The organism is Thalassospira lucentensis (assembly GCF_001613805.1).
Classification (GTDB): Bacteria; Pseudomonadota; Alphaproteobacteria; order Rhodospirillales; family Thalassospiraceae; genus Thalassospira; species Thalassospira lucentensis_A.
Genome location: NZ_LPVY01000023.1, coordinates 1 through 110,489, shown reverse-complemented (window position 1 = coordinate 110,489; position 110,489 = coordinate 1). Strand labels below are relative to the sequence as shown.

The following is a 110,489-nucleotide window of genomic DNA, read 5'->3' as shown; positions in this document are numbered from 1 at the left end:
CCGGCGGTTTGGGTGCCCGCATTTTAGCCCCGCCGCAACCACCATTGCCCACACCATCGCGTAACGGATCGGTCAGGAATCCCATTCGCGACAACCACAATGTTGCAAACCCGCCCATAAGGCCGATCCCGATTGCGGCAATGGTCTTGCCGATGGCAAAATCCATCCCGATGGTGCCTGCGGTCAATGCAAACATCCCCGGATCAATCACCGGCGATGCCAGCCAGAACGCCATGACCGGCGCCAACGGCACCCCCATCGACAGCAAGGCCGCAATCAACGGAATGACCCCGCAGGAACAAAACGGTGACAGCGCACCAAACGCGGACGCCATCAACACCATCGCAACCGGTTGCCCGGTAAAGGCGCGCGCAATCAGGCTATCCGCCCCGGTCGCACCGGCCCATGCCGCAATCACAACCGACGCCATCAGGAACGGCGCAACCGACAGAAGCTGATCAATGGCAAAGCCGATACTCGGCCCAAGCTGATGAGGCACAAAAATGCCAATCGCCAGCAGGATCGCGCCAACGCTGATCCAGACACGGTCAAGGGATTTGCCCGATCTGGCGACACGGCGCAGTGTCAGTGCAATTTCAGTCATATCTATATCCCTAGAATAATAGTTATATTGACTCAAAAAAAGAGGCGACTAGACCGCGTCCTCTTTTTCTTCGGCACCCACACCAATGCAACATTCCGCAACCAGCGCATCAAGCACGTCGCGAATCGCCACGACATCCGCATGATTGACCGTTTCGCGCCCGTGGCGTTCCTGCCAGACCAGACCGGCCTGCACCAGCGCACCAAGATGATGCGCCAATGTCGATGCCGGCAATCCGGTATGTCGGCCAATCTCGCCAATGTTCAGGCCCGTCGCACCCGCCCGCACCAGCAGGCGGAAAATCCGCAGCCGGGCAGAATGACCAAGGGCGGCAAACGCCGTTGCAATGTTGTCGGTGTCTCTCATGGGGAAAATGATATAACTATAAAACTAGTTTTGTCATCTTTTTTCTGAATTCCTGATCGGCGAACCGGATGTCGCAAACTTGTCATTTGACTTCGACACAATATGTCGATATTTCCCGACATATGGAAATAAATACAGCAATCAGCGCCCTTGGCGCACTGGCACAGGAACATCGTCTGGCAGCATTCAGGCTTCTGGTGCGCGTGGGCGAGGACGGCATGGCAGCAGGTGATCTCGCGCGCAGCCTTGCGGTCCCGCACAACACCATGTCGACCCATCTGTCGGTTCTAAGCCAGGCCGGACTGATCACGTCGCAACGCAATGGCCGGTCGATCATCTATCGGATCGTCCCCGACGTTATGCGCGATCTTCTGGGCTTTCTTGCCGATGATTGCTGTCAGGGCCGCCCGGAACTGTGCGGAATCACGGTTCCCGGCAAAACATCGACCTCGACCTGTTGCTGAAACGCCAAACCGGCATAACCGGACGGAGACATCATTATGGCTGGCGGTACCTATAATATCCTCTTCCTGTGTCAGGGAAACTCGGCGCGTTCCATCATGGCCGAGGCCATCCTGAACCGCGAAGGCGCGGACCATTTCCATGGCTTTAGCGCCGGGGCGCATCCGCGCGGCCATCTGCATCCCTACACGATCGACCTTCTGAAAAGCCTCGGCCATGATCCGTCGGTCTTTTCATCCAAACCGATGGAAGTCTATTCCGGGCAGGACACGATCAAATTTGATTTCGTCTTCACGGTCTGCGACCAGACGGCAAAGGAAAGCTGCCCGATTTTCCCCGGCTCGCCGATGACAGCCCATTGGGGCGTGCCCGACCCGGCAGGCGCCACCGGAACCGAGGCCGAAATCCGCCTCGCCTTTGCCGATGCCTATCGCATGCTGCGCAACCGGATTTCGATTTTCACAAGCCTGCCTTTTGCGTCCCTTGACCGGATGTCGCTGCAACGCAAACTCGACGATATCGGTAAAACCGGTCTGCCCGAAAGCGAAAGTGCCTGAAGATGACGACCGAAACCGGCACCGCCCCAATGGGAATTTTTGAACGCTATCTGACGATCTGGGTTGCCGCCAGCATCATCGTCGGCATCGGTCTTGGCGAACTTTTCCCCGATATCTTTCAGATGATCGGCGGCCTGACGGCCTATGAAATCAATCTGCCGGTTACGGTTCTGATCTGGCTTATGATCGTACCGATGCTGATGAAGGTCGATTTTCATGCCCTGTACGAAGTCGGCCGCCAATGGCGCGGCATCGGTGTGACGCTCGGCGTCAACTGGCTGATCAAGCCATTTACCATGGCGGCCCTTGGCTGGCTGTTTATCGGCATCGTGTTTCGCCCGTTCCTGCCCGAAACCGAGATCGAAAGCTATATCGCCGGGCTGATCCTGCTGGGGGCGGCCCCCTGCACCGCGATGGTCTTTGTCTGGTCACATCTGACACGCGGCGATGCGAATTTCACGCTAAGCCAGGTCGCCCTTAACGACACGGTGATGATTTTCGCCTTTGCACCGATTGTCGCATTGTTGCTGGGCATTTCCGCAATTACCGTGCCGTGGGAAACCCTGACGATTTCGGTCATTGCCTTTATCGTCATTCCGCTCCTCGCCGGTCAGGCGATCCGCAACCGCGTTTTGCAGGGTGGTGCTGATCGCCTGAAACGGTTCGAGGCCAAACTGGCCCCGGTTTCCATGGCGGCCCTTCTGGCGACGCTCGTGCTGCTGTTTGCCTTTCAGGGCAAACAGATCATTGCCCAGCCTCTGATCATTGCCATGCTGGCCGTGCCGATCATTCTGCAAACCTATTTCATTGCCGCCATTGCCTATGGTGCGAACAAGTTTCTGGGCGTTGAACATCGCATTGCTGCCCCGTCGGCGATGATCGGGGCATCGAATTTCTTTGAACTGGCGGTCGCCACCGCGATTGGCCTGTTTGGTTTTTCATCGGGTGCGGCCCTTGCCACCGTTGTCGGCGTTCTGGTCGAAGTCCCTGTCATGCTGTCGCTGGTGGCGATTGCCAACCGGTCGCGCCACTGGTTTCCGGCCCCTGATATCACCCGCATCCCGGAGACCTCGAAATGAGCCGCAAAATCCGTATCGGCATCAACGGCTTTGGCCGCATGGGTCGCCTTGCCCTGCGCGCGGGCTGGGGCCATCCCGACCTTGAATTTGTCCATATCAACGAAATCAGCGGCGGGGCAAAAACCGCCGCCCACCTGCTGGAATTCGATTCCGTACACGGGCGCTGGGATCATCCGGTGACCTGCATTGATGATGCGCTAGTCATTGATGGCCACACCACCCTGACCTTTTCCGAAAATGCCACCCCGGGCGATACCGACTGGGTCGGGCTGGGCTGCGACATCGTTCTGGAATGCACCGGCAAATTCAAAACCCCCGAAACGCTTCAGCCCTATTTTGATCAGGGCGTAAAAAAGGTCATCGTCGCCGCCCCGGTCAAGGAAGGCGCACTTAACATCGTTTATGGCGTGAATGACGATCTTTATGATCCGGCTGTCCATCACCTGCTGACCGCGGCAAGCTGCACGACAAACTGCCTTGCCCCGGTGGTCAGGGTCATCCACGAAAAGCTCGGCATCGTGCATGGGTCGATTACCACCATCCATGATGTGACCAACACGCAAACCGTGGTTGACCTGCCGCACAAGGATCTGCGTCGCGCCCGGTCCAGCCTGCAATCGCTGATCCCCACCAGCACCGGCTCGGCCACCGCCATCACCATGATCTATCCGGAACTGATGGGAAAGCTGAACGGGATTGCCGTGCGCGTGCCGTTGCTCAACGCATCGCTGACCGATTGCGTGTTCGAGGTCGCCTGCGATACCGATGTCGAAACCGTCAATGACCTGCTGCGCACCGCATCGGAAACCTATCTTGCCGGGATACTCGGATACGAGGATCGCCCGCTGGTCAGTTGCGATTATCTGAACGATCCCAGATCTTCGATCATTGATGCCGGATCAACCATGGTGATCGACAAACGGCAGGTCAAAATCCTCGCCTGGTATGACAATGAATGGGGCTATGTCTGCCGGATGGTTGATCTGGCGGCCAAGGTCGCACAAAGCCTGTAGGGTTCTTTTTCATGTCATCCGCCATTCGCAACTATGCCCTTGTCACATCCGCCTATTGGGGTTTCACCCTGACGGACGGGGCATTGCGCATGCTGGTTCTGCTGCATTTCAATGACCTTGGATATTCCGCCTTTGAAATTGCCCTTCTGTTTGTCCTTTATGAATGTGCCGGGGTCATCACCAATCTGGTTGGCGGCTGGCTGGCACAGGCGCGTGGCCTGCGCTTTACCCTGTTTGCCGGCCTGATCACCCAGATCGCGGCCCTTTCTGCCCTGTCCCTGACCAATGAAAACTGGCTGCCACGGATATCGGTTGCCTATGTCATGGGACTGCAGGCGGCATCGGGCGTCGCCAAGGATCTGACCAAAATGTCGAGCAAGTCGGCGATCAGGGTTCTGGTGCCCGAAAATGCAAACGGCGCGCTGTTTCGCTGGGTCGCCCTTCTGACCGGATCGAAAAACGCGCTTAAAGGGGCCGGGTTTTTCATGGGGGGCGCACTCCTGGCGTGGCTTGGTTTTGGCGGGGCGTTGCTCGCGATGGCAACCGGCCTAACCGTCATCCTGATTGCGGTTGCGCTTTCCATCGGTCCCGAAATGGCCGCCCCCGCCAACAAGGCAAAACCCAAATTCCGCGAGGTCTTTTCCAAGGATCGCAAGATTAATGTGCTCTCGGCCGCCCGCATGTTCCTGTTCGGGTCGCGCGATATCTGGTTCGTCGTCGGGCTTCCGGTGTTTCTGGCTACGCACCTTGGATGGGGCCATATCGAGGTCGGCACCTATATGGCGCTTTGGGTGATCGGTTATGGCTTCATCCAGACGATTGCGCCCAAAATCCTGCGCGCGGGCACCCGCACCCCCAATGGCAACCCCGATGGTCAAAGTGCGCGTCTGTGGATTTTCGCCCTGATCATCGTAACGGCGGGCATTGCGGCTGCCGTGCAGTTTGATATCTCGCCCGAAATCGCCGTTCTGGGCGGTTTGATGGTCTTCGGACTGGTCTTTGCGGTCAATTCATCGCTGCATTCCTATCTGATCCTTGCCTATGCCGATGGCGACAGGGTCGCGATGAATGTCGGGTTCTATTATATGTCCAATGCCGTTGGGCGACTGACCGGCACCATCCTGTCGGGACTGGCCTATATGTATGGGGGTCTGGTCGGCTGTCTGGTAGTCTCGGCGGCGTTCCTTCTGATCGGCTGGATGATCAGTTTTGGCCTGCCAAAACACCAGTCAGCAACGTCTTGGCGACTGCATTAGAAAAAAATTATCTCGCAGATGCGGGATAAATCGCTGAAAAGACTCAGTTTCCGATTTCACTTAAATTTAATCCGATAAAAAACAGTGACAAAACACAGGATGTAGGGGTACGATTCCAAAGTACGGTCAAGAACTGGACCGAAGGAGGGGTTCCCGAGTGACGCGAGAGCACGTTGTAAAACGGAATTTTTCGCCCCCCGGATCGCAGATGCAACATGCTGCTGCGAACGGCGGAGAACCCACCCGCCACTTCCATCGCAAGATGAAAATTGAATGCGCGCCTTTCCATGATGGAATGGCGCGTTTTGCTTTATTGGCACAATTGATGAGGTGACTTATGGGTAAGCGCGCAGCACGCCGTCGTAGCCGTCCGCAGCAGGCAGATACCAACGTTCACGAGCTGTTTGACGGTGACAAGTCAAACTGGCATCCCCTGAACGGTCAGGGTGACGCCCCCCAGAACGGCCAACGCGATCAAAGCTTCCGCCGCCACATTCGCCCCAAAAGCGAAAACCAGGCGGCCCTGATGGAAGCAATCGACGCCTTCAACCTCATCCTTGCACTCGGCCCGGCTGGAACCGGGAAAACCTTTATCGCAGTTTCCAAAGCCGTCGAAGCCCTTGATAACGGCGAAATCGGCCGCATCGTTCTGGCCCGTCCCGCGGTCGAGGCTGGGGAAAATATCGGCTTCCTGCCCGGCGACGTCGAAGCCAAAATGGCCCCCTACCTTCGCCCGCTTTATGACGCGCTCAATGACCGCCTCGGCGCCAAACGCCTGCGGCAGTATCTGTCGGACGGCACGATTGAAATCGCACCAATCGGCTATATGCGTGGCCGCACGCTCAACAATGCCTTCGTCGTGATCGACGAGGCGCAGAACTGCACCTATGGACAGCTCAAGATGCTGGTCACCCGCCTTGGCTGGAATTCCACCATGATCCTGACCGGCGACCCGGATCAGACCGACCTTCTGCCGGAAATGTCCGGTCTGTCTGAAATGTCGGACCGTCTTGAAAATGTCGAAGACATCGCCTGCGTCAAACTGGCGGATAAGGACATCGTCCGTCATCCGCTGGTCGCCAGCATGCTGACCGTCCTTTAACCTTTCGGCACGGCAAACTAAAAGAAGAAGGCGGGTCCGTCACCGGGCCCGCCATTTTCGTGGTTTAATCGCCTTGATCAAGCGTCATGTAAAGATCACCGCCATCACGGTATTTTTCCGCCATCGCTGCCATACCTTCCTTCTGCACATCGGCCCGAATTTCATGCGATATCCGCATCGAACAGAATTTCGGTCCGCACATCGAACAGAAATGCGCGACCTTGTGCGCCTCTTTTGGCAGGGTCTCATCGTGGAAGGATCGCGCCGTTTCCGGGTCCAGCGACAGGTTGAACTGATCTTCCCAGCGGAATTCGAACCGCGCACGCGAAAGCGCATCATCACGCGCCTTCGCCGCCGGGTGCCCCTTGGCAAGATCGGCGGCATGGGCCGCGATCTTATAGGTAATCACCCCGGTTTTCACATCATCCCGGTCCGGCAGGCCCAGATGTTCCTTGGGCGTCACGTAACACAGCATCGCGGTTCCGAACCAGCCGATCATCGCCGCTCCGATCCCCGATGTAATGTGATCATAACCCGGCGCAATATCGGTGGTTAGCGGCCCAAGCGTATAAAACGGTGCTTCACCGCAAATCGACAATTGCTTGTCCATGTTTTCGCGGATTTTATGCATCGGTACATGGCCCGGCCCCTCGATCATCACTTGGCAATCGTGATCCCATGCGATGCGGGTCAATTCGCCAAGCGTTTCCAGTTCGGCAAACTGGGCGGCATCATTGGCATCGGCAATCGATCCCGGTCGCAATCCATCGCCCAGCGAAAAGGAAACGTCATAGGCCCGGCAGATATCGCAAATCTCGGCGAAATTCTCATACAGGAAACTTTCCCGATGATGATGCAGGCACCATTTCGCCATGATCGACCCACCCCGCGATACGATGCCGGTCACCCGATCGACGGTTAACGGGATGTGATGTAACCGCAATCCGGCATGGATGGTGAAATAATCCACCCCCTGTTCGGCCTGCTCGATCAATGTGTCCCGGAATATTTCCCATGTCAGGTCCTCGGCAATACCGCCAACCTTTTCCAGCGCCTGATAGATCGGCACCGTCCCGATGGGCACGGGGGAATTGCGGATGATCCAGTCGCGAATATTGTGGATATTGCGCCCGGTCGACAGGTCCATGACCGTATCTGCCCCCCACCGCGTCGCCCAGACCATCTTTTCAACCTCTTCGGCCATCGATGATGTCACCGCCGAATTGCCGATATTGGCATTGATCTTGACCAGGAAATTCCGCCCGATGATCATCGGTTCGGCTTCGGGATGGTTGATATTGGCCGGGATGATCGCGCGCCCCCGTGCAATTTCTTCACGCACAAATTCGGGGGTTACATTGTCGGGGATCACCGCCCCGAATGCCTCGCCGTCGCGTTCGGCATTGGCCCTAATTTCCGCCCGGCCCAGATTTTCACGGATCGCGACATATTCCATTTCCGCGGTAATGATCCCGGCCCGGGCATAGGCCAGCTGTGTTACCGCCCGCCCACCAATCGCGCGCAACGGTGCATGACGTTGCGGAAATGCCGGAACCGCATGACTTTCACTTCCGACAAAACCGTTATCTTCGGGTTTGATATCGCGCCCGGCATATCGTTCGGTATCGGAACGCGCCGCGATCCAGCTTCGGCGCAGTCGTGGCAGCCCCTTGGCAATATCAATCGTGACATCCGGGTCAGTATAAGGCCCCGACGGGTCATAAACCCTGATCGGTGGTTCGCCCGCCGTGGGATGAACCGCAATTTCGCGCATCGGCACGCGAATATCGGGAAAGTGCGATCCGGCAATGTGGATTTTGCGCGATGCGGTCAATGCCCCGGTTGTGACATCGCTAGTGATATCGGTTTTGGTAGATGGAACAGACATAAAAGGCCCCTTTGCAATCAAGGCAATGGAGACCCAGTTCTGCGAGAGGCTGCTGATGAAAAATGCCGACCGGTAATGAGTAGACCGCCATGACAAAAAGGGCGCACCCCATATGTCAAAACAGGTAAATATGCCAGCATCCGCACCATCCCTACGCCAGTATGAACTGGATCAGGTTCAAAGGGTCACTGCGCTGCAAAGCCAGCAGTTTCTCAGCCCCTTGTCGGGGCTCCCCAGGTGATCGATTGCAGGGTTACAAGTTATGCGGGGGATGTCAATCGGCGGGCGCGGCCCGACGCACCAAAAGATCAGCGGCCCGTTGCAAGCTCGCCATTGGAAACCGGAATGCCTTCCTGTCCGGCCTTGCGCGCGCGGCCCGTATGCCAGAATTCCGGATCTTCGGTGTAACCGCTGAATTCATCAAGATGGATGTCTTCAGGCGGTTCGGGATGGATGGTGATATCAAGATCAGGATATTCCGACCGGATGCTGTCCATCACCTGATGGCAGATGGTGTGCGATTCACGCATCAGCATCCCGCCATCCATGATCAGCTCGATCTCGGCAAAGCGATGCACGCCTGATGAACGGGTGCGCAGACGGTGAATGCCGATCACCGATGCGTTTTTCATCGTCAGTTCGATGATCCTCTGGCTGTCCGATTCCGGCAATTCGGCATCCATAAGAACAGTAACCGACTGCCGCCCGACCTTGACCGCGGACGCAACAAGGAAGATCGCAACAATCCCGCCAATGACCGGGTCAGCCCACAGGAAGCCCGACATCCCCATCATCAATGCGACGATGACGGCAACATTGGCAAGGATATCGCTGGTATATTGCAGGGAATCGGCCTCGACCGCGACGGAACCCGACATGCGCGCCGCCTTTCGTTGCAGCAGCACCAGCCCAAAAGTCATCACCAGCGACACGACCATCAGCCACACACCCTCGGTCGCGAAACGAAGCGGTTGCGGCTCGAACACGCGTGATGCGGCCTCGGCCACCACGAATATCGCGGCACCGATCATGAAGGCACACTGGAAAAGCCCCGCCAGCGGTTCGGCCTTGCCATGACCAAACCGGTGGTCATGGTCTGCCGGACGCCATGCACTGCGGACCGCCATGAAGTTGACGACAGCGGTGCCGACATCAAGCATACTGTCAACCATCGAGGATAACAGACTGACCGAATCGGTCAGGAACCACCCGACCGCCTTGATCGCAATCAGCGTCGCAGCAATGACAATAGAGGCCGTCGTTGCCCGACGTGCCCACATTTCCCTTTGCGCGATGTCAATGACTGGACATTGACTCATGTTCTACAGACCTTTGGTCTTCAATTTCCGCTCGCTGATTGCGGTTTTATATCGTGAATTGGCGTAATATGTAATGACTATTGCCATATTTTGACCGTCGCCTGTGCAGCAAATAGCGCATATTTGATATTCCGCAAGGTTTTCAAACCTGATCGAAGCGACTATATCAGCCCCGCAGGCGGATAAGAGCAAACAACAGGCCCACTTATGATTGTTGAAATCGGACATTATGCCCTGGTGCTGTCACTCGTGGTGGCATTGGCACAGTCGACCATCCCGTTCATGGCCGCATCCCGGCGTGATGTCGCCCTTCTGAAAATCGCGCCACGCCTGTCCATTGCCTGCTTTGCGCTGGTCGGTACAAGCTTCGCCGCCCTGACATATGCCTATGTCACATCCGATTTCTCGGTCCTGAATGTGCTTGCCAACAGCCACACATCCAAACCGCTGATCTATAAAATCACCGGGGTCTGGGCCAACCACGAAGGCTCGATGTTGCTCTGGGTGATGATCCTGACCCTGTTTTCGGCCGCCGTCGCCGCCTTTGGCCAGAACCTGCCGCCAAGCCTGCTGGCACGTGTTGTCGGCGTGATGGGGCTGATTGCGCTCGGCTTCCTTCTGTTCATCCTTCTGACGTCCAACCCGTTCGAGCGCGTGATCAACCCGCCGCTGAACGGCGAGGGCATGAACCCGCTGCTTCAGGATCCCGGCATCGCCATTCATCCGCCGTTCCTCTATCTCGGCTATGTCGGTTTTTCGGTGGCCTTTGCCTTTGCCGTCGCCGCACTCATCGAAGGCCGGGTTGACCCGGCATGGGCGCGCTGGGTCCGTCCCTGGACGCTGGCCGCATGGATGTTCCTGACCGCCGGGATCGGGCTTGGCTCCTGGTGGGCCTATTACGAACTCGGCTGGGGTGGCTGGTGGTTCTGGGATCCGGTTGAAAACGCATCCTTCATGCCCTGGCTGGCCGGAACCGCCCTTTTGCATTCGGCGATTGTTGTCGAAAAACGCGACGCGCTCAAAAGCTGGACGATCTTTCTCTCGATCCTGGCTTTCTCCTTCTCGTTGCTCGGCACCTTCCTGGTGCGGTCCGGCGCACTGACATCGGTTCATGCCTTTGCCACCGACCCGACCCGCGGGGTGTTCATCCTGCTCCTGCTGTGCCTGACGGTGGGCGGATCGCTGGCCCTTTATGCCTGGCGCGCCCCGACATTGAAGGGCGGCGGACTGTTTCAGCCGATCTCGCGCGAAGGCGCACTGGTTTTCAACAATGTGCTGCTCTCGATTGCGGCGGCCATGGTGCTGCTGGGGACCCTTTATCCCCTGCTGCTGGAAACCGTGACCGGCGAAAAAATCTCGGTTGGCGCACCGTTCTTTAATTCCACCTTCGTGCCAATCATGACGCCCCTGATCATTGCCATGGCTTTTGGTCCGCTGATGCCATGGAAACGCGCCGATCTGTTTGCGGTTCTGGGCAAGCTCAAAATCGCGATTGCCGCCGTCATCATGGTTCTGATCGTCACCTACTGGCTGGCCGGTGGCCCGGCCTTTGCCCTGTTTGGCATGGGGCTGGCGATCTGGCTGTTTGTTGGAACGATGCTGGAATGGGCCGGACGGATCAAGCTTTTCCGCGAACCCTTGGCCAATAGCTTCCGCCGCATGCGCAATCTGCCGCGCTCTGCTCACGGCACCATGCTGGCCCATGCCGGGATGGCGATTGTTGTCGCCGGCATCACCGGATCACAGGCCTGGACCGAGGAATCGGTTCAGTCCCTTGCCATCGGCGAAAGCACGGTTGTTTCGGGCCACACCTTTACACTCAGCGGCCTTCGCGAATATCAGGGTCCGAACTTCTTTGCCCGCGAGGCCACCATCACCATCGCAACCCCGGGCGAACGCACCATCACCCTGACCCCGGAAAAGCGCGTCTACACGGTTGAAGGCATGCCCACGACCGAGGCCGGAATCCGGTCCGGTTTCACCGGTGATATCTATGCGGTGATTGGTGACGAGGACGCCAGCGGCAAATGGGTGACGCGTTTCTATGTCAAACCCATGATCCCGTGGATGTGGGCCGGCGGCATCATCATGGTGCTGGGGGGGCTTATGTCCCTGTCTGACCGTCGCTATCGCGTGGGTGCTCCCACCCGCTCCACCAAAACGGCTCAGACCGTACCCGCCGAATAGGATTATCAATGACCATCTGGATTGTTCTTGGCGCCTTGACGGCTCTGGTGGCGGGTTATGTCCTCTGGCCGATCCTGCGAAATGCGCGTTCGGCTGATGCGGATACGAACGAAGATCGCCTTGCCGACATGGACGAAGACGAACTGCAACGCGATCTTGCGGTTTATCGTGACCAGCTTGCCGAAATCGGCCGCGATATCGAACGCGGCGTTCTGACCGAAGGACAGGCTGACGCCGCCCGCACCGAGGTCCAGCGCCGCATCCTTGCCACCGATCAGCGGATCGCCAAACGCCACCAGTCCGGCGAGGCGGCAAACCGCGTGTCGCGCCTGCGCCCCGCGGTTGCGATCTTTACCCTGCTTCTGTTTGCTGGTGGCGTCGGCCTTTATCTTGACCTTGGCCGTCCCGACCTTCGCGACCGCCCCATCGCCAGCCGTAGGGATGAAATCATGGCCGCCCGTCAGGCCAGCGACAATGACGCCAACCGCAACGCGGCCCTTAACCGCGCGGTACAGGACCTGTCAAACCGCCTGCTTGAAAATCCCGACGACCTCAAGGGCTGGGAACTTCTCGGCGCCAGCCTGATGGCCCTTGGTCGCCCCGAAGAAGCCCAGACCGCCTATCTCGAAGCGGTCAAGCAATCCGGTCGCGATGGTGATTATCTGGCGATGTATGCCGAAAGCGTCATCCGCACCAACAATGGGCAGGTCAACACAATCGCGCGCGGCGCGCTGGAAGAAGCCGCAAAATCCGGCAGCACGGACCCGCGTATCCAGTATTTCCTGGGCCTTGCCGATGCGCAGAACGGCAATGTCGCCGCTGCTGTCGACCGCTGGATCGCCTTGGTCAATGGCGCGCCGTCTGATGCTGGCTGGCTGCCGATGGTGCTGGCCCGGATCGAAGAAGCCGCTCTTGCCCAAGGCATCGACATTACCGGCCGGATCACGGTTACCCCGCCCATGGCATCAAATGCCCCCGGCGGACCATCCCGCGAGGATATGGAAGCCGCCGCCGAAATGACCCCCGAAGAACGCCAGGAAATGATCCTTGGCATGGTGTCGCAACTGGCCGACAAACTGGCGGAAAATCCCCAAGACCCCGAAGGCTGGGCACGTCTGATGCGCGCCTATATGGTGATCGGTCAACCTGATCAGGCAAAGCAGGCCTACGATACCGCCCGCCAGGAATTTGCGGGTGATACCGCGCTTCTGACCCGCTTTGCCGGTCTCGCGGACGAACTTGGTATTCCCGGGGATTAGGCACCGACCCTCACGGTTATGGTCGCCATCCCCTGCCAGAGTCGAACGCACCGTGAAAAATCACGGTGCGTTTTTCTGTATCCGGATGGAACGCACCCGTCACGAACCATACGCAAGAATAGTATTTCTGCTAAAACTTTCGCCTGCATCCTATTGATTTGTCATTCTGTTTGCTAAAAATTCCCTCTGGCAAAAAATGAACAAGGTTCAGAAAAACAACAATTTCATCTATAATGTTGAAATTATTCTCTCTTTTTCTTCATTTCGTGACAAAGATTGATTATAGTTCTTACCCATCAAAAGGGGAGCATGGCAAAATCCCCCACCCAAAAGAATAAGGACATCGCATGATCGCCGGTGCCAACGGGACCGTAAGCAATTTGCTGCTGATAGAAGACAATCCGGGCGACGCCAGATTGGTTCAGGAAGCCCTGCGCGAATTCACCCATCCGGTTCAGTTGCATCACGTCAAGGACGCGATGACCGCCCGCCAGTTCCTGCAACAGGACGGTCCCTATCGCAACGCGCCCAAACCGCGCCTGATCCTGCTTGACCTCAACATGCCGCGCAAGGATGGCCGGGAAATGCTGCGCGAAATCCGCAATGACCCGTCATCCGCCTCGATCCCCGTGATCGTTCTGACCACATCGGGTGCCGAACATGATGTCGATCTGTGCTATGCCGCCGGGGCCAATTGCTATCTGCGCAAGCCGGTTGATGTGACGGAATTTATCGATCTGATGAAAATGATCGAATCATTCTGGCTGGGCCTCGCCCTGACCCCGTCCCCCTGATTTCGCCGCCCGGATCATACTGCCCGGCCCTTACCCCTGACAGTCGGCAATCCCCTGTCGGTTCCCATGGCTACAACACATTGATCCCCGCCACCTGAACCTGTGGGCACACCACCCCCGACATTGGGGACTGGCGACCACACTCCGCCGCCTTACGCGATATCAGGATGATGTGCTTCCGCTGCCCCGGTTGTCGATTGCGGCACACCGGCAAGAAAAAAGGCCGCTGTATCAAACAGCGGCCTTCTCAAAATCGAAGATCAAAGATCGATGATCAGTTGGACAGTGCAGCAATCTGCGCACGGGCAATTTCAAGCGCACGTTCGGCATTCGCCTTGTCATGTGCTGTCGTTGCCGCCTTCAGATCCGCCTCGGCGGTCTCAAGACGTGCCTGGGCTTCATCGGCCTTGATATCGGCAACCGGAACGGCTTCTTCGGCCAGAATGGTGCAACGCTCGGGGTTAACCTCTGCGACGCCACCAGCGACGAAGATACGTTCGGAAACCTTGCCACCTGCATAGATGTCGATGACACCCGGACGAATGGTCGAGATCATCGGCGCATGCTTCGGCAGCACGCCAAAATTCCCGTCCGTGCCCGGAACAACGACCATCTCGACCGGCTCGGATTTGAGCAGGGCAGACGGCGAAACAAGTTCCAGTACAGTCGTATCAGTCATGACAGTCCTCTCTCCCGTATGGGAAGGGGGTCCGAAGCTGCCTTAGGCAGCTTCGGCCATCTTCTTGGCTTTCTCGATGGCTTCTTCGATGGTGCCGACCATGTAGAATGCCTGTTCGGGCATATGGTCATATTCACCAGCGCAGATTGCCTTGAACGCCTTGATGGTGTCTTCGAGCTGAACGAACACGCCCGGAGTACCGGTAAAGACTTCTGCAACGTGGAACGGCTGCGAAAGGAAACGCTGGATCTTACGGGCACGGGCCACGACCAGTTTGTCTTCTTCCGAAAGCTCGTCCATGCCGAGAATTGCGATGATGTCCTGAAGACCCTTATAGGTCTGAAGAACACGCTGCACTTCACGGGCAGTCTCATAGTGTTCCTTGCCGATAACGCCCGGATCAAGCGCACGCGAGGTACTGTCGAGCGGGTCAACAGCCGGATAGATGCCAAGCTCGGCAATCTGACGGTTGAGCGTCGTGGTCGCGTCAAGGTGGGCAAACGAGGTTGCCGGCGCCGGGTCGGTCAAGTCATCGGCAGGGACGTAAATGGCCTGGACCGAGGTGATGGAACCTTTTTTGGTCGAGGTAATACGTTCCTGAAGCGCACCCATGTCGGTTGCCAGCGTCGGCTGATAACCCACGGCAGACGGGATACGACCGAGAAGTGCCGACACTTCCGAACCCGCCTGGGTGAAGCGGAAGATGTTATCGACGAAGAACAGAACGTCCTGGCCTTCTTCATCACGGAAATATTCCGCAATCGTCAGACCGGTCAGAGCAACACGTGCACGGGCTCCCGGGGGTTCGTTCATCTGGCCATAAACCAGTGCGGCTTTGGATGCACCTTCCGGATTGATAACGCCCGATTCCATCATCTCGTGATAGAGGTCATTACCTTCACGGGTACGTTCACCAACACCTGCGAAAACCGAATAACCGCCGTGGCCTTTTGCCACGTTGTTGATCAGTTCCATGATGAGAACGGTTTTACCCACGCCCGCACCGCCGAACAGACCGATTTTACCACCCTTGGTGTACGGCGCGATCAGGTCGATGACCTTGATGCCGGTAACCAGGATTTCGGTGTCGGTTGCCTGATCGGTAAACGACGGAGCTTCACGGTGGATCGGGGAGGTCATTTTCGCGTTGACCGGACCACGTTCGTCAACCGGCTCGCCGATGACGTTCAGGATACGACCAAGGGTTTCCGGACCAACCGGAACCGAGATCGCGTCACCGGTATCGATGACTTCCTGACCACGACGCAGACCTTCGGTGGTGTCCATCGCGATGGTACGGACGGCATTCTCACCAAGGTGCTGTGCAACTTCGAGAACCAGACGCTGACCGTTGTTGTCAACATGCAGCGCGTTCAGAATGGGAGGCAGATCGCCGTCGAATTTAACGTCGACGACGGCGCCCATAACCTGGGAAATTTTCCCCGCCTTCTTGTTCGCCATAGGTATTGTCTCCTGCTCGGACAAAACTATCCGTTAGTTCCTGCGACCCGCTTACAAAGCCTCGGCGCCGGAAATGATTTCAATCAGTTCGTTGGTGATCTGGGCCTGACGTGAGCGGTTGTACTGGATGCTCAGTCGGTCGATCATATCGCCGGCATTGCGGGTTGCGTTATCCATCGCGGACATACGCGCACCGTGTTCGGATGCACTGCTTTCCAGCATCGCACCGAAAATCTGGACCCCGACGTTACGCGGCAGCAGATCAGCCAGAATGGCTTCTTCAGACGGTTCATATTCATAAACCGCAGAAGAACCGGTAGCTTCTTCCTGCCCGTCGGCTTCCGGCACCGCGAACGGCACCAGCTGCTGTTCGGTGACGACCTGCGAAATTGCTGACACGAACTTGTTATAGAAGATCGAGCAGACGTCAAATTCGCCTTCGTCATACAGCGCCAGAATTTTGTCGGCAACGTCGGTAGCAGCAGAGAAATCAATCCCCTTCTTGCCTTCGACGCCGGTATACCGGGCGACAATCGCGTCACCAAATTCACGCTTGAGCGCATCGGCACCCTTGCGGCCAACACAGATCAGCTTCACCGTTTTGCCAGCCGCGCGAAGGGCGCGGATCTTGATACGGGTCGCTTTGATGATCGATGCGTTGAAACCGCCGCAAAGGCCACGGTCCGCGGTAAAGACGACGAGCAGATGCACATCATCCTTGCCGGTACCTGCCAGAAGCTTCGGTGCCCCCTGTGATCCACCAACCGCGGCTGCAAGCCGGCCCAGCATCGTCCCCATGCGATCTGCATAGGGACGGGCTGCTTCCGCTGCATCCTGCGAACGGCGGAGCTTGGAGGCTGCCACCATCTTCATCGCCGAAGTAATTTTCTTCGTCGACTTGACGCTGGCAATGCGCGAGCGCAGATCCTTCAAACTTGCCATTGCGTTTCCTCCTTCGCCTAAAGTTCAGACTTACGCGAAGGTTTTCGCGAACTTGTCGAGGAACGCTTTGAGCTTCGTTTCGGTGGCTTCCGAAAGAACCTTCTCGGTGCGGATCGCATCAAGAATGTCGGCACCCGACGAACGGATGTCGCTCAGGAACTGTTCTTCGAAAGCACGAATTTTGCCGACTGCCACACCGTCAAGGTAACCCTTAACACCGGCATAGATCACAACAACCTGCTCTTCCACTTTCAGCGGCGAATACTGCGGCTGCTTGAGCAGTTCCGTCAGACGTGCGCCACGTGCCAGCAGTTTCTGGGTTGCCGGATCAAGATCCGATGCGAACTGTGCGAAGGCTTCCATTTCACGATACTGGGCAAGTTCCAGCTTGATCGAACCGGCAACCTGTTTCATTGCCTTGATCTGAGCGGACGAACCCACACGCGAAACCGACAGACCAACGTTCACGGCCGGGCGAACGCCCTTATAGAACAGGTCGGTTTCAAGGAAGATCTGACCGTCGGTGATCGAAATCACGTTGGTCGGAATAAACGCCGAAACGTCGTTACCCTGGGTTTCGATAACCGGCAGTGCGGTCAGCGAGCCAGCGCCGTTTTCGTCATTCATTTTCGCAGCACGTTCCAGCAGACGGGAGTGCAGATAGAAAACGTCGCCCGGGAAAGCTTCACGTCCCGGCGGGCGGCGAAGAAGCAGCGACATCTGGCGATAGGCAACAGCCTGTTTCGACAGATCATCATAGAAAATGGTGGCATGCATGCCATTGTCGCGGAAATATTCACCCATTGCGCAGGCAACGAACGGTGCCAGGAACTGCATCGGTGCCGGGTCGGACGCGGTCGCGGCAACAACGATGGTGTTTTCCATCGCGCCACGTTCCTCAAGAACCTTCACAACCTGTGCAACGGTCGAACGTTTCTGACCAACCGCAACATAGATGCAGAACATCTTGTCGCTGTCGGATTTCGCTGCATCGTTCACCGGCTTCTGGTTCAGAATGGTGTCGATGATGATCGCGGTTTTACCGGTCTGACGGTCACCAATGATCAGCTCGCGCTGGCCACGGCCAATCGGGATCAGCGAGTCAATCGACTTGATACCGGTCTGTACCGGCTCGTGAACCGATTTACGCGGGATGATGCCCGGTGCCTTGACGTCAGCAAGGCGACGTTCTTTTGCACCCAGTTCACCTTTACCGTCGATCGGGTTGCCAAGCGCGTCAACAACGCGGCCCAGCAGCTCCTTGCCAACCGGCACGTCAACGATGGCACCGGTACGCTTGACCTGGTCGCCTTCTTTGATGTTACGGTCAGAACCGAAAATAACGATACCGACATTGTCTTCCTCAAGGTTCAGGGCCATGCCCTTGATGCCACCCGGGAAGTCGACCAGTTCACCGGCCTGAACATTGTCAAGACCATGAACACGGGCGATACCGTCACCGACAGAAAGAACCTGACCGACTTCGGCAACTTCGGCTTCAGCGCCAAAATTGGCAATCTGATCCTTAAGAATAGCGGAGATTTCCGCGGCGCGGATTTCCATCACGCAACCCCTTTCATAGCGAGCTCGAGCTTCTGCAATTTGGTACGAAGCGAGGCATCAAAAACCCGGGAACCGACCTTGACGACAAGGCCGCCAAGAACCGCCGGATCGACATTCAGGTCCACTTTGACAGTGGCGCCAACAACTTCTTTAAGAGCGCCGGTAACGGCTTCGATTTGCTCTTTTTTCAGCTCGGAAGCCGAGGTCACCTGTGCGGTCACTTCGCCTTTGAAAGCTGAGAGCATGGAAAGGTAGGAACTGATAACATCCGGCAGAACGAACAGGCGGCGCTTCTGACACAGAACGCCGACGGTCTTCTTGGTCAACTCGGAAACGCCAAGCTTGTCCAGAAGGGCCGCCATTGCCTTGGCCTGCACATCCCGGGAAATCACGGGACTACGGAGCACATTCCGCAGGTCATCGCTTTCGACGATGGCCTGGTCGAGCAATTCAAGATCGCTTTTGACAGCATCAAGCGCATCGGCCGATTGGGCCAATTCGAATAATGCTGTGGCGTAACGCCCTTGAAGCCCGGTCGCGGCAGTATTTTGGGACACCGGTGAAAGCCCTCAATTCTGGTTATGAGAACGACTCGGATACGTATAAAAAAATGGTCTCTCGGAAGGTGTTCCCGCCGAGAAGCGAGCGTTTGGTATCATATGTCCATGACAGGGGCAACCCCCGCGCAACGCCATTTCGGCAGTCTTTTTCATTCTTGCCTAAAGTTGGGGCAAAACCGGGCCGGATTGCTTACTTTTCGAGGCTTTTTACAACTATTTAATAATACCGGTTTTCCCGCCACAGGCGGATTTCGCTTTGATGAAATCGACTTTAACGGACGAATCCCCGCTTTTTTCATCAAACGCTGCCGTGCAACCGCGGGTCGATAACCTTCTTTTGCCATCAAAAAGTGTAATCGACATCACATTCGGGCCTTTCAGACGTCGATCACGAGCCTTCATGTCATCGCTCAGGAGATTTAAATGAAACTGCCCCGAATGATCAGCCTGCTGGTCGCTGGTGCCACCCTGCTGGCACCGATCAATGCCTTTGCATGCAGCAGCGGCTATTTCCGTTTTGTCGAGACCGGCACCGCAAGCCCCTTCGTGCCATCGGCCTCGCGCGCCTATTACGACGATCAGGATGAACCCGGCACCGCCATTTCCGTTTTTGTCGATCTGACATCGGCTGACTTCAAAGCCATGGCCGACAGCCGCCGCAATGTCTTTGGCGGCAAGACCACGGTTTATAAAATCGCCTGCGACGCGGTCACCGCCCCGCTGTCTGAAATCCCGGCCGAAGACGTGCCATCCGATAGCTGGATGAGTGCCGAGGGCATCAACCCGACGCATGCCTATCTCGAAGCCGACAATTTCAGCAGCGCCACCGTCGGCCCGAACAAGCAATCCATCCCGGCCTGGCTTACCAGCAAGTCCAGCAGGGTCTACAGCGCCAACTGATATCATCGCATCGGGTCACCCTACAGGTGGCCCGATCCGTCCGCCTGCCCGAGATGAGATACATCATCAGACATGCGATCCGGTGCCATCGCCCTTGGCTGACCATTTCCGCGCCCGGTTGATCGCCATTTTCCCCTGCACTTCGCCATCAAGGTCGAGCCCGAACTGATCGGCCAGACGATACAGCAAAATCAAAACGTCTGCCGCCTCACGACCGATTTCCGAAATATCCCGGTCCGCCACCGCCTCATCAAGCTCTTTCATTTCCAGCATCGCACGCGCAACAAGCGCCCGCGGATCGGCAACCGGGCCAAAAATCCCCTCGGCCCAGTCACATATGCTTTGCTGGCTTTCGCTCATGTTTGTTGAATTTTTAACATTCGTCATCAAATCTTATCCGTAATTCCGGCAAAACTCGGGATATCCATAACCCGCAATCACGACGGGAGACAACATATGGCACGACAGTGGGAGTTCGTGCAGACCGCCGGATCATTCAAATCCTGCATGGCTGCATATTTTACGCTGATTGTTGCACTATGCGCAGTCACCTTTTCCACCGTCTCACATGCCAGAACCCTGATCATCGAAGGCCTGTCCGAAGCCCCGCTGAAATGGATGGTCGATGGCGACCCGCGCGGGATTGATATCGACATCATGACCGAAGTCCTGAACGACATGGGCATCACCGATTACCGCTTTCAGCTTGTCGATAATGGCCGCCGCCTTCTGCATAATGCCCAGACCGGCAGCAGCGACATCATCCTGACCCTGTCGCAAAACAGCGAACGCAGCCAGTATCTGAACTACCCCGAAGAAGCCCATCTTCTGCTTGATTGGCGCTTTGCCGTCCGGGCCGAGGACCGCGACCGGATCACCTTTAATGATTTTTCCGATCTCGCCCGTCACCGCGTCGGCGCAGCGGCGGAATATTCCTATACCGATACCTTCTGGCAGTCCGGGCTTGATATCGAAGTCGTCGCCAAGAACGATCTTCTGATCCCGATGCTGCTGGAAAACCGCTTTGATGTCGTGCCGGTCAATTATCTCAGCACGCTTTACGAAACCCTGCGCAACGGGCAGCGCGAAAAAATCGCCTTCATCTATCCGCCACTTCGCCGTGCGCCCTATTATAACGTGTTCTCAAAGGCATCCGACTATCCGGACAAGGACGCGTTTCTGAAACGCTATGACCAGATCATCAGCACCATGCGCAATGATGGCCGCCTTGCCTCCATCTTTCAGGATTACCTTGGCCCCGATGGTCTGGACTGGTGGCAATCCCAATATCAGAACTGATCCTACATGAAGCTGTAAGGATCGATATCGATCTGCACCCGGACACTGCCCGGCGTTTTCACCTTCGATAACCAGTCATGGATCATCGCCTGCAACCGGACCTGCTTATCGGTGCGAATAAGGAATCGTCTGCGATACCGCCCGCGCAGCAACGATAACGGTGCCGGTGCCGGTCCCAGAACGACGATGCCATCGCCCCTTGGGGCCGCCCGGCCAATCCGCCATGCGGCTTCGTCGACCTCGTTTTCCTTTTTCCCCGATATGATCAGGGCGGCCAACCTTCCATGCGGCGGCATGCCATGTGTCATGCGCTGCGACAGTTCAACCTCGTTAAACGCATCGCGGTCCCCCGCCGCAATCGCCTTGATCACCCGGTTGGACGGATCGGCGGTTTGCAGCAAAACCGTGCCCGGCCTGTCACCACGTCCGGCACGCCCCGCCACCTGCGTCATCAACTGATAACTGCGTTCAGCCGCGCGCAAATCCCCGCCTGCGAGGCCAAGATCGGCATCGACCACCCCCACAAGGGTCAGCATCGGAAAATGATAACCCTTGGCCAGAATCTGTGTGCCGATCAAAAGGTCGACTTCATGGTTATGCACCCGGTTGACCAGCTCGGCCGCGACCTTTGGCCCGGCGATATTGTCCGATGTCGCGACCTCGATGCGGATTTGCGGGAATGTCTCGACCGCTTCCTCATAAAGCCGCTCCACCCCCGGCCCGCATGCCGCAAGCTTTTCTTCCGCCCCGCAGGCCGGGCAGCTATCGGGGGCTTTTGCCTGATAACCGCAATGATGGCATTGCAATTTGCCCCATGCCCGATGTTCGACCAGCCACGCCGTACAGTTCGGGCACTGGAACCGATGCCCGCAGGCCCGGCAAAGGGTCAGCGGCGCATAACCCCGCCGGTTCAGGAACAGCATCGCCTGTTCCCCGGCGGCAAATGTCTCCGCCAGCCGCTTTTTCAGGGTCGGCGTGATCCAGCGTTGCCGTTCCGGCTTGTCCTGCCGGATATCGACAATCTCGACACTTGGCAAAACCGCCATGCCGTGCCGCTCCGAAAGCTCGACCCGCTCATACCGTCCGGCTTCCACATTCGCCAAGGTCTCCAGCGACGGGGTGGCGGATGCCAGAATGGCCGGTATCCCGCCCAGATGCGCGCGTGCCACCGCCATGTCGCGCGCATGATAAATCACGCCATCTTCCTGCTTAAACGCGTGTTCGTGTTCTTCATCGACCACGATCAGGCCGAGATTGGCATAGGGCAGAAACAGTGCGGACCGTGCCCCGACCACAAGCTTTGCCGATCCATCGGCCACCGCCCGCCATGTGTCACGCCGCCGCGCCTGCCCGACTTCGGAATGCCAAAGCGCCGGCTCAACGCCGAATCGGTCGCGGAATCGCTGCAACCACTGCGCCGAAAGGGCGATTTCCGGCAACAGGACCACCACCTGCCTGCCTGCTTCCAACGCCGCCCGCACCGCTTCGAAATAAACCTCGGTCTTGCCCGATCCGGTCACGCCATCCAGCAACGTGACCGAAAATCCGTCTTCGGCCACCTTGGCACACAGCATATCGGCCGCACGTTCCTGTGCATCCGACAGATGCGGGCGCGGGATATCAAGGTCGGGGGCTTCAAACGGCGATGGTGGCGTCACCATCAAACGCCGCACCACGCCCGCCTCGACCAGCCCCTTGATCACACTCGCCCCGGCACCGGTTTCGCGCATGATATCGGCCTGTTCCATCGGCGGATGGTCGCGTAAAAACGCCATCACCCGCTTGCGCGGCGGCGTCATGCGAACGCTGCCATCGCCTTCACCTTCTGCCGGATCGGCAAGGGTAAATCTGAAAATCGGCTTGGGCGGTTCAAGGGCATCAGAAACGCTCATCGCCATGCGCAGCACCGCCCCCTGCGGCGCCATGGTATAGGCCGACACCCAATCGACGAACTTTCGCGTCACATCGGCCATCGGCGGTGCCTGCAAAACGCCATAAATTTCGCGCAGCTTGGCCGGATCGACGTCGCCCCTGGCCTTACCCCAAACGACGCCGCGCTGGGTCTGACGGCCCAGTGGAATTTCGACAAAGTCGCCGGGCTGAACGTTCAGGCCTTCGGGGACAAGATAATCATACGGGCCCGCCAATGGCAGCGGCGGCAGAACACTGATCGTTTCACCCGTTACCTGAAAGGCTGGATCATCATCAAACAGATTTCCCGATATGGCCTTTGCGGCGCTCATATATTATAAACCCCGTCAGGATGCCTCTGGGTTGGTCGCATGATTATGCATAACCGGCTTGTGGCACAAAAGAAAACGGTCCCACAGCACAGGGCGTCTGGTACCGTCATTTGAATGGAACCGGACCCTATCAGCTAACCGCATCATCGAACAACGATCTTCAAAAGCTCCTGAGCAGGAAATCCAATGAAGTTTTTCATCGACACCGCCGACATCGACGCAATCCGCGAAATCGCCAAATCCGGCCTCGTTGATGGCGTGACCACCAACCCGTCGCTGGTTGCCAAAACCGGCCGTTCCTTCCTCGATCTGATCAAGGAAATCTGTGACGTGGTTGACGGCCCGGTCAGCGCCGAAGTTGCTGCGACCGACTATGAAACCATGGTTGCCGAAGGCCGCAAACTTGCGAAAATCGCCGACAATGTCGTCGTCAAACTGCCGTTGACCCCGGATGGGCTCAAAGCCTGCCGCACCTTCACCGACGAAGGCATCCAGACCAACGTCACCCTTTGCTTCTCGGTCGGTCAGGCCATTCTGGCCGCCAAGGCCGGTGCGACCTATGTGTCGCCGTTCGTTGGCCGCCTTGACGATATCTCGTCCGATGGCATGCAGCTGATTGCCGACATCGCCGAAGTTTATAACAACTATCCGAACTGGCAGACCGAAATCCTCGTCGCGTCCGCACGCGGCCCGCAGCATGTTGTCGATTCGGCCCGTCTCGGTGCCGACGTCGTCACCATCCCGCCGCAGGTTCTTGGCCAGCTCTTCAAACACCCGCTGACCGACAAGGGTCTTGAAACCTTTGTCGCCGATTGGGCGAAAACCGGCCAGTCGATCCTCTAAGGTCGAAAACCCGGCTTTTGATCGGTTTTATCACCGGTCCTTAACACGCATTTAACCCGGCAGCCCGCATTGTGGCTGCCGGGTTTTTCATTTCACTGCAAATTACCGGATCAGATGGAAAAGACAGCATTGCGCGCCGACGACGTCGCGGCCTACCTCGCCGAACATCCCGACTTTTTTGCCAACCGGCCGGACCTTCTCGACAGTCTGGACATGCCGGTGCGCGAACTGGGTTCCGGGGTTGCCGACATGCAGCAATATGTCGTCGCCCGTCTGCGCGATGAACGCGAAAAGCTGCGCGGCGCCACAAGCGAGCTGATCAATATTTCCAAATCCAACCTCGAAACCCAAAGCCGCATCCATCGCGCGGTTCTGGCCCTTCTCAATGCCCGCGGGTTCGAGGTTTTCGTCGAAGCCCTGCAGGATCTTGTGCCCGAACTGCTTGACCTTGATGCCATCGCATTGTGCTTTGAAGAAAGCGAAGATGCCCCGGTGCCCCGTTGCGGCGGTCGTGTCCGTCGCCTGACGGCTGGTGCGGTTGATCAGGTTCTGGGCGAGGAAAACGACGTCTGGCTTCTGCCCGACAATGCCGGGGACGAGGCGATTTTTGGCCCGCAGGCCGATAATATCCGGTCCGCCGCCATTGTCCGTCTCGCACCGTTTTATGGCGACCCGGTCGGGCTGGTGGCATTCGGTGTGGCCGAACCCGATTATTTCAGCCCGGCACAGGCTCATGACCTGATCATGTTCCTGGCCTCCGTGATCGAATTTGGTGCCCGCCGATGGCTGACAGCGCCGCAATGAATAAGGGGCTTGCTGCCCTGACCCTGCCCGAAGACGTGCGCGATGCCATTGCCGACTGGCGGCAATGGCTGTCTGCCGAACGCCGCGCATCGAACCACACCACCGAAAATTATCTTGCCGATCTGTATGCCTTCCTTGGTTTTGTCCGGGAACATCGTGGTGATACACCCGATATTGCCGACCTTCTGGCGCTTAACCCGCGCGACTTCCGAAGCTGGCTTGCCCGGCGCAGCATGGATGGCATGGCCAAAAGCTCCACCGCGCGCGCCCTATCATCACTGCGCAATTTCTATCGCTTCCTGGATCGCACCGGGCGCGGGCAAAATGCTGCGGTCAATTCGATCCGCAATCCGAAACTGCCACAATCCGTTCCCAAACCACTTAGCCCGCAGGATGCCATCGCCGTCCTTGATAATGCCGGCGCGTGGCAGGATGAACCCTGGCTTGCCAAACGCAACCTTGCCCTGTTCACCCTGCTTTATGGCTGCGGGTTGCGCATATCCGAGGCACTGGACCTTAACGCCAATCAACGCCCGACGGGCGATTCGATGGTCATCACCGGCAAGGGCAACAAACAGCGCCTTGTTCCGGTTCTGCCGATCGTGCGCGACGCGATCGAGGATTATGTCCGCACCTGCCCCTATGCCCCGAACGGCAATGAGCCGCTCTTTGTCGGTGCTCGTGGCGGTCGGCTGGTCGCACAGGTCGCCCAACGCGAAATGCGCAAAATCCGTGGCCTTCTGAACCTGCCCGATACCGCCACCCCGCACGCCATGCGCCATTCCTTTGCCACCCACCTTCTGGCCGGTGGCGGTGATCTGCGCACCATTCAGGATCTGCTCGGTCACGCCTCGCTTTCGACCACCCAACGCTATACCTCGGTCGATACCGAACGCCTGATGGCTGTCTATCAGGGGACCCATCCCCGCGCACGGCGTTAGTCCAGATATTCAAGAACGTTTGCCGCCTTCATGCGTTACGGACAAAGCAACCCATCATAAACGGGAGTCCGCCATGAAGCTTTTCCGAAGCCGCCGCTTTGACGCATCCTCACGCCACCGCCAGGTCTATAGCGCCTATGAAATCGCCTATACCTCGGTCGACTGGCTGGCTGCGGTGCTGTTCACCATCGGCAGCATCATGTTCCTCTATGACGACCTGATGAAAGCCGGAACCTGGCTTTTCATCATCGGGTCGGTGTGTTTTGCCCTGCGGCCTACCATCCGGCTTGCCCGTGAACTGCATCTTGCCCGGCTGGGCGAGGCCGTCATGGAGCCCGGCAATTCCCCTGATTACCGCCGGGGCTGATCTCTCTTTCCCGGCAGGATTTCCACAATCGCGAAATTTGGGGTTCTTCGAAACGGCATTTCCCCCTTACACTGCGGGCAACTTGTTGAAATTCATCGGAGGAACCCCATGATCCTGCGCTCCAGCGACCCGTCACCCTTTGGCCGCAAGGTCAAAATCGTCGCCAAAATTCTTGGCATTTACGATCAGCTCACCGTCGAAATGTCCAATACCAACGATCCGGAAGACACCCTGCGCAAACAGAACCCGCTGGGTAAAATCCCGATCCTGATCCTTGATGATGACCGCAAGATTTTCGATAGCCGCGTGATCTGCGAATATCTTGACGCACAGGTCGATGGCATCACCCTGCACCCGACCGAAAGCGACGCCCGGTGGGAAGCCCTCACCCTTCAGGCGCTTGGCGATGGCATCATCGATGCCTCGATCCTGCAAGTTTACGAACACCGCATGCGCCCCGAAGAAAAACGTTCATCCGACTGGCTTTCCTATCAGTCGGACAAGGTCAAACGCGCCATGGATCAGCTTGACGCCAACCCGCCGTCACTTGCCGGTGATCTGACCATCGGCCATGTCGCGATTGCCTGTGCACTGGGCTATCTTGATCTGCGTTTTGATGGCAGATGGCGCGAAACTTACGGCGCCCTCGTCACATGGCTTGATGCCTTCCGTGCGCGCGTCCCGGCTTTTGACGCCACAATTTTCAAGGGCTGATACCCCGCTCAAAGCCCCCGGTGCAGGTTAACATCCTTGCACCGGGCCGCTTTCGGATTACATCGCGATTTCATATTCACCGCCCGGAGAACACGAATAAATGTCCCGCCTTAACAGCGTCATCCGCCGCCTGCAGGCCCAGCGCGACTGCCTGAATGCCGCCGCCGAAATGATCAAGGACCATGACGGTATTGTTCTTGAAATCGGGCTTGGCAATGGCCGCACCTTCGATCACTTGCGTGAAATCATGCCGGATCGCGAAATCTTCGTCTTTGACCGTCAGATCGCCGCCCACCCGAAATGCATCCCCGATGATGATCACCTGTTTCTGGGCGACATTTTCGAAACCCTGCCAATGGCGGTTGAACGCTTCGCCGGCAAGGTCGCACTGGTTCATTCCGATGTCGGCACCGGGGACGAGGAACTCAATGCCAAAATCGCCTCCTTCATCGGCAAGACCCTGCCGCCGTCCCTGATCAAGGGCGCGATTGTCGCCTCCGATCAGAAAATCGACGTGCCCGGCACCATCGCCGAACCGCTTCCCGAAGGCGTCCCGCAGGATCGCTATTTCTTCCGCCGTTATCAGGGCTAAAACCAGAAACCGCCCCTCATCAGGAATCCCGTCCGTGTCCAATGCACCCACCCCGGCCGCCGCGTCCCCCAGTGGTTCAACCCTTTCCGAGGCCGAGGCATTCCTTGCCAAATACCCCGATGTCGAGGCCATCGACATCATCCTGACCGATTTTCATGGCATCGGACGCGGCAAGATGATCCGCCGTCACGAGCTTGAAGGCATCTATAAATCCGGGCGCGGATTGCCGACCTCGATCTTCGGGCAGGACGTCACGGGCGAGGATGTTGATGATTGCGGGCTGGTGCAAACGGGCGGCGGCGGCGATGGCCGTTGCTGGCCAGTACCCGGAACGCTCGGCTATCTGCCCCACACGGGCCGGGGCCAGCTTCTGATCAGCATGTATAACGAAGACGCAACCCCGCACGATGTCGATCCGCGCAATGTGTTCCTCACTCAGGTCAACCGCGCCAATTCCCTTGGCTTTGCGCCGATGGGTGCGTTCGAACTGGAATTCTATCTGGTGGACCGCAATGCCGACGCGGGCGGGCTTTATCATCCGGCATCCTATGCGATGACCAAACGCCGGTCATCGCTTCGCAACACCATGTCGGTCGATGAAATCGATGAAATGTCGCCGCTTTTTGATGCGGTGTACGAGGGCGCCAAGCACCTTGATCTGACGCTTGAAACCCTGATTTCCGAATATGGTCCGGGCCAGTATGAAATGACGATCCGCTATCGCGATCTGATGCGCGCGGCTGATGATGTCATCATCGCCAAACGCCTGATCCGCACCGCGGCCCGCCGTTTCGGGATGGAAGCCGTCTTCATGCCCAAACCCTTCGGCACCGAAGCCGGTTCTGGCATGCATCTGCATCTGTCGCTGGCGGATGAAAACGGCAATAACCTGTTTGCCGATCAGCCGGACGGGAGCTTGAGCCCCCTTATGCTCAACGCCATCGGCGGCATTCGCGGCACCATCGGCGAAACCATGCTGATCCTCGCCCCCTTCATGAATTCATGGCGCCGCTTTGCATCGGCCATGTATTCCCCCGCATCCGATGATTGGGGTGTTGAAAACCGCACCGTGGCGCTTCGTGTGCCGGGCACACCGGGCAAGACACGGCATTTCGAACACCGTATCGCGGGCGTTGATGCCAATCCCTATCTCGTCGCCGCCGTGACGCTGGGTGCGGCCCTTGACGGCATCGAAAACAAAATCGATCCCGGCAAGCCAAGCACCGATGAAATCGGCCATGACAAAGCCCCGAACGATCTCCCGCGCCACTGGCTGAACGCCATTGACCGCTTCGGTGCGTCCGATTTCAACAAACGCACGCTCGGCCCCCGCTTCCACACCGCCTTCACCCGCATAAAGCAGGCAGAATACGAACATATGGCGCTCAAGGTCAGTGCGGCCGAATGGGAATATTACGGGTTTTCGGTCTGATTGATGGGGCCGGTGTGCCGGTCAGGCTTTCCTGACCGGGGACCAGAATCAGAAGACGCGTTTGGCGCGGTTGTTGGATTTGTGCGCTGAAAACGCCACCCGCGGGCGGGAATCCATCATTTTCTGATCGCGCAGATGGGCGACTTCAAGATCGCGGGGATCGACATTCATCATGCGGATGTCGCCCCCACGGTCCGCATTGGCATGCAGATGCATCTTGGTCGAAACCCACTGATAGGTCGGATAGGTCACGTTTTCCGGAAGCATCTCTTCGGTAATCACCTTATAGGCCCCGGCTGGCAGAACTTCCGCAAGCCCGCGCAGACTGAACGGCCGCGCAAAATTCAGGATTTTCGATGTGGTACGGTTTGTCAAAAAAGTGCTCCTACCGCGCAAGGGCGCGTTGATCCGGGAAAATCAACGGGATCATTCCCGTGGCCAGCTTTTCAGCTTTTGTTTTCCTCACGCGCGACGCTTGCGAATTCCTGATCGAACCCGCATTGCCACGTTTGATTTCAAACAAAAATTGAAATGACCATGAAATTTGGAAATAAATATCCAAGTCTGATCATATGAATATTTTTTGATTTTATACAACGAACATATTTTTTATTTTTATATCGCCTTGAATAGATACAGAAAACCATCGCACCGAAAATGATCCGGCGCGTGGCAATCCGATTTTATTTTGCGATTTATTTATCCGGCTCTTTAGCCCGGCGATGATCAGTAGCTCAGATCCAGACCAAGCATACTGCCAAGCCCGAAGGTCACCGCCCCAAGGATAACAACCGCCAGCACAAAGATCGCGACCATCTTGGCGCTGGCGCGAAGGACAGCCCGCATGCCGATCTTCTTGCCCTGATCGTAATGCCACTTGATGGCAAAGAACATGCCCGTGCCCAACGCGACAACCTTGATCGTACCAAAAACGAACGGAACCCAATCCATATCAAAGACTTCCTAGTGCATCAGATCAGTGGGTTATGGCCGCATCCTGCGCAAATGCACACTTCGCGTTCTGCAACGCTGATATGTACCATCCGTCCCGGCTGGTTTGGCGCGCCTGAACCCTATTCGGCCTTCCTGCCCGCCATCGCCTGCAAATAGGCGATCACATCACGGATTTCCGCATCCGAAAGCTGATCAGTCGTAAATCCATGCATCTGCATATCGGGCCAATGGCGCACCGATGCCGGATCACGGATCAGCATCACAAGTGCATCGGGCTTGAAATAATCCACCGGACTCATCGGCAGGTTAAGATCCGGCCCCAGTTCGGTAATCCCCGCCCCGTTCATCCGGTGGCAGGCAAAACACTGATCAATGAAAACCGCCTGCCCACGCTTGGCATCTTGCGCTGCATCGTCACCAAGTGCCAACTGCGGCCACCGTGCTGCCGGAAAGGCGGCATAACCGATTTTCGCCACCTGATAGGGCCACTGTTCCGACCGGATATGCGATACCGCCGCATCAACCCACACCAGCGAAAACGGCCCGGCCGAAACCTCCTTGCCCGGCAGGTTCGGCCAGGGCGCATCTTCGGGCTCAATGGCGATCCACGCCTGTGCCGTTTCATCGCCATCAAGCAACACAAGCGGCAGGGGAATATTGGCGACAAACCCGTCAAGGGCGATGACCTCAAGCCCCGTCTCGTCGTCAACCGCGCCCGCATCCCCGATCAGGGACGCAACCGGCACCGCGCGATAGGTCATATCGCGCCCATAGGCCGCATCATCGGCAACCGTAATCTCGCGTGCCGCCGGGTGACTTAACAATTCATCGGTCTGATAAACCGAAACCGCGCCCGTGGGCGTCGTCACCTGCAATTCCGCGGCACTGGCGGCCTTGCCCGCAAATGGCAGCAAAACACACAACAGCAGCCAAACCCCATATCCCCGATACGATTTCATGCCCGGTCCCCTCTCTGGCGATCTGTGGCAAATTGTCCCGCAACAAGAATAGCATAACCGCCGCAAACTGATGATCGCGTATTCACAAATGCCCTCGCGAACGCATGGCTGCCCTTCATCGCCGCCCAATTCCTTGCCATACCGGCCCAATGGCGATATTCAGGTTTCAAACTGTCATTAACTTGCAATGCCGGGACCCGCTGCTTATCTCCGGCTTGCAACAGGCGAGATGAGACGACGCCATGAACCAGATTGCCACCATCGCCGAGGCGAAGCCCGGCGCAATGTCCGAGATGCAGATTGATCCCACCCTTGATCTTGAGGCGGAAATTGCCCGCCTGAAGAAAGAGAAAAACGCGATCATTCTGGCCCATTATTATCAGGACGGCGAAATTCAGGACCTGGCCGACTTTGTCGGTGACAGCCTTGATCTGTCGCGCAAGGCCGCCGAAACCGATGCCGATGTCATCGTGTTCTGCGGTGTCCGCTTTATGGCCGAGGTCGCCAAAATCCTCAGCCCGAACAAAACCGTCCTGCTGCCCGACTCAAAGGCCGGCTGCTCGCTCGAAGATTCGTGCCAGCCCGAACCGTTCCGCAAATTCCGCGAACAGCATCCCGATCACGTATCGGTCACCTATATCAACTGCTCGGCCGAGGTTAAGGCCGCATCCGATATCATCGTGACCTCGTCGAACGCTGCCGAAATCATCGATCAGATCCCGCTCGATAAACCGATCCTGTGGGCACCGGACCGCCATCTTGGCAGCTATCTGGCGAAGAAAACCGGCCGTGACATGACGCTGTGGAACGGCTCATGCATCGTGCATGAACAGTTTTCCGAACGCGAACTGATCCGCCTGAAAACCCAGAATCCGGATGCGAAAATCGCGGCACACCCGGAATGCCATGACGGCATTCTGAAACATGCCGATCACATCGGATCGACCCGCGCCATTCTGGAATATGTGATCAACGGCCCGGATCAGAAATACCTGATCGCGACCGAACCCCACATCATCCATCAGATGGAAAAAGCCGCCCCGCACAAGGAATTCATTCCCGTGCCCGGCGCCGATGGGTCGTGTGCGTGCAACAATTGCCCGTTCATGGAACTGAACACGCTGGAAAAACTCTATCTGTGTCTGGTCAATAACGGCCCGCAGATCATCATGCCCGAAGATTTGCGTGTTGCCGCCGTCAAACCGCTTGAACGGATGCTGGAAATGTCAAAAGGCATTCCGCTTAAAAAGGATCACGCGGCCTAACGCCCACCCGATCAGCAGCCCCGCAGCAACTTGCGGGGCTGTTTTCCATCCCCATCCCACAAAGAATGCGGCCCCACCATGACCGTCCTGACCCCGGCTGAAATTTCGGACTTCATCGACCGCGCCTTTGCCGAGGATATCGGCACCGGCGATATCACATCGGATAATGTCATCCCCGCCGATGCGCGCCTGCGCGTCGCGCTTGAAACGCGCGAGGATATCGTGGTCGCCGGTCTGGACATTGCGCTTGAATGTTTCCGCAAACTGGTCCCCGATGCCAAAATCACCAAACATTGCGAGGACGGCGATGCGATTGCCGCCAAGGACGTGCTTGCCGTGGTCGAAGGCAATGCGCGCGGCATCCTGACTGCGGAACGCACCGCCCTTAATACCCTGCAACATCTGTCGGGAATCGCCACCACCACGCGCACCTATGTCACGGCGATGGGCGATACGACGGCTAAATTGCTTGATACCCGCAAAACCCTTCCGGGCTGGCGCAAGATGGAAAAATACGCCACCCGCATGGGCGGCGCTCAGAACCACCGCATGGGTCTTTATGACGGGGTGATGATCAAGGACAACCATATCGGCGTTGTCGGCTCGATCACCGAATGCGTGAAATCCGCACGCGCGGCCAACCTGCCGAAAATCGAAGTTGAATGCGACACGCTCGATCAGGTCAGGGAAGCCACCGATGCCGGTGCCGATATCATCCTGCTCGATAACATGGGCCCCGATATGCTGCGTCAGGCCGTCGCGATTGTCGCGGGTCGCTGCAAGACAGAGGCATCGGGTGGCGTGAACCTTCAGACCATCGGGGCGATTGCCGCCACGGGTGTGGATTATGTTTCGGTCGGGCGCATCACCCAATCGGCCCCGGCAGTCGATATCGGGCTGGATGTTGCCATTCTCTGACCGGGGCGGATCACGATGAACGCTATCAGACCTGCCCCCAAACTTGTCGAAACTGCCAACTGGATTTTCCGCGATGGCGGCAAAGTCCTGTCGGTAAGAAGCCACGGGCGGGACCGTTTTTACCTGCCCGGTGGCAAGATCGATGCGGACGAAACCGCCATCGAAGCCCTGATCCGTGAAATCCGCGAAGAACTCGGCGTGATGCTGATCGAAAAATCCATTCGTCCGCTTGGGCTTTATGCCGGTCGCGGCCATAACCAGCCATCTGGGGTCATTGTCCGCATGCAATGCTTCGCCGCCCGCTTTACCGGCACCCTGACCCCGTCACGCGAAATCGCCGAAATGCGCTGGCTGTCACAGCGCGACCGTCACCTGATGGCCCCGATGGGCCAAAAGATCACGGCCGCCCTTTTCGATATTTAATATCGCCCGATTACCCGCTTATCGTGGCCCATCCGCGTCCGGGTCATCCCCGGCATCGGGGATGCTGCGCGCAGCCGCATCCTTGTCGCGGTTTTCATCCTTGGCAACGGATGGCGGTGCAGCCGGGTCGGTCCCATCGCCTTCACTCGCATCAGGGATGTCATCCTTCGCCTCGATCACCGGTTTGGGGTTGCCATGCCCGGCATCGCGGATGGCGGCCGCCAGTTTCTCGATATCGCGGAAATGCACATCCTGCTGCGGGAACGGGATTTCAACACCCTCGGCCCGGAACCGTTCAAGAATTTCGAACCGTACCGCGCTGCCCACCGCCAGAACATCACCGATATCGCGCAGGAAATAGCGCAATTCGAAATCAAGCGAGCTGGCCCCGAAATCGATAAACACCACCTGCGGTGCCGGATAGCTGAGAATCTCGCGGCGCTTGTCCGCGATCTCAAGCAGGATTTCCCGCACCTTGTTGGCATCCGATCCATACGAAACCCCGATCCGGATAATCCCGCGTCCGCTGCGGTCCTTAAGCGTCCAGTTCATCACCCGGTTCGAAATCAGTTCGGAGTTCGGGATCACCACCGATGACCGGTCAAAGGTTTCGATCTCGGTCGCGCGCACCCGGATATCCTTGACCAGCCCCTGATCGGCCCCGACCACGATCCAGTCGCCCACCTTGATCGGCCGTTCGATCAGAAGGATCAGGCCCGACACAAAGTTGCTGACGATACTTTGCATGCCAAAACCGATACCGACCGAAATCGCACCGGCAATGATCGCAAGGTTGGACAAATCCATACCCGCCGCCGAAATCGCCAGCAACACCGCAAGGCAGATCCCGACATAACCGAAAATCGCCGAAACCGAATGCTGCAAGCCTTGATCAAGCTTGGTATTGGGCAGAACCCTTGTGTTGAGCATCCGCTGGAAAAACCGCATCACGCCCAGAACCGCAAGGAACAGCAGGATCGCGATCAGAATGGCGCGGAGCGAGAAATTGATCCCGCCCACCTGTATGCCGATAAATGCCTTTTCGGCGGCATCAAGCAGGTCCGCCCACGCGATATCGGTAAAGATCAGAACCGCCAAAGGCACGGCAATCGTGAACATCACGACATCAATCGTCACGCGTAACCAGAAATAAAGCGTGCCATGCACCGCATCGCTGGTCCCGTCATCATCAGGGGACGACGGCCTTACCAGATAGGTATGAACAAGCGCGCGCGCATAGCCACGCAGCAGCCAGTAACTGGTAACGAACGCCATCGCCATCATCAGGTTTTCAAGGATAAAGCGCGCCAGTGCGACATACCCCAGAACACTAAGCACCGGCAGCAGGATCGAAATGCTCCGCAATCCGCGGCGCAGACGTCGTTCAACCTTGGCCCATAATTCATGCCGGTCCGGCCCGCCATGTTCCCAGAACACGCCAAGCGAACTGACAAACAGGATGATCGAAATCAGGAAAACGTTGGAAACACTCTGCACCAGCGCGATTTCAAGCGACGTGCCAAGCGTGGTGGCGCCTTGCAGCAACACCAGATCGGATGCGTAAATCACCGCCGCAAATAACGACAGTATCCCGATAACCCGCGATCCGGTTTCCGTCGTTCCGGCGCGCCGCATGCCCGGTGAAAACGGGGAATAGATGCTGCGGATCGCCGCCCCGACAAACAGCAGGAACAAAAGGGCTGCAAAACACTGATAGACAAAATCGCCCATACTGCCGACCAGAAGGTCCGGCTGCCGGTCCACCATCTGATAGGCCACCAGCAACGCCACCCCGGGCACCAGTGCGGTAAACACGAACCGCGTCCCCGATATCAGCGACACCCGGTCTTCCTTGGGCGCATTGCGCCATCGTTCCGGCAACCAGCGCAGGACAACAACCTCGCCCCCAATCAGGGCCGCCATCACCACAAAGGTCAGCAACACAAGACCCGGCGCAATTTCGCTCAACTGGTCGCCAATCGGCCCTTCAAGATCAAGGTCGGCATACCGGCTGCGCACCATGTCAGGCAGTTCGATGGCACCAGACCACACCTGCCCCCAGCTTTCCGCGTCCCACGGCACATCAACCCGGCCCAGAATGCGGCGGGTAAATCTCTCGCGTGAAATCTGCGCCAGACGGTCGGAAATTTCGGTCGCACGGAAATCAACCAGTTCACCCTGTTTGATCACGCCGCTGATCTCGGCAATATCCTTGTTCAACCGTTCGCGTTCCTCGGCAACGGCGGGGGCTTCGGTTTTGCCCTCGGCCGGGGCTTCGCCCAGTTTGCCAAGGGCGGTATTCAACCGGTTCAAGCGGTCCGCCGCACTCGATTGCAGGGTCGCGGCCCCCTCGGTCACTTCTTCAACCGTCGACCGGCTTTCATTCAACAGCCGCCCGGTAATCTCGTCGGAATTCAGCGCCGTATCGACTTCGTCCAGACGGTCGTTCCAGCCCGATATCAGTTTCTGGCTTTTTTCCAGTTCGATTTTCTGGGTTTTTTCCTGCGGGACATCCTGCGCATTCGCGCTGCCGCCGATCAGGAAGGCCGACATTATTGTCGCCATAATCCAAAACAAAATAGGACGAACTGTCGTCATGATAGATATTCCATGCTGATCCCTGTCGGGCCGGTGACCGAAACCCGTTTTTCCTGATTTGCAAACAGGTTACACTGTCCGCGATAACGAATCACGTACCGTTTCGTTCCCGAACCGGTACCATGCCTGTCCCGGCCTTTCCGGCCCGCAAAGTAGCGCACCAGACGGAGCCCGCCCGATGTCCTCATCCGCCCTGATCAATGCTTTCATCCTCGATAGTGACGGCAAGGGAACTTCCCTTGAATGGCAGGACATCGTCAAATCCCTTCCCCAGACAGGCGAAAACCAGTTTCTATGGGTGCATCTCGACTGGATGGCGGAAGGTGTCCGGCGCTGGCTGATCGATATTGTCGGGCTCGATCCCACCATCGCCGACGGCCTGTCCACTCGCGGCACCCGGCCATCCGTCTTCTTTTACGATCATGGCTATTCGATGAATTTGCGCGGGGTAAACCTGAATGCCGAAAATGATCCCGCCGACATGATTTCGGTGCGCTTCTGGGTATCGGGCAATATGGTGATTACGCTGCGCAATCAGTCGCTAAAGGCGTTTGACGATATCCGAAGCGCGATCGCGCAAGACAACGCCCCCCGCAATCCCGATGATTTTGTCCTGACCGTTGCCGAACGGCTGGTTTTCCGGGTCGATAATGTCGTGCGCGGGCTTGAAGAAAACGTCGACACCATCGAAGACGATCAGGAAGACACCCCGGAAAACAAAACCCTGTCTTTGCGCCGCCGCTGTTCGGATGTCCGTAATCAGCTTTCGCGCCTGCGCCGTCATCTGTCGCCGCAACGCGATGCTCTGGGGCAATATGTCGAACAGAAAACCGCATGGCTTGATAAACGCTATAAACGGCGTGCGCGAACGCTGACCGATAAAACCATCCGTCTGGTCGAAGAATTTGATTCCCTTCGCGAACGCATCCAGATCGTGAACGAAAACATGATGGCGCTGGAAACCGAACGCATGAACCGCACCATGTACTGGCTGACGGTGATTGCCGGTCTGTTCCTGCCGATCAGTTTCGTGACCGGGCTTCTGGGCATCAATGTCGGCGGGGTTCCGGCGGCTGAAAACCCGTTTGGCTTTATCGGCGTTTCCATCATTCTCGCCGTCATCGTCGTCTTTGAAATCTGGCTGTTCAAAAAGATGCGTCTGGTCTGAACCCTCTGAGCCACCCGGTCTTTTGCACATGATGCAATCAAGCCATGCGACACAGCCTTGTTGCATTGCAAAGCGGCTTGGCGCTATGACTTTGACCATCCGCCCTTATTCACCTCCACTGCATGACGAGATCCTTGATGACCGACGGCCCGCTTTCACGTTACCGCGCGAAAATCACAGCGGGCGAACTGTCCCATGATCCGATGCAGGAACTCTGTGCGGAAAAACTGCAAAGCCTGTTCAAGGCGCTGAACCATTACGAACCGCATACCGGGTCGGGCGGCTGGCGCGAACGGTTTGGCCTGACGCGTCGCCGCGAAGAACCCGAACCGCCGCAGGGCCTCTATATTTACGGCGAAGTCGGGCGCGGCAAATCCATGCTGATGGATCTGTTTTACGAAACCGTCGCGGTGGATCGCAAACGCCGGGTGCATTTCCACGATTTCATGCAGGATGTGCATGACCGCATGCACCGTTTCCGCAAAACCAAATCAAAGGACGACGCTGACCCGATCCCCCCGATTGCCAGGGATCTGGCCAAGGACGCGTGGCTTCTGTGTTTTGATGAAATGCAGGTCACCGACATCACCGATGCGATGATTTTGGGCCGCCTGTTCGAACAGCTTTTCGATCATGGCGTGGTGATTGTCACGACATCCAACCGCATGCCCGATGATCTTTACAAGGACGGCCTGCAACGCCAGAACTTCCTGCCCTTCATCGACATGATCAAACAGAAACTTGATGTGCTCGAACTGGCAAGCCCGACCGATTACCGCATGCGCAATCTGACGGCCGCCGATGTCTTCCTGTTCCCGGCGGGACCGGATGCGAAGGCGAAAATTGACGAGATGTTCGCAACCGTCACCGAAGGCGCACGCGTCGCCCCCGACAGCCTGACCAACAAGGGCCGCAAGATCGAAATTTCCGCCGCCGGGGCCGGTGTGGCGCGCTTCACCTTTGATGAACTTTGCACCAAGCCGCTCGGACCGGGCGATTACATCGCGATTGCCACCCATTTCCACACCATCGTCATCGACCTGATCCCGAAACTGCCGGACTCGCGCCGCGACTGGGCCAAACGGTTCGGAACCCTGGTCGATGCGATGTATGAACATAAAACCAAGCTGATCTGTGCGATTGAATGCGATCCGTCGGAAATCTATACCGACGGCGATTATTCATTTGAATTCCAGCGCACCGTGTCGCGCCTGACCGAAATGCGCAGCCAGGAATATCTCGACATGCCGCATCTGACGTAACACCCGAACGGGGCACGCTTCGGGCGAATTTGAACGCCTCAAAAACGACTCCACCCACACAGGTTTAATTTCGGCACAAAAAATCACCATCAGGTGATGGTTGGCATGCCGATTCTTGCGTCTGGCGTGCAATTGGGTTTGCGAAAATGCAGAATCTGCTTCAACGGGCTTTTCCCCATGCCCCGCCTGCCGCATGGCAGATGGCCGTTTCCTGCAAGGCTGGACGCCAGAAGATAAGATCATGCGCATCAATTCGCGGCAAAAGCGTGTTGTGCCTTTCCTTTAGGCAGCGCCAAGGCGCAAACAGGCTTTGGTTTTGCTGCCGATTTGCATTTATTCGCATCTGCAACATGATCGGTTTTTAAGCGTTTAGACAATAGTTGCAACAAACCGGGAACCGGCGGTTTTCCTCGTGAAAACAGCGGCGTTTCCCCTTGTAAAAGCGGCCGAATCAGTTTACGACACTCGGTGTTTACGAACGATTCTTTCGCGTTCGCAGGTTTAAATTTTCAATCGCGCTCCCAAGTTGAGTTTCGACGCCTCGGAAGCGCAATAGGGAAGAAGGTAACGGAATGGCCCGCAACAAGATCGCGCTCGTCGGTGCCGGCAATATTGGTGGTACTCTGGCCCACCTGGTCGGCCTGAAAGAGCTTGGCGACGTCGTCCTTTTCGACATCGTTGATGGCATGCCACAGGGCAAGTCTCTCGACATTGCTGAATCCTCCCCCGTCGACATGTTTGATGCCGACCTCAAGGGCACCAGTGACTATAAGGACATCGCAGGCGCTGATGTCGTTATCGTGACTGCCGGTGTGGCCCGCAAACCGGGTATGAGCCGTGATGACCTCATCGGCATCAATACCAAGGTCATGACCCAGGTTGGTCAGGGCATCAAGGAACATGCCCCGGACGCATTCGTCATCGTCATCACCAACCCGCTTGATGCGATGGTCTGGGTGATGCAGCAGGCAACCGGCTTCGATCCGAAGAAAGTTGTCGGCATGGCTGGCGTTCTGGACTCTGCCCGCTTCCGTTACTTCCTCGCCGAAGAATTCAATGTATCGGTCAAGGATGTCACCGCCTTCGTTCTTGGCGGTCACGGCGATACCATGGTCCCGTCGATCCGTTATTCGACCGTTGCCGGCATCCCGGTTCCCGACCTGATCAAAATGGGCTGGACCACCCAGGAAAAGATCGACCAGATCGTTCAGCGCACCCGTGACGGTGGCGCAGAAATCGTCGCTCTTCTGAAAACCGGTTCCGCTTTCTACGCCCCGGCTGCTTCGGCAATCGCGATGGCGGAAAGCTACCTGAAAGACCAGAAACGCGTCATGCCGGTTGCCGCTTACCTTAGCGGCGAATACGGCGTTGACGGCCTTTATGTCGGCGTCCCGGTTGTTCTGGGCGCAGGCGGTGTTGAACGCATCGTCGAGATTAATCTCGACGAGTCCGAAAAGGCAAACTTCGACAATTCCGTGAACGCTGTTCGCGGCCTCGTCGAAGCTGCCAAGGGCATGCTCTAAGATCGCGAAGCGGGCTGGTCAGTGACCGGCCCGTTTTTCATTCATTGTCGTTATTATAACTTCAATGAACGCGGGCCTCGCAACAACGTCCCCTTTTTGACAGGGACATTGAAACCACGATTTCTGACCCACAGGAAATCGTACGGAAGGCAAGAAAGCGACCGAACATGAATATTCATGAGTACCAGGCGAAAGAAATTCTTCGCAAATACGGTGTGACCGTGCCGAACGGCAAGGTTGCCTACACCGCTCAGGAAGCCACCGAAGCTGCCCAGTCCTTGGCTGGTCCGGTTTACGTGGTGAAATCCCAGATCCATGCAGGCGGCCGCGGCAAAGGCACCTTCAAGGAAGCAACCGCTGGCGATAAAGGCGGCGTTCGCGTCGTCAAAAGCGTCGAGGAAGTCGGCACCAATGCCGGTCAGATGCTCGGCGCCACTCTGGTCACCCACCAGACCGGCCCGGATGGCAAGGAAGTCAAACGCGTCTATATCGAAGAAGGCTGCGACATCGCACGCGAACTCTATCTTTCGCTGCTTGTTGACCGTGCCACTTCGCGCGTGATCTTCATGGCCTCCACCGAAGGCGGCATGGACATCGAAGAAGTTGCCGAAGCAACCCCGGAAAAGATCGTCACCGTTGACATTGATCCGGCTGCCGGCTTCTCGGGCTTCCATGGTCGCAAACTGGCATTCGCGCTGGGTCTCGAAGGCAAACAGGTTTCCAAGGCCGTCAAATTCATGACCGCCATGTATAACTGCTTCCTCGAAACCGATGCGGCGATGGTTGAAATCAACCCGCTGGTCGTCACCGGTGATGGCGACATCATCGCGCTCGATTGCAAAATGAACTTCGACGACAACGCGCTGTTCCGTCATCCGGACATCGAAGAACTGCGTGACGAAGACGAAGAAAACCCGGCCGAACTCGAAGCTGCAAAACACAGCCTCAACTACATCAAGCTCGATGGCACCATCGGCTGCATGGTCAACGGCGCAGGCCTTGCCATGGCAACCATGGACATCATCAAGCTTTATGGCGGCGCACCGGCAAACTTCCTCGACGTTGGCGGCGGGGCCACCAAGGAACGCGTTACGACCGCGTTCAAACTGATCCTGTCTGACCCGAATGTCGAAGGCATCCTGGTCAACATCTTTGGCGGCATCATGCGTTGTGACGTGATCGCAGACGGCGTTGTGGCAGCAGCCCGCGAAGTCAGCCTGAACGTTCCGCTGGTCGTTCGCCTCGAAGGCACCAATGTCGAACTTGGCAAGAAAATCCTCGAAGAATCGGGTCTGCCGATTGTTTCGGCCGACAACCTTGCCGATGCCGCCGAAAAGGTGGTCAAAGCTGTGAAGGAGGCCGCGTAACTATGGCTGTTCTCGTCGATAAAAACACCAAAGTTATCTGCCAGGGTTTCACCGGTTCGCAGGGTACCTTCCACAGCGAACAGGCAATTGCCTATGGCACCAAAATGGTTGGCGGCGTAACCCCGGGTAAAGGCGGCACCAAGCACCTTGACCTGCCGGTCTTCAACACCGTTGACGAAGCGGTCCATGTGACCGGTGCCAATGCATCGGTGATCTATGTTCCGCCGCCCTTCGCGGCTGATGCGATCCTTGAAGCCATCGACGCCAAGGTCGAACTGGCTGTCTGCATCACCGAAGGCATTCCGGTTGCCGACATGGTTCGCGTCAAGCGCGCCCTTTCGGGTTCGAACACCCGTCTGATCGGTCCGAACTGCCCGGGCGTCATCACGCCTGACGAATGCAAGATCGGCATCATGCCGGGCCACATTCACCGTCGCGGCAAGATCGGCATCGTTTCCCGTTCCGGTACGCTGACCTACGAAGCAGTCGCACAGACCACCGCCGCAGGGCTGGGTCAGTCGACCTGTATCGGTATTGGTGGTGACCCGGTCAACGGCACCAACTTCATCGATTGCCTCGACCTGTTCCTGAAGGATCCGGAAACCGAAGGCATCATCATGATCGGTGAGATCGGTGGTTCTGCCGAAGAAGAAGCATGTGAATTCCTGCAGGCTTCCAAAGTCAAAAAACCGGTTGCCGGCTTTATTGCTGGTGTAACCGCGCCTCCGGGTAAACGCATGGGCCATGCCGGTGCGATCATCTCCGGCGGTAAGGGCACTGCGGATGCGAAAATGGAAGCAATGCGCAGCGCTGGTATTCTTGTTGCCGATTCCCCGGCAAGCCTTGGCTCGACCATGCTCAAGGCTTTGAAAGGGTAATCAGGGTAGTCAGAGGAAAGGCAGGGGGAGGCGTGGTCTCTTTCGGGACCATGCCTTCCAAGACCACAAATGAAACCTCAAGATATCGACACGATTCTGAACGAGTCGAACGCAACTTATATCGCTGAACTTTATGCCCGGTATCAGAACAACCCGTCTGCGGTTGATCAGAGCTGGGCTGAGTTTTTTGACGGGTTGCAGGACGACGCTTCCGATCTCCTTGCCGAAATGCAGGGACCCAGCTGGCAGCCGCGGGAAACCAAGGTTGTTGGCGGTATGGAAGGTTACGACGTCTCCCAGGGTCACGCCGAACGTCCCGCCAATGGCGGTTACGCACCGGCGGCTCATGCGGCACCACAGGGTGCGCCGGTCAGCTCCGACGCCATCCGTGCCGCGGCACATGATTCCATTCGCGCCCTGATGCTGATCCGCTCCTATCGCGTGCGTGGCCATCTCGAAGCGAACCTTGATCCGCTGGGCCTTGCCCCGCGCGATCCGCATCCGGAACTTGATCCGAAAACCTATGGCTTCACCGAGGCCGACATGGATCGCCCGATCCATATCGCCAACGTTCTTGGCCTTGAAACTGCTACCATTCGTCAGATCGTATCGCTGGCCCGCAAAACCTATTGCGGCTCGATCGGTATCGAATTCATGCATATTCAGGAACCTGAACAGAAATCATGGATTCAGCAGCGTATCGAAAGCATCGGCAACCAGACGCAGTTCACTGCACGCGGCAAGGAAGCCATCCTTGAGCGCCTGGTCGAAGCCGAAGGTTTCGAAAACTACCTGCACACCAAATATGTCGGCACCAAGCGTTTCGGTATTGATGGTGGCGAAGCCCTGATGCCGGCTCTCGAACAGATCCTCAAACGCGGCAGCCAGCTTGGCATCCGCGAGGTCGTGTTCGGCATGCCGCACCGTGGCCGTCTGAACGTTCTGGCGAACGTCCTGAACAAACCGTTCCAGGCGATCTTCTCGGAATTCATGGGCAACCCGTCCAAGCCGGACGACGTGATGGGCTCGGGTGACGTTAAATATCACCTTGGAACATCCGCTGACCGCGAATTTGACGGCAACGTTGTTCACCTGTCGCTGACCGCGAACCCGTCCCACCTCGAAGCGGTAAACACCGTCGTTCTGGGTAAGGTCCGCGCCAAACAGGCACAGCGCAAGGACACCAACCGCGAACAGGTCATGGGTATCCTCCTTCACGGGGATGCGGCCTTTGCCGGTCAGGGTCTTGTTGCTGAAACCTTCGATCTGTCGCACCTCAAAGGCTATCGTACCGGCGGTACGATCCACTTTGTCGTCAACAACCAGATCGGTTTCACCACCAAACCGTCCGATAGCCGTTCCTCGCCTTACTGCTCGGATATTGCCAAGGTCGTTCAGGCGCCGATCATCCATGTCAATGGTGACGACCCCGAAGCCGTGGTTCACGCCGCACGCATCGCGACCGAATTCCGTCAGGAATTCAAACAGGACGTCGTGATCGACATGTTCTGCTATCGCCGCTTTGGTCACAATGAAAGCGACGAACCGGCCTTCACCCAGCCAAAGATGTATGACGTGATCGGCAAACACCCGACCACCAAGGACATCTATGCGCAGAAACTGGTCAAGGAAGGTCTTCTGACCGAAGAACGCGTCAAGGAACTGGATCAGAAATTCCAGAGCTACCTTGACGACGAATTCAAGGCGTCCGAAGCCTACCGCCCGAACAAGGCAGACTGGCTCGAAGGCAAATGGTCAGGCCTTGCATCCTCGCACGGCGAAGATGCGGACTGGACCGGTCAGACCGGTGTGGATGATGACTTGTTGCAGGAAGTTGGCCGGGCTCTTTCGACCCCGCCCAGCGACTATGACATCAACAAGAAAATCCTGCGCCAGCTCAAGGCCAAGGCCAAGATGTTCGAAACCGGCGAAGGCATTGACTGGGCAACCGGCGAAGCCCTCGCATTCGGCACCCTGATGTGCGAAGGCACTCCGGTGCGTCTGTCCGGTCAGGATTGCCAGCGCGGCACCTTCTCGCAGCGTCACGCAAAACTGGTCGATCAGACCACCGAGGCAAAATACACTCCGCTCAACAACATCCGTACCGGCCAGGCCGAGCTTGAAGTCCTCAACTCGCCCCTGTCCGAAGCCGGTGTTCTGGGCTTCGAATACGGCATCACCCTTGCCGAACCGCATTCGCTGGTTCTGTGGGAAGCCCAGTTCGGTGATTTTGCCAACGGTGCACAGGTCATCATCGACCAGTTCATCAGCTCCGGCGAAGCCAAATGGCTGCGCATGTCCGGTCTGGTGATGCTGCTGCCGCACGGTTACGAAGGTCAGGGTCCGGAACACAGTTCCGCCCGTCTGGAACGGTATCTGCAGCTTTGTGGTGAAAACAACATGCAGGTGGCCAACGTCACGACCCCTGCAAACTATTACCACATCCTGCGCCGCCAGATCCGCCGCTCGTTCCGCAAGCCGCTGGTTCTGATGACGCCGAAATCGCTTCTGCGCCACAAGCAGGCGGTATCCAGCCTGTCCGAATTCGGACCGGGTACCACCTTCAAGTCGGTGATCAGCGAAACCGCCAAACTGACCGATGCCAAAAAGGTCAAACGCGTCGTCCTGTCTGCGGGCAAGGTCTATTATGATCTGCTGGCAGAACGTGAAAACCGCGGGATCGACAATGTTGCCCTGGTGCGCGTCGAACAGCTCTATCCGTGGCCGGCCAAGGAACTGGCAGAAGAACTTGCCAAATATCCGAATGCCGACGTGGTCTGGTGTCAGGAAGAACCCGAAAACATGGGTTCGTGGTACTTCGTCGATCGTCGTATCGAAGGCGTGCTGTCCGAGATCAAACACAAGGCCGGTCGCCCGATCTATGTCGGTCGCAAGGCTGCCGCGTCCCCGGCAACGGGCTTGCTCAAGGCTCACCTGCGCGAACAGGCCGAACTGGTCGATGCCGCGCTGAGCGTAAAATAACTTTACCGGACGGGCGGGAAACCGCCCGTCCGACCCGCACATTCAGAATTCATTCGTATTCGGGCAGGCCCAAACTGTCTGATAGAAAAAACGGTCGAGGAAAAAATGGCGACTGAAGTTAAAGTTCCCACGCTGGGCGAGTCTGTTACCGAAGCAACAATTGCGAAATGGTACAAAAAAGTCGGTGATGCGGTTGCAGCCGATGAACCGATTGTCGAACTTGAAACCGACAAGGTCACCGTCGAAGTCAACGCACCGGTCGCTGGTGCGATTGTCGAACTGGTTGCCGGCGAAGGTGACGAAGTCGAAGTCGGCGCCCTGATCGCCATGATCAAGGAAGGTGCCGAAGGCGCTGCTCCGGCCAAGGAAGAAAAAGCCGAAGCCAAGGAAGAGCCAAAGAAAGAAGAGCCGAAAAAAGAAGAAGCCAAACCGGCTGCTGCCCCGGCAGCAAGCGCACCGGCGGCTTCGACCTCGGCCAATACCGATCATCCGCTGCCGCCTGCCGTTCGCAAACTGGTCGAAGACAAAAATCTCGATCCGTCGAAAATTCCGGCAACCGGCAAAGACGGCCGCCTGACCAAGGGCGACGTTCTGAACTTCCTCGAAGGTGGCGGATCGGCTCCGCGCGCGGCGGCTGCTGCACCGGCAGCACCTGCTGCTCCGAAGCCGGAACGCGAACTGCGCGAAGGCGAAGAACGCGTCAAGATGTCCAAGCTGCGCCAGACCATCGCGCGCCGCCTGAAAGAAGCCCAGAACACCGCGGCCATGCTGACCACTTATAACGAAGTGGACATGACCAACCTTCTGGCTTGCCGTAATCAGTACAAGGACGGCTTTGAAAAGAAACACGGCGTGAAGCTCGGCTTCATGTCCTTCTTCATCAAGGCCTGCACCACGGCGCTTAATGAATGGCCGGCGGTCAATGCCGAGATTGATGGCAACAGCTTCATCTACAAGAACTACTGCGATATCGGCGTTGCCGTTGGTACCCCGCAGGGTCTGGTTGTTCCGGTCATCCGTTCGGCGGAAAAGAAAACCTTTGCCGACCTCGAAAGCACCATTGTCGATTTCGGCAAACGTGCACGTGACGGCAAACTGGGCATGGATGAAATGACCGGCGGCTCGTTCACCATTTCGAATGGTGGCGTGTTTGGCTCCCTTCTGTCCTCCCCGATCCTGAATGCGCCGCAGTCCGGTATCCTCGGCATGCACAAAACCCAGATGCGCCCGGTCGCGATCGACGGCAAAGTCGAAATCCGTCCGATGATGTATCTGGCGCTGTCCTATGACCACCGTATCATTGACGGCCGCGAAGCCGTTTCCTTCCTGGTACGCGTCAAGGAATGCATCGAGAACCCGGAACGCATCCTGCTCGACATCTGATCAGACAAAAGGATCAAAGAACTCATGAGTGAGAACTACGACGTTGTCGTGATCGGTGGCGGTCCTGGCGGTTACGTTTGCGCCATCCGCGCCGCACAGCTTGGTCTCAAGGTTGCCTGCGTTGAAAAACGCGGCACCCTTGGCGGTACCTGCCTCAATGTAGGCTGCATCCCGTCCAAGGCCCTGCTTCATTCGTCCCACCTCTTCGAAGAGGCGACCGAGCATTTCGATACCCACGGCATCGAAGTCTCCAAGCCGAAGGTCAATCTCGAAAAGATGATGGCCCGCAAGGACAAGGTCGTTGACAGCAACGTCAAGGGCATTGAATTCCTGTTCAAGAAGAACAAGGTCACCTACGTCAAGGGTGCCGGCGAAATCACCTCGCCGACCACGGTCAAGGTTGCCCTTCTGGATGGCGGCGAAGAAACCATCACTGCCAAGAACATCGTGATCGCCACGGGTTCGGAAGTCACCCCGCTGCCGGGTGTCGAAATTGACGAAAAAAACATCGTCTCCTCGACCGGCGCACTGGTTCTTCCGAAAGTGCCGAAAAAGATGGTCGTCATTGGCGCAGGCGTGATCGGTCTCGAACTCGGTTCGGTCTGGCGTCGGCTTGGTTCCGAAGTCACCGTGATCGAATATCTCGACCGCATCCTGCCGGGCATGGATGGCGAACTGGTCAAACAGACCCAGCGCATCTTCGCCAAACAGGGCCTCGAATTCAAACTGGGCCACAAGGTCACCGGTGCGAAATCGGGCAAGTCTGGCGTGACCCTCACGGTTGAACCGTCCAAGGGCGGCGATGCCGAGGAAATCAAGGCTGACGTCGTTCTGGTCGCCATTGGTCGCCGTCCGTTTGTCACCGGCCTTGGCCTTGACAAGGCAGGCGTCGAACTTGACGAACGCGGTCGCGTTAAAACCGACGAACACTTCCAGACCAACGTGCAGGGCATCTTTGCGATTGGCGATGCGATTGCCGGTCCGATGCTCGCCCACAAGGCCGAGGAAGACGGTGTCGCCCTTGCTGAAATGCTCGCAGGCGAAGAAGGCCATGTCGATTACGGCAAGGTCCCGGGTGTTGTTTACACCTGGCCGGAAGTTGCCGCTGTCGGCAAGACCGAAGAACAGCTGAAGGAAGAAGGCGCAGACTACAAAGTCGGCAAATTCCCCTTCACCGCCAACGGTCGCGCCAAGGCAATGGAAAGCACCGAGGGCTTTGTGAAGATCATCGAAGACAATAAAACGCACCGTGTCGTCGGCGCGCATATTGTCGGCCCGGCTGCGGGCGATCTGATTGCCGAAGTGGTCCTTGCGATGGAATACGGCGCCTCTGCCGAAGACATCGCGCGCACCTGCCACGCCCACCCGGCCCTTGGCGAATCCGTCAAGGAAGCCGCCCTGGACGCCGACAAACGCGCGATCCACATGTAATAAGATCCGGGGCAACCCGATCATTCAAACGGCCGCTCCCTAGGGGCGGCCGTTTTTTGTGCGGTTTACTCCCCACCGTCATTCCCGCGAAGGCGGGAATCCAGACAGCCGCCGGCAGCACCGACCACCGGGAGACGCGCCCCTATCCGATCCCGGAACACCCAACCCGCCGAAACATGGACACCCGCCTTCGCGGGTGTGACGAAAAATGGGTTCTGCTGCCCCGCCCAACAGCCTCTCGCCCTGGTTTGGCTTGCGCTCCTCTGACCGACTGACCCAGCCGGTCCTGGCCTTGCCCCGCCTCGGGTCTACCATGCCTCGTTTCGTCGCTGCCCCATTCGGCCCTGCCGTGCTCAGCCACTGCCCGCTGCCTCCTGCATGCAAAACAGACCCAACGATGACATCGGACAGGCTCCTGCCCCGGACACCGGACCAAAGCCCGGATTGAAACTCGGCCCCGCCAACGGTGACGCCCCAGCCCAACACCGAACCGACGCCGACCTCCCCTCCAAGACGCAATACGCCCCCAAGATCCAAGCGAAAATCCAAGCCAAGTTCTACGCCGGACGATGCCCACTGGTGCCGCTGGCCTCACTGCCCCCGACCGGGCTGTGCGATTGCTGCGTGCCCACCGATAGCGACGAGGCTCCGCCGACCGTTCTTGCTGCCACTCTCGCCAGATGGTACGGCCAGAACGGAACGGTCCCGTGTTGACCCACGCTCCGATCCCGGCACTGGCGTGATGACATCGCAGCCCCAACCACCCCTGCTCCGCTGCTGACCACTCGATCCGCATCCGGCCCCGCAAATCTTCCCGCGCCCTTCCCGGCAGGCGCACCTCTCCCGTTCTGCCTTTCCACTTCGTCAAACTTTACGCCGTCCGTTTCCGGGCCGTTTCAAAGCCCGGACGCACTCCTGCCGTATTGACTTTCCCCACACGGATCTTCCGCGCCTGGCGGAATCCACCTGCTATTCAACCACTCAACATCGTCGCTTTTTCATCACTTCATCCCCTGCTTTTGACAAACAATCTGACCCCGGAAATGCAAAAAACCGCCAAAGCGCATCACGCTTGGCGGGTTATGTCTCCGGACCCATTTGTCCTGTTGACTTTATCTTTATGCCACAAACAAAAGAACAAATCAAGAACATTTTGCAAAAATTTTCGCCCGCCGGTTCTGGTAAAAATTCTCGTTTATTCTCAATAAATTATGCCATCATATTGCCCTATGAAGGACCGGTCCGCTAAGATCACCCGCCGGGATTGCCCGGATCAAGACGCAGGAGAAACCACCCATGACGCTTTCGATCGGACTTGTCGCCCATGACCGTCGCAAACGCGAAATGGCCGATTGGCTGGAAACCCACAAATCACAGTTTTCCGGCACCCGGATTTTTGCCACCGGCACCACCGGGCGCGTGCTTCAGGAACGCTTCCCCGATCTCGATATCGTGGCGCTTAAAAGCGGCCCGTTCGGCGGTGATCAGCAGCTCGGCTCGATGATTGCGCATGGCGAATTGCAGGCGATGTTTTTCTTCACCGACCCGATGACGCCCCAGCCCCACGATGTTGATGTCCGGGCCCTGATCCGGCTGGCCAACATGTATGAAGTGCCGATTGCATGCAACCGCAGCACCGCCGACCTTCTGATCAGCAACCCGAAATTCGAGGAAATCTGCGAACAATATCGCGGCCATTCCCCCGAACAGGTTTTTGCCGAATACCAGAACCGCAAGGTTTGAGACATCCCCCGGCCCGCTCTGGGCCCACCCCACATCAAACTGATGCGACCACCCCATGCAGCTTGCCTACGACCTGATCGCCGCCATCTTTCCGATCTTTGCCGCCATTCTGGTCGGGGCGGCACTCAAACGTTATCTGATCACCGGTTCTGACATCTGGGCCGGGATTGATCGGCTGACCTATTACCTGCTGCTGCCATCGCTTCTGATGGTGGAAATTTACCGTGCCGATTTCAGTTCCGGGCATGCGGGCACCGCCGTCATGGTCACCTTGGGCGCGACCCTTTTCCTTGCGGCTGTCCTGCTGCTTTTGCGGCCGCTGATCACCAGCAACACACCGCTCTTTACCTCGATCTTTCAGGGATCGGTGCGCTATAACAGCTATGTGCTGCTTGCCGTTGCCGATGCGCTTTATGGCAGCGAAGGTCTGGCACTGGCGATTGTCTTTGTTGCGGTGATGGTGATTGCGACCAACATGCTGGGCGTTGTGGTGCTGAATGCCTTTGCGGGTGGCAAGGGCAGCTTTAAACGCATCATGATCGGGCTTGCGCAAAACCCGATCATCATCGCCGCCGGGGCCGGTGCGGTGCTTAATATCAGCAACATTCACGTGCCGCTGCCGATTGAAAATACCGCGGCCCTTTTCAAAACCGCCGCCTTGCCGCTCAGCCTGCTGTCGGTCGGGGCCGGACTGCGTTTTATCCTCAGCAAACAGGCATTGGGCGCCATCGCGCTTTCAACCACGATCAAGCTTGCGATCCTGCCGGTCATCACCGGCATTGCGCTGCATCTGGCCGGGGTGGAGGGTATGGTTCTGGCGATGGGAGTGCTTTATGCCGGTATGCCCTGCGCCGGCAACGCCTATATCCTCGCCCGGCAGCTTAATGGCGATCCGGAGGCCATGGCCTCAATCATCACCCTCGAAACTCTCCTGTCCGCCTTCAGCATCGCTGCCATCGCCGCCATACTGAGCATCAACTGACGCCGCATGCGGGGCATAGTCACCCGCATAGCCACAGGCCGAAAGCCCCGGCCGCATCAGCTCCGGCGGCGGTGCATCGACCACCACCGGCTCCCGGTCGGCATGGAACGGCACCACGATCTGGCGTGACAGCAGCATCAGGGTCGGCGGCTGTCCAAAAATCGGCGGTTCATCCCCCCGACCATAAAACGGATCGCCCAGAACCGGATGACCGATATGGTCCAGATGCACACGAAGCTGGTGCGTGCGGCCCGTATGGGGCGTTAACGCAAGCCAGGTGATATCATTGCCCGCTTCGTCCTTGCCGCGCCCCAGTACCTGATATTCGGTCTTTGATGGCTGCCCGTCTTCATGGACCAGCATCCGCCAGCCGCTTTCATCATTGGTCTTGCCAATCGGCGCGTCGATAAAGCCGTGATCATCGGCAACCGCACCACGCACCACGGCCCAATAGGTTTTGCCGATCAGCTTTTCGGTAAACAGGCGGGTGATCTTTTTCGATGATTTCGGATGCCGGCACAGCAACAGGCACCCGGCCGTATCGCGATCAAGCCGGTGCGCCAGGGTTGGTTCGGGCTGAATGCCGAATTTAAGGTCGGGCAGATACGCATCGACATGGAAATAGGTTTTCGGCCCGCCATGCGACGCCAATCCCGGCGGCTTGTTCAGAACGATGACATTTGAATCGCGATGCAGAACGCTTGCGATCAGATCTTCGGCTATCGGATGGGGCATGGTCGGCCTTTCATTGTTGGCCCTGCTTTACCGCAAAGCCACACATGCTGCAATCGCGCAGCAACCGGCCCCACCCCCAAACCTGATCCAGACGGCAATCATCTGCGTATGGAAACACAGAATTCATTCTTCGCAATCCGGCTTTGACGCACTTTGTTCGCCGGGGCCAAAAGCAGGGTACGCCATCACATGCCACGCCCGAAACCTTTTAAATATCTGCTTGCCACCCTTGCCATTCTGGCGGCCCAGAATGCCGGTTCGGCCTTCGCGCAGAACGGCGAATTATCGGCCCTTACCCCCGCACAATCCGATGGCCTTGACCGCAGTGCGGCCTGCCGAAACTTCGATCCGATTGCGCGTTACGGCAATGAACTGGTGTTTCAGATCCGCCGCAACGATGCCCCGGTCGGGCAGCATATCGTGCGTTTCAATCGCGGCAAGGACGGTCTTCAGGTTGTCGCCCAAAGCAATATCGATATCTCGTTTCTGGGCTTCAATGCCTATAGCTTCCGTTACCGATCCGAAAGCATCTGGCAGGATGGTCAATTATCGACTCTATCGGTAGAGGTCGATGATGACGGTGATCAGACCAGCATTTCGGCACGGCGCGAAAACGATCAGCTTGTCGTTGATGGCCCCGATGGTCAGAAGTCCCTGCCACCCGGAATTTTCCCGACCGATCACTGGCATTGCGGTGTTTTGCAAACCGATCAGGTCCTCAATACGCTGACCGGCAATCCCAACGCGATCACCATATCCCAGACGGGGGGCGAACGTCTGGCTGTTGGCAACGGCATGATCAACGCGACCCACTTCACCTATGACGGCGAGCTTCAAACCAATGCATGGTACGATGCCGATGGCCGGTGGGTTGGATTGCGCTTCAAGGCGCGGGATGGCTCTGAAATCACCTATCGCTGCACAAGTTGCCAGACCGACAATGCCCAAAAGGACCATCGCGGATGACCAAACATTTCAGAACCGTCTGGATCGTCGGCGCATCCGCCGGGATCGGGGCGGCACTTGTCGAAAAATTCGCAAAATCCGATGCGGGCGCAAACACGACGATTATCGCATCGGCACGCTCCGCCGATGCGCTGTCCGATCTGGCCGCATCGTCGGAAAACATCCATGCCGTGCCGCTTGATGTGACCAAACCCGATGCGGTTCGCGATGCGATTGCCCTGATCGAAGACCGGTTTGGCCTGCCCGATCTGGTGGTTCTGGCTGCCGGGATCTATTCGCCGATGCCGGTCGATGAATTTTCGGCCAAAACCATCCGCGATCATTTCGATGTCAATTATTTCGGCACGGTCAATTGTCTTGAAACCCTGATCCCGAAAATGCGCAAACGCGGTTCGGGCGAAATCGCGGTTGTCGCCTCGGTCGCCGGATATCGGGGCCTGCCAAAGGCCGGGGCCTACGGCCCGACCAAGGCCGCCCTGATCAATTTGTGCGAAACCCTGCATGCGGAATTGGGGGGCACGGGCGTTCATCTTCGCGTGATCAATCCGGGCTTTGTCAAAACCCGGCTGACCGACAAAAACGATTTCGACATGCCCTATCTGCAAACCCCGGAACAGGCCGCGGGCTTTGTTTATCACGGCCTGACGCGCGGCAACGGATTTGAAATCGCCTTTCCGCCGCCCTTTGTCCGACAGCTAAAGCTTGCCCGCATTCTGCCCTATGGGCTTTATTTCAAACTGATCCGCAAAGTGATGGGAAAATCCGATGGATGATGTGCAATCAGCCAAACTTGAAACGCTGAAAGCCTATGGTGATTATTTTGCCAATCTGGGCCCGGAAACGGTTGAAAACCTGCATCATCACGTCACACCGGATTACAGCTTTACCGATCCGTTCAACACCATCAACGGCCCGGATCGGGTTTGTGCATATCTCGACAAGATGTTTCGCGATACCGAAAATCCGCAATTCATCGTTACCCATCAGGCGCTTGATAACGATCTCGGTTTTCTGCGCTGGCGCTTTACGGCCAGGATTTCGGTTCTGGGGAATTGGGATGTCACCGGCATGTCGGCCGTGACATTTTCCGATGATGGCACGCGCATTTCATCCCACGTCGATCATTGGGATTCCGGGATGGCCTTTTATGCGCGCATTCCGGTGTTGGGCTGGTTTATTCGGCGGCTCGCAGCACGGATGGCTGTTTCGTAAAGAACAGGGTGACCTCGCCGATCTCGAACCCCCATTTGCGCACGCGTGCCCGGTTCACAAGAACCCCGTCGCCCTGCAAAAACATCCAGTCATCGAAACTGACCCGCCAGCTACCGTCACCGACCTTCAGGTCCATTTCATAGCTCCAGTTCAGCGCATTGCCATACTGCACGCCCGCGGCCGTGCCGATGATATCATCGGCCTCCCCGCTCAGGCTGTGCTCACCGGTCTTGCGGATTGTCCATACACGGCGGTCCTGTTCACCATCGTCATACAGAAAATCCTCTTCCAGTGTCAGAACGCCATCATCGATGGTCCCGGTGATATCGACCGTGAACTGACGACGCAGTTTTCCGAACCGGTCCTCGAAAATTCCCCAGGCCCGACTATTGCCTTCGAAGTATTCAAACACATCGAAGCGGGGCTCTTTTTGCGCAAAATCCTGCGGTTTCATTGACCCACACCCGGTAAGTATCAAAACCATCACAAGCGCCGTAAAAGATCGCAGCATCAGCTTTCTCCCGCAAAGGATACAAGGATCAGAAGGTGCGGCGAGCCAGACGCCGACGAATGGCAACCTGATGCACGCGATCCAGCGGAAAACGCCACATCATCCCGATTGCTCCTGCTTTCAGTACGATGGGTAACACCGCATAGATCATGACAAGTGCGATCAAAGCCGCGGAATTTTCAGTGCCCCCATCGGTAAGGCCAAAAGCCCCCAAAATCGGCAGGGCAATGCCCGCCGCCAACGCCATCGCAAGCTTGTTGGTCATGTTCCAAAGCGCAAACAGAACACCGGTCCGGCTGGCATGAAACCGGTACCGGTCCCAGTCATCGACATCGGCCTGAATGGCGGGTGGCAGCGCCAGATCCGCCCCCAAGGCCGCGCCGGTAACCACACAGATCACCGCAAACCCGATCCAGTCGCCGGTCGACAGAAACGGCACAAACGCAAACGCCGAAACCGCCATGATCATCGCCATGCACCAGACCCGGTGTTTGCTGATTTTACCGGCCAGAAACACCCAAAGAGGAATGGCGGCGATGGCTGCAACAAAATACAAAAGGATCAGCGCGTTTTCGGCGTCGGTATCAAGCTTAAGGTAATAGCGCACAAAAAGCGGGAAACAGACGGCCGGCAATCCACCGGCAAGGCCATTGATCATCCATGCCGCAAGCAACCGCACGAACAACCGGTTCTGACGCAGGCTGCGCAGTGACTGGCCAAACCGGGTACGAAGGGAAATCCCCGTCTGATCCGGGATATCACGCCGCCCGTTACGGGCCGCACTATCGGGGACCTTGATGATCATAAGGGTAACGAAAACCGCCCCGGCGATAATCGTCATGACCGCAAGGGACCGGATTTCATCGGCCCGGGATGCGTTCATCATCACGACCGGGATCGCCCCGGCAATGACAATACCAATCAGCCCCGCCCCCTCGCGCAAGGACGTGATCAGTGTGCGTTCCCGGTAATCCCCCGAAAGGTCCGCTCCCCACGCCAGATACGGCACCTGAAACAGCGTCCAGCCAAGGAAAAGGATGCTTGCCGACATGAAAAGATGCCAGCCACCCGGCTGATCGGGCGGCACAAACAGCAGCCAGATCCCGATCCCGGCAATCACCGCTCCGAACCCGACCCAGATTTTGCGCCGTCCCGTATAATCCGAAAGCCATCCGGCCAACGGATCGGTCAGCATGTCGATAATCCGCACCGCCAGAAGGATCGCCCCCGTAAGGGCAAGCCCAAGGCCAAGGTCATCGCCATAATAACTGGGCAACAGGACATAGGCGGGAATCGTCGGCACCGCAGCTGCCATCGCTGGCAGTGCATAGTAAATGGCGGTTTTGCGGGCGCGATCAGGTTGCGGCATTTTCGGGATGTTCGATCACAAAGAACCCGACATTGATCGACCCTTCGTCAAACCCGGTTTCGCAATAGGACAGGTAATATTCCCACATCCGTTTGAAACGGATATCAAACCCCTGCTCGGCAATGCTGTCCCAGCCATGCTGGAAACGGCGCTGCCATTCGGCGAGTGTTCGGGCATAGGATTTGCCGAAAAATTCGGAATGCCGCAGCGAAAGACCAGCCTTGTCGATGGCCTTGCCCAGCGCCTCCGGCGAGGGCAGCAAACCACCCGGAAAGATATAGCGCTGGATAAAATCGGCACCCTTGCGGTAATCCTCGAACCGGTCATGATCAATGGTGATGATTTGCAAAACCGCCTTGCCGCCCGGTTTTAAACGCTTGCGGATCATATCGAAATAGATCGGCCAGTGTTCCTCGCCAACCGCCTCGAACATTTCAATCGAAACGATCTTGTCGAACTGCCCGTCCTGATGACGATAATCGCGAAGCTCGATCTGGGTGCGATCCGAAAGGCCAAGTGTCAGCAGGCGATTGCGCGCAAAGGCATGCTGTTCGCGCGAAAGCGTCAAACCCGTCACATGGCAACGATGCTGCCCTGCCGCCATTTCGGCAAAACCGCCCCAGCCACACCCGACTTCCAGAACCCGTTCGCCTGGTTGCAGCGATGCAAGGTCGCAAATCCGGCGGTACTTGGCATCCTGTGCGGCTTCAAGTGTCATGTCCTTGCGACGATAAAGACCCGATGAATAGGTCATCCCCGGATCAAGCCATTCCTGATAGAACCGGTTTCCAAGGTCATAGTGATAGGCAATATTGCGTTTTGATCCTTCGACCGTATTGGCATTCCGAAGATGCCCGATCCGGGCAATCACGCGCGAAATCATGCCACCTGCCAGCCGGGCACGAACGATATTTTCGTTCAGCATCGCCACCCGCATCACCTTGGTCAGGTCCGGGCTGCTCCAGGCGCCATCCATATAGGCCTCGGCAAAGGCAACATCGCCCCCGGTCGCAAGCCTGCGGATCGCCTTCCAGTCATGAATATGCAAAACTGCCCGGATTTCGGTCTGTTCCTCGCCGGTAAACTGCAACGTATCCCCATCGGGCAAAACAATCGTCAGCCGGCCATAATGCAAATGCGCCAGAATGCGTTTCAGCATGATTTTCAGCACGTTGCGACTTCCGGTCATGCCACCAATAACGGGCAGGAACCGGTCACGAAACGGGCGAACAATGGTCGAAGAGGATCGATTGCGTTCCGGCATTTCCTGATTACCTTTTTGCGGCTTCGGCCGTCTGGCTATTGGCTGCCAACACGTAAGTCACATCATGTGCTGGCGGCTTTGGACGTTTATGGAACTTCATGCCTTTGCGCCACAGATGCAGCGCCTCGTAATGAATGCCCGCCACCACCTTAATCGTCATCAGCGGATAGCGAACAAAGGCCATAAACAGATTACGATCAGAAAGCGCGGTTCGATCACCGACAAAGGCCGCATTCAGAAATGCACCGTCCCTGTCGGTTTCACGGATGGCCACCGCGACCTTTTCGTCTGGCATGCAAATGCGGAAATGATAGTCGGCCTGCATATCGATGAAGGGCGAAACGTAAAATCCCTTCGCGCAGCTCTGGCGCAACACGCCTTTTTCATCAATGGCATCCGGGCGGACCGGGATCAGATAACTGTGCCGATCCCCGAATGTATTGGACACCTCATACAGGACCGCCCCCACCGACCCATCGGCACGATGGCAGAAATAAACCGACAGCGGATTGAAAACGAAGCCCAGAATCCGCGGATAACACAGCAATTCGATCCTGTGCGCACAATCGCCCAGATCATGCTTTTTCAGGATATCTTCGATGCGTGTGCGGATATCCCCATGATCGCGGTCCGCATGGTCGCGGTCATGGAATGAAAACAGGTTGAACCGGTTACGGCTAAACAGTTTCAGCGATCCGGCCAAGCCATCGATTTCATCAAGATCGAACAAAAAGGAAAACACCCGATAGCGCAATTTGTGATCGCGCGGGCGAAGGCGATGATGCATCACCGATCCTTCAAACAGGGCGGATGTCCATGTACCTGTCATTCGGCAGCTTCTTTTTGCGCGATATTGATAGGCCCCAGATGAATACGACCGCTTTCATTTTCAACGTTCCATGGCCGCCGGACATTGCCCAGTGCTTCTGCCACCGCAAGGCCCGACTGAATGCCGTCTTCGTGGAAGCCATATCCAAAATAACTGCCGCAATACCAGATGTTATCCTGCCCCTGGATCGACCAAAGCCGTTTCTGGGCATCCATCGCCGCGGCATCAAAAACCGGGTGGTCATACAGGAAGGATCGAATAACGCTGCCCTCGCGCGGCGGGCGTGCCGGGTTCAGGGTCACAAAAAGCGGCTGCCCTTCGTCTAGATGCTGCAACCGGTTCATCCAGTAAGTTACACAGACTTTCTGTTCCCCGTCATGCTCCTCGGCAAGGTAGTTCCAGCTTGACCAGACCTTGCGCGTCCGGGGCATCAGGCTGTCATCATCATGCAGGATCGCCAGATTGCGTTCATACTGAAACGCTGACAAAAGATCGCGCACCGCGGGCGCCGGATTGGCCTGAAGCGAAAGCGCCTGATCACCATGGCAGGCCAGAACAACGTGATCGTAGTCCGTCCGCTCGCCGTAACGGTCTTCGATGAATACGCCCCCCTTGCCGTTCGGTCCGACCTGGGTAATGGCGCTATCAAGGATCACACCACCGGAAATATCTTTGATCATCTTGCTGACATACTGGCGCGATCCACCAACAACGGTGCGCCATTGCGGCCGATCCTTGATCTGCAAAAGTCCGTGGTTCTGACAGAACCGGACAAACGCCGCCAACGGATACTCCATCATCGTATCGACAGGGGTGGACCAGATCGCGGCCCCCATCGGCAACAGATGATCATTGATAAAGGATTTCGAATAACGATTGGCCGTCAGATAATCGCCAAGACTTTGCGTTTCCGCCTGCCCGGTTTCAAGCGCAAGCGGCGCTTCGCGATAAAATCGCAGAATATCACGTACCATTCGCCAGAAGCGCGGGCGGAAAATATTGCGTTTCTGCGCGATCAATGATGCCAGATCAGATCCGCCATATTCCAGCCCACCCCTGTCCATCGACGCGGCAAAGGACATATCGGTCGCAGCCGTTTGCACACCAAGATGATCAAACAGCGCGCAAAGATTGGGATAACAACGGGTGTTATAGACAATGAAACCGGTATCAACCGGTGTTTGCCCTGCATCCACGGTGTTGGAATGCCCGCCGGGCCGGTCATCCTTTTCATAAAGCGTGACAGTGTGGGACTGGCTGAGCAACCAGGCCGCCGACAGGCCGGAAATACCCGAACCAACAACAGCTATATTGAGTTTCCCCGATGATCGAAGCGTCATATGTGCCGCGCCTGCTTGCAGTGTTATTGTTTGAACTACATATGATTACGCATGACAGCAAGTTGCGGATCACTGCATAACAACGAATGCTGATAATTGTAAGTAATTGGCAGAAAACGTACAAATTCGTTTGATCCAAAATTTTCCGGCCGACGTATGATGATCCATGAACACCATCATGACGCGGCCCCGAAGGGGACCAGAAACGAAAATGAGCGGCACGACAAGAACAAGGCCCGGACCGGCTGACCCCGCCGAGGCCAAGCGATGTGCCAGCTGGATTGTTGCGGTTGCGGCGACGCAGGACCGTGAGGCATTTGCACAGCTGTTTGCCCATTTTGCCCCTCGCGTCAAAGCCTACATGTTCCGGTTTGGCGGCAATTCCGAAAATGCCGAAGAACTCGCACAGGAAGCCATGATGCAGGTCTGGCGCAAGGCGCATCTGTTTGATCCGCAAAAGGCCGCCGCCAGTACATGGATTTTTACAATCGCCCGAAACCTTCGCATTGATCGTTTCCGGCAACGCAAACATATCGAGGTGGATGATTCCGATCCGACGCTGATTATTGATGATAGCCCGCTTGCCGACGAAATCGTAGACCGGGATGAACATGCCGTTCTCGTCAAATCCGCGATGGAAGAATTGCCCGCCGATCAGAAAGTGGTTGTTGAATTGTCGTTTTTTGAAGATCTCTCGCACAGCGAAATTGCCGAACAGCTTGATATTCCGCTGGGCACCGTCAAATCGCGGTTGCGATTGGCCTTAACCAAACTTCGTGGTGGATTGGAGGGTGTAGCATGAATATCAAACACCACCCGACAGACCAGACATTGATGGATTACGCCAGTGGCAAGCTGTCGCAGGCGATGGAACTGCTCGTGGCAACGCATATGACACTGTGCCCGAAATGCCGTGAAAAGGTCGCGGAATTCGAGACCCTTGGTGGTGCGGCGCTTGAAACGGCAAACGTCATGTCGATGGATGCCCATGCGCTTGACCATGTCATGGCCATGATCGAACGCGAAACCGCCAACGAAAATGTCGTCTTCCGCGAAATGCCGTCCACACGGCGCGTCGCTGTCGGGGAAAGCATCACCGGATCAGCCATTCCGTCCGTCCCGCGCCCGTTGGCCGATCTTTTGCCTGATAATGTTCTCTCCCTCGAAGACATTCCTTGGAAGTCGCTGGCACCGGGTGTGAAGCATTACCAGCTTAAATCTATCGAAAGCAAAGGCACCGTGCGTTTGATGAAAATCGCACCGGGCGTCTCGATCCCTGATCACGGGCATCACGGTCATGAAATGACCCTGTTGCTTAAAGGGTCCTATATCGATGAAATCGGCCGGTTCCGCGCCGGTGACGTCGCAGATCTTGGCAACGATGTCGATCATCAGCCGATTGCCGACACCGCCGAGGAATGCATCTGTCTGATTGCCACCGATGCCCCGATGAAGTTCAACCGTCTGCTGCCCAAACTGTTGCAGCCCTTCATCGGCATATAAGTCAAACTGCGTCCCAACGCAGAAAGGCCGCGGACACACCGATGTCCGCGGCCTTTTAATTTGAATCCTGCCCCGTCTCGTCCGCGGGCCTATTGCGACGGCACCAGCCAATGGGTTCGGTGCGTTGCCGGACCGGGCAATTTGACCGCATCGCACAGCCACTGGCCGATTTCATCAAACTGCTGATCAAAACCATAAGGCGGGTTGATGATCATAAGTCCCGTGCCGCGCATGCGTCCCTTTGCCCCGCCCTGATTGGTCGAAAGCTCCGCACAAAGCACGCCACCCTTGGCTTTGATCCGGGCAAAGTTTTCACGCAGTTCAGCATCAAATCCCGCCTCAAGGATCGGATACCACAGCATGAAGATGCCATTTTCCCACCGTTCCCAGGCGCGTTTGATAGAACTCGCTGCCTTCTGATAATCCTGTTTCACGTCGTAACTGGGATCCATCAGAACCAGACCGCGCCGGATGGCCGGTGGCATCATGCCAACCAGTCCCTCATACCCATCGCGCTTGTGCAGGTGAATACGCGGATCGCGTTCAACACTGTATTCCAGCAGGTCATATTCGCGCGGATGCAATTCCATCAGGATCATTTCATCATGATCACGCAGCAATTCGCGCATGATAAACGGCGATCCCGGATAAAATGGCCCCTTAAGGTCATCATCTTCAAACACGCCGTAATCGCGCCCCTTGGCAATCGGATCAAATGCCGCGATCTGATCAAGGAAGGGCTGCATCTGTTTGGGGGCATTTCCCTTTTGCTGGGCGGCGGCGATGCCGTTTTTCCATTCACCGGTTTTCGCCGACTGGGCACTGCCAAGATCGTACCAGCCTGACCCGGCATGGGTATCAATCACGCAGAACGGTTTTTCCTTTTTGCACAGATAATCAAGGATGATCCGCATCGCGGCATGCTTGTGAATATCGGCAAAGTTGCCCGCGTGAAAGCCGTGCAGATAGCTGAGCATTGCCTTTATCCTTTGGGTGCGCGCGGCTTGCCGCCGCGTGACTGTTTATGGTTGCGCGACTTTTGCGGTCGTGCGGGCCGGAATGTGCTTTTGCCGTCACCCTCGGTGCGGGGCCGACGGTTGGCCTGCATGTTCCCGGGCAGGGGCTTGACCTGTATCGGGGCCGCTTCCGGTGCACTGACCTCGATGGCCTGCCAGTCACCGGGCGCAAGATCATCCAGCGTCCAGTCACCAATCGCATAGCGGATCAGACGCAGGGTCGGAAACCCGACAGCCGCCGTCATGCGGCGGACCTGCCGGTTGCGGCCTTCGGTAATGCTAAGTTCGATCCAGCTTGTCGGCACCGATTTGCGAAACCGCACGGGCGGATCACGCGGCCAAAGATTTTCGGGCTCCCCCATCAGGCGCGCACGCGCCGGGCGGGTCATGCCGTCTTTCAACTCGACCCCGTTACGAAGCGCGGCAAGGGCTTCCTCGGTCGGCTCGCCCTCGACCTGAACCCAATAGGTTTTCGGTTTTTTGAATTTCGGATGGGCGATCTGGGCATTCAATGGCCCGTTATCGGTCAGCAGCAGCAACCCTTCGCTATCGCGATCCAGCCGCCCGGCGGCATAGACACCGGGCAGATCGATATAATCAGCCAACGTCGCCCGACCGTTTTCACGGTCGGTAAACTGGGTCAAAACGCCATACGGCTTGTTAAAAAGGATCAGCTGCGCCATGCGCCGCATAGAACCATTTTTGCCAGACAAGTCAACCGGGCAAGTCGACCAGTCTAGCCGAACGTGATCAATCCTCGATCAGATATTCCATGGTGGTAACAACGCGCACGGTTTTGTTGATCTGCTGGCTTTCCGTGCTGTTTGGCGCACCATCGGCCGGAAGGATTTGGAACAATCCCTGCGTTGCGCGGCGAATACCGCCCAGACGGCCACCGGAATCGGTTGCAAACTGCTGTGCCGCATCGCGGGCATTGGCGGTTGCAGCCGCAATCATTTCCGGTTTGATGTCGTTAAGCTTGGTGAACATGAAACTCGGGCCCGGGTTATAACCCTGCCCGCCCAGAACAATCCCGCCCTGAAGCAGCTTGCCGATATCCTGCGTTGCCCCCACGACGGCATCGACATTGTCGGTCCGGACCTGAATGGTCTGACTGACGATATAACGGCTTTCAATCGGACCGGAACGATAGGATTGCGCAAGCTGATCGGTAACCTGAAGGCTTTGCAATTCGGTCATGTCCTTGGTGATGCCATGCGTTTCAAGAAACGCCAGAAGTGCTGTCGTATCGCTTTCGATCTTGGCCTGCGCGTTTTGCAAAACATCATCGGTCGCAACGTAGGTAATCGGCCACACGGCGCGATCCGCCACGACATCGCGTTCTGCCAATCCCTTGACGGTCACGAACCGGTCAAGCGACCGCATGTCCGACAGCCCCTTGCCAACCAGCCAGCCGGCACCGGCAATACCGGCACTGACCACGATTGCGGCAACGAATTTTGCAAATCCCGAAGAAGAAGACATGCCCGTGTTTCCTTGATTATTGTTGTTCCGCTGGACGCATAAATTTTGCTTCAAAGACCTTATCAGACGGAACAAAATCGACAAAATCAGGGCAGTCATTTTGCAGGTTTTCGAAATCAGACACCGGACATTTGAATGCATTCAAATTGGGTCGCAATCCGTATCCGAACATGCTAAAAGCCAGCAACGCCTGCGCTTCGCGCGGCCAACCATTCAAACATGCAAAAGCTTTACGAGGTCGTCCATGCGCCGTTCCGATATCAATGCTCATATCACGCATGCCAAGGAACTGTTCGAGTCCATTTCCTTCAAGCTGCCCTTCTGGGGTCATTATTCCCCGGCGCAGTGGGATGCCGAGCCTGATCTTGCGAAATGGTGCCACGCCCATCAGATGGGCTGGGACGTAACCGATTACGGCGAAGGTGATTTTGCCCGTCGCGGCCTGATCCTGTTCTGCCTGCGCAATGGCATCCTGCGCCAGCCGGGCGAAGTCCCCTATGCCGAAAAAATCATGATTGTCGGCGAAAATCAGGAATGCCCGTGGCATTACCACAAGGTCAAAATGGAAGACATCATTGTACGCGGCGGCGGCAATCTGGTGATTGAACTGACCAACCTGACCGAAGACGGCAAAATGGACATGGTCAATGACGTGCATGTCCGCACCGATGGCAAACTCAACATCCTTCCGGCCGGTGGCAAGGTTATTCTCGAACCCGGTCAAAGCGTCACCCTGCCGCGCACGCTTGTGCATCGCTTCTATGGCGAAGAAGGCAAAGGCCCGGTGATCGTTGGCGAAGTATCGCAGGTCAATGATGACCTTGCCGACAACTACTTCTTTGACTGCGACGCCCGGTTCAGCGAAATCGAAAATGATGTCGCGCCGATCCATCCGCTGTGGAATGAACTGGCCGGTTAAGGTCACAAATCAACGGATATGCAAACCCCCGGCAGTGCGACTGCCGGGGGTTTTTCTTTTGTCAGCCGCGTTCGAACCGTTGCAGGCCGACCGTACCGGACCAGGGATCGGACGCCTCCTCCACAGTCAGCCTGAAGCCGAAATCCTCATAAAGCTTACGGGCAGCATCCAGTCCGGCAAAGGTCGTCAACCAGACCCTGTCATACCGGTTCTCACTTAAAAAAGTGTCGGCCTGTTTCATAAGCTCACGGCCCAGCCCCCGGCCCCGCATGGCGTCAGAGGTGATGAACCACCGCAAATGCGACCCCGATGTCGCAAGATCAATACCGTCAAGCGCGATGGCACCGGCAAGATTACCCGTGCTGTCATATGCCGCGACAAAGAAATCACGTGTTGCATCAAACCGGGGAAAAAACGCGCCCATATCACGGGCAAGGCCAGCTTCGAACTGCAACCCGAAATTCCAGTGCGGCGTATAATATTGCATGTGCAGATCAATGATCTGGCCGATCACACCCGGTCGATAACCGTCAAAAACGATGTCACCTTTCACGGCCCCCTCCATCCCGACCGGCGGCAACGGCAAGGCATGCGATCTCGTGCGCGGCATCGCTGTCCAGCACTTCGTGCATCACCAGCCGCTTCCAGACCAGTGCAACAATCATCTCATTCACAACCACCGCCGAAACAGCTCCCTGCCCGGTGTTGACAGCTATGAATGCGCTCACCAGATCGACCACGATTGGTGCACGGCCGATCACAAGTCCGGTGCGAAGCGCATTCCGGATCGGTTCATTCTGCGCGGCTTCACCAATCAGGCCTGACAGAATCCGACCAGCCGGTGTCGTCTCGTAAAAACGGAAAAGCTGTTCAAGAAGTGCCGTCAAACCGGCTTCAAGCGATGCTTCGTGACGATGGAACGCTTTTGCCAAAACATCGCGGTCGACCAGATCGTCATAGACCTCGACAAACAGATCAGCCTTGGATGGCCACCAGCGATAGATGGTCTGTTTGCCGCTGCCCGCTTCGGCGGCAACCGCATCGATGCTGGTCGAATGGTAACCTTGCGCAACAACAAGTCTGCCCGCTGCATCAAGGATCGCCCGATGTTTTGTCACTGAACGCCGCATGGTGCCCCTTCCCGCTGATGAGCACCAACCTTGAACGAGACGAGACGTCTCGTCAATTTTAAAATCGCAGGCAGGCAGCCCCAAGGGGCAGCCTCAGGGGAAAGCGACAAGGGATAGTCCCAGAGCACAGCTCCGGGAGATGATGGATGATGGAAAGCTTCCTACTCCGCCGGAGGAGATTGCTCGGGATTCCCAAGGATTTCGGTGAATTCCGGCAGATCGCGAAGCGGCTCGAACTCGACCTCGGTCCAGGCCGGTTGGCGCATGGCATCGGACAGCGCCACCGCACGCTGCAGATCGGCAAGGGCGGCTTCCTTGTATCCAAGCCCCGCATTGGCACATGCCCGCTGATAATAGCCATTGGCATTATCCGGTGCCTCGGCCAGAAGCCGGTTGCACAGGCTAAGCGCCCAGTCGCGATCACCAAGCTGAAGGGCGGCATCGGCCTTATAGGCCATGACTTCCGGGTCACCCGGCGACAGTTCAAGGATCTTGTCGTAAATCTCGATCTTGGAACGCGGATTGGTCACCTTGTTGGCCTGCAGCCAGAAGGCATGAATGGTCTGGGTGCGTTCGATTTCTTCCTGATGATCGTTGATCACCATGCTTTTCTGACGCAGTTCTTCTTCAAGCGCGCTCAGACGTGTTTCAAATTCCTCCGACAGGCGACGCAATTCCGTATCGGCAAGGTTGCGCACACTTGATTTAAGCTCGCGCAACGACTGCCAGCCCAGCATGGTCAGAAGCGCACCGACCGCGGCCACGAAATAGAAGAAATAGGTCACCGTGTTCGAGGAATAGGAAATCGCCTTGTCGATGGCCTCAAGCTGGCGATTGACGACCTCGCGCAGCAATTCGGCACGCATTCCCTGCATTTCGGTCCGCAATGCCTTCAACTCGTCCAGCACATAGCGTTCCATCAGCGGCGGCATATTGGTGCGCTCACCCGCTTCAAGCGGACGGAAATCAACAGGCGGCAGGGTCTCGCCAGACGAGGTTTCAGATGTGGCAGGGGCCGCCCCCATGCCTTCCTGTGCCGGAACCGGCGACGTGGCAAACACCACCATCGTCATGAGGATACCGGCGACAATCCGTTCAAACCTTAACGTCATTTCCTGCTGCTTCCCTGTCTCTTTTTTAATGGATCGGTTTTGTCCATGCGCCGTTGTAACCCGGCCACGACCATGATCCAAATCAACGTTATGCTTGGACTGTAACGGTATATTGCCCTTGCCAAAACATACATTTTTTGGAAAATCGCGCAGGTATCGATGATTGAATACGACACCGACCCGGATCGGGCACAGCAATTGTCAAACGCAGCCCTTGCCATGATGGCAGAACTGGGTGTTGCCGCGCATCCGAACAATTATACGATCTTTTTCAATTACCTGTCCGGTGAAGAGCCCGATCTTAAACAGACGATCAATATCCTGCGCAGCAATCATCGCGAATTCGATGAATTGCAATGCCGCGATCTTTTCACCCGTTTTTTTGACACCGTACGGGAACGTGAAATCGTCTCCCGCATTACCGATGATTTGCGCAATCAGCTGACGTCGGTTCTCGAAACCGTCCGCAATGCCGGGATTGATACCCGCGCCTATGGCGAGGCCCTTGATCATTTCTGCGAATATATCGGGGACAAGGATTTCACCAATCTGGAACAGGCGCTGAAAACGCTTCTGGGCGCGACCCGCGAGATCGAAGGCGTAAACCGCATTCTCGAAACCCGGCTGGATAATACATCGACCGAAATTTCCAAACTGCGCCGCGACCTCGAAGACATGAAGCGCGAGGCCATGACAGATTGTCTGACCGGCATCGCCAACCGCAAGGCGTTTGATCTGCAACTGCGCGATTGCGCCATGCAGTCGATGGAAACCGGTAAACCGCTTAGCCTGCTTCTGATCGATATCGACTATTTCAAGACATTCAACGATACCCACGGCCATCAGGCCGGTGATCAGGTCATTCGACTGATGGCCCAGACCCTTCAGCAGAACGTCAAGGGCCGGGACACCGCCGCGCGCTATGGTGGCGAGGAATTTGCCGTCATCCTGCCGATGACCGGGCTTGGCTGCGCGCGCCAGCTGGCCGAACATATCCGCCACAATGTCGAAACCCGCACCATTATCAGCCGCACCCGCCATCAGGAACTGGGCAAGGTCACGGTATCAATCGGCGTCAGCACGTTTGAATTTGGCGAACCGCTTGCCCGTTTCATCGAACGGGCCGATCAGGCACTTTATCTGGCCAAGGCCAAGGGCCGTAACCGGGTCGCGACCGAACGCCAGATCACCGACGGGAACAAGGTAATCCGGACACTGGATATCACCGCGCCCGAACCCAAAAAGCAGCGTTGCGCCTGACGGGCACTGACAGGGTGTCAATTTCCCCGTATAAGGCAGGTCGTTTGTTTCGATAGATTGGCCTGCGACGTGAAGAAGATTGATGTCCTTGTGATTGGTGCCGGTGCCGCCGGCCTTATGTGTGCAATCGAAGCCGGAAAACGCGGCCGTTCGGTTGTAATTGTCGATCATTCGGCAAAACCGGCCGAAAAAATCCGGATTTCCGGGGGCGGCCGTTGCAACTTCACCAATCTGCATGCCAGCCCGGAAAACTTCATTTCGCAAAACAAGCGTTTCTGTGTTTCGGCGCTTAAACGCTATACGCAGTTTGACTTCATCGATCTGGTCAATCGTTATGACATTGCCTGGCACGAAAAGACGCTGGGTCAGCTCTTCTGCGATGAATCCTCGTTCCAGATCATCGACATGCTGCTCGATGAATGTGATGCCGCCAATGTCGAGCTGCGCCTGAACACCGAAATCAGCAACATCATCCGCCGCGATGATGCCGGGTTCGATGTCACCACGCGCACTGGCGCGCAATGGACCTGCCAGTCGCTTGTCGTCGCCTGTGGTGGTCTGTCCATTCCCAAAATCGGCGCAACCGGCTTTGGCTATCAGATTGCCCGTCAGTTTGGCATCGATATCGTTCCGACCCGTGCCGCCCTCGTGCCCCTAACCTTCGATCCGGATATGCGGGCCGATATGGGTCAGCTTTCCGGCATTTCGGTCGACGCAATCGTCCAGTGTAACAAGAAACAGTTCCGCGAAGGATTGCTGTTTACCCACCGCGGGCTAAGCGGCCCGTCCATCCTGCAGATTTCGTCCTATTGGGACGAAGGTGACGCCATCACGGTCAACCTGAACCCCGAAGAAGACGCCTTTGATCTTCTGAAATCGGCCAAGGCCGAAAGCCCGAAACAGGCCGTGCACAATGTGCTGTCGCGCATTCTGCCAAACCGTCTGGCCCAGATGATCACCGCCCGCCACGGGCTGGATCGCCCGATCGGCGAAACCGGGGACAAGGCGCTTCGTCTGCTTGCAACCGATGTCAATCAATGGTCGGTCATGCCGCAAGGATCAGAAGGATACCGCACCGCCGAGGTCACATTGGGCGGGGTCGATACCAACGCCCTGTCATCAAAAACCATGGAATGTCGCGATGTCCCCGGTCTTTATTTCATCGGCGAAGTCGTCGATGTTACCGGTCATCTTGGCGGCTTCAATTTCCAGTGGGCTTGGTCATCGGGATGGTCGGCTGGACAAGTCGTCTAGGTAATTTCCCCATTTGGTCGTAAAATAGTCCGCGGGAACAACTTCCCTTGCCAATCGTTTGATTTTCAAGAACAGCCGACAGCCTTCCTGTCTGCTGACACAGAAAAATGAGGTTGGGTTATGGAATATGGTGGAATTCTCGGACTGATCATTCTGATTGCCGATATCTGGGCCATCATCAATGTCATGGGCAGCGGTGCAAGCACCGGCTCGAAAATCATCTGGACGATCCTGATTCTCGTCCTGCCGGTTATTGGCCTGATCATATGGTTCTTTGCCGGACCGCGCAGTGGCCGGGTTTAAAAACGTATCCTGATATTTGAATTTTTACGGGCCGACATTTTGTGTCGGCCCGTTTTTTGTCATATGCCGACAACAAAAATCGCAAGCAATCCAACCGCAACAAGCCCTGCGCGAACCGCAATATGTCGCGGCGAGATAATGCCATATGAAATTGCCGTCAGACCAATCGCAACCTTAAGCGCCGCCGCAATCGCCCAAAGTGGATTGGCCGCAAGATCAATCAGTGACCCGTTCGCGATCATCGCAAGTGGTACGATATAAAGCCCAATCCCCAGCGCCATGGCCGTTCCGGCAACCTTAAGCCAGTTCTCCTCGACCATGCCCGCGGCGATGAACACCGCCCCGCAAACCGGCGGGGTAATCGTCGACAGCAGGGCAAACCAGAACACAAAAAGATGCGCCTGCAACGGATCAAGCCCAAGCTCGGTCAGGGCAGGCCCCGCCACCGAAACGCAGATCACATAAGCCGCCGTGGTCGGCACTTCCATGCCAAGGATCAGACACGCAATCGCCGTCAGAAGCAAAGCTGGCCAAAGCATCCCGCCGGACCCCGACAGCAGAAGCGACGTGATCTTCACGCCAAGCCCGGTCAGGCCCAGAACACCGATCACAATCGATGCACACAAAATGATCGCGGCAATCATCGATACCTGCCGCCCGGCACTCAGGCACACCTCGGTAAATCTTTCGCCCGTTCGGGCCAGGCTGAATTTCAGATTGCCATCCAAAAACAGCAACGCCGCACCGGCAATCATTGCAAGGCAGGCGGCATATTGCGGTGTGTAACCGCCCCCGAACATGCCCCAAAGCAGGATCGCAAACGGCACAAGGAAGAAGGCGGAGGTCACAATCACCACCCGCGTATCAGGCCGGTCTTTTTCCGGCACGCCCGGAAGATCATAGCGCAGCGCAAAGGCATTGATCCCGACCCAGACCGCCAGAAAATAAAGGATCGCCGGCAAAATGGCGGCCACCATGATCTCGACATAGGGCCGCCCGGTCAGCTCGACCATGACAAACGCCCCTGCCCCCATCAATGGCGGCATGATCTGCCCGCCGGACGATGCCACCGCCTCGACCGCGGCGGCCAGTCTTTTGGGATAGCCAAGCTTGGTCATGGCCGGAAGCGTGATCGCCCCGGTGGACGCCACATTGGCCGATGCGGACCCGGAAATGGAGCCGAACAAGGCTGATGAAATGACTGAAACCTTTGCCGCACCACCGCGCAGCCGCCCGGCGGCCGCACCGGCAACATTCATGAAACCCTGCCCGGCTTCGCCGCCATTCAGGATCGCGCCAAAAATCACAAAGATCGCAACGATGCTGACCGAAACCCCGGTCAGGCTGCCCCAAAGGCCGCCCTCGGCAATGGTTAGCGTGCCCAGCATGCTTTCAATCGGAAGCCCGCCATGGCCAAATTCACCGGGGATATATTCACCAAAGAAACCATAAAGCAGCGCAATCGCCGCCACACTCGGCAACGGCCATCCAATCGCCCGACGTGCCATTTCAAGAACGATACCCAGCAGGGCAAATGATATCGCGATCTGCAAATTCCCGACCAGGAACCCGTATTGATCGCCCAGCATGCTGTGATTGAACGCCACCCACAAACACGCCCCAAGCCCGATCACGGTCAGGATCAACCCGCTGATTTTCTGCCACGGCGTTTTGGCAACAAACACCAACGCCCAGGGCAGCGCCAAAGCCATATGCAACGGCCGACTGACCAGATTGGGGACAAGCCCCAAAAAAATCAGCCAAAGATGAAAAAAGATGGATACCGCGCCAAGCGCAATCCAGAAAGGGCGGGAAACAGCAGACATCGTAATCCTGATACGTCCGATAAAGAACGGCCCGGCTGTGGCGGCCGGGCCTGTCATCACATTATTTCAATGCGGCGATCAATTCTGATCGTCGCGCACCGGGAAACCGGCTTCGGCGTAATAACGAAGTGCGCCGGGGTGGATTTTACCCTTGATATTGGCAAGCATCTCCTGGGTCACACCTTTCCACCATGACGCGTTCGAGCTCATGGCGGATTTCTGGCCCCAGTAAGTTTTGGTCAGCTGATAGGCGGTTTCGTCATCCATCTGGGTCGTGGCATAGGCAACAACCGACAGCGAAGAGGTGCGGATATCATCTTTCTGCCCGTTATAGGTCCCGGCCGGGATCACCGTCAGATCGCGCTTGGTCATCGCAAGCTGCTCATCTGAAAGCGACAGGATATTCACATCCGTGCCTGCCGCGGCCTCGATCACGTTCGGCGCGGGCCAGGAACCGGCCGTGACAAAACCGTCAATCTGCCCGTTTTTAAGCGCGGCCACGGCGTTCGAAAGTTCCGCTTCGGACAATTTGACCTTGTCAGTCAAGCCAAACAGCTCAAGGTACTTTTCACCCTCGGTCGCCCCGAACGATCCTTTGCCCAGAAGGATGGTCTTGCCTTCAAGCCCGGCAAAGTCGGTCACACCGGCATCAGCACGCATCACGAAATGCATGGTCAGTGATGGAATCGGGAACAGGGCCCGGACCTCGTTGAATTTTTCGGTCGGACGTCCTTCAAAGGCACCCTTGCCAGCCTGTGCAAGGCCAACAAGTGCCGGCGGGCTTGTAAAAACGTAATTGCCCGGGCGAACCGATGCTTCCATCACGTTCTGAACCGATCCCTGGCTTTCCTCGACCGTGACGATGATCTCGCCGTCCGTACCGGTCTTGATTGCTTCGGCAAACTGGGCGGCCATCTGATAATAGGACGACGCGGCCTTGGCCGATTTGAACGTAACGCGGGTTTCTGCCTGGGCGGCACTTACCGCCGACAGGGCAACAATACCGGTCGCGATTGCGCCGATTGTACGAAGAATGTTCAAGGTTTCCTCCCCTTGCAGAACCCGGGCACCGGTCGGTTTGCAAATACCGAACTTGGGTACGGATCGGGCCAATAGTGGCGATCAACGCAAAAACCCGCCCCGAAGCGGGCCGATTTTGGCAAATTGTATCCAATTGCAAGTCATAGAGCGCATCAAAGGGGCGAAGGTCAAGCCGGTTATTCATCAAAGGCAACCTTCACCGGTGCAAGTTTACCCCATTTTCACATGGCAGTTGCGCAAAACCGGTACTGTTCGCGGCAGGGCTCCGGCTTTAATGCAATCCGTGAAATTCTGCGGAACATCATATGTGCCGTAACGTTCGATCCATCACACACCCGACAGGATCGACAAGACCTTTCAGATCAGCGCCTTGTAAAGATTGACAGGGTTCCCGACCATCGCGCAGGGTAACACCTGCAAGCGCCATTACCACCAGAGGATCCGATGCCGCGTTCGCCGGTCGCACTGATCATCGCATTGTCTGCGACATTGTTTGCAGCCTTCACGCTCAATACCGGGGCCTCGCTGCAATCCTCGTTGCTGGCTTTGCGCGCCTCGTCCGAGGGCTTTGCACCGATCTATACCGGTATCATCATGGCATCCTATTATGCCGGGTTTATCGGCGGGATCATCTGGGGGGCCGGGCTTGTCAACCGTGTGGGGCATATCCGGACCTTTGCCGCACTGGCATCGACCGGATCGGCGATTACGCTTTTGCATGCCGTGTTTGTTGATCCCATCACATGGTCGCTGTTCCGCGCCATGACGGGCCTTTGCATTTCGGCCCTGTATCTGGTGATCGAAAGCTGGCTGAACGAACAGGTCGACAACACATCGCGCGGCGGCATGATCGCGTCCTACATGACCGTATCTCTCGCGGGTCTTGCCATCGGGCAGTTGTTGCTGAACGTGTCACCGATTGGCAGCTTCGAACTGTTCACGGTGGCATCGGTCCTGCTGTCGCTTTCTCTGGTGCCGATTGCCCTGACCCGGCAACCCCCGCCCGCCGCAGTCAGTGGCGCGCGCATGAAATTCCGCGAATTATACGCCATTTCGCCGCTGGGTTTTGTCGCCGCAGCCGGCAGTGGCGTTCTTTCCGGTGCGATCTACGGTGTCGGTCCGATCTTTGCGTCCAATCTTGGTCTTGCAACCAATGACGTCGCGAACTTCATGGCCTTTGTCATTCTGGGCGGCATGATCATGCAGTGGCCGATTGGCCGTCTGTCGGACATGGTTCCCCGCCAGTATGTCATGATCGCCGTGCTGATCGGGCTTGCAATCTGCGGATTGTTCCCGCTGGTCGCGCCCGAACTTGTCCGCGGGAATCTGACTGTCTGGGGTGCTATCATCGGCATCTTCATCATGCCGGTTTATGGCCTGTCGGTCGCCTATGTGAATGACTATCTGCAACCCGATCAGATCGTTTCGGCATCCGGTGGCCTTTTGATCATTTATGGCGGGTCTGCTGCAACCGGGCCAATCATTGGATCGCTTGCCATCGGGCATTTTGGTCCCTGGGGCATGCCGGTTCTGTTTGCGATTGTCGGCATACTGGTCGCAAGCTTTGCCATCTATCGTGCCGGTTTCGGTCGCCGCATCTCGATCGAGGAACAGGGCCAGTTTGTTGCGGTACCGCGCACCACGCCCATGGCACTTGAACTTTCCCCGATCACCGATGACATCGTCGAGGAAGAAGACGGAAGCGGTTCACACGCCGCAGACAGGGGCGAGGATGTCGCCCCTCGCAGCACAGAAGAAACAGCTGCGGAAACGGCACCGGAAGCCGATCAGAATACCGGCAGACAGTAAACCCGCGGCTTTGCCGCAAAGTCGCCCGCACAGGTATTGTTTCGCAACTTTCGGTATCGTTTCCACAATACGGAAAACATCCCACGAAATTGAAACCGGCTGTGGACCCTGCCCGCATACAGCCCATATGTTGTGACAAACATATGCATCGGTCACATCCGGCCTTGCGCAAGACTTCAAGCCTGTCGAGAGGAAACATGACCCAACGTATCACCAAAGGCGGCCTTAAGATTGCAACCGTTCTGCATGATCTGGTTGCCAACGAAATCACCCCGGGCACCGGTGTCTCCTCCGATCAGTTCTGGGCATCGTTCGAAAAGCTCGTAAACGAGCTTGGCCCCCGGAACCGGTCGCTTCTGGCCAAGCGCGATGAATTGCAGGCCAAGATCGACGAATGGCACCTGTCCCGTCAGGATCAGGCCCGCGATCCGCTGGCCTACAAGGAATTCCTCAAGGAAATCGGCTATCTTCTGCCCGAAGGCGACGATTTCTATATCTCGACCACCAATGTCGATCCGGAAATCGCGCGCGTCGCCGGTCCACAGCTTGTCGTGCCGGTGATGAATGCGCGCTACGCGCTCAACGCGGCCAATGCCCGCTGGGGCAGCCTCTATGACGCGCTCTATGGCACCGATGTCATCGACGATGCCGATGGCAAGGAAAAGACCAAGGGCTTCAATGCCAAGCGCGGGGCAGCCGTCGTTGCCTATGCCGCAAAATTCCTTGATCAGGCCGTCCCGCTGGCCAATGGCAAACATGCCGACGCCACCAAATACGAAGTCCGCGAAGACGGCTCTGGATGGTGGACTTTGGCAATAACCCTGTCAGACGGCAGCGAAACATCGCTGGCACAGCCATCACAGTTCATCGGCTACAACGAAAAGGACGGCGCGCTTTCCGAAGTCCTTTTGCGCAATCATGGTCTGCATCTGGAAATCCGGATTGATCCCACGCACCCGATTGGCAAAACCCATGCCGCGGGCGTGTGCGATGTGATCATGGAATCCGCCCTGACCACCATTCAGGATTGCGAGGATTCAGTTGCCGCCGTCGACGCCGAAGACAAGGTCGTTGTCTATCGCAACTGGCTTGGCCTGATGAAAGGTACGCTGGAAGAAAGCTTTGAAAAGGGTGGCAAAACCGTTACCCGCCGCCTCAACCCGGACCGTTCCTATCAGGGCTTTGATGGCAATGACGTTGTTCTGCCCGGTCGCAGCCTGATGCTGGTGCGCAATGTCGGCCATCTGATGACCAGCGACGCGGTCCTTGATGCCAATGGCAACGAAGTCCCCGAAGGTTTCCTTGATGCGATGTTCACCAGCCTGATCGCCAAACACGATATTGATGGCAACAGCAGCGTTTCAAACTCGCGCCATGGCAGTGTCTATATCGTAAAGCCGAAAATGCACGGCCCCGAAGAAGTGGCCCTGACCAATGATCTGTTTGCCTTCGTCGAACGTGAAATCGGCCTGCCGGAAAACACCCTTAAGGTCGGCATCATGGACGAGGAACGCCGCACGACAGTGAACCTCAAGGAATGCATCCGCGCGGCCCAGGATCGCGTTGTTTTCATCAATACCGGCTTCCTTGACCGCACCGGCGATGAAATCCACACCAGCATGGAAGCAGGCCCGGTCGTTCGCAAGGAAGCGATGAAAGACCAGTACTGGATTTCGGCCTATGAAAACTGGAATGTCGATGTCGGCCTTGAATGCGGCATGAAGGGCATTGCCCAGATCGGCAAGGGCATGTGGGCCAAACCCGATCGCATGGCGGAAATGATGACCGCAAAAATCGGCCATCCGAAAGCCGGGGCAAACTGCGCATGGGTCCCATCCCCCACCGCGGCAACCCTGCATGCCATGCATTATCATCAGATCGATGTCCGTGCCGTACAGGACGAGGTTGGCAAACGCGAACGCGCCAGCCTTGATGATATCCTCTCGATCCCGCGCCTTGGCGATATCAACCCGATGCCCAGCGAAATCCAGGAAGAACTTGATAACAACGCACAGGGTATCCTTGGCTATGTTGTCCGCTGGATCGATGCCGGGGTTGGCTGTTCCAAGGTGCCCGATATCAATGATGTCGGCCTGATGGAAGACCGCGCCACATTGCGTATCTCCAGCCAGCATATCGCCAACTGGCTCCATCACGGTCTTTGCACCAGCGATCAGGTGATGGAAACCATGAAACGCATGGCCGCCGTCGTTGATAAACAGAACGAAGGCGATCCCGAATATCGCAACATGGCACCGAACTTTGATGACAGTGTTGCCTTTGCCGCCGCCTGTGATCTGGTGTTCAAGGGCCGCGAACAGCCAAACGGCTATACCGAACCGGTCCTGCATGCACGTCGCCGCGAAGCCAAGGCAAAATACGGCGCATAACAGCCGCCAATATCGCACTAAAAAGGCCGCCCGAAATGTCCCGGGCGGCCTTTTTCATATCCATCATGCTGCGCAATATAAATCGGCGGAGTCTATCCGCCTAATGTCATGATTTCATAGCCATTCTGGGTCACCACCAGCGTATGTTCATACTGCACGGTGGGTGCACCGGTATCGGCATACAGGGTCCAGCCATCATCCCCGTCAAGCGCCCAGTTCGCGCCCCGCGACAGGAACGGCTCGATGGTAATGACCTGACCCTTTTTAAGGGTCCGGCGTTCGCGCGGGTCATCCCATGTCGGGATGGTTTGCGGTGCCTCGTGCAATGATTTGCCGATCCCGTGACTGGCCAGATTTTTAATCAGGCTGTAACCGCCCTTTCGGGCAAAGTTTTCGACCCGAAGGCCGATTTCGCGGATCGGTGCCTTGTCGCGCACGACCTTGATCCCGGCCCACATTGCTTTTTTGCCATCCGCACACAGCTTTTCGATTTCGGGGCGCGGGGTCCCGACGATAAAGCTGGCACCGGTATCGGAAAAATAGCCATCAAGTGACGCGGAAACATCGATATTCACAAGATCACCATCCGCCAGAACCCGGTCACCCGGAATGCCATGTGCGACTTCTTCATTCACACTGATGCAGGTCGCACCGGGAAAATCATATTCGCTTTCGGGTGCGGAAACCGCCCCGGCATCCTCAAGAACCTTGCGGCCAATGGCATCAAGTTCGGCGGTGGTCATGCCGGCAACGGCCGCCGCCCCCATCACGTCGCGCGCACGCGCACAGATGCGTCCGATACGGCGCAGATGTTCAAGTTCGGTTTCTGATGAAATGGTCATGGATTGCTTAATGCTTAGCAATCACCACCAAGTCAAGCCATTGGATGGTCATGTCTGACCCGATTTCAGGCGCGCGATCCGGAATTCTGCTGGTGGTTTTCTTCACCATAAATGACGTAACGATGCTTGCCCTTGCTTTTGGCCACATAAAGCGCCTGATCAGCCTGCTCCAGAAGTTTCTCCGGGCGGGTGTCATGATCGGGATAAACGGCAATACCGATACTGATATTGATCGATATCCGTTTTCCGCCGGTAATGAACGGCATCAGAATGTCATTAAGGATTCTTTCGGCCAATGCGCGGGCTTCGGATACACCGTTCTCACCAAGATGCGAAACAATGACCATCTCGTCCCCGCCCGTGCGGGCAACCAGATCCCCACCCCGCACACAGCGCCGCAACCGACGGGCCACTTCGCACAGGACTTCATCCCCCGCCGCATGTCCCAGCCGGTCATTGACCGGTTTGAAATCATCGAGATCAAGGGCAAGAACGCCAAGCTGACTGTGCTGGCGCTTTGCCTGTGCGAGGGCATGTTCGAAATAAACGTCCAGTGCCAGACGGTTGCCAAGCCCGGTCAGGGGATCGTGATGCGCGATATGCTTCATCTTGCCCAGCGCCCTATCCTTTTCGGTCAGCTTGGCGACCAGACTGTTCAGGCTGTTTGACAGCGTGTTGATTTCACGCGCACCGGAAACCTGCGGCAGGCTCTCGATCTCGCCACGTTTAAGCTGTCCGGCGGCATTCGCGATCGTGACCAGCGGACCGACGATAAAACCGGCCCCCCACCAGGCAAAAACACTAAACAGCACGGCAAGACTAAGGCCAAGGGCCAGAATATCGGACTGCAAATCGTGAACGGTTATCAGGGCGGCTTCTATCGGCTGACGGACCAGCACCGACCAGCCAAGCCCCGGATAGTCAAAATGCCCGTCTGCCGGGGCAAAACCGGTCAGATAATCATGGCCATCCGGCCATTTCGCGATTTCCCATCCAATGTCTGACCTGTGCGACCCTTTCTCCAGTTGAAGTTCAAGCTTCTGCCCGGTCATCGCGAAATCTGGCGCCAGCAGGATCGTCCCGTTCGCACCGATGACAAAAATATCGACATTGCGATGCAGGCCCTGCCCGGCAAACAGGTTACGCCGCACCGTGTCCGCCCATTCCCAGCTCAGATGTGTTGCCAGAACACCATTGAGATTTCCGGCATCGTTCAGCAAGGGAACAGCGATATCGACAAACTGGATTGGCTCGCCGGTGGGGCTTGGAAATTTTTCGGCCAGCAGCTTGGCATCATGCACATCCCCGATGAACATCCCCTTGCTGCCAAATTCATAGACGGGACGCGCGGAAATATCCGTGCCGACCAGAATATCCCCGGTTGCCGCAACCACGGTACCTCCCGCGTCAAGAACCCCGATCCAGGTGAAAATCGGCAATTCATGTTGCAGCCGGTTGATCAGCGCGCTGGCCTGTTCGATGTCGTCAAGGTTGCGAAGGGCGCGAAGGGTGCTCAGAACCGCAACTTCACCGCGATGGGTCCACATCGTCCGGTCGAGTTCGTCGGCCATTTGCAGGGCAAGATCGGAAACACCGGTACCGATCTGCCTTGTCAGATCTTCTGCCGATCTTTTGCCGACAACATAACTCATAACGCCTGCCAAAGCAGCGACAAGCACCGCCGTGGCCAGCGCGATCTGGATACGAATACCCACCCGCGAAAGGCTTTTCACAGTCAATCCTCACACTTCCCATAGGGCAGCACGTTTGTTGGCTGCCCTGTTTGTATGCCGCTGTTTTTTTGGAATACGGCTTATCTTGCGCAAAATATAAGATATCGCACAGACCATTTTAAGCCCGACCATGAAAACATTTTTCAGGATGTCCTTCCGTTTGGCCGGGTTATTTCCAACATATTGAAAAATCGGCAGTTCCAAAACTCTTTTAAGCCGGGCACGCAAAGGTTACACCAGACTTGATCCGCAATCGAAACAGTGATGAAACGACATTATGACCATTACGCAAATCATCTACTGGCTTGAACTGACCGGCGTTGCGGTTTTTGCCGTGACCGGCGCGCTGGAGGCATCCCGCCGACAGATGGATATTGTCGGCTTCGTGCTGATCGCGACCTTTACCGGCATTGGCGGCGGGACGGTACGCGACGTGATCACCGGCGCCACACCGGTTTTCTGGATCAGGGATCCGGCCTGGGTGATTACCTGTATCGGCAGTGCGGTCTTCACCTATTTCACCGCCCATCTGGTCGAACGGCGTTATGTCGCGCTGATCTGGCTTGATGCGCTCGGGCTTGCGATGTTTGGCGTGACGGGGGCGGCTATCGGCCTTAACCTTGGCGTATCGCCGCTGGTCGCGATCATCCTTGGTACCATCACCGCAACATTTGGCGGCATGGTCCGCGATGTGGTGTGTAACGAAATCCCGCTGATCCTGCGCCCGGAAATCTACATCACCTGCGCGCTCCTCGGCGCATCAATCTATGTGATCGGCACCGATATCCTGTCGCTTCCCCGTGCCCCGGTCGCCCTGATCGCCTTCCTGTGCTCCTTCGCCCTGCGCGCCAGCGCCATACGCTTCAAACTGAGCTTCCCGGTTTACAAGGCCCGCCCGGGACGGGAATATTGATCATTTGAAGCTAGCTTGCTCAGGCACAACTTGAATGAACTGAAAAGCAAGTCTTTCGACAAACCCATTTCATAAAGGCTCTAAAATGGCGGCTTCGGCTCAAGAAACACTGCAAACCGCAATAGAGTTTTACAAATCTGGTGAAATTGCTGACGCCAAACGCAAATATCTAGACGTTTTACGCTTGCAACCAGACAATGCGATAGCACTACATCATCTCGGTGTATGCTGTCATAAAGACGGCAATAACCAACAGGCAATCAATCTCATCCACCAATCCCTTAAAATTCAACCTCACAATGCAGCAGGACACGATCACCTTGGTGTCGTTTTAAGTGCGACTGGAGATATCAAAAATGCCGAAGCCTGTTTTAAAAACGCGATCGCAGTTCAACCAAGTTATGCATCAGCGTACTGCAACTTGGGGAAATTACTGATAGACCAAGATAAATATTCTCAAGCTCTGGATATCCTTCAAAAAGCCCCTGAGATTTCCGAAGATAAATTGAAAATTAATAAACTTTTGGGCAGGGCATTTTTGAAACTTGGCAATTACGGTCAGGCATTATTACATCTTGAAAAATTTCTGATGATAGACTCCACAGACCCGGAAGTTCTTTCTGATATTGCGATTTCCTTTGAGAAATTAAACAAAAACAGTGACGCTCTGAAATTTCATAGTTTGGCTATTTGCCGCTTGCCTGGCGAAAATCATCACTGGCAACTCTTTTGCGAACATCTGAAAAAAATAACTCCAGCTCTTCCGCTTGTGTCTGGGATCGAGAGCCGATTGGAGCACTTGCTTGCTTCTGAAATTTCCTCTCCACAGGATCTTGTACAAACCGTCATTGGTGCAGCAGAACATGATGCACGGGTCTGCGACATTTTCAGGCGCTGGACAAAACCTGACGAAAGCAACGTTACAGTTCCAATTGAGGATATGGTTTATTTGGGGACTTGCCGATCATTTATGACCCTTATGGCCACCACTCCGATAGACAATTTGTCTATCGAAAATATCCTTACACGCAGCAGAAAGGAACTATTAGCTTCGCGAAATTTACTCTCCGACGAAATATTGCCTTTTGCATCTTCACTTGCCCTCCAGTGCTTCAATAATGAGTATGTCTATTTTGTATCAGAGGAGGAGAAGCAAGAAATTACAAAACTGAAATATGAAATCTCTCAACAATTCAATAAAGACTTATTACCTAACCCCACCGACATTGCGATACTTGGATCATACATACCTCTATATGATCTCAATTGGCCAGAAAATGTTCTCAAAGCGCAATGTCCGAAAGAAATATTATCTTTACTCAATATACAGATATATGATTACTTCGAAGAAACCAGAATTCGTGCAAGCATTGGCCGTTTAACCAATATATCTGCAGGCGTTTCTCTAGACGTACAGAATATGTACGAAGAGAACCCTTATCCCAGATGGATCAAAACAAATATTCGAAGACATAACCTCTCAATCTCCGAGATTTTAACGTCCTCGCCAATCTCAATTGACCTTGAGAACTATCAATCACCAGACAGTCCAGATATTTTGGTTGCGGGCTGCGGCACAGGGCAACACGCAATTCAACCCGCGACGCGATTCAAAGCAGCACGTGTAACCGCTATTGACCTTAGCCTTAGCAGTTTGTCATATGCAAAACGACAGACCGCCCAATTGGGCATTGATAATATTAGCTTTCTTCAGGCTGACATCTTGGAACTTGGCGAAATTGATCGGCAGTTCGATGTGATTGAGTGCGTCGGCGTACTGCACCATCTCGAGAATCCCTACACGGGCTTTCGAACCCTAACGGGTTTGTTAAAGTCTGGCGGGCTAATGAAAATAGGACTGTATAGCGAAGCTGCACGACAAGACGTAATCGCCGGGCGCCAAATTGTGTCTGCAAATGAATTCAAACCCACAGCAGATGGCATCCGCGCTTGTCGACAATTTATAATCGATGCCGCGCGCGAAGGTAACAATTCTCTTTCCCAGCTATGTCAAAGATCTGACTTCCATAACTTAAGCGCCTGCCGCGACTTGATTTTTCACATTCAGGAGCACCGTTTTAACCTGCTCCAGATAGGCAATTATCTGGAAAAACTGGGTTTAAAGTTTCTCGATTTCGAAATGAATTTTACAGGCCAGCTAGCCAACTTCAGAAACTCAATAAAAGGACTTCCTGCCGGAGAACGTCTCATGCGATGGCATGAATACGAAATGGAGCTTCCTGATACCTTTAGGGGTATGTATCAGTTCTGGTGCCGTAAACCCAAAAACTAAGCAGGCTACTCGACAATCAACTGAACCCGGTCGCTTGAAAAGGCGGTGATCCCGTATTCGATGGGCACCCCCGCCGCATCGACATCGACACTTTCCGTGGATATCACCGGCCGGTTCTTGGCCTGTTTCAGCAGGCTGGCAACCCGTGACGATGGCAGCTGGGCGCTGATGCGGGTGGTTTTGCGGCTGTAATCATCAATCCCGAAATGCTTGAAAGCTTCGGTCAGGGATTTTGTCTGGGTAAATATCTCGACAATCCCCTCGAACCGGGCAACCGGAAGGTAGCTTGTCGCGACCGCCAGCGGAATACCATCCGCCTCGGATACTGAAAACAGTTCGACAACCCGCGTTCCCGGTTTGACATCCAGAAACTGGGCGATGGCCGCACTGGCTTTCAGGATTTCTGACGAAATCAGCCGTTTGTCGGGCAAACGATGACGCCCCGACACGATCTGGGAAAATCGCGTTTTGGCACCAAGCGGATAATCAAGGATCTGTTCCTGCACAAACGCCCCCCGCCCCTGTTCGACACGCACGACATTGGCATCGACAAGGGCTGACATCGCGCGTCGCACCGTATGTCGGTTAACACCGAATCGGCGAACCAGTTCCATCTCGGTCGGCATTTTGTCACCGGGGGCAAAGACCCCGCTGGCAATATCGGCAAGAAGCTGTTTTTCGATTTGCTTCCAGATAGATAGCCCGGCTTCCCAATCCATCGAAATCCCCATTCACAAAACTTTCACCGCAAGACCTTTGCCAAGCGCGCGTAATCGTCTTATAACGTGAATATGTATAGACGTCTAGACAAATTTTGAATTTGTCGATACCCGCATAGAAGGATCATACAGATGACGGCGCAACCCGCCCCGCAATCCGGATCAGACCAGGGATCAAACATCGATCCCGCCACACAGGCCCGCCAACGCTGGATGGCGGTACTGGCACGCACAGACCGCGCAATTCTTGAACAGGAATGGCAGGACCATTTTGCCGATGTGCAATGGAGCCACCTGCGCGAACCGCAAATCGGCATGGTCATGGTGCGTGGCCGCGCCGGTGGCGCCGGGCAGCGCTTCAACCTCGGCGAAATGACCGTCACACGCTGCGCAGTCACCCTGTCCGATGGCACGGTCGGCCATGCCTATGTCAAGGGGCGGGACCGGATACAGGCGCAATATGCCGCCCTGTTTGATGCCATCATGCAACGCGAAAACGCCGCATCGGATTTCATCGACATGCTGGCCCACCAGCAGGCCGAAGCAAAACGCGAAAACGCCCGCAAGGTCGCCGCTACCAAGGTCGACTTCTTTACCCTTGTCCGAGGAGAAGACGAATGATCCCGCAACCCCGGACAGCCGACCTGCTGCGCGGTTTTGAAAATGCTGCCTTTGATTCCAATGCCGTTTTCCGCACCCTTCTGGATGCCATGGCGCATCCCGGCCGCATTTACGATCTGCCGCTTGATGTCCCGGCACCGGTCGGGTTGAACAGGTCTGCAACCGCGTTCCTGCTGGCCATGGCCGATATGGATACGACAATCTGGCTGTCACCTGATTGCGCATCGCACGCTGCCAATGCCCATCTGAAATTCCATTGCGGCAGCCCGATCAGCAGCAACGCATGTACCGCCGATTTTGCCGTTGCCCGCCTTGATGGCGATCTCGCCTTCATCAAGGAACTGCCCATCGGCAATGCAGAATATCCCGATCAGTCGGCAACCCTGATCCTGATGGTCGAAGACATATCGAACAAGGCCGACATGATCCTGCAAGGCCCCGGCATCAAGGACAGCCAGAACCTCTCGGTCCCCGGCCTGCCCGCCGCCTTCCACGCATGGCGCGCGGAAAACCATCATCTGTTCCCCTGCGGTGTCGATGTCATCTTTGCCGCAGATCGCAAAATCGCCGCCCTTCCGCGCACCACCCGGATCGAGGTCAGATAAAATGTATGTAGCCGTCAAAGGTGGCGAACGCGCCATCAACAATGCCCACCGGCTTCTGGCCGAAAAACGCCGTGGCGACCGGGACGTTGCCGAAATCGAGACCAGCCAGATCGAACAGCAATTGTCGCTGTCCGTCACCCGCGTCATGGCCGAAGGATCGCTTTATGACCGTGATCTGGCCGCCCTTGCCATCAAGCAGGGTCGCGGAGACCTGATCGAGGCAATCTTTCTGATGCGCGCCTATCGCACGACATTGCCGCGCTTTGCCTTTTCCAAGCCGGTCAAAACCGCCGAAATGGATATCGCACGCCGCATTTCGGCAACCTTCAAGGATCTGCCAGGCGGGCAGATTCTCGGCCCGACATTTGATTACACCCACCGCCTGCTTGATTTCACCCTGATGGCCAATGGCGAGGAACCGGCAACGGCCCACACCGCCGACCATCCGGTGGATGAAACCATGCCGCGCGTTCTGGATGACCTTCTGAATTACGAGGGCCTGATACAGGACGAACCGAACCCGACCAATGATGACGCCCCGGTCGCCGATCTGACGCGCGAAGCCGTCAAATTCCCGGCGGATCGTGATCTTCGCCTGCAAAACCTCACCCGCGGGGACGAGGGCTTTGTTCTCGCACTCGGTTATTCCACCCAGCGCGGCTACGCCAACAGCCACGCCTTTGTCGGTGAAATCCGCTATGGCAGCGTCGCGGTCGAAATCGAACCCGAAGAACTCGGCTTTGCCATCGATATCGGTGATATCGAGCTGACCGAATGCGAAACCGTCAACAAGTTCAAGGGCTCCAAAACCAAACTGCCGCAATTCACCCGCGGTTACGGGCTTGTGTTTGGTCAGAACGAACGCAAGTCGATTTCTATGGCACTGGTGGACCGTGCGATGCGTGCACGCGAAATGGGCGAACAGGTCATGGGCCCGGCCCAGGACGAGGAATTCGTCATGGAACATAGCGACAATGTGCAGGCAACCGGCTTCGTCGAACATATCAAGCTGCCCCACTATGTCGATTTCCAGGGCGAACTTGAACTTGTCCGGCGCATGCGTGCCGAAGTGCTGGAACGTCTGGCAAAGGCGGATGCAGCCGATGCCAAAAACGCCAGATCACAACCCGAAGCCGCGGAGTAACCAATATGGAACAGACCGTAAATAATCCGGCGCAAGCATCTTCGGCCTATAATTTTGCCTATCTTGATGAACAAACCAAACGCATGATCCGGCGTGCACTGCTAAAGGCCGTTGCCATCCCCGGATATCAGGTGCCGTTTGCCGGTCGCGAAATGCCGATGCCCTATGGCTGGGGTACGGGCGGGGTGCAGGTCACGGCTGCCGTCATCGGCCCGGACGATACGCTTAAGGTCATCGATCAGGGCGCGGACGACACCACCAACGCGGTATCCATCCGGCAGTTCTTTGCCAAGACCGCCAATGTGGCGACCACGGAAAAAACCGCCGAGGCATCAATCATCCAGACCCGCCACCGCATTCCCGAAAAGGAACTGCGCGAAGACCAGATCCTTGTCTATCAGGTGCCGATCCCCGAACCGCTTCGCTTCCTCGAACCGCGCGAAACCGAAACGCGCAAGATGCACGCGCTCGAAGAATACGGGCTGATGCATGTGAAGCTTTATGAGGACATTTCGCGTCACGGCCATATCGCCACCACCTATGCCTATCCGGTGATGGTTGATGATCGCTATGTCATGGATCCGTCGCCGACACCGAAATTCGACAATCCGAAAATGGACATGATGGCCGCCCTGCAGCTTTTCGGTGCTGGCCGTGAAAAGCGCATCTATGCCCTACCGCCCTACACCAAGGTCAAAAGCCTCGATTTCGAAGATCACCCGTTCGAGGTGCAAAGCTGGAAGGACGAATGCGGCATGTGCGGCGCAACCGACAGCTACCTTGACGAGGTTATCCTCGATGACAAGGGCAACCGGATGTTTGTCTGCTCGGACACCGATTATTGCAGCGAACGGCAGGACGCCGGCCATCGCGGCCCGCAACATCATGATCAGCCCCTTGGCAACAGCCACAGCAACGGAAAGGCCGCAGAATAATGACCCGTTCAAATGAACCGCTTCTGCGCGTTTCCGACCTGACCATGATGTATGGCGACCGGGTCGGCTGCCGCAATGTAAGTTTCGAGCTCCGCCCCGGCGAGGTGCTTGGCATCGTTGGTGAATCCGGGTCCGGAAAATCAACTTTGCTGCGCAGCATTTCCGCCCAGCAGGAACCGACCAAGGGCACGGTCGAATATCACACCCGCATTGATGGCATCCGCGATGTCTATCAGATGTCCGAAGCGCAACGTCGACTGCTGATGCGCACCGACTGGGCGTTTGTCCACCAGAATGCCCGCGATGGATTACGCATGAATGTCAGTGCCGGGGCCAATATCGGCGAACGGCTGATGGCGGTCGGTGATCGTCATTACGGCAACATCCGGAATGCCGCCGAAAACTGGCTTGGCAAGGTCGAAATTGCCGCCGAACGCCTTGATGATCTGCCCTCAACCTTTTCGGGTGGCATGCAGCAACGCCTGCAGATTGCCCGCAACCTCGTAACCAGCCCGCGTCTCGTTTTCATGGACGAACCCACGGGTGGTCTGGACGTCTCGGTTCAGGCCCGCCTGCTCGATCTGCTGCGCGGGCTGGTTCACGACCTTAATCTGGCGGTGATCATCGTCACCCACGATCTGGCGGTCGCCCGCCTGTTATCCCATCGCCTGATGGTCATGCAGCGCGGCGAAGTGATCGAAAGCGGCCTGACCGATCAGGTGCTGGACGATCCGCAGCACGCCTATACCCAGTTGCTTGTTTCTTCCATCCTGCAAAATTAGGGCGATTGAAATGTCTGAAATGCTTCACGCCAAAAACGTCGCCAAGGGCTTTACCCTGCATACTCAGGGCAGCGTTACGATCCCGGTATTCGAAGGGGTCGAATTCCGCCTCAATGCCGGCGAATGCATTGCGCTGACCGGTGAATCCGGATCGGGGAAAAGTACCTTCATGCGCATGCTTTATGCCAATTACACCTGTTCAAGCGGCTCGATCAGCGTGCTGCACGATGGCGACTGGCTTGATATCACCACCGCAAGCCCGCATGCGATCCTTGATATGCGCAAACGCACCATGGGCTATGTCAGCCAGTTCCTGCGCGTCATTCCGCGTGTACCGACACTGGAAATCGTTGCCGAACCGCTGATCGCGCTGGGTACGGCACGTGAAACGACGATGGAAAAGGCCCGCGACCTTTTGACCCGCTTGCGCATCCCCGAACGTCTGTGGCAACTTTCCCCCCTGACCTTTTCCGGGGGCGAACAGCAGCGCGTGAATATCGCGCGCGGTTTTATCGCCGATTATCCGATCATGCTGCTTGATGAACCGACCGCATCGCTTGACACCCAAAATCGTGCCACGGTTCTGGCATTGATTGAAGAAGCCAAGGCACGCGGCGCTGCCATTGCCGGTATTTTCCATGATCACGAAACCCGCGATGCGGTCTGCACGGGATCATTTGATGTGACTTCGTTTAAAGTTGGGGCCAATGACTGAACAGATTTTTACCAATGCCAAAATTGTCCTCGCCAATGATGTCATCGAGGGTGCCGTTCAGATCAGGGACGGACTGATCACCGACATCTCGGATCGCCCGTCCAATCTGCCCGGTGCCGAAGACATGGGCGGCGATTACCTGATGCCCGGACTGGTCGAACTGCATACCGACAATCTCGAAAAACACCTGACCCCGCGTCCCAAAACCCGCTGGCCCGCCACCGCCGCCGTGATTGCGCACGACAATCAGGTCGCCAGTGCTGGCATCACAACGGTCTTTGATGCCATCTCTGTCGGCGACGTCTCGGACGGATCAGAACGGATCGAACGACTGGTTGAATCGGTGACCGCCCTTCAGCATGCGCTCGAGAACAACCTTTTGCGTGCAGATCACAAACTGCATCTGCGCTGTGAAACGTCCTATGGCGGCCTGGTCGAGGCACTCGATAATCTGGTTGATCTGCCTCTGGTCAAGATGCTCTCGGTGATGGATCACACGCCGGGCCAACGCCAATTCGTCAGCCTGGATGCCTATTACACCTATTATCAGGGGAAATACGGCCTCTCGGACGAGGAAATGCGCAAATTCGTCGCCAGCCGCAAACGCGATTCCGAACTTTACTCCGTCAAGCATCGCCGTCACGTCGTCGAACTTGCCCACCAAAAAAATCTGGCGCTGGCAAGCCACGATGACGCGACCGAGGAACATGTCGCCGAAGCCGTCGCCGATAAAATGACGGTGGCCGAATTCCCGACGACACTGGCGGCTGCCAAGGCATCGCACGAAGGCGGTCTTGGCGTGATGATGGGCGGGCCAAACCTTGTGCGCGGCGGCTCCCACAGCGGCAATGTCGCGGCGGGCGATCTGGCAAAGCACGGCTATCTCGACATTATTTCAAGCGACTATGTCCCCCACAGCCTGCTGCACGGTGTCATGAAGCTGTTTGATGATTTCGACGCCTATGATCTTCCGCGTGCGGTGCGCACCGCGACCCTGACCCCGGCAAAACAGGTCGGCCTTGATGACCGGGGCGAAATTGCGGTTAGCAAACGCGGCGATCTGATCCGGGTGCATCATTCACCGCATCATCCGATTGTGCGCGGTGTATGGCGTCTGGGAAGCCGCGTGTCATGACCGCGCGCCATGACATCCATCATGGCGCATCGGAAAATGGATTACTGATTCTTGTCGTCGGCCCCAGCGGGGTTGGCAAGGATACCCTATTGGATGCGGCACGGGCGCGTTTGCATGACGATGAAACCATCCTGTTTCCCCGTCGCTGCATTACCCGCCCGGCCGGATCGGTTGGCGAAATCCATATTCCGGTCCGCGCCGAGGATTTTGCATCCATGGCAAAGCAGGGTGCCTTCCTGCTGAGCTGGCGGGCGCACAATCTTTGTTACGGCATTCCCAATCATGTCCAGAACGACGTCGCCAACGGCAAAATCGTTGTCGTCAACGCATCACGCAGCGTGATTGACGATGCCCGCGATCTTCTGGGTTCTGATCACGTCCGGGTCATCAGCATCCGGGCGCACGAAGATGCCCTTCGCCAACGCCTTGTGGCCCGTGGCCGCGAAAGTTCCGACGATATCGAACAACGCCTGCGGCGCGCATCGGCCTATCAGGTCGATGGTCCCAACGTGATCGCCGTAGAAAATGACAATGACCTTGAAACCGGTATTGGCCGCTTCATCGATGCCATTTTCCACCGCCCGGCACACACGGACCAAGCACCCAGCAACCGGGTAGTCTGAACAAAAAAATGCTGCAGCAAAACACTGCAGCATTTTTTTATTTCCCACGGCGCAATCACCCGTCATCCAAGCGCAAAGCGCCGCAACAAATCAAACGGCTTTCCATCACCCGGATCACCAAAAAGACAGACATCGCTGATCGTAAATGGTGCCTCGCACAAGGGTGCAACAATCGGGGCAAGCGCATCGCGCACCCGCATCATCCGGTCCGGGTCAAGCTTGTCTGTCAGCGTCAGGTGAAAACGGAATTCTTCCATCACATAGGGATAACCCCATCTGACCAGATATTCTTCCTGTCGATCACTTAACCCCGATGCACGGCGTTTATTCATCGCGGCTTCGTCTTCAGGCTGCCGAAAACCGTCAAGCCCGCGCACAAGACCAGACGCCAGCGCACCAAGCGGATCGGTCGGCGCAGTCGGGATCAGGGCAATAAAACTGCCAATCGATTTCAGTAAAAGCGGGCCACACGTCACCGAAGACGCCGTTGCACAATAGTCGGCAATCGCTTTTTCAAGCTGCACGCGCGTCTGGCCATCCTTTAAGGCGAAGGGCGGTTTCAGGGTGCCATGAAACCCGTATCGCGACGGGGAAACGGTTATGGCCGCGACCTCGCCATCGGCAAGGCCGATGGCAGCCGGGCGATCCATTTCCCGTCCGGTTTCGGGATCACGCCCCAGCCAGGAATTGCCGAAAGCCGCCAGATCACTGTCGGCTTTCGGTGCATAATAAACAGCATAACGCTGATAGTCGGTCATGTGGCCTCGAACTGGCTTTCGATTTATCGCAGATCGTATTTCAGACAGAAATCCCGTACCGGCAGACGCCGAAAATCGTCAAGCCGTTCTGCCAATGTTGCATGATCCCAGTCCCACCAGCAAATGCGAAGCAGCGCATCGACAATTTCCGCATCAAATCGCGGGCGAAGCGGGGTGGCTGGAATACCCGTGACGATGGTGTAGGGCGGCACATCCTTGGTCACCACCGCACCCGAACCGACAACCGACCCGATCCCGATGGTAACCCCGCCCTGAACAATCGCGCCATGCCCGATCCAGACATCATGATCAAGCTTCACCCGCTTTTCGCGGCGCCAGTCAAAAAACGCCGGATCATCATCGCCAAGCTCATAGGCACTCGACCGGTACTGGAAATGATGCATCGATGCCCGGTCCATCGGATGCTGCCCCGGATTGATCCTTGTATGGGCGGCGATATTTACGAATTTGCCGATGTCGGAATAGATGATCTCGCTGTCATTGACGACATAGGAATAATCACCCATCACGCTTTCGCGGATGCTGGTGCGTGCGCCAATTTCTGTCCAGACACCAAACTCGCAATCAACAACAACCGCACTCTGATCAATCGTCGGGGCCTCCGACAATTGTTTCATTGCCGGTTTGGCCTGCGTAATCTTGAACGTCATGGATCAGGTCACCAGTTTGCGAAGACGCTGCGAAATCACATCAAGCAGGCTGACCGACAGAATGATGATGATCATGACCGCGGCGGTTTCCGCGTAATAAAATGCGCGGATATATTCCCACAAAACCATGCCAATGCCACCCGCACCGACAATGCCAAGAACGGTTGCCGACCGCACATTGCTTTCAAACCGATACAGCGAATAGGAAATCCAAAGCGGAAGAACCTGCGGGATCACCCCAAAGATGACCTCCTGCAACCCGTTGGCACCGGTGGCCCGGATGCCTTCGACCGGTTCGGGATCAATCGCCTCGACGGCTTCTGAAAACAGTTTTGCCAGAACGCCGGTGGTATGGATCCAAAGCGCAAGCACACCGGCAAACGGACCAAGACCAACCGCAACAACGAACAGCATGGCAAAAACCATTTCATTGATCGCGCGGAAGGAATCCATCAGGCGGCGCACCGGCTGGTAAACCCAGAACGGAACAATGTTTTCAGAACACAGAATGCCAAACGGGATCGAACAGACAATCGCAAGCGCCGTGCCCCAGATCGCAATCTGGATGGTGATCCACATTTCGCTGACATAGGTTTTCCACATCAGGAAATCCGGCGGGAAAAACCCGTCCGCGAAATCGACCATGTTGCCACTGTTTTCAATCAGGGCCATGGGCCGCATGTCGGCCCCCTCCCAGGACAGGGCCAGAATGGCCAGAATGAACGCCCAAAGAAGGAAACTTGCGCCTGAACGTTTCAGATCGCGCGGCGGAAGTTCTGCGGCGGTTACGGCAGATGTCGAAAGGCTGCTGTTCATGTTCTTTTCCCGGGAAATAAAAACAAACGGGGAGCCCTGATATCGGGCTCCCCGTTCGGATGCCGGTTACTCGTAAGAAACCAGGATATCGAGTTCTGCGAGCTGCTTGTCGATTTCTGAAACGCGTTTTGCTTTCTCGTCGGCAGACAGTTCGGCGGTGTTCTCGATTTTCAGCTTGTCTTTATACAGTTCAAGCTGACGGATCGGGTAAAGCTGCGCATTGCTGCTTTCCATGAATTTGCCCATGCCATCCTGAATGCCGCCAAGAACCTTGTTGGCTTCTTCAACATCGCCCAGACGACCGTAACCAAGGAAGAACGCCTTGATCTCGGATTTCAGTTCACGCGACATATCCTTGCGATAAACCATCGGATCAGACGGGATCAGCGGCGAGGTCCAGATAACCTTGACCTTGTCGGTGATTTCCGGCTTGACCATCTGGGTGCGGGCAAGCTGTTCGGAGTTGTTGGCAGCAACATCAACCTGATTATTGGCGGTCGCCATCAGGTTGGTTTCGTGGTTGGCATTGCGAACGGTCTTGAAGCAGTTTTTCGGATCAACGCCGTTCTGCGCAAAGACGTAATAGGTCGGAACCAGGAAGCCCGAGGTCGAGTTCGGATCACCGATACCGAAATTAAGCGAACCATCGCATTTCAGCATGTCGGCAAGCGTGTTGAGCTTGTCGTTATCGGCCTGGGTGATGATGTGGGAATAATAGCCGTTCGTGCCGTCGCTTTTGGACGTCTGGACGAAAACTTCGCCGCCCGCACGGTCAACGGCTTCCATGGCCGACTTGTTACCGAACCAGCCAACGTGAACCTTGCCAAAACGCATGCCTTCGATGATGCCGGCATAATCCGGTGCGAAGAACGCTTCGACATCCTTGCCAAGGGCTTCTTCCATATCCTCGATCAACGGCTGCCACTGGGCTTTCAGGTTCGAGCTGGATTCAGTCGAGATAAAGCCGAACACGATGGTTTCCGGGTCTTTTTCAAGCGGCTTGAATTCGACATCGGCATGGGCAAAGCCCGAAGCCAGCATGCTGGCAGCAAGGGCTGCGGATGCAATTGTTTTACGGATCATGGGAAGTCCCCCGTCAGGTTGGTTGGTAGAGGTGAAATAAAAAGAGATGTAAGGCAGAGAGAAATCGTCCTGATCTAGCTTGAAACGAAAGCCAGATCCTTCTCCGCGACCCTGCTCTTTGCCGGAACGTCATCCGGGGCAGACGCGAAAAGCTCGGAAGAATATTCGCCGTAAAGTTCGCGCAGGAACTCCGGCGTCAGTTCAGTGGATGGCCCGTCAAACACGACCGCGCCATCGCGCATCGCAATGGTGCGTGCGCAATAATCACGGGCATAATCGACCTGATGCAGCGACACGATCACGGTGACATTGTCTTCGCGGTTCACCCGATCCAGCGTGTTCATCACCTTGCGCGATGACGCCGGGTCAAGGGATGCAATCGGCTCGTCGGCCAGAATAAGACGCGCACCCTGCGTAATCGTGCGCGCAATCGCCGCACGCTGCTGCTGCCCACCCGAAAGATTGCGGGCCTTCTTTGTCGCATGGCTATCGATACCGACGCGTTTTAACGCCGTCATCGCTCGCATGCGCTCAGCCTTGGTAAACAGGCATAGTGACCCGCGCCACGCAGGCACACGGCCCAGCATCCCGGTCAGAACATTGGTCAGAACCGTCAGGCGGCTGACCAGATTGAATTGCTGAAACACAACGCCGATATCGGCACGCACCTTGCGCGCACCCCGGGCAATACGACCATTCTGCTGGATGACTTCACCGAATACTTCGATCTTGCCGCCATCGCGATCCCCGCGCAGCAAACCGGCAATATGACGGATAAGGGTGGATTTGCCCGAACCGGACGCCCCGATCAGCGCGACCATCTCGCCCTCGCGAACCTGTAAACTGACATTGTTCAATGCCCGCTTATCGCGCGAGAAGCTCTTGTTCAGTCCGGATATGTCTACGACCAGCATTAAAGTCCGCCTGCTTGTGTTTCGCTGGTCAAGAAGCTACGCACAATCCGCGACTCTATGGTGACGGTGATGTTACAGTTCGATGATTACGACGCCTTCATTTCACCGACAACAATCAAACTTGTCTATACATCAAGATATACATCAAATAAAAAACCGGCCTGCCAAGAAATAAAAATGTAATAATTCAATTATTACTTGTGACCGCGTTCACAAATATGGATATGGACGGGCCAAAAAACGAAAAACCCCGACAGAAAGAAACTGCCGGGGCCTTGTATTGCGCCTGATCGCGGATGGATTTACTTGATCGCCTCAATCGCGGCAATGACATCATCTTCGATATCAAGGCCCTGAATTTCCGCATCCCGGCGCGCATTCTGCCCGCGCCGCCCCGGCAACCGCACGGTTTCCTCAAGCGCGATTTCATCTGCAATATAGCGCAAATGATCAATGATCCCCGCCCCGCCGACCGCAACCGGATCAATGGCAATCACCATCTGACCCAATGCCGGTGGTGCGCCCTTGTCATCAAACAGCGACGATGACTGATGCCCGAACTGCGCGCCGGTCAATCCGGCGGCCAGCATTTCAACCATCATGGCAAGGGCCGCGCCCTTGACCCCGCCGGCCGGAACCATCGTTCCCTCAAGCGCCTTGACCGCGTCCGTCGTCGGATTGCCATCCGCATCAAATGCCCAGTCATCGGGGATCGGAACGCCCTTCTGCTTGGCAGCCATGATCTTGCCGCGCGCGACCTTCGATAGTGCCAGATCAATCACGATCGGATCGCCATCGCCAATCGGGGTGGCAAAGGCAATCGGGTTGGTGCCAAACATCGGACGGCGGCCACCCCACGGCGCCATTGCCGCCGGGGCATTGGCAAACATCATCGCCGCCAATCCCGCCTCGGCCAGCTTTTCCACCGTAAGTCCCATCACCCCGGCATGGTGCGATTTATGGATTGCCGCAATCGCAATCCCCTGACTGCGCGCAATATCGGGCAATCGTTCGATCATCAGATCAAGCGCCGGATAGGCAAAACCGAACTGCGCATCAATCCGCAAAACGGCCGGAAACGGCTGATCGGCCACCGGCTTGGCATGCCCGTCAACCTTGCCGGCACGCGCCTGCGCGGCATAGGCCGGAACGCGGCGCAAACCATGCCCGCCCTGTCCTGCGGCCTCGGCGGTGACCAGGGCGGTTGCAACCGATCCGGCATTGTCGGGATCAACGTTGCAGCGCAGCAGGGTATTGCACACAAGCGCATGTGCGTCAGACAGGGCAAGCTTCATGATGATGACCTTAAGATAGTGGCGGGAAGATAATGGTGGCGGGCCCGGATACATTAGCCGCGCGAATGCCCCGACGCAAAGGTCTTGTGCACCGCAACCCTGCAAAACCATTCGGCCAAACCCCTACGACAGCACTATAAAACCGGCGCTCGAATATGCTAAAATTTCGCCGCAAAGTCGTATGAGTATCCCGCCACGGTTCACGCTGCCCGAAACGCGGCAGTCCGACCGGGACAGATTCCAAACACAGGATATTTCGAATGCGCAAAGTAACCTCATTAACCTTCGCGGCATTTGGCATCGCCAGCAGCCTGTGGCTTGCCGGTTGTGCTGCCACAACCAAACCGGCCGAGGAAAAATCACCCGCCGACTGGTCGGCCATCGCCGGTCGCGACTGGCAGCTGATGCGAATTGAGGCGAAAGACAAAAGCCTGACCCCGATGACCCCGATCCTGGCCAGCGTCAACTTTACCAATGACGGGAAAATTGCCGGGTCGACCGGCTGCAACCGCTATTTCGGCAGTTACACCCGCAAGGACACCGCCCTTGATGTCTCCCCGCTCGGCAGCACCAAAATGATGTGCATGGAAGACGCGATGGAGATCGAGGATGCCTTTATCGCCGCCATGGCAGATGTAAAGGGCTGGAAAGTACAGGACGGCGACCTGATGCTGGTGGATGGCAGCGCCAAATCCATCATGACGTTCGAGCCGATCCAGCCATAGGCAGGACGGGGATCACACGAACCCGTAAAAAGGGGCGCAGTGATCTGCGCCCCTTTTGCGTTGGTCTGTCGGCAACCTATCGCGGCTCGCTGCGCAATCCCTGAATGATGGAATAACACGCCAGCAGAAGCACGATGGCAAACGGGAACCCGGTTGAAACCGCCATCGCCTGCAGGGAGCCAAGCCCCCCGCCCAGCAGCAGCGCAATCGCCACCAGCCCTTCAAACGTGCACCAGAAAACCCGCTGGGGCACCGGCGCGTCGACCTTGCCGCCCGCGGTGATGGTATCGATCACCAGCGACCCGGAATCGGACGAGGTCACAAAGAACACGATCACCAGAACAATCCCGATAAAGGACGTGATCGCATGCAACGGCAGGGCTTCAAGCATGCTAAACAGCTTGATCGGAAGCGCCGCATCGGCAATCGCCTGCACGCCTTCATTGACCATATGCACCGCCGTTCCGCCAAATGCCGTCATCCACAGCACACACACCAGCGACGGAATGATCAGGACACAGGTAATGAATTCCCGCACCGTCCGGCCGCGCGACACGCGCGCAATGAACATGCCGACAAACGGCGACCAGGAAATCCACCACGCCCAGTAAAACGACGTCCAGCCCTGGCTGAAATTGGTATCCTCACGCCCGACCGGGTTCGAAAGCGCCGGAAGATATTCGACATAGGCGACAAGACTTGTGAAAAAGCCCTTGATGATATCCATGGTCGGCCCGACCAGCACGACAAACAGCAAAAGCAATGCCGCCAGAACCATATTGATTTCCGAAAGCCGTTTGACCCCGGCATCAAGCCCGGCCAGAACCGAAATCAGCGCAACCCCGGTAATCGCGATAATCAGGACAACCTTCGATCCGTCCGTAACCGGAATGCCAAACAGGAATTCAAGCCCGGCATTGGCCTGTTCCGCACCAAAACCAAGCGACGTCGCAAGCCCGAACAGGGTGGCAAACACCGCCAGAATATCAATCACATGCCCGGTCCAGCCCCAGACACGCTCGCCAAAGATCGGATAAAACACCGACCGCATGGTAAGCGGCAGGCCCTTGTTAAACGAAAACAGCGCCAATGCCAGCGCCACCGTGGCATAGATCGCCCACGGGTGAAGCCCCCAGTGGAAAATCGTCGCCGCCATGCCAAGGTCAAAGGCACCGTCCGCATTGCCCATCGCCCCGCCAAGCGGTGCCCAGTCCGTGCGCGCCCCGCCATCACCGACCGTCGCACCGCCCATTGATGTGGTAAAGTGCGAAATCGGCTCGGACACGCCATAAAACATAAGGCCGATCCCCATCCCGGCCGCAAACAGCATGGCAAACCAGCCGCTATAGGAATAATCCGGTGTCGCATCCTGCCCGCCCAGCCGGACCTTGCCCAGCGGCGAGACAATCAGAAACAGACACAGCAAAACGAAAACATTCGCCACCGACAGGAAGAACCAGTCAAAGGTCGATGTCAGCCAGCCCCGAAGGTCATTGAACATCGGCCCGACACTTTCCTGAAAGGCCAGTGTGAAAAACACGAATGCAACAATCGATAACCCCGAAATCAGGAATACCGGGTTATGAATATCAAGGCCAAACGGCCCGATCTGTGTGGTGATGTTATCCTGTCCGATTTCATATTCGGTATCGATCGGATTGGCCGCACCATCCGGGCTTTCAATGCCCGTCTCGGCATTCGATCCCATGAAAATCTCCCTTGAAAAGCAATTTTGCGGCCACCCCTGGCCGCATCTGTCCGGTTTGCCTGCTATTAACGCACCAGAAACACGGAATGATCCCAATGCGACGCAACATATCCGCCGTGGGATGCAAAAATATGATCCGCAATACCCGGCACGTGCGACGCCATGACGATCACATCCGCCTTGGCCTCTGTTGCCGCATCAACAATGATTTCACTCAGATCAATCGCCGGATCGTGTGAAATGCGGGTCATGCCCGAACATTCGATACCGGTCTTCTTGGCCTGCTCTTCGGCAAAGGCCGCCATTTTGCGATCATATTCTGCTGGCGTATGCGCAATCGGGGATGGGGTATTGGTTCCAACCCCGAAAAAGCAGATTTTGGCATCGTAATGCTTTGCCAGATCCGCCGCCGTCGAAAGCGCCTTTTCCAGCTTGTCGATATGCGTCAGATCCACGGGTACCATGATCTTGCGATACATTCCCTGCCTCCGTTCTACGGGTGCCCTAACGGGCAAAACACACCTTCGAAACAGATGAGGCGACAAAGACTATCACCAGAACAGGAAATTATCAAAACACTCATCACCGGCGGATTTCCCGCAACAGATGAATACAGATACCAAACCGCGATAATCAACCAGAAGAAACCGCCAAATAATTCTGGCGATCTAGCGGACCCATTAAATCCGGATCATTTCATATTGCGCACAAATTCGCGGCAATATCCGGCACATTATTATGCCGTAGAACTATTCTGCCGCCATGCGCCTTATCGCATCACACAGGAATTTAAATCCGTCCGCCGCCCCGTCGCTCATATGCCGCGCACGCAGCCAGCCATGGATCATTTGCGGTTCCTCGCGGTACGTCACATCAATCCCGGCCCGGGCAAGGCGCGCGGTATATTCCCGCCCGTCATCGCGCAGCGGATCAAAATAGGCCGCGGTGATATAGGTGGGCGGCAACCCGCGCAGATCCTCTGCCGATAACGGATAGGCCACCGGATCATCCATCGGCGCCTTCAGGACATCGCGATAATAAATCACATCATCGGTGCTTAAACCGGGGGCGGATGCCATCTGCCCATAGGATGGCCAGCCAAGATCACCACCAAGGGCCGGATAAATCAGGACCTGCCCGACAACCCCCGCGCCAAGCCCCTCGTCGCGCGCCCGGATCGCAAGCCCGCCGGCCAATGTCGCCCCGGCACTATCGCCAATCAGGACGACCTCCGCACCATGCGACAGCACATCGCGCGCAACCGCAAACGCATCCTGATGTGCGGCCGGCCAGATATGTTCGGGGGCCAGCCGGTAATCGACCGATATCATTTCCGCGCCCGCCGCCTCGGCAATCTCGGCACAGATCGCATCATGGCTATCCAGCGACCCGACGATAAACCCGCCACCATGCAGGTAAAGCAACTTCCGCGTTGTTCTGATTTTCGCCGGACGATAAATCCTGACCGCCACCCCGGCAATATGATCATCACAGGTCAGAAGCCCCGGCGGATGGGGATAGGCAAAGGCATCGCAAAGGGCGCCATACCATTTGCGTTGCTGCGCAATATCAGCGGCAACCGCATCGGGCGGATAAAACCGGTCGCATGTGGCTATGAAGTCACGGATGCCTGCTTCGTCGGGCATCGGGCTATAGGCGATATCGGGCATCGCCTGATCGGACCCGTCCATGTCGCACAACTTCCCCAATGATGTTTTGATGTTTGTACGCGCAAGCCTAACGCCAATCACGCGCGCTTGAAAAGCATGCAAATGCGCCATGGCGGTTTTGTGACCTCGATCCCCCGGATCGGCCCGATCATAAATCGGTAAAATCTATCAAAAAATTCAAAAATAACTATTTAACCTATACACTCAAAACGCGTTAGCCTGCTTGACAGCATCGCCTGACATGACGCCCAATGATTTAACAATCTCGTCTTGTTGCGATCACAAGTTTCGACATTACCTTGAACAGGGAAGCATCACGCCGAAATGTTCACCAGAATGTTCAAATATTCCTGCGGTCAATATGACCGACTCACGACCCGGCGGGAGAGAGAAACCAGAAGTCGATACAAGACCGCGAATTGGGGATGCCCCATCATGCCGCAATCCGCAAATATCGCTTTGGGTAAAACCTGACCGGATCAGGAAAACAGGAACAGCCAGCCATTACGGGAGAGAGAAATGGACGGAAAACAGACAGCAGGGAAATGCCCGGTCATGCATGGCGGTATGACCGCACTGGGCACCACGGTTATGGATTGGTGGCCAAACGCGCTTAACTTCGACATCCTGCATCAGCACGATATGAAAACCAATCCGCTGGGCAAGGATTTCAACTACCGCGAAGAACTCAAAAAGCTCGACGTCGAAGGCCTTAAAAACGACCTTCGCGCGCTGATGAATGAAAGCCAGGAATGGTGGCCCGCCGACTGGGGAAGCTATGTTGGCATGTTCGCCCGTGTCGCATGGCATTCCGCCGGCTCCTACCGTCTGGCCGATGGCCGTGGTGGTGGCGGCACCGGCAACCAGCGTTTCGCCCCGCTCAACTCCTGGCCTGATAACGTCAACACCGACAAGGGCCGCCGTCTGCTCTGGCCGATCAAGCGCAAATATGGCAACAAAATCTCCTGGGCCGATCTGATGATCCTGGCCGGCACGATTGCCTATGAAGTCGCGGGCCTTAAAACCTATGGCTTCGCCTTTGGCCGCGAAGATGTCTGGCACCCGGAAAAGGACACCTATTGGGGTGCGGAAAAGGAATGGCTGGCACCAAGCGACAGCCGTTACGAGGACATCACCCGCCCCGACACCATGCAAAACCCGCTGGCCGCTGTTCAGATGGGCCTGATCTATGTAAACCCGGAAGGCGTGAACGGGCAGCCCGACCCGATGAAAACCGCCGCCCAGGTCCGCGAAACCTTCGCCCGCATGGCGATGGATGACGAGGAAACCGCAGCCCTCACCGCTGGTGGCCACACCATCGGCAAATCGCACGGCAATGGCTCGCCGTCGGACCTCAGCCCCGAACCAGAAGCCGCCGACGTCGAATATCAGGGCATCGGCTGGATGAAAACCAATGGCCGTGGCATTGGCCGCGATACCATGGTTTCGGGCATCGAAGGCGCATGGACCACCAACCCGACCAAATGGGATATGGGCTGGTTCGATATGCTGTTTGGCCACGAGTGGGAGCTTAAGAAAAGCCCGGCTGGTGCATGGCAGTGGGAACCGACCGACATCAAGGAAGAAGACATGCCGGTCGATGTCGAGGATCCCTCGATCCGCTGCAAGCCGATCATGACCGATGCCGATATGGCGATGAAGGTCGACCCGACCTATAACGCCATCTGCCAGAAATTCATGAAGGACCCGGAATATTTCTCCGAAACCTTTGCCCGCGCATGGTTCAAACTGACCCATCGCGACATGGGCCCGAAGGTCCGCTATGTCGGCCCGGACGTGCCCAAGGAAGACCTGATCTGGCAGGACCCGATCCCGTCTGTTGATTACACGCTCTCGGACGCCGAAATCGCCGATCTCAAGTCCAAACTACTCAGCAGCGGCCTCACCAGTGCCGAACTGATCAACACCGCTTGGGATAGTGCCCGGACCTATCGCGGATCGGACATGCGCGGCGGTGCCAATGGCGCGCGCATCCGTCTGGCCCCGCAAAAGGACTGGGCGGGGAACGAGCCCGAACGCCTTGCCAAGGTTCTCAAAACCCTGGAAGGCATTCAGGCAGGCCTTGCCAAGAAAGTCAGCCTTGCCGATCTGATCGTGCTCGGTGGGACTGCGGCGGTTGAAAAGGCCGCGAAGGATGCCGGCGTCAACATCACCGTCCCGTTCGCACCGGGCCGCGGCGATGCAACCGCCGAAATGACCGATGCCGCAAGCTTCGAGCCGCTCGAACCGCTGGCCGATGGCTATCGCAACTGGCTGAAAGACGATTATGTGGTCTCGCCCGAAGAAATGATGCTGGACCGGACCCAGCTCATGGGCCTGACCGCACCGGAAATGACCGCACTGGTCGGTGGCATGCGCGTTCTTGGCACCAATCATGGTAGCACCAAACACGGCGTCTTTACCGACCGTGTCGGCAAACTGACGACCGACTTCTTCGTCAACCTGACCGACATGGCCTATAGCTGGAAACCGGCGGGCGACAACCTTTACAACATCGTTGATCGCAAAACCGGCCAGACCAAATGGACGGCAACCCGCGTTGACCTCGTGTTTGGCTCAAACGCCATCCTGCGCGCCTATGCCGAAGTCTACGCCCAGGACGACAACCACGAGAAGTTCGTCAAGGACTTCGTCGCGGCCTGGACCAAGGTGATGAACGCGGACCGGTTTGATCTGGCAGCGTAAGGGTTGCGTGCCTTTGAGATGATCTGGATTGTAGCTTTCGGGCTCTGACAAACGAACACCCCCGGTCGTGAGGCTGGGGGTGTTTTTATACAACTAGAGCTTCAATACCATCAAGATTTTGAGCTTGTTCTGTCAATGTCGATGAAGTCTTCAGCAAGAGCTGTATGTGGATTTCGACTATCAGCCTCCCCGGACTGAGATCTAAGCGGATTTAACGTTCTATTAATCAAAGCCGAATTTACATGTGAACACAAACGACTCAATGTCAAAAGTTCGTTTTCATCCTTATTCCATTTCAGCATCAAAAAAACGAACAAAAATCTCATCTTTGGGGATCCTACAATAAAATATAGATCGTTCCTTATCGATGACCCCATCGTCGTTATTACAAATGAAATCGCCAGAATAAAAACTGCGGTTACTTGAAGAAAATTCTTCAGAATTATCTCGGAAAACGAAAACACATTAAAAACCAACATATCCTCATCATTCACCTCATCAAACCATCTAAATGCTTTAAAACCAAAATACAACGCAAATGCGGCCGAAGAAACAAGGGCAGCTGTACGCATAAAAAACATTTTTCTATCAATAAAAATCATTGACGGATAATGAACCAAAACGCTCTTTATTTCCTCTATAGAATATTCTTTTCTTCTATTAAATAAATCTCTAATTTTTTCTTTTAGTGAAAGATGGAAACCCCATATGATGATAGATAAGCGGTTTCCAATCGTGTACCTTGAGAAGAACTCGCCTGAAACAGAACTTCCGACACATTCCGCCATGTATTTAATAGAGTTTGGCTCATTCCACAGCACTTGATACAAATTTTCTTTCCGAACCGCTTCTATCAACAAGTAAGTAAGCGGATTTTCACGAAACATTAACTGCATCAAGGCACCTTTACACACCAAGTATTCAAAAAATTGCTTGTGTGGGAATCTTAAATTATCCTCTCCCCCAACAGGGTCTGGAATCAGTATTCCTGCACTACAGACATCGGAAACAATAATTTGAACCTTGTCACTAAGTGTCTCATTCTTATATTGTTCTTCGAATTTCATAAATGAGTTGAGAACCTCCTCAACACCACCTTTTGCGAGACACAACTCTCTAAGATTTCCATAAGTATCCTTAACAAGATCAGTAACTTGCACACGCGAGATCGTGTTTTTGCCTCCCAAAGCTGCCATCCTCATTGCGACACAGGATGTTAATAGCTCTCGCACTGATTTATGAAGCACAAGATATCTTGCTCCTTCAGGCGCATCAAACTCGACAACATCCCTCTCCAACTCTGCTTCTTTCCTCGTAAAAATAGCTTCAAGGTATTTCTCGACTAAGATCGCTCCAGTTAGAGGTTCTCCTTCAGAAGTTAGTTTGACTATTTCTTTCCATATCGTTGCCACAACTGGCAACATTGATGGCCTGCTAACAATCTCAAGGAAGTCCGGATTTTCTTGTGACGCTTTCAATATTCCTTGCTTAATGTCATCTGGAAAATTTCTGCATGCTTCTGCCACCTGAGATTGAGTCATTTTCTTCAGGCACCATACTTCTGAAAATGCCGCCCCAGCAGCAGCTCGCGCTACGTTTCGGCGCAAGGTACGATTGACTTCTTTTTGGTTAAGAAAGAAATTCGGTCGACCTGTAAAAATAATTTTTGTTTGTGGAAATGCAAACTTCCACAGCGCATTGAAGTGCTCGTGCCTATCGTAAGCACGCCCTGAGTTTTTCAGTTCATCAAACCCTTCAAATATCACTATGGCGCCACCACTTTTAATCAGGTTATAAACCCGATCACCAAGCAAACCGTATCGCCCCCCCCAGACCGACAAAAGTGCTATGGGATCCGCGTCGCTAGGGCTTTTGCTTCTTAATTCTATTAAAAGTGGAATTTTTTCACCTACATCACCTGTTCTGATAAATTTATTTGCCCATTCGTAACAGTACTTCAACATTGCAGTACTTTTACCTTGGCCATATTCACCAGTTATGGAAAGGTGGCGTTTACTATCTTCCTGCACCCACTCTTTAAGAAGGTCATCGAGTTTTACAACAACATCGCGGTTTTCATCAGAGTAGACGTCCAGCGGAACAAAAGAATTCGCGACAGTCACATCCAAACCACCTACTTTTGTACCTTCAAATTGTCGCACTATTTCTCTTGCGTAGTTGTGGAGATCCAAACCACCCAGAATGAGTTCCCGACTACTAATCAACTCAATTGAGAAAGATTTGACATCAATTTTTCTTCGGCGTGTAACATCACTTTGGCCCGCATTATAAACACCAAATATGTTCCAGTTCGCCCCAGCCTGAAGTGTATCGTAAAGCTCAGTAACTCTCTGTTCTAATTGTTCTTGGCTCGGCTCTTCGTCAAATATTAGCAGCACCAGCGGCTCTGTTTCGGTTGAAAGCGCTTGATAAACTTCGCCTACCCACAGCTTGTATCGATCCCGCCAGCCATTATCCGGGATTGTTGCCTCTTTTAGCTGCGAACAAAACAAATCTCGAAGTAACACGTGATTTGGGACTGGCTTTGGTAGCTCTGGTGATCGCTGCTCCCATGTCAGCGCCTCTTCGCTTGTAAACGCATCTTCCTTGCGTTCGATCATTAGCTTAAACTGTTGATAGGCTAATAATAATAGGCTGTTTTGATCAAAATGCTTGGATAGCTCAAACTCCGACATTCTTGGTGGGGCCTCCCAAGAAGTAACTGCTTCCCTCCCAAAACGCCAAATTGCTGTAATCGCAAGTGCTGTCATCCCGAAAATCCCAAGCTGCCCAAGACGACTTCCGATGTCAGCTACATCAGCAATGCCAAAATATTGCGTTATCGCGTGCGCGACAATACTTCCCAAAGACATCCCGGCAGCGGATATGCCCAAAGCCAAACAAGCCAAGATAGAGCTAAGTACCGCAAGCGCGAACCTCGCTTTTGAGGCCCTTTGCTTTAACTTCATACGGATTATTGTGATCAAAAGAATAAAGAATAATACGCCAAATAAGCACGCCAATCCAACCGCGACCACATAACCCACAGCTATCTCTCCCGTAACGTCAAAGCACATCACACACTAATGATACCTAGACTAAGTCTATTACCAAGCACAACCAAACTTTAGAAAAAAATAATGCATAAACATTTATGCCTGGATCAGACCTCTGTCAGAGCAACTGGCAAAGCCCTTTCCAAAAATCAGAGGAGTATAGAAAAACTTTTGTGTCGTTCTAATGTTGGCACGCGCTGAACACTTACCACTATTTTCGAATGAAACGACATAGACTATCAATATGGAGTTGAACCTCTATAGCGAACAAGCATTTGGGATATCTTCGAGACAACTGGCAAGGAAGGCATACGCTGTTATTCGTGCTGTGCATCAAACTGATCCTTGTCCACGCTCTGATCCTGTTTGCCGACCGATATACGGTCCCACCCTATATCCCAGATCGCAATCCCGGCTCTGATCGCGACGGTTGCTTTCATCATCGTCTCATGGCGTTGTTTTTCGTCGGGGTATTTCCCCTCCCCAAAAAAAGTAAGATCGTAAAGCCCATGACAAGATCCGGAGGGCAAGGGATAGCTATAAACATTTGAACGGCAAGGTCTTGTGAGCAGCTTCGCCATACTCAATCTTCGGCTTAGGATCGTTCGACTGAGAGATTTTCTCGCAGCCTAAGTCGGGGCTGCATACTGACCGATGGGATCCGGAATCCGGGCTTCTACCATTCTCGCAAACAGGCAACCATCGGTCCCTTTGCCCACTTCTTTTCGACAATGGCGATACTTCCGGCAACCGAGGAAGCTCAGACAAACTTCGGGCCTCCATCAACCTCGCCAACAGACGGTCTCCGAGCTCGTCACCCGCTCAAGTCACGTTCGGCAATGGCGGACTTCCCGCAACCGATGAAGCCCGGACACACTTCGGGCGTACGGCCCCCACCTGTCCACCATCGGCGGGCCACGCTCAGTGCTGCCCGCTGCTGCCATCGCTGCCGCTCCCGGCAGATTTAAACTCATCCCTTCTCAACAAGACGCACCTCTCCCGTCATGACAAATGACCGGGTTAGTCCCCTTAGTCCCTTTAGTCCTGGGGCAGAATGCCGCCGTAATGGCTCCGCCATCCGCCACCCCATATCCTGCGGAGTGCCCCGCCGCCCTGCCCGTGTCTATGTCCGTATCTTTGCCGCTGCATCCTGATCACCTCTTTGATCCGGCCCCAAACGCAAAAACCCGCAAGGGCACTGGGCGCATTGCTGTTGACTCCTGTTGCCATACAGGTGGCAACAGGGCTGTGCGACAATGGTCTATTGGACGCCAACACGACGATACCTTAGGAACGGAAACAAAATGAAACTCGCATCAATCCGCTTCATCGCAGCCGATATCAAGCAAATGGTCGCGTTTTACGAAATGATCTTGGGCCGCAAGGCGGAGTGGCTTGCTCCAGTCTTCGCTGAGCTTGTGGGACCTGGTGCAACGCTTGCAATCGGCGCATCTGAAACTGTAGCACTTTGGAAAGAAGGAAGTGGTGAGCCGGGAGCCAATCGGACGGCCTATCTGGAGATTCAGGTTGAGGATGTCGATGCGGAATTCGAGCGCCTGAAGGACAAAGTGCAACTAGTGCACGACCTGAAGACGATGCCGTGGGGCAACAAGACATTTCAATTCCGCGATCCGGAAGGAAACGCAGTCTCGATTTACATGCCGGAAACGGAAGCCGCCAAAAAGCGCTTCGCTACACGATAGAAATGGCAATGGCCCCGCCACTCGACGCGCTCTTAAATAATGCGGAGGAAGGCTGCTGACATTTTTGCGACCAGTTCCTCGAACGCATATTTTTTTGATCTGAACGATCCGCTCTGATCACGGTTAAGGCGGGTTTTATGCCCAGTAGCATGAAGGCATTCGTGCAGGGCTGTGCGATGCCAATTAATCGGGTCGAAATAGGACTGGGGTGGCGGAACCGGTGCTGCGGTCCTGGTATCTACGGCCCCGGGAACAACCAATTCACCCGCCGGGGGTAAATTCCTTGCGAAAGTCGATGCCGGGCTAGGTTCGGTCAAAATTTACAATGACGGCACCAACCTGACCGAACTTGAAGGCGTTTCGGGCGGCGGCGGAACATCCGGTGGTGGCTATGTCGATATCGGGGAAACCGGTGGCGGAGAATCCATGCCGATTACCGGACCGCGACTGACGATGCGCTACTGCATCGTGACCGATGGCCTTTGGCCACCAAGACCCTGCCCCCGAAATCCGAATAACTTCCGGGCAGCACAAGCAGCCTGGCGACGATGGATGCAACGGCAGAACAGCTCAGCCAAAACCGGACTTCCCGCAATCAGGGAAGTCCGGACGAACCTCGGGCTTTGGCATCCTCGCCTGCGAGGTGCAGACAGGCCGCCTCGGCCACGACCCGCTCTGGTACCTTGCGGCTATGAAGACATTTCCGGCAACACGCGAACCCCGGACAAATCTCGTGCCTCCACCAGTCTCGCCAAACAGGCCATCTCGGGCCCGCCACCCGCTCCGGTCACTTCGGCAACGTCGACATTTCCGGCAACCGATGAAGCCCGGACACACCTCGGGCCTTCGCAAACCTCGCGAACTGACGGTCTCCGGGCCCACGACCCGCTCCGGTCACTTTCGGCAACGGCGACACTTTCCGCTAACCGCCGAGGTCCGGACACACTTCGGGCGTACGGCCCCCACCGGTCCACCATCGGCGGGCCACGCTCAATGCTGTCCGCTGCTGCCATCGCTGCCGCTCCCGGCAGGTTCAACTTCTCCCTCGTCAACAAGACGCACCTCTCCCGTCATGACAAATGATCGGGCTAGTCCCCTTAGTCCCTCTTAGTCCTGGGGCAGAATACCGCCGTAATGGCTCCGCCATCCGCCGACCCATATCCTGCGGAGTACCCCGCTGCCCTGCCCGTGTCTGTCTCCGTATCTTTGCCGCTGCATCCTGACCCCCTCTTTCATCCGGCCCCAAACGCAAAAACCCGCGAGGCTCAAGGCCTCGCGGGTTTCGGTCCGGGCGGTTTTCTCCCGTTGACTTTCCTTTTATGCCATAAACAAAAGAACAAATCAAGAACTTTTTTCAGGAAATTTTATATGCCGCCGGAAAGGGCCGCAGGCACCCCGCCCAGGCATATGGTCGGCGGCCATACGTCCGGGAGGGCCATCCGAACGACCGGTTATGCAGTATCGGACGCCAGAACCGGCCCCTGACGATATGACTTCTGTGGCTTGATCTTGCAGGAGTGAATTTCATGTCGCGTTCGGCCGAACTCCGTTCCGCCCGTAAAGACCCATCAGACCAGACGCCGGGGGTGCTCCCCGATGGCGCGGCTCTGCGCACCATACAGCGCCGACGAAAACGTGTTCTTCGCATTGGCGTTGTCGTGCTTCTGGTTCTTGTGGCCGGAAGCCGGGCGATGGCGGAGCGCCAGAGCGAGCTTCACGACATGATCGAAGCCACCGGGCTGTTTGCGATTGGCGTCTGCATCTTTGGGCGTGGCTGGTGCTCCCTTTATATCGGCGGGCGCAAGAAAACAGAACTTGTCACCACCGGGCCTTATTCCAGCTGCCGAAATCCGCTTTATGTTTTCAACATGATCGGAGCCTTCGGTGTCGGGGCACAGACCGGCAGTGTCGTGCTTGGCTGTCTGTTTGCCGGCCTGTGCTGGATGGTGTTTCGCAATGTTGTCGCGCACGAAGAGGCATTGCTCTCGGAACGTTTTGGCAAGGCATTCCGGCGCTATCAAAATACCGTCCCGCGCTTTCGCCCGACCTGGTTTCGCTGGCGGGATGAGGAAAACCTGCTGTGCAAACCGGCACTGTTTTTATCCACAACGCGCGATGCGATGTGGTTTCTGGTTGCCGGACCGATATTTGAAGGCATCAAGCTGATGCAGGATAAGGGATGGCTGACACCGCTGATCCATCTGCCCTAGCTATCGAACCTCAACAGGGTGTTCCGGTTTAACCTGAAGCGACTGGGCGGCTGGGCGGTTGATAGCGGCGGATAGATGCACTGTCTTTTATCCCGCCATGTATCCCCACCTTGCGGTCTTGCGGGCTGAGCCAATCCCCCGAAGGAGCATCTCTTTTGCCCGTTGATCCGATGTCTGGGTGCACACGGTTGGGCATAACCCCTTCACGCCAACATGATGACGAAAGCAAGACCAGAACTGCACACCACAACAATAGCGGATTAGAAACTGACATGAAACCGACCGAAAAACCCCAACATAGCCTCACAATCGGACGCCGCAGTTTTCTGGGTGGCGCGGCGGCACTTGGTGTTGGTGCCGGATTGGCAGCCCCCGCCATTATCACCCGCGCGGCCGCGACAGAGGCTTCCTCGATCATCGCGTTGCGAGACCACGACCTGCCCTTTATCGCCACCGAAGAGACCTATACCACCGACGAACTGATCGCGCTCAACGCGATTAACGATGATCACGTGGAATACCTCAAGGAAACCGGTCTTGCCGAACTCGGCCCTGGCCGCATCGGGGCCATGGATCAGGCGGGGATCAATGTTCAGATCCTTTCTGCACATACGCCGGGCGTCCAGGATCTCGCGGGTCAGGAAGGCATCGATTTTGCCTATCGCCTCAACAGGATGATTGCCACGGGCCCGATGGTCACCTATCCGGGGCGGTTCCGGGCCTATGCAACCCTGCCGCTGCAGGACCCGGTGGCATCAGCGGACGAGCTGGAACGCGCCGTTCGCGAGGATGGCTTTGTCGGCGCCATGACCAATGGCTTCATTGGCAAAAAGTTTCTCGACCATCCCGATTTCGAGCCCCTTCTGGCCCGTGCCGAGGCACTTGGCGTGCCGATATACCTGCATCCGGGCTTCCCGCCCAAGGAAGTCTTCGACATTTACTACCGCATCATGCAGCCGGGATATAATGACGAATATCAGGACTACATTCTCAGTGGCTCAGGATATGGTTGGCATCAGGAGGTGCTTACGCAATGCCTTCGACTGATCATGACCGGGGTGTTCGACAGATTCCCCAAACTGCAGATGATCATCGGCCACATGGGAGAAGGCCTTCCATTCTACTACGAGCGTATCGTCGGGGATTTGGGCGATACGACCGAGCGCTCACTAAACAAGCCCATCGGCCAGTACTTCAATGACAATTTCTGGTACACGACCAGCGCATTTTTCCAGGATGAACTGCTTCATCTTTTGCTGAGATACATCAGCGTGGACCGCGTGATGTTTGGAACCGATTATCCGTTTGCAGACATGAAGCAGGGCACCGACTGGTTTCGCGCAGTCGATCTGCCCCGTGAAGCCAAGGAAAAAATTGCGTTCCGAAATGCGGAAAAACTGTTCGGCATAAAGGTCTGATCCGTCCGCCCGTGCCACTACGGGCGGATAGCCTACGCGCCCAGACTGCGCAGGACGAAATACGCGAAATGCGTTGCTGGCGTAAACCCAGGACTGTTCCAACAGGCAATAAAAAGACCCTGTCGCCAAAGGTGACAGGGTCTTTTTATTGGTTGCGGGGGCAGGATTAGCGCTCACTTTGTTCGCTCAGCTCCGCCCTTATGGGCTCCGCAAAGAACCTGGCAACAGGCTTGGCCTGTTGCGGGTTCCAATCCATAAGCCCCCGGCAAACGAACATTAAAAAAGCCCGCCACGAGGGCGAGCTTTTTTAAAGTTGGTTGCGGGGGCAGGATTTGAACCTACGCAGTCTGCGCGCGGGCT

At 56.2% G+C, this 110,489-nt stretch carries 102 protein-coding genes and 1 riboswitch; of the genes, 57 read left to right on the top strand and 45 right to left on the bottom strand.

The window, feature by feature from the left end:
• The coding region (locus tag AUP42_RS19315) for a permease (protein WP_197468319.1) at positions 1-604 on the bottom strand (604 nt) is incomplete at its 3' end.
• A gap of 48 nt (positions 605-652) precedes the next feature.
• A complete protein-coding gene (locus AUP42_RS19310) occupies positions 653-970 on the bottom strand; it encodes an ArsR/SmtB family transcription factor (RefSeq protein WP_062953231.1) in 318 nt (105 codons plus the stop codon).
• 122 nt (positions 971-1,092) lie between these two features.
• On the opposite strand from AUP42_RS19310, the gene AUP42_RS19305 reads away from it, so the two are divergent.
• The 6 genes from AUP42_RS19305 to AUP42_RS19280 all read left to right on the top strand — a co-directional run bounded on the left by AUP42_RS19305 (position 1,093) and on the right by AUP42_RS19280 (position 6,439).
• Positions 1,093-1,434: an ArsR/SmtB family transcription factor gene (locus tag AUP42_RS19305; protein ID WP_062953230.1), complete on the top strand. Its 342-nt coding sequence runs from the start codon at positions 1,093-1,095 to the stop codon at positions 1,432-1,434.
• A gap of 36 nt (positions 1,435-1,470) precedes the next feature.
• The gene (locus AUP42_RS19300; protein WP_062953229.1) at positions 1,471-1,989 is read left to right on the top strand and encodes an arsenate reductase ArsC; all 519 of its coding nucleotides are present in this window, start codon (positions 1,471-1,473) and stop codon (positions 1,987-1,989) included.
• A 29-nt stretch (positions 1,990-2,018) separates the two neighbouring features.
• Positions 2,019-3,068: an ACR3 family arsenite efflux transporter gene (arsB, locus tag AUP42_RS19295; RefSeq protein ID WP_062953242.1), complete on the top strand. Its 1,050-nt coding sequence runs from the start codon at positions 2,019-2,021 to the stop codon at positions 3,066-3,068.
• Positions 3,065-4,081, top strand: a complete 1,017-nt coding sequence (locus tag AUP42_RS19290; protein WP_062953228.1) for an ArsJ-associated glyceraldehyde-3-phosphate dehydrogenase — start codon at positions 3,065-3,067, stop codon at positions 4,079-4,081. The genes arsB and AUP42_RS19290 overlap by 4 nt, the downstream gene beginning before the upstream one ends.
• 11 nt (positions 4,082-4,092) lie before the next feature.
• Positions 4,093-5,337, top strand: coding sequence for an organoarsenical effux MFS transporter ArsJ (arsJ, locus tag AUP42_RS19285; RefSeq protein WP_062953227.1), 1,245 nt, complete (start codon positions 4,093-4,095; stop codon positions 5,335-5,337).
• Between the two features lie 337 nt (positions 5,338-5,674).
• Complete coding sequence (locus AUP42_RS19280; protein ID WP_062953226.1) at positions 5,675-6,439, top strand: PhoH family protein; 765 nt, start codon at positions 5,675-5,677, stop codon at positions 6,437-6,439.
• Between the two features lie 64 nt (positions 6,440-6,503).
• On the opposite strand, the gene thiC is transcribed toward AUP42_RS19280, so the two are convergent.
• Positions 6,504-8,327, bottom strand: a complete 1,824-nt coding sequence (gene thiC, locus AUP42_RS19275; RefSeq protein WP_062953225.1) for a phosphomethylpyrimidine synthase ThiC — start codon at positions 8,325-8,327, stop codon at positions 6,504-6,506.
• Between the two features lie 130 nt (positions 8,328-8,457).
• Positions 8,458-8,573, bottom strand: a riboswitch (TPP riboswitch).
• A 62-nt stretch (positions 8,574-8,635) separates the two neighbouring features.
• Complete coding sequence (locus AUP42_RS19270; RefSeq protein ID WP_231858354.1) at positions 8,636-9,607, bottom strand: cation diffusion facilitator family transporter; 972 nt, start codon at positions 9,605-9,607, stop codon at positions 8,636-8,638.
• 246 nt (positions 9,608-9,853) lie between these two features.
• Between AUP42_RS19270 and AUP42_RS19265 the strand changes: the two genes are divergently transcribed.
• The 3 genes from AUP42_RS19265 (at position 9,854) to AUP42_RS19255 (ending at position 13,886) form a co-directional block, all read left to right on the top strand.
• Complete coding sequence (locus AUP42_RS19265) at positions 9,854-11,833, top strand: heme lyase CcmF/NrfE family subunit (protein WP_062953223.1); 1,980 nt, start codon at positions 9,854-9,856, stop codon at positions 11,831-11,833.
• Positions 11,834-11,841: 8 nt separating this feature from the next.
• Entirely contained in the window at positions 11,842-13,092 is a 1,251-nt protein-coding gene (ccmI, locus tag AUP42_RS19260) for a c-type cytochrome biogenesis protein CcmI (RefSeq protein WP_062953222.1), read from the top strand.
• 347 nt (positions 13,093-13,439) lie between these two features.
• The gene (locus AUP42_RS19255; protein ID WP_062953221.1) at positions 13,440-13,886 is read left to right on the top strand and encodes a response regulator; all 447 of its coding nucleotides are present in this window, start codon (positions 13,440-13,442) and stop codon (positions 13,884-13,886) included.
• Positions 13,887-14,160: 274 nt separating this feature from the next.
• On the opposite strand, the gene atpC is transcribed toward AUP42_RS19255, so the two are convergent.
• Genes atpC through AUP42_RS19230 form a run of 5 tightly spaced genes read right to left on the bottom strand, consistent with a single transcriptional unit; the run spans position 14,161 to position 19,088 of the window.
• Positions 14,161-14,565, bottom strand: coding sequence for an ATP synthase F1 subunit epsilon (atpC, locus tag AUP42_RS19250; protein WP_062953220.1), 405 nt, complete (start codon positions 14,563-14,565; stop codon positions 14,161-14,163).
• A gap of 42 nt (positions 14,566-14,607) precedes the next feature.
• Positions 14,608-16,026: a F0F1 ATP synthase subunit beta gene (atpD, locus tag AUP42_RS19245; protein WP_062953219.1), complete on the bottom strand. Its 1,419-nt coding sequence runs from the start codon at positions 16,024-16,026 to the stop codon at positions 14,608-14,610.
• 51 nt (positions 16,027-16,077) lie between these two features.
• On the bottom strand, positions 16,078-16,968 hold the full coding sequence (locus AUP42_RS19240; RefSeq protein WP_062953218.1) for a F0F1 ATP synthase subunit gamma: 891 nt from the start codon (positions 16,966-16,968) through the stop codon (positions 16,078-16,080).
• Positions 16,969-16,998: 30 nt separating this feature from the next.
• The gene (atpA, locus tag AUP42_RS19235) at positions 16,999-18,531 is read right to left on the bottom strand and encodes a F0F1 ATP synthase subunit alpha (RefSeq protein ID WP_062953217.1); all 1,533 of its coding nucleotides are present in this window, start codon (positions 18,529-18,531) and stop codon (positions 16,999-17,001) included.
• The gene (locus tag AUP42_RS19230; RefSeq protein ID WP_007089181.1) at positions 18,531-19,088 is read right to left on the bottom strand and encodes a F0F1 ATP synthase subunit delta; all 558 of its coding nucleotides are present in this window, start codon (positions 19,086-19,088) and stop codon (positions 18,531-18,533) included. Before AUP42_RS19230 ends, atpA begins: the two co-directional genes overlap by 1 nt.
• 426 nt (positions 19,089-19,514) lie before the next feature.
• Here AUP42_RS19230 and AUP42_RS19220 point away from each other — a divergent pair, with 426 nt between their 5' ends.
• Positions 19,515-19,991 (top strand): hypothetical protein, encoded by a 477-nt coding sequence (locus AUP42_RS19220; protein ID WP_062953215.1) that lies wholly within the window; start codon positions 19,515-19,517, stop codon positions 19,989-19,991.
• A 66-nt stretch (positions 19,992-20,057) separates the two neighbouring features.
• Here AUP42_RS19220 and AUP42_RS19215 read toward each other — a convergent pair whose 3' ends face one another.
• A complete protein-coding gene (locus AUP42_RS19215) occupies positions 20,058-20,378 on the bottom strand; it encodes a nucleotide pyrophosphohydrolase (RefSeq protein ID WP_197468318.1) in 321 nt (106 codons plus the stop codon).
• A 69-nt stretch (positions 20,379-20,447) separates the two neighbouring features.
• Here AUP42_RS19215 and AUP42_RS19210 point away from each other — a divergent pair, with 69 nt between their 5' ends.
• Positions 20,448-21,290 carry a substrate-binding periplasmic protein gene (locus AUP42_RS19210; RefSeq protein WP_062953214.1) on the top strand — a complete coding sequence of 281 codons (843 nt, stop codon included), beginning with the start codon at positions 20,448-20,450 and terminating at the stop codon, positions 21,288-21,290.
• A 2-nt stretch (positions 21,291-21,292) separates the two neighbouring features.
• Here the strand turns inward: AUP42_RS19210 and AUP42_RS19205 are convergent, their stop codons facing one another.
• The gene (locus tag AUP42_RS19205) at positions 21,293-23,533 is read right to left on the bottom strand and encodes a primosomal protein N' (protein ID WP_062953213.1); all 2,241 of its coding nucleotides are present in this window, start codon (positions 23,531-23,533) and stop codon (positions 21,293-21,295) included.
• Positions 23,534-23,719: 186 nt separating this feature from the next.
• Between AUP42_RS19205 and fsa the strand changes: the two genes are divergently transcribed.
• The 7 genes from fsa to AUP42_RS19170 all read left to right on the top strand — a co-directional run bounded on the left by fsa (position 23,720) and on the right by AUP42_RS19170 (position 29,226).
• Positions 23,720-24,376 (top strand): fructose-6-phosphate aldolase, encoded by a 657-nt coding sequence (gene fsa, locus AUP42_RS19200; protein WP_037990470.1) that lies wholly within the window; start codon positions 23,720-23,722, stop codon positions 24,374-24,376.
• Positions 24,377-24,490: 114 nt separating this feature from the next.
• Complete coding sequence (locus AUP42_RS19195) at positions 24,491-25,180, top strand: DUF484 family protein (RefSeq protein ID WP_062953212.1); 690 nt, start codon at positions 24,491-24,493, stop codon at positions 25,178-25,180.
• Positions 25,159-26,121 (top strand): tyrosine recombinase XerC, encoded by a 963-nt coding sequence (locus AUP42_RS19190; RefSeq protein ID WP_082824858.1) that lies wholly within the window; start codon positions 25,159-25,161, stop codon positions 26,119-26,121. Before AUP42_RS19195 ends, AUP42_RS19190 begins: the two co-directional genes overlap by 22 nt.
• Before the next feature lie 73 nt (positions 26,122-26,194).
• A complete protein-coding gene (locus tag AUP42_RS19185; RefSeq protein WP_062953210.1) occupies positions 26,195-26,488 on the top strand; it encodes a YrhK family protein in 294 nt (97 codons plus the stop codon).
• A gap of 108 nt (positions 26,489-26,596) precedes the next feature.
• Positions 26,597-27,202, top strand: coding sequence for a glutathione S-transferase N-terminal domain-containing protein (locus tag AUP42_RS19180; protein ID WP_062953209.1), 606 nt, complete (start codon positions 26,597-26,599; stop codon positions 27,200-27,202).
• Between the two features lie 100 nt (positions 27,203-27,302).
• Positions 27,303-27,794 carry a class I SAM-dependent methyltransferase gene (locus tag AUP42_RS19175; RefSeq protein ID WP_062953208.1) on the top strand — a complete coding sequence of 164 codons (492 nt, stop codon included), beginning with the start codon at positions 27,303-27,305 and terminating at the stop codon, positions 27,792-27,794.
• 34 nt (positions 27,795-27,828) lie between these two features.
• Positions 27,829-29,226: a glutamine synthetase family protein gene (locus tag AUP42_RS19170; protein ID WP_062953207.1), complete on the top strand. Its 1,398-nt coding sequence runs from the start codon at positions 27,829-27,831 to the stop codon at positions 29,224-29,226.
• A 48-nt stretch (positions 29,227-29,274) separates the two neighbouring features.
• Here AUP42_RS19170 and AUP42_RS19165 read toward each other — a convergent pair whose 3' ends face one another.
• The 3 genes from AUP42_RS19165 to AUP42_RS19155 all read right to left on the bottom strand — a co-directional run bounded on the left by AUP42_RS19165 (position 29,275) and on the right by AUP42_RS19155 (position 31,139).
• Complete coding sequence (locus AUP42_RS19165) at positions 29,275-29,601, bottom strand: hypothetical protein (RefSeq protein ID WP_062953206.1); 327 nt, start codon at positions 29,599-29,601, stop codon at positions 29,275-29,277.
• Between the two features lie 351 nt (positions 29,602-29,952).
• Entirely contained in the window at positions 29,953-30,177 is a 225-nt protein-coding gene (locus AUP42_RS19160; protein ID WP_062953205.1) for a hypothetical protein, read from the bottom strand.
• Positions 30,178-30,299: 122 nt separating this feature from the next.
• On the bottom strand, positions 30,300-31,139 hold the full coding sequence (locus tag AUP42_RS19155; protein ID WP_062953204.1) for a c-type cytochrome: 840 nt from the start codon (positions 31,137-31,139) through the stop codon (positions 30,300-30,302).
• Between the two features lie 242 nt (positions 31,140-31,381).
• Here AUP42_RS19155 and nadA point away from each other — a divergent pair, with 242 nt between their 5' ends.
• The 3 genes from nadA to AUP42_RS19140 all read left to right on the top strand — a co-directional run bounded on the left by nadA (position 31,382) and on the right by AUP42_RS19140 (position 33,745).
• On the top strand, positions 31,382-32,404 hold the full coding sequence (gene nadA / locus AUP42_RS19150; RefSeq protein WP_097051352.1) for a quinolinate synthase NadA: 1,023 nt from the start codon (positions 31,382-31,384) through the stop codon (positions 32,402-32,404).
• A gap of 78 nt (positions 32,405-32,482) precedes the next feature.
• Entirely contained in the window at positions 32,483-33,322 is an 840-nt protein-coding gene (gene nadC, locus AUP42_RS19145; protein ID WP_062953203.1) for a carboxylating nicotinate-nucleotide diphosphorylase, read from the top strand.
• 15 nt (positions 33,323-33,337) lie between these two features.
• Positions 33,338-33,745 carry an NUDIX hydrolase gene (locus AUP42_RS19140; RefSeq protein WP_062953202.1) on the top strand — a complete coding sequence of 136 codons (408 nt, stop codon included), beginning with the start codon at positions 33,338-33,340 and terminating at the stop codon, positions 33,743-33,745.
• 18 nt (positions 33,746-33,763) lie between these two features.
• Here the strand turns inward: AUP42_RS19140 and AUP42_RS19135 are convergent, their stop codons facing one another.
• Positions 33,764-36,298 carry a mechanosensitive ion channel domain-containing protein gene (locus tag AUP42_RS19135; protein WP_062953201.1) on the bottom strand — a complete coding sequence of 845 codons (2,535 nt, stop codon included), beginning with the start codon at positions 36,296-36,298 and terminating at the stop codon, positions 33,764-33,766.
• A gap of 223 nt (positions 36,299-36,521) precedes the next feature.
• On the opposite strand from AUP42_RS19135, the gene AUP42_RS19130 reads away from it, so the two are divergent.
• The 10 genes from AUP42_RS19130 (at position 36,522) to AUP42_RS19080 (ending at position 51,062) form a co-directional block, all read left to right on the top strand.
• Positions 36,522-37,511 (top strand): CorA family divalent cation transporter, encoded by a 990-nt coding sequence (locus tag AUP42_RS19130; protein WP_062953200.1) that lies wholly within the window; start codon positions 36,522-36,524, stop codon positions 37,509-37,511.
• A gap of 137 nt (positions 37,512-37,648) precedes the next feature.
• Positions 37,649-38,773, top strand: coding sequence for a cell division protein ZapE (zapE, locus tag AUP42_RS19125; RefSeq protein ID WP_062953199.1), 1,125 nt, complete (start codon positions 37,649-37,651; stop codon positions 38,771-38,773).
• A gap of 572 nt (positions 38,774-39,345) precedes the next feature.
• Complete coding sequence (gene mdh, locus AUP42_RS19120; protein ID WP_007089203.1) at positions 39,346-40,296, top strand: malate dehydrogenase; 951 nt, start codon at positions 39,346-39,348, stop codon at positions 40,294-40,296.
• Between the two features lie 137 nt (positions 40,297-40,433).
• Positions 40,434-41,663, top strand: a complete 1,230-nt coding sequence (gene sucC, locus AUP42_RS19115; RefSeq protein WP_258547382.1) for an ADP-forming succinate--CoA ligase subunit beta — start codon at positions 40,434-40,436, stop codon at positions 41,661-41,663.
• Between the two features lie 2 nt (positions 41,664-41,665).
• Positions 41,666-42,541, top strand: coding sequence for a succinate--CoA ligase subunit alpha (gene sucD / locus AUP42_RS19110; RefSeq protein ID WP_062953198.1), 876 nt, complete (start codon positions 41,666-41,668; stop codon positions 42,539-42,541).
• Between the two features lie 69 nt (positions 42,542-42,610).
• Positions 42,611-45,523: a 2-oxoglutarate dehydrogenase E1 component gene (locus tag AUP42_RS19105; protein WP_062953197.1), complete on the top strand. Its 2,913-nt coding sequence runs from the start codon at positions 42,611-42,613 to the stop codon at positions 45,521-45,523.
• Positions 45,524-45,628: 105 nt separating this feature from the next.
• Entirely contained in the window at positions 45,629-46,906 is a 1,278-nt protein-coding gene (gene odhB / locus AUP42_RS19100; protein ID WP_062953196.1) for a 2-oxoglutarate dehydrogenase complex dihydrolipoyllysine-residue succinyltransferase, read from the top strand.
• A gap of 24 nt (positions 46,907-46,930) precedes the next feature.
• Entirely contained in the window at positions 46,931-48,337 is a 1,407-nt protein-coding gene (gene lpdA, locus AUP42_RS19095; protein ID WP_062953195.1) for a dihydrolipoyl dehydrogenase, read from the top strand.
• A 1,296-nt stretch (positions 48,338-49,633) separates the two neighbouring features.
• Positions 49,634-50,080: a methylglyoxal synthase gene (locus AUP42_RS19085; protein WP_007089211.1), complete on the top strand. Its 447-nt coding sequence runs from the start codon at positions 49,634-49,636 to the stop codon at positions 50,078-50,080.
• 55 nt (positions 50,081-50,135) lie between these two features.
• Positions 50,136-51,062, top strand: coding sequence for an AEC family transporter (locus tag AUP42_RS19080; RefSeq protein WP_062953193.1), 927 nt, complete (start codon positions 50,136-50,138; stop codon positions 51,060-51,062).
• Here the strand turns inward: AUP42_RS19080 and AUP42_RS19075 are convergent.
• On the bottom strand, positions 50,988-51,797 hold the full coding sequence (locus AUP42_RS19075; RefSeq protein ID WP_062953192.1) for an RluA family pseudouridine synthase: 810 nt from the start codon (positions 51,795-51,797) through the stop codon (positions 50,988-50,990). The genes AUP42_RS19080 and AUP42_RS19075 overlap by 75 nt on opposite strands.
• Positions 51,798-51,986: 189 nt before the next feature.
• On the opposite strand from AUP42_RS19075, the gene AUP42_RS19070 reads away from it, so the two are divergent.
• From AUP42_RS19070 to AUP42_RS19060, 3 genes are read left to right on the top strand one after another with little or no spacing between them, the layout of a single operon-like run.
• Positions 51,987-52,763 carry a DUF6134 family protein gene (locus AUP42_RS19070; protein WP_062953191.1) on the top strand — a complete coding sequence of 259 codons (777 nt, stop codon included), beginning with the start codon at positions 51,987-51,989 and terminating at the stop codon, positions 52,761-52,763.
• Positions 52,760-53,536, top strand: coding sequence for an SDR family NAD(P)-dependent oxidoreductase (locus tag AUP42_RS19065; RefSeq protein ID WP_062953190.1), 777 nt, complete (start codon positions 52,760-52,762; stop codon positions 53,534-53,536). The genes AUP42_RS19070 and AUP42_RS19065 overlap by 4 nt, the downstream gene beginning before the upstream one ends.
• The gene (locus tag AUP42_RS19060; protein ID WP_062953189.1) at positions 53,529-53,975 is read left to right on the top strand and encodes a nuclear transport factor 2 family protein; all 447 of its coding nucleotides are present in this window, start codon (positions 53,529-53,531) and stop codon (positions 53,973-53,975) included. Before AUP42_RS19065 ends, AUP42_RS19060 begins: the two co-directional genes overlap by 8 nt.
• On the opposite strand, the gene AUP42_RS19055 is transcribed toward AUP42_RS19060, so the two are convergent.
• The 5 genes from AUP42_RS19055 to AUP42_RS19035 form a co-directional block, all read right to left on the bottom strand.
• Positions 53,938-54,429 (bottom strand): DUF3833 domain-containing protein, encoded by a 492-nt coding sequence (locus tag AUP42_RS19055; RefSeq protein ID WP_062953239.1) that lies wholly within the window; start codon positions 54,427-54,429, stop codon positions 53,938-53,940. The genes AUP42_RS19060 and AUP42_RS19055 overlap by 38 nt on opposite strands.
• Before the next feature lie 85 nt (positions 54,430-54,514).
• A complete protein-coding gene (locus AUP42_RS19050; RefSeq protein ID WP_062953188.1) occupies positions 54,515-55,855 on the bottom strand; it encodes an MFS transporter in 1,341 nt (446 codons plus the stop codon).
• Entirely contained in the window at positions 55,842-57,119 is a 1,278-nt protein-coding gene (locus AUP42_RS19045) for an SAM-dependent methyltransferase (protein ID WP_082824856.1), read from the bottom strand. Before AUP42_RS19045 ends, AUP42_RS19050 begins: the two co-directional genes overlap by 14 nt.
• 7 nt (positions 57,120-57,126) lie before the next feature.
• Positions 57,127-57,948 carry a DUF1365 domain-containing protein gene (locus tag AUP42_RS19040; RefSeq protein WP_062953187.1) on the bottom strand — a complete coding sequence of 274 codons (822 nt, stop codon included), beginning with the start codon at positions 57,946-57,948 and terminating at the stop codon, positions 57,127-57,129.
• The gene (locus tag AUP42_RS19035) at positions 57,945-59,288 is read right to left on the bottom strand and encodes an NAD(P)/FAD-dependent oxidoreductase (RefSeq protein ID WP_062953186.1); all 1,344 of its coding nucleotides are present in this window, start codon (positions 59,286-59,288) and stop codon (positions 57,945-57,947) included. The genes AUP42_RS19040 and AUP42_RS19035 overlap by 4 nt, the downstream gene beginning before the upstream one ends.
• A gap of 211 nt (positions 59,289-59,499) precedes the next feature.
• Between AUP42_RS19035 and AUP42_RS19030 the strand changes: the two genes are divergently transcribed.
• On the top strand, positions 59,500-60,090 hold the full coding sequence (locus AUP42_RS19030; RefSeq protein ID WP_231858353.1) for a sigma-70 family RNA polymerase sigma factor: 591 nt from the start codon (positions 59,500-59,502) through the stop codon (positions 60,088-60,090).
• Complete coding sequence (locus AUP42_RS19025; RefSeq protein WP_062953184.1) at positions 60,087-60,791, top strand: ChrR family anti-sigma-E factor; 705 nt, start codon at positions 60,087-60,089, stop codon at positions 60,789-60,791. Before AUP42_RS19030 ends, AUP42_RS19025 begins: the two co-directional genes overlap by 4 nt.
• An 89-nt stretch (positions 60,792-60,880) precedes the next feature.
• On the opposite strand, the gene AUP42_RS19020 is transcribed toward AUP42_RS19025, so the two are convergent.
• The 4 genes from AUP42_RS19020 to AUP42_RS19005 are packed head-to-tail and all read right to left on the bottom strand — an operon-like array spanning position 60,881 to position 63,563.
• Positions 60,881-61,768, bottom strand: coding sequence for a 23S rRNA (adenine(2030)-N(6))-methyltransferase RlmJ (locus AUP42_RS19020; protein WP_062953183.1), 888 nt, complete (start codon positions 61,766-61,768; stop codon positions 60,881-60,883).
• A gap of 5 nt (positions 61,769-61,773) precedes the next feature.
• Complete coding sequence (locus tag AUP42_RS19015; RefSeq protein ID WP_197467376.1) at positions 61,774-62,499, bottom strand: rRNA large subunit pseudouridine synthase E; 726 nt, start codon at positions 62,497-62,499, stop codon at positions 61,774-61,776.
• Positions 62,500-62,557: 58 nt separating this feature from the next.
• Positions 62,558-63,292 (bottom strand): SIMPL domain-containing protein, encoded by a 735-nt coding sequence (locus tag AUP42_RS19010; protein ID WP_062953182.1) that lies wholly within the window; start codon positions 63,290-63,292, stop codon positions 62,558-62,560.
• 16 nt (positions 63,293-63,308) lie between these two features.
• Complete coding sequence (locus AUP42_RS19005; RefSeq protein WP_156484659.1) at positions 63,309-63,563, bottom strand: hypothetical protein; 255 nt, start codon at positions 63,561-63,563, stop codon at positions 63,309-63,311.
• On the opposite strand from AUP42_RS19005, the gene AUP42_RS19000 reads away from it, so the two are divergent.
• Positions 63,537-64,211, top strand: a complete 675-nt coding sequence (locus AUP42_RS19000) for a D-lyxose/D-mannose family sugar isomerase (protein ID WP_062953180.1) — start codon at positions 63,537-63,539, stop codon at positions 64,209-64,211. The two genes, AUP42_RS19005 and AUP42_RS19000, sit on opposite strands and share 27 nt — an antisense overlap.
• A 61-nt stretch (positions 64,212-64,272) precedes the next feature.
• Here the strand turns inward: AUP42_RS19000 and AUP42_RS18995 are convergent, their stop codons facing one another.
• The 3 genes from AUP42_RS18995 to AUP42_RS18985 all read right to left on the bottom strand — a co-directional run bounded on the left by AUP42_RS18995 (position 64,273) and on the right by AUP42_RS18985 (position 66,453).
• The gene (locus AUP42_RS18995) at positions 64,273-64,764 is read right to left on the bottom strand and encodes a GNAT family N-acetyltransferase (RefSeq protein WP_197468317.1); all 492 of its coding nucleotides are present in this window, start codon (positions 64,762-64,764) and stop codon (positions 64,273-64,275) included.
• On the bottom strand, positions 64,754-65,341 hold the full coding sequence (locus AUP42_RS18990) for a TetR/AcrR family transcriptional regulator (RefSeq protein ID WP_062953178.1): 588 nt from the start codon (positions 65,339-65,341) through the stop codon (positions 64,754-64,756). Before AUP42_RS18990 ends, AUP42_RS18995 begins: the two co-directional genes overlap by 11 nt.
• 161 nt (positions 65,342-65,502) lie before the next feature.
• On the bottom strand, positions 65,503-66,453 hold the full coding sequence (locus AUP42_RS18985; protein ID WP_062953177.1) for a tetratricopeptide repeat protein: 951 nt from the start codon (positions 66,451-66,453) through the stop codon (positions 65,503-65,505).
• A gap of 159 nt (positions 66,454-66,612) precedes the next feature.
• Here AUP42_RS18985 and AUP42_RS18980 point away from each other — a divergent pair, with 159 nt between their 5' ends.
• The 3 genes from AUP42_RS18980 to AUP42_RS18970 all read left to right on the top strand — a co-directional run bounded on the left by AUP42_RS18980 (position 66,613) and on the right by AUP42_RS18970 (position 69,270).
• On the top strand, positions 66,613-67,713 hold the full coding sequence (locus tag AUP42_RS18980; protein WP_062953176.1) for a GGDEF domain-containing protein: 1,101 nt from the start codon (positions 66,613-66,615) through the stop codon (positions 67,711-67,713).
• Between the two features lie 69 nt (positions 67,714-67,782).
• Positions 67,783-68,967 (top strand): NAD(P)/FAD-dependent oxidoreductase, encoded by a 1,185-nt coding sequence (locus AUP42_RS18975; protein ID WP_062953236.1) that lies wholly within the window; start codon positions 67,783-67,785, stop codon positions 68,965-68,967.
• A gap of 120 nt (positions 68,968-69,087) precedes the next feature.
• On the top strand, positions 69,088-69,270 hold the full coding sequence (locus AUP42_RS18970; protein ID WP_062953175.1) for a PLD nuclease N-terminal domain-containing protein: 183 nt from the start codon (positions 69,088-69,090) through the stop codon (positions 69,268-69,270).
• Positions 69,271-69,329: 59 nt separating this feature from the next.
• Here AUP42_RS18970 and AUP42_RS18965 read toward each other — a convergent pair whose 3' ends face one another.
• The gene (locus AUP42_RS18965; RefSeq protein ID WP_231858352.1) at positions 69,330-71,153 is read right to left on the bottom strand and encodes a TRAP transporter permease; all 1,824 of its coding nucleotides are present in this window, start codon (positions 71,151-71,153) and stop codon (positions 69,330-69,332) included.
• Positions 71,154-71,174: 21 nt separating this feature from the next.
• On the bottom strand, positions 71,175-72,137 hold the full coding sequence (locus AUP42_RS18960) for a TAXI family TRAP transporter solute-binding subunit (protein ID WP_062953235.1): 963 nt from the start codon (positions 72,135-72,137) through the stop codon (positions 71,175-71,177).
• A gap of 444 nt (positions 72,138-72,581) precedes the next feature.
• On the opposite strand from AUP42_RS18960, the gene AUP42_RS18955 reads away from it, so the two are divergent.
• The gene (locus tag AUP42_RS18955) at positions 72,582-73,946 is read left to right on the top strand and encodes an MFS transporter (RefSeq protein ID WP_062953173.1); all 1,365 of its coding nucleotides are present in this window, start codon (positions 72,582-72,584) and stop codon (positions 73,944-73,946) included.
• A 197-nt stretch (positions 73,947-74,143) separates the two neighbouring features.
• Positions 74,144-76,336, top strand: coding sequence for a malate synthase G (locus tag AUP42_RS18950; RefSeq protein ID WP_062953172.1), 2,193 nt, complete (start codon positions 74,144-74,146; stop codon positions 76,334-76,336).
• 92 nt (positions 76,337-76,428) lie between these two features.
• Here AUP42_RS18950 and map read toward each other — a convergent pair whose 3' ends face one another.
• Positions 76,429-77,178 (bottom strand): type I methionyl aminopeptidase, encoded by a 750-nt coding sequence (gene map / locus AUP42_RS18945; RefSeq protein WP_062953171.1) that lies wholly within the window; start codon positions 77,176-77,178, stop codon positions 76,429-76,431.
• 65 nt (positions 77,179-77,243) lie between these two features.
• Positions 77,244-78,911 (bottom strand): sensor domain-containing diguanylate cyclase, encoded by a 1,668-nt coding sequence (locus tag AUP42_RS18940; protein WP_062953170.1) that lies wholly within the window; start codon positions 78,909-78,911, stop codon positions 77,244-77,246.
• Between the two features lie 277 nt (positions 78,912-79,188).
• Here AUP42_RS18940 and AUP42_RS18930 point away from each other — a divergent pair, with 277 nt between their 5' ends.
• Positions 79,189-79,824, top strand: a complete 636-nt coding sequence (locus AUP42_RS18930; RefSeq protein WP_062953168.1) for a trimeric intracellular cation channel family protein — start codon at positions 79,189-79,191, stop codon at positions 79,822-79,824.
• An 85-nt stretch (positions 79,825-79,909) separates the two neighbouring features.
• The gene (locus AUP42_RS18925) at positions 79,910-82,117 is read left to right on the top strand and encodes a methyltransferase domain-containing protein (RefSeq protein ID WP_062953167.1); all 2,208 of its coding nucleotides are present in this window, start codon (positions 79,910-79,912) and stop codon (positions 82,115-82,117) included.
• 5 nt (positions 82,118-82,122) lie between these two features.
• On the opposite strand, the gene phnF is transcribed toward AUP42_RS18925, so the two are convergent.
• Positions 82,123-82,836: a phosphonate metabolism transcriptional regulator PhnF gene (gene phnF, locus AUP42_RS18920; RefSeq protein WP_231858351.1), complete on the bottom strand. Its 714-nt coding sequence runs from the start codon at positions 82,834-82,836 to the stop codon at positions 82,123-82,125.
• Between the two features lie 132 nt (positions 82,837-82,968).
• On the opposite strand from phnF, the gene phnG reads away from it, so the two are divergent.
• The 8 genes from phnG to phnN are packed head-to-tail and all read left to right on the top strand — an operon-like array spanning position 82,969 to position 89,396.
• Positions 82,969-83,457, top strand: coding sequence for a phosphonate C-P lyase system protein PhnG (phnG, locus tag AUP42_RS18915; RefSeq protein ID WP_062953165.1), 489 nt, complete (start codon positions 82,969-82,971; stop codon positions 83,455-83,457).
• On the top strand, positions 83,454-84,062 hold the full coding sequence (gene phnH, locus AUP42_RS18910) for a phosphonate C-P lyase system protein PhnH (protein ID WP_062953164.1): 609 nt from the start codon (positions 83,454-83,456) through the stop codon (positions 84,060-84,062). Before phnG ends, phnH begins: the two co-directional genes overlap by 4 nt.
• Position 84,063: 1 nt before the next feature.
• On the top strand, positions 84,064-85,206 hold the full coding sequence (locus AUP42_RS18905; protein ID WP_062953163.1) for a carbon-phosphorus lyase complex subunit PhnI: 1,143 nt from the start codon (positions 84,064-84,066) through the stop codon (positions 85,204-85,206).
• 5 nt (positions 85,207-85,211) lie between these two features.
• Positions 85,212-86,141 carry an alpha-D-ribose 1-methylphosphonate 5-phosphate C-P-lyase PhnJ gene (locus tag AUP42_RS18900; RefSeq protein ID WP_062953162.1) on the top strand — a complete coding sequence of 310 codons (930 nt, stop codon included), beginning with the start codon at positions 85,212-85,214 and terminating at the stop codon, positions 86,139-86,141.
• Positions 86,141-86,923 (top strand): phosphonate C-P lyase system protein PhnK, encoded by a 783-nt coding sequence (gene phnK, locus AUP42_RS18895; protein WP_062953161.1) that lies wholly within the window; start codon positions 86,141-86,143, stop codon positions 86,921-86,923. The genes AUP42_RS18900 and phnK overlap by 1 nt, the downstream gene beginning before the upstream one ends.
• A gap of 10 nt (positions 86,924-86,933) precedes the next feature.
• Positions 86,934-87,638: a phosphonate C-P lyase system protein PhnL gene (gene phnL, locus AUP42_RS18890; RefSeq protein WP_082824855.1), complete on the top strand. Its 705-nt coding sequence runs from the start codon at positions 86,934-86,936 to the stop codon at positions 87,636-87,638.
• The gene (locus AUP42_RS18885) at positions 87,631-88,773 is read left to right on the top strand and encodes an alpha-D-ribose 1-methylphosphonate 5-triphosphate diphosphatase (protein ID WP_062953160.1); all 1,143 of its coding nucleotides are present in this window, start codon (positions 87,631-87,633) and stop codon (positions 88,771-88,773) included. The genes phnL and AUP42_RS18885 overlap by 8 nt, the downstream gene beginning before the upstream one ends.
• Positions 88,770-89,396: a phosphonate metabolism protein/1,5-bisphosphokinase (PRPP-forming) PhnN gene (phnN, locus tag AUP42_RS18880; protein WP_062953159.1), complete on the top strand. Its 627-nt coding sequence runs from the start codon at positions 88,770-88,772 to the stop codon at positions 89,394-89,396. Before AUP42_RS18885 ends, phnN begins: the two co-directional genes overlap by 4 nt.
• Before the next feature lie 62 nt (positions 89,397-89,458).
• On the opposite strand, the gene AUP42_RS18875 is transcribed toward phnN, so the two are convergent.
• From AUP42_RS18875 to AUP42_RS18850, 6 genes are all read right to left on the bottom strand, one after another.
• Entirely contained in the window at positions 89,459-90,154 is a 696-nt protein-coding gene (locus tag AUP42_RS18875; RefSeq protein ID WP_062953158.1) for a DUF1045 domain-containing protein, read from the bottom strand.
• A gap of 23 nt (positions 90,155-90,177) precedes the next feature.
• Complete coding sequence (locus AUP42_RS18870) at positions 90,178-90,825, bottom strand: chloramphenicol acetyltransferase (protein WP_062953157.1); 648 nt, start codon at positions 90,823-90,825, stop codon at positions 90,178-90,180.
• Between the two features lie 3 nt (positions 90,826-90,828).
• Complete coding sequence (phnE, locus tag AUP42_RS18865; protein WP_062953156.1) at positions 90,829-91,641, bottom strand: phosphonate ABC transporter, permease protein PhnE; 813 nt, start codon at positions 91,639-91,641, stop codon at positions 90,829-90,831.
• A 66-nt stretch (positions 91,642-91,707) separates the two neighbouring features.
• A complete protein-coding gene (phnD, locus tag AUP42_RS18860) occupies positions 91,708-92,724 on the bottom strand; it encodes a phosphonate ABC transporter substrate-binding protein (protein ID WP_062953155.1) in 1,017 nt (338 codons plus the stop codon).
• A gap of 74 nt (positions 92,725-92,798) precedes the next feature.
• Entirely contained in the window at positions 92,799-93,638 is an 840-nt protein-coding gene (gene phnC, locus AUP42_RS18855; RefSeq protein ID WP_062953154.1) for a phosphonate ABC transporter ATP-binding protein, read from the bottom strand.
• Positions 93,639-93,940: 302 nt separating this feature from the next.
• Positions 93,941-95,044: an Ldh family oxidoreductase gene (locus AUP42_RS18850; RefSeq protein ID WP_231858350.1), complete on the bottom strand. Its 1,104-nt coding sequence runs from the start codon at positions 95,042-95,044 to the stop codon at positions 93,941-93,943.
• Positions 95,045-95,193: 149 nt separating this feature from the next.
• On the opposite strand from AUP42_RS18850, the gene AUP42_RS18845 reads away from it, so the two are divergent.
• Complete coding sequence (locus AUP42_RS18845; protein ID WP_062953153.1) at positions 95,194-95,658, top strand: META domain-containing protein; 465 nt, start codon at positions 95,194-95,196, stop codon at positions 95,656-95,658.
• A 76-nt stretch (positions 95,659-95,734) separates the two neighbouring features.
• On the opposite strand, the gene AUP42_RS18840 is transcribed toward AUP42_RS18845, so the two are convergent.
• From AUP42_RS18840 to AUP42_RS18830, 3 genes are all read right to left on the bottom strand, one after another.
• A complete protein-coding gene (locus AUP42_RS18840; protein WP_062953152.1) occupies positions 95,735-97,366 on the bottom strand; it encodes a BCCT family transporter in 1,632 nt (543 codons plus the stop codon).
• A 65-nt stretch (positions 97,367-97,431) separates the two neighbouring features.
• On the bottom strand, positions 97,432-97,845 hold the full coding sequence (locus AUP42_RS18835; protein WP_062953151.1) for a universal stress protein: 414 nt from the start codon (positions 97,843-97,845) through the stop codon (positions 97,432-97,434).
• Between the two features lie 270 nt (positions 97,846-98,115).
• Positions 98,116-99,057, bottom strand: coding sequence for an alpha/beta hydrolase (locus AUP42_RS18830; protein ID WP_062953150.1), 942 nt, complete (start codon positions 99,055-99,057; stop codon positions 98,116-98,118).
• A 498-nt stretch (positions 99,058-99,555) separates the two neighbouring features.
• Here AUP42_RS18830 and katG point away from each other — a divergent pair, with 498 nt between their 5' ends.
• Positions 99,556-101,742, top strand: coding sequence for a catalase/peroxidase HPI (katG, locus tag AUP42_RS18825; RefSeq protein WP_062953149.1), 2,187 nt, complete (start codon positions 99,556-99,558; stop codon positions 101,740-101,742).
• 110 nt (positions 101,743-101,852) lie between these two features.
• On the opposite strand, the gene AUP42_RS18820 is transcribed toward katG, so the two are convergent.
• Positions 101,853-104,789 carry an NACHT domain-containing protein gene (locus AUP42_RS18820; protein WP_062953148.1) on the bottom strand — a complete coding sequence of 979 codons (2,937 nt, stop codon included), beginning with the start codon at positions 104,787-104,789 and terminating at the stop codon, positions 101,853-101,855.
• 326 nt (positions 104,790-105,115) lie between these two features.
• On the bottom strand, positions 105,116-105,379 hold the full coding sequence (locus tag AUP42_RS21450; RefSeq protein WP_156484658.1) for a hypothetical protein: 264 nt from the start codon (positions 105,377-105,379) through the stop codon (positions 105,116-105,118).
• A 723-nt stretch (positions 105,380-106,102) separates the two neighbouring features.
• Between AUP42_RS21450 and AUP42_RS18815 the strand changes: the two genes are divergently transcribed.
• Positions 106,103-106,501 carry a VOC family protein gene (locus AUP42_RS18815; RefSeq protein ID WP_062953147.1) on the top strand — a complete coding sequence of 133 codons (399 nt, stop codon included), beginning with the start codon at positions 106,103-106,105 and terminating at the stop codon, positions 106,499-106,501.
• Positions 106,502-106,533: 32 nt separating this feature from the next.
• Here AUP42_RS18815 and AUP42_RS21805 read toward each other — a convergent pair whose 3' ends face one another.
• Complete coding sequence (locus tag AUP42_RS21805; protein WP_231858349.1) at positions 106,534-106,761, bottom strand: zincin-like metallopeptidase domain-containing protein; 228 nt, start codon at positions 106,759-106,761, stop codon at positions 106,534-106,536.
• 1,266 nt (positions 106,762-108,027) lie between these two features.
• Between AUP42_RS21805 and AUP42_RS18810 the strand changes: the two genes are divergently transcribed.
• Together AUP42_RS18810 and AUP42_RS18805 are read left to right on the top strand one after the other, a co-directional pair.
• Positions 108,028-108,711 (top strand): methyltransferase family protein, encoded by a 684-nt coding sequence (locus AUP42_RS18810; protein ID WP_082824854.1) that lies wholly within the window; start codon positions 108,028-108,030, stop codon positions 108,709-108,711.
• Between the two features lie 272 nt (positions 108,712-108,983).
• Positions 108,984-110,129, top strand: coding sequence for an amidohydrolase family protein (locus AUP42_RS18805; protein ID WP_062953146.1), 1,146 nt, complete (start codon positions 108,984-108,986; stop codon positions 110,127-110,129).
• The last annotated feature ends 360 nt before the right edge of the window (positions 110,130-110,489 follow it).

Bases quoted from the DNA above. Each gene is read 5' to 3' on its own strand.
- AUP42_RS19020 (WP_062953183.1), bottom strand. From the start codon at position 61,768: ATGCTCAGCTATCTGCACGGCTTTCACGCGGGCAACTTTGCCGATATT.
- AUP42_RS19205 (WP_062953213.1), bottom strand. From the start codon at position 23,533: ATGAGCGCCGCAAAGGCCATATCGGGAAATCTGTTTGATGATGATCCA.
- AUP42_RS19185 (WP_062953210.1), top strand. From the start codon at position 26,195: ATGAAGCTTTTCCGAAGCCGCCGCTTTGACGCATCCTCACGCCACCGC.
- AUP42_RS18930 (WP_062953168.1), top strand. From the start codon at position 79,189: ATGACCATTACGCAAATCATCTACTGGCTTGAACTGACCGGCGTTGCG.
- AUP42_RS18900 (WP_062953162.1), top strand. From the start codon at position 85,212: ATGGAACAGACCGTAAATAATCCGGCGCAAGCATCTTCGGCCTATAAT.
- AUP42_RS18810 (WP_082824854.1), top strand. From the start codon at position 108,028: ATGTCGCGTTCGGCCGAACTCCGTTCCGCCCGTAAAGACCCATCAGAC.
- nadA (WP_097051352.1), top strand. From the start codon at position 31,382: ATGAACCAGATTGCCACCATCGCCGAGGCGAAGCCCGGCGCAATGTCC.
- AUP42_RS19085 (WP_007089211.1), top strand. From the start codon at position 49,634: ATGACGCTTTCGATCGGACTTGTCGCCCATGACCGTCGCAAACGCGAA.
- AUP42_RS19175 (WP_062953208.1), top strand. From the start codon at position 27,303: ATGTCCCGCCTTAACAGCGTCATCCGCCGCCTGCAGGCCCAGCGCGAC.
- AUP42_RS18845 (WP_062953153.1), top strand. From the start codon at position 95,194: ATGCGCAAAGTAACCTCATTAACCTTCGCGGCATTTGGCATCGCCAGC.
- AUP42_RS19000 (WP_062953180.1), top strand. From the start codon at position 63,537: ATGCGCCGTTCCGATATCAATGCTCATATCACGCATGCCAAGGAACTG.
- phnK (WP_062953161.1), top strand. From the start codon at position 86,141: ATGACCCGTTCAAATGAACCGCTTCTGCGCGTTTCCGACCTGACCATG.
- AUP42_RS18840 (WP_062953152.1), bottom strand. From the start codon at position 97,366: ATGGGATCGAATGCCGAGACGGGCATTGAAAGCCCGGATGGTGCGGCC.
- AUP42_RS18990 (WP_062953178.1), bottom strand. From the start codon at position 65,341: ATGCGGCGTTCAGTGACAAAACATCGGGCGATCCTTGATGCAGCGGGC.
- AUP42_RS18970 (WP_062953175.1), top strand. From the start codon at position 69,088: ATGGAATATGGTGGAATTCTCGGACTGATCATTCTGATTGCCGATATC.
- arsB (WP_062953242.1), top strand. From the start codon at position 2,019: ATGGGAATTTTTGAACGCTATCTGACGATCTGGGTTGCCGCCAGCATC.
- mdh (WP_007089203.1), top strand. From the start codon at position 39,346: ATGGCCCGCAACAAGATCGCGCTCGTCGGTGCCGGCAATATTGGTGGT.
- AUP42_RS19035 (WP_062953186.1), bottom strand. From the start codon at position 59,288: ATGACGCTTCGATCATCGGGGAAACTCAATATAGCTGTTGTTGGTTCG.
- AUP42_RS18805 (WP_062953146.1), top strand. From the start codon at position 108,984: ATGAAACCGACCGAAAAACCCCAACATAGCCTCACAATCGGACGCCGC.
- AUP42_RS18850 (WP_231858350.1), bottom strand. From the start codon at position 95,044: ATGGTTTTGCAGGGTTGCGGTGCACAAGACCTTTGCGTCGGGGCATTC.
- AUP42_RS19195 (WP_062953212.1), top strand. From the start codon at position 24,491: ATGGAAAAGACAGCATTGCGCGCCGACGACGTCGCGGCCTACCTCGCC.
- phnE (WP_062953156.1), bottom strand. From the start codon at position 91,641: ATGAACAGCAGCCTTTCGACATCTGCCGTAACCGCCGCAGAACTTCCG.
- AUP42_RS19005 (WP_156484659.1), bottom strand. From the start codon at position 63,563: ATGAGCATTGATATCGGAACGGCGCATGGACGACCTCGTAAAGCTTTT.
- AUP42_RS18870 (WP_062953157.1), bottom strand. From the start codon at position 90,825: ATGACGTTCAAGATTACGCAGGCCAAACCGGCAATGAAACAATTGTCG.
- AUP42_RS19065 (WP_062953190.1), top strand. From the start codon at position 52,760: ATGACCAAACATTTCAGAACCGTCTGGATCGTCGGCGCATCCGCCGGG.
- arsJ (WP_062953227.1), top strand. From the start codon at position 4,093: ATGTCATCCGCCATTCGCAACTATGCCCTTGTCACATCCGCCTATTGG.
- AUP42_RS18875 (WP_062953158.1), bottom strand. From the start codon at position 90,154: ATGACCGACTATCAGCGTTATGCTGTTTATTATGCACCGAAAGCCGAC.
- AUP42_RS19215 (WP_197468318.1), bottom strand. From the start codon at position 20,378: ATGACGAATGTTAAAAATTCAACAAACATGAGCGAAAGCCAGCAAAGC.
- AUP42_RS21450 (WP_156484658.1), bottom strand. From the start codon at position 105,379: ATGGCGAAGCTGCTCACAAGACCTTGCCGTTCAAATGTTTATAGCTAT.
- AUP42_RS19180 (WP_062953209.1), top strand. From the start codon at position 26,597: ATGATCCTGCGCTCCAGCGACCCGTCACCCTTTGGCCGCAAGGTCAAA.
- AUP42_RS19290 (WP_062953228.1), top strand. From the start codon at position 3,065: ATGAGCCGCAAAATCCGTATCGGCATCAACGGCTTTGGCCGCATGGGT.
- AUP42_RS18985 (WP_062953177.1), bottom strand. From the start codon at position 66,453: ATGACGTTAAGGTTTGAACGGATTGTCGCCGGTATCCTCATGACGATG.
- map (WP_062953171.1), bottom strand. From the start codon at position 77,178: ATGACCATTTCATCAGAAACCGAACTTGAACATCTGCGCCGTATCGGA.
- AUP42_RS19310 (WP_062953231.1), bottom strand. From the start codon at position 970: ATGAGAGACACCGACAACATTGCAACGGCGTTTGCCGCCCTTGGTCAT.
- atpD (WP_062953219.1), bottom strand. From the start codon at position 16,026: ATGGCGAACAAGAAGGCGGGGAAAATTTCCCAGGTTATGGGCGCCGTC.
- AUP42_RS19135 (WP_062953201.1), bottom strand. From the start codon at position 36,298: ATGTCGGCCTTCCTGATCGGCGGCAGCGCGAATGCGCAGGATGTCCCG.
- fsa (WP_037990470.1), top strand. From the start codon at position 23,720: ATGAAGTTTTTCATCGACACCGCCGACATCGACGCAATCCGCGAAATC.
- AUP42_RS18905 (WP_062953163.1), top strand. From the start codon at position 84,064: ATGTATGTAGCCGTCAAAGGTGGCGAACGCGCCATCAACAATGCCCAC.
- odhB (WP_062953196.1), top strand. From the start codon at position 45,629: ATGGCGACTGAAGTTAAAGTTCCCACGCTGGGCGAGTCTGTTACCGAA.
- sucD (WP_062953198.1), top strand. From the start codon at position 41,666: ATGGCTGTTCTCGTCGATAAAAACACCAAAGTTATCTGCCAGGGTTTC.
- AUP42_RS18980 (WP_062953176.1), top strand. From the start codon at position 66,613: ATGATTGAATACGACACCGACCCGGATCGGGCACAGCAATTGTCAAAC.
- nadC (WP_062953203.1), top strand. From the start codon at position 32,483: ATGACCGTCCTGACCCCGGCTGAAATTTCGGACTTCATCGACCGCGCC.
- AUP42_RS19240 (WP_062953218.1), bottom strand. From the start codon at position 16,968: ATGGCAAGTTTGAAGGATCTGCGCTCGCGCATTGCCAGCGTCAAGTCG.
- phnD (WP_062953155.1), bottom strand. From the start codon at position 92,724: ATGATCCGTAAAACAATTGCATCCGCAGCCCTTGCTGCCAGCATGCTG.
- phnL (WP_082824855.1), top strand. From the start codon at position 86,934: ATGTCTGAAATGCTTCACGCCAAAAACGTCGCCAAGGGCTTTACCCTG.
- AUP42_RS19220 (WP_062953215.1), top strand. From the start codon at position 19,515: ATGAAACTGCCCCGAATGATCAGCCTGCTGGTCGCTGGTGCCACCCTG.
- zapE (WP_062953199.1), top strand. From the start codon at position 37,649: ATGACCGACGGCCCGCTTTCACGTTACCGCGCGAAAATCACAGCGGGC.
- AUP42_RS19015 (WP_197467376.1), bottom strand. From the start codon at position 62,499: ATGCGGCGCATGGCGCAGCTGATCCTTTTTAACAAGCCGTATGGCGTT.
- AUP42_RS18830 (WP_062953150.1), bottom strand. From the start codon at position 99,057: ATGGACGGGTCCGATCAGGCGATGCCCGATATCGCCTATAGCCCGATG.
- atpC (WP_062953220.1), bottom strand. From the start codon at position 14,565: ATGACTGATACGACTGTACTGGAACTTGTTTCGCCGTCTGCCCTGCTC.
- AUP42_RS19140 (WP_062953202.1), top strand. From the start codon at position 33,338: ATGAACGCTATCAGACCTGCCCCCAAACTTGTCGAAACTGCCAACTGG.
- AUP42_RS19055 (WP_062953239.1), bottom strand. From the start codon at position 54,429: ATGAAACCGCAGGATTTTGCGCAAAAAGAGCCCCGCTTCGATGTGTTT.
- AUP42_RS19080 (WP_062953193.1), top strand. From the start codon at position 50,136: ATGCAGCTTGCCTACGACCTGATCGCCGCCATCTTTCCGATCTTTGCC.
- lpdA (WP_062953195.1), top strand. From the start codon at position 46,931: ATGAGTGAGAACTACGACGTTGTCGTGATCGGTGGCGGTCCTGGCGGT.
- AUP42_RS18925 (WP_062953167.1), top strand. From the start codon at position 79,910: ATGGCGGCTTCGGCTCAAGAAACACTGCAAACCGCAATAGAGTTTTAC.
- phnC (WP_062953154.1), bottom strand. From the start codon at position 93,638: ATGCTGGTCGTAGACATATCCGGACTGAACAAGAGCTTCTCGCGCGAT.
- AUP42_RS18955 (WP_062953173.1), top strand. From the start codon at position 72,582: ATGCCGCGTTCGCCGGTCGCACTGATCATCGCATTGTCTGCGACATTG.
- AUP42_RS18950 (WP_062953172.1), top strand. From the start codon at position 74,144: ATGACCCAACGTATCACCAAAGGCGGCCTTAAGATTGCAACCGTTCTG.
- katG (WP_062953149.1), top strand. From the start codon at position 99,556: ATGGACGGAAAACAGACAGCAGGGAAATGCCCGGTCATGCATGGCGGT.
- AUP42_RS19010 (WP_062953182.1), bottom strand. From the start codon at position 63,292: ATGTCTTCTTCTTCGGGATTTGCAAAATTCGTTGCCGCAATCGTGGTC.
- AUP42_RS19155 (WP_062953204.1), bottom strand. From the start codon at position 31,139: ATGAAATCGTATCGGGGATATGGGGTTTGGCTGCTGTTGTGTGTTTTG.
- AUP42_RS19160 (WP_062953205.1), bottom strand. From the start codon at position 30,177: ATGGATTGGGTTCCGTTCGTTTTTGGTACGATCAAGGTTGTCGCGTTG.
- AUP42_RS19265 (WP_062953223.1), top strand. From the start codon at position 9,854: ATGATTGTTGAAATCGGACATTATGCCCTGGTGCTGTCACTCGTGGTG.
- AUP42_RS19075 (WP_062953192.1), bottom strand. From the start codon at position 51,797: ATGCCCCATCCGATAGCCGAAGATCTGATCGCAAGCGTTCTGCATCGC.
- AUP42_RS19255 (WP_062953221.1), top strand. From the start codon at position 13,440: ATGATCGCCGGTGCCAACGGGACCGTAAGCAATTTGCTGCTGATAGAA.
- AUP42_RS19190 (WP_082824858.1), top strand. From the start codon at position 25,159: ATGGCTGACAGCGCCGCAATGAATAAGGGGCTTGCTGCCCTGACCCTG.
- atpA (WP_062953217.1), bottom strand. From the start codon at position 18,531: ATGGAAATCCGCGCCGCGGAAATCTCCGCTATTCTTAAGGATCAGATT.
- phnG (WP_062953165.1), top strand. From the start codon at position 82,969: ATGACGGCGCAACCCGCCCCGCAATCCGGATCAGACCAGGGATCAAAC.
- phnH (WP_062953164.1), top strand. From the start codon at position 83,454: ATGATCCCGCAACCCCGGACAGCCGACCTGCTGCGCGGTTTTGAAAAT.
- AUP42_RS18965 (WP_231858352.1), bottom strand. From the start codon at position 71,153: ATGACAGGCCCGGCCGCCACAGCCGGGCCGTTCTTTATCGGACGTATC.
- phnF (WP_231858351.1), bottom strand. From the start codon at position 82,836: ATGGATTGGGAAGCCGGGCTATCTATCTGGAAGCAAATCGAAAAACAG.
- thiC (WP_062953225.1), bottom strand. From the start codon at position 8,327: ATGTCTGTTCCATCTACCAAAACCGATATCACTAGCGATGTCACAACC.
- AUP42_RS19300 (WP_062953229.1), top strand. From the start codon at position 1,471: ATGGCTGGCGGTACCTATAATATCCTCTTCCTGTGTCAGGGAAACTCG.
- AUP42_RS19105 (WP_062953197.1), top strand. From the start codon at position 42,611: ATGAAACCTCAAGATATCGACACGATTCTGAACGAGTCGAACGCAACT.
- AUP42_RS19130 (WP_062953200.1), top strand. From the start codon at position 36,522: ATGTCCTCATCCGCCCTGATCAATGCTTTCATCCTCGATAGTGACGGC.
- AUP42_RS19305 (WP_062953230.1), top strand. From the start codon at position 1,093: ATGGAAATAAATACAGCAATCAGCGCCCTTGGCGCACTGGCACAGGAA.
- AUP42_RS19210 (WP_062953214.1), top strand. From the start codon at position 20,448: ATGGCACGACAGTGGGAGTTCGTGCAGACCGCCGGATCATTCAAATCC.
- AUP42_RS19270 (WP_231858354.1), bottom strand. From the start codon at position 9,607: ATGTGGGCACGTCGGGCAACGACGGCCTCTATTGTCATTGCTGCGACG.
- ccmI (WP_062953222.1), top strand. From the start codon at position 11,842: ATGACCATCTGGATTGTTCTTGGCGCCTTGACGGCTCTGGTGGCGGGT.
- AUP42_RS18885 (WP_062953160.1), top strand. From the start codon at position 87,631: ATGACTGAACAGATTTTTACCAATGCCAAAATTGTCCTCGCCAATGAT.
- AUP42_RS19060 (WP_062953189.1), top strand. From the start codon at position 53,529: ATGGATGATGTGCAATCAGCCAAACTTGAAACGCTGAAAGCCTATGGT.
- AUP42_RS18815 (WP_062953147.1), top strand. From the start codon at position 106,103: ATGAAACTCGCATCAATCCGCTTCATCGCAGCCGATATCAAGCAAATG.
- AUP42_RS19040 (WP_062953187.1), bottom strand. From the start codon at position 57,948: ATGACAGGTACATGGACATCCGCCCTGTTTGAAGGATCGGTGATGCAT.
- AUP42_RS19280 (WP_062953226.1), top strand. From the start codon at position 5,675: ATGGGTAAGCGCGCAGCACGCCGTCGTAGCCGTCCGCAGCAGGCAGAT.
- AUP42_RS19025 (WP_062953184.1), top strand. From the start codon at position 60,087: ATGAATATCAAACACCACCCGACAGACCAGACATTGATGGATTACGCC.
- AUP42_RS19045 (WP_082824856.1), bottom strand. From the start codon at position 57,119: ATGCCGGAACGCAATCGATCCTCTTCGACCATTGTTCGCCCGTTTCGT.
- AUP42_RS19050 (WP_062953188.1), bottom strand. From the start codon at position 55,855: ATGCCGCAACCTGATCGCGCCCGCAAAACCGCCATTTACTATGCACTG.
- phnN (WP_062953159.1), top strand. From the start codon at position 88,770: ATGACCGCGCGCCATGACATCCATCATGGCGCATCGGAAAATGGATTA.
- AUP42_RS18835 (WP_062953151.1), bottom strand. From the start codon at position 97,845: ATGTATCGCAAGATCATGGTACCCGTGGATCTGACGCATATCGACAAG.
- AUP42_RS19030 (WP_231858353.1), top strand. From the start codon at position 59,500: ATGAGCGGCACGACAAGAACAAGGCCCGGACCGGCTGACCCCGCCGAG.
- AUP42_RS19070 (WP_062953191.1), top strand. From the start codon at position 51,987: ATGCCACGCCCGAAACCTTTTAAATATCTGCTTGCCACCCTTGCCATT.